Source organism: Methylobacterium sp. HJ2 (assembly GCF_056431005.1).
In genome coordinates this window covers 1-115343 of record NZ_JBWJYM010000007.1, presented here as the reverse complement: position 1 = coordinate 115343, position 115343 = coordinate 1, and the positions used below count along the sequence as shown (strand labels likewise).

Annotated in this window: 91 protein-coding genes (1 of these 91 running past the window's edge); 60 read left to right on the top strand and 31 right to left on the bottom strand. The window is 71.4% G+C overall.

What is annotated here, in order from left to right:
- Positions 1–1164 carry the 5' portion of an acyl CoA:acetate/3-ketoacid CoA transferase gene (locus tag ACS5RC_RS17645; protein ID WP_478345202.1) on the bottom strand. The gene continues 810 nt to the left of window position 1, outside the view, so 1164 of the gene's 1974 nt are visible here — the first part of the coding sequence; it begins with the start codon at positions 1162–1164; its stop codon lies beyond the left edge, outside the window.
- A gap of 411 nt (positions 1165–1575) precedes the next feature.
- Here ACS5RC_RS17645 and ACS5RC_RS17640 point away from each other — a divergent pair, with 411 nt between their 5' ends.
- Positions 1576–2787, top strand: coding sequence for an MFS transporter (locus tag ACS5RC_RS17640; RefSeq protein ID WP_478345400.1), 1212 nt, complete (start codon positions 1576–1578; stop codon positions 2785–2787).
- A gap of 109 nt (positions 2788–2896) precedes the next feature.
- Complete coding sequence (locus ACS5RC_RS17635) at positions 2897–3958, top strand: HD-GYP domain-containing protein (protein ID WP_478345201.1); 1062 nt, start codon at positions 2897–2899, stop codon at positions 3956–3958.
- Between the two features lie 204 nt (positions 3959–4162).
- On the opposite strand, the gene ACS5RC_RS17630 is transcribed toward ACS5RC_RS17635, so the two are convergent.
- A complete protein-coding gene (locus ACS5RC_RS17630) occupies positions 4163–4435 on the bottom strand; it encodes an usg protein (protein ID WP_478345200.1) in 273 nt (90 codons plus the stop codon).
- 261 nt (positions 4436–4696) lie between these two features.
- On the opposite strand from ACS5RC_RS17630, the gene ACS5RC_RS17625 reads away from it, so the two are divergent.
- Entirely contained in the window at positions 4697–5620 is a 924-nt protein-coding gene (locus ACS5RC_RS17625) for a hypothetical protein (protein WP_478345199.1), read from the top strand.
- Between the two features lie 19 nt (positions 5621–5639).
- Here ACS5RC_RS17625 and ACS5RC_RS17620 read toward each other — a convergent pair whose 3' ends face one another.
- Complete coding sequence (locus ACS5RC_RS17620; RefSeq protein WP_478345198.1) at positions 5640–6596, bottom strand: LysR family transcriptional regulator; 957 nt, start codon at positions 6594–6596, stop codon at positions 5640–5642.
- Between the two features lie 99 nt (positions 6597–6695).
- Here ACS5RC_RS17620 and ACS5RC_RS17615 point away from each other — a divergent pair, with 99 nt between their 5' ends.
- Together ACS5RC_RS17615 and ACS5RC_RS17610 are read left to right on the top strand one after the other, a co-directional pair.
- Positions 6696–7052 (top strand): hypothetical protein, encoded by a 357-nt coding sequence (locus ACS5RC_RS17615; RefSeq protein ID WP_478345197.1) that lies wholly within the window; start codon positions 6696–6698, stop codon positions 7050–7052.
- 273 nt (positions 7053–7325) lie between these two features.
- The gene (locus ACS5RC_RS17610) at positions 7326–11213 is read left to right on the top strand and encodes a response regulator (protein ID WP_478345196.1); all 3888 of its coding nucleotides are present in this window, start codon (positions 7326–7328) and stop codon (positions 11211–11213) included.
- Between the two features lie 4 nt (positions 11214–11217).
- Here ACS5RC_RS17610 and ACS5RC_RS17605 read toward each other — a convergent pair whose 3' ends face one another.
- The gene (locus ACS5RC_RS17605) at positions 11218–11526 is read right to left on the bottom strand and encodes a polyhydroxyalkanoic acid system family protein (protein WP_478345195.1); all 309 of its coding nucleotides are present in this window, start codon (positions 11524–11526) and stop codon (positions 11218–11220) included.
- Positions 11527–11829: 303 nt separating this feature from the next.
- Here ACS5RC_RS17605 and ACS5RC_RS17600 point away from each other — a divergent pair, with 303 nt between their 5' ends.
- Positions 11830–12390, top strand: coding sequence for a hypothetical protein (locus tag ACS5RC_RS17600; RefSeq protein WP_478345194.1), 561 nt, complete (start codon positions 11830–11832; stop codon positions 12388–12390).
- Complete coding sequence (locus ACS5RC_RS17595) at positions 12390–13091, top strand: hypothetical protein (protein WP_478345193.1); 702 nt, start codon at positions 12390–12392, stop codon at positions 13089–13091. Before ACS5RC_RS17600 ends, ACS5RC_RS17595 begins: the two co-directional genes overlap by 1 nt.
- A 95-nt stretch (positions 13092–13186) precedes the next feature.
- Here the strand turns inward: ACS5RC_RS17595 and ACS5RC_RS17590 are convergent, their stop codons facing one another.
- Positions 13187–16351 carry an autotransporter family protein gene (locus ACS5RC_RS17590; protein ID WP_478345192.1) on the bottom strand — a complete coding sequence of 1055 codons (3165 nt, stop codon included), beginning with the start codon at positions 16349–16351 and terminating at the stop codon, positions 13187–13189.
- 280 nt (positions 16352–16631) lie between these two features.
- Between ACS5RC_RS17590 and ACS5RC_RS17585 the strand changes: the two genes are divergently transcribed.
- Together ACS5RC_RS17585 and ACS5RC_RS17580 are read left to right on the top strand one after the other, a co-directional pair.
- Positions 16632–18224, top strand: a complete 1593-nt coding sequence (locus ACS5RC_RS17585) for an OpgD/OpgG family glucan biosynthesis protein (protein ID WP_478345191.1) — start codon at positions 16632–16634, stop codon at positions 18222–18224.
- Between the two features lie 185 nt (positions 18225–18409).
- Entirely contained in the window at positions 18410–18640 is a 231-nt protein-coding gene (locus ACS5RC_RS17580; RefSeq protein ID WP_478345190.1) for a hypothetical protein, read from the top strand.
- 53 nt (positions 18641–18693) lie between these two features.
- Here the strand turns inward: ACS5RC_RS17580 and ppk2 are convergent, their stop codons facing one another.
- The 4 genes from ppk2 to ACS5RC_RS17560 all read right to left on the bottom strand — a co-directional run bounded on the left by ppk2 (position 18694) and on the right by ACS5RC_RS17560 (position 21641).
- Positions 18694–19614 carry a polyphosphate kinase 2 gene (gene ppk2, locus ACS5RC_RS17575; RefSeq protein WP_478345189.1) on the bottom strand — a complete coding sequence of 307 codons (921 nt, stop codon included), beginning with the start codon at positions 19612–19614 and terminating at the stop codon, positions 18694–18696.
- Positions 19615–19732: 118 nt separating this feature from the next.
- Positions 19733–20479, bottom strand: a complete 747-nt coding sequence (locus ACS5RC_RS17570) for an N-acetylmuramoyl-L-alanine amidase (protein WP_478345188.1) — start codon at positions 20477–20479, stop codon at positions 19733–19735.
- Positions 20476–21156, bottom strand: coding sequence for a TerB family tellurite resistance protein (locus tag ACS5RC_RS17565; protein WP_478345399.1), 681 nt, complete (start codon positions 21154–21156; stop codon positions 20476–20478). Before ACS5RC_RS17565 ends, ACS5RC_RS17570 begins: the two co-directional genes overlap by 4 nt.
- A 215-nt stretch (positions 21157–21371) precedes the next feature.
- A complete protein-coding gene (locus ACS5RC_RS17560) occupies positions 21372–21641 on the bottom strand; it encodes a hypothetical protein (protein WP_478345187.1) in 270 nt (89 codons plus the stop codon).
- Positions 21642–21945: 304 nt separating this feature from the next.
- Between ACS5RC_RS17560 and ACS5RC_RS17555 the strand changes: the two genes are divergently transcribed.
- Entirely contained in the window at positions 21946–22641 is a 696-nt protein-coding gene (locus ACS5RC_RS17555) for an urease accessory protein UreE (protein ID WP_478345186.1), read from the top strand.
- 321 nt (positions 22642–22962) lie between these two features.
- On the opposite strand, the gene ACS5RC_RS17550 is transcribed toward ACS5RC_RS17555, so the two are convergent.
- Positions 22963–24909, bottom strand: a complete 1947-nt coding sequence (locus ACS5RC_RS17550; RefSeq protein WP_478345185.1) for a LysM peptidoglycan-binding domain-containing protein — start codon at positions 24907–24909, stop codon at positions 22963–22965.
- 237 nt (positions 24910–25146) lie between these two features.
- On the opposite strand from ACS5RC_RS17550, the gene ACS5RC_RS17545 reads away from it, so the two are divergent.
- Positions 25147–25749: an LOG family protein gene (locus ACS5RC_RS17545; protein WP_478345184.1), complete on the top strand. Its 603-nt coding sequence runs from the start codon at positions 25147–25149 to the stop codon at positions 25747–25749.
- 28 nt (positions 25750–25777) lie between these two features.
- Here the strand turns inward: ACS5RC_RS17545 and ACS5RC_RS17540 are convergent, their stop codons facing one another.
- The 5 genes from ACS5RC_RS17540 to ACS5RC_RS17520 form a co-directional block, all read right to left on the bottom strand.
- Complete coding sequence (locus tag ACS5RC_RS17540) at positions 25778–26125, bottom strand: DUF1330 domain-containing protein (protein ID WP_478345183.1); 348 nt, start codon at positions 26123–26125, stop codon at positions 25778–25780.
- Positions 26125–26823, bottom strand: coding sequence for an orotidine-5'-phosphate decarboxylase (gene pyrF / locus ACS5RC_RS17535; protein ID WP_478345182.1), 699 nt, complete (start codon positions 26821–26823; stop codon positions 26125–26127). The genes ACS5RC_RS17540 and pyrF overlap by 1 nt, the downstream gene beginning before the upstream one ends.
- Positions 26820–27527, bottom strand: coding sequence for a uracil-DNA glycosylase family protein (locus ACS5RC_RS17530; RefSeq protein WP_478345181.1), 708 nt, complete (start codon positions 27525–27527; stop codon positions 26820–26822). Before ACS5RC_RS17530 ends, pyrF begins: the two co-directional genes overlap by 4 nt.
- A gap of 152 nt (positions 27528–27679) precedes the next feature.
- Positions 27680–29908, bottom strand: a complete 2229-nt coding sequence (locus ACS5RC_RS17525; protein WP_478345180.1) for a xanthine dehydrogenase family protein molybdopterin-binding subunit — start codon at positions 29906–29908, stop codon at positions 27680–27682.
- Between the two features lie 24 nt (positions 29909–29932).
- Positions 29933–30388, bottom strand: a complete 456-nt coding sequence (locus tag ACS5RC_RS17520; RefSeq protein WP_478345179.1) for a (2Fe-2S)-binding protein — start codon at positions 30386–30388, stop codon at positions 29933–29935.
- Positions 30389–30616: 228 nt separating this feature from the next.
- Between ACS5RC_RS17520 and ACS5RC_RS17515 the strand changes: the two genes are divergently transcribed.
- From ACS5RC_RS17515 to ACS5RC_RS17480, 8 genes are all read left to right on the top strand, one after another.
- On the top strand, positions 30617–32122 hold the full coding sequence (locus ACS5RC_RS17515; RefSeq protein WP_478345178.1) for a sensor histidine kinase: 1506 nt from the start codon (positions 30617–30619) through the stop codon (positions 32120–32122).
- 349 nt (positions 32123–32471) lie between these two features.
- Positions 32472–34739, top strand: a complete 2268-nt coding sequence (gene glgX / locus ACS5RC_RS17510) for a glycogen debranching protein GlgX (RefSeq protein WP_478345177.1) — start codon at positions 32472–32474, stop codon at positions 34737–34739.
- Between the two features lie 114 nt (positions 34740–34853).
- Complete coding sequence (locus tag ACS5RC_RS17505) at positions 34854–35234, top strand: response regulator (RefSeq protein ID WP_478345176.1); 381 nt, start codon at positions 34854–34856, stop codon at positions 35232–35234.
- A gap of 92 nt (positions 35235–35326) precedes the next feature.
- Positions 35327–37318 carry an AI-2E family transporter gene (locus ACS5RC_RS17500; protein ID WP_478345175.1) on the top strand — a complete coding sequence of 664 codons (1992 nt, stop codon included), beginning with the start codon at positions 35327–35329 and terminating at the stop codon, positions 37316–37318.
- Positions 37319–37465: 147 nt separating this feature from the next.
- Positions 37466–39082: a hybrid sensor histidine kinase/response regulator gene (locus tag ACS5RC_RS17495; protein WP_478345174.1), complete on the top strand. Its 1617-nt coding sequence runs from the start codon at positions 37466–37468 to the stop codon at positions 39080–39082.
- Between the two features lie 23 nt (positions 39083–39105).
- On the top strand, positions 39106–39402 hold the full coding sequence (locus tag ACS5RC_RS17490; RefSeq protein WP_478345173.1) for a plasmid stabilization protein: 297 nt from the start codon (positions 39106–39108) through the stop codon (positions 39400–39402).
- 1622 nt (positions 39403–41024) lie between these two features.
- Positions 41025–43997, top strand: coding sequence for an Rne/Rng family ribonuclease (locus ACS5RC_RS17485; RefSeq protein ID WP_478345172.1), 2973 nt, complete (start codon positions 41025–41027; stop codon positions 43995–43997).
- Between the two features lie 232 nt (positions 43998–44229).
- Positions 44230–45486: a methyl-accepting chemotaxis protein gene (locus ACS5RC_RS17480; RefSeq protein WP_478345171.1), complete on the top strand. Its 1257-nt coding sequence runs from the start codon at positions 44230–44232 to the stop codon at positions 45484–45486.
- Positions 45487–45563: 77 nt separating this feature from the next.
- Here ACS5RC_RS17480 and ACS5RC_RS17475 read toward each other — a convergent pair whose 3' ends face one another.
- On the bottom strand, positions 45564–46721 hold the full coding sequence (locus tag ACS5RC_RS17475) for a pyridoxal phosphate-dependent aminotransferase (protein WP_478345170.1): 1158 nt from the start codon (positions 46719–46721) through the stop codon (positions 45564–45566).
- A gap of 240 nt (positions 46722–46961) precedes the next feature.
- Here ACS5RC_RS17475 and ACS5RC_RS17470 point away from each other — a divergent pair, with 240 nt between their 5' ends.
- From ACS5RC_RS17470 to aat, 5 genes are all read left to right on the top strand, one after another.
- On the top strand, positions 46962–47732 hold the full coding sequence (locus ACS5RC_RS17470; protein ID WP_478345169.1) for a DsbA family protein: 771 nt from the start codon (positions 46962–46964) through the stop codon (positions 47730–47732).
- Between the two features lie 112 nt (positions 47733–47844).
- Positions 47845–48315, top strand: a complete 471-nt coding sequence (gene aroQ, locus ACS5RC_RS17465; protein ID WP_478345168.1) for a type II 3-dehydroquinate dehydratase — start codon at positions 47845–47847, stop codon at positions 48313–48315.
- Between the two features lie 15 nt (positions 48316–48330).
- Positions 48331–48804, top strand: coding sequence for an acetyl-CoA carboxylase biotin carboxyl carrier protein (accB, locus tag ACS5RC_RS17460; protein WP_478345167.1), 474 nt, complete (start codon positions 48331–48333; stop codon positions 48802–48804).
- 16 nt (positions 48805–48820) lie between these two features.
- Positions 48821–50173 carry an acetyl-CoA carboxylase biotin carboxylase subunit gene (gene accC, locus ACS5RC_RS17455; protein WP_478345166.1) on the top strand — a complete coding sequence of 451 codons (1353 nt, stop codon included), beginning with the start codon at positions 48821–48823 and terminating at the stop codon, positions 50171–50173.
- A gap of 141 nt (positions 50174–50314) precedes the next feature.
- The gene (gene aat / locus ACS5RC_RS17450) at positions 50315–51001 is read left to right on the top strand and encodes a leucyl/phenylalanyl-tRNA--protein transferase (RefSeq protein WP_478345165.1); all 687 of its coding nucleotides are present in this window, start codon (positions 50315–50317) and stop codon (positions 50999–51001) included.
- 1 nt (position 51002) lies between these two features.
- On the opposite strand, the gene ACS5RC_RS17445 is transcribed toward aat, so the two are convergent.
- Together ACS5RC_RS17445 and ACS5RC_RS17440 are read right to left on the bottom strand one after the other, a co-directional pair.
- The gene (locus ACS5RC_RS17445; RefSeq protein WP_478345164.1) at positions 51003–51689 is read right to left on the bottom strand and encodes a DUF2155 domain-containing protein; all 687 of its coding nucleotides are present in this window, start codon (positions 51687–51689) and stop codon (positions 51003–51005) included.
- 47 nt (positions 51690–51736) lie between these two features.
- Complete coding sequence (locus ACS5RC_RS17440) at positions 51737–52153, bottom strand: NADH:ubiquinone oxidoreductase subunit NDUFA12 (protein ID WP_478345163.1); 417 nt, start codon at positions 52151–52153, stop codon at positions 51737–51739.
- 539 nt (positions 52154–52692) lie between these two features.
- On the opposite strand from ACS5RC_RS17440, the gene ACS5RC_RS17435 reads away from it, so the two are divergent.
- Positions 52693–56424 carry a vitamin B12-dependent ribonucleotide reductase gene (locus ACS5RC_RS17435; RefSeq protein WP_478345162.1) on the top strand — a complete coding sequence of 1244 codons (3732 nt, stop codon included), beginning with the start codon at positions 52693–52695 and terminating at the stop codon, positions 56422–56424.
- A gap of 375 nt (positions 56425–56799) precedes the next feature.
- Here the strand turns inward: ACS5RC_RS17435 and htpG are convergent, their stop codons facing one another.
- The 3 genes from htpG to ACS5RC_RS17420 form a co-directional block, all read right to left on the bottom strand.
- Positions 56800–58635, bottom strand: a complete 1836-nt coding sequence (gene htpG / locus ACS5RC_RS17430) for a molecular chaperone HtpG (RefSeq protein ID WP_478345398.1) — start codon at positions 58633–58635, stop codon at positions 56800–56802.
- Positions 58636–58748: 113 nt separating this feature from the next.
- Positions 58749–59186: a DUF3429 domain-containing protein gene (locus ACS5RC_RS17425; protein WP_478345161.1), complete on the bottom strand. Its 438-nt coding sequence runs from the start codon at positions 59184–59186 to the stop codon at positions 58749–58751.
- Positions 59187–59396: 210 nt separating this feature from the next.
- Positions 59397–62897, bottom strand: a complete 3501-nt coding sequence (locus tag ACS5RC_RS17420; RefSeq protein ID WP_478345160.1) for a hypothetical protein — start codon at positions 62895–62897, stop codon at positions 59397–59399.
- A gap of 333 nt (positions 62898–63230) precedes the next feature.
- Between ACS5RC_RS17420 and ACS5RC_RS17415 the strand changes: the two genes are divergently transcribed.
- The 4 genes from ACS5RC_RS17415 to ACS5RC_RS17400 all read left to right on the top strand — a co-directional run bounded on the left by ACS5RC_RS17415 (position 63231) and on the right by ACS5RC_RS17400 (position 69241).
- Positions 63231–65009, top strand: a complete 1779-nt coding sequence (locus ACS5RC_RS17415; RefSeq protein ID WP_478345159.1) for an acyl-CoA dehydrogenase C-terminal domain-containing protein — start codon at positions 63231–63233, stop codon at positions 65007–65009.
- A gap of 99 nt (positions 65010–65108) precedes the next feature.
- Positions 65109–66317 carry an acetyl-CoA C-acetyltransferase gene (locus tag ACS5RC_RS17410; RefSeq protein WP_478345158.1) on the top strand — a complete coding sequence of 403 codons (1209 nt, stop codon included), beginning with the start codon at positions 65109–65111 and terminating at the stop codon, positions 66315–66317.
- Positions 66318–66429: 112 nt separating this feature from the next.
- On the top strand, positions 66430–66945 hold the full coding sequence (locus ACS5RC_RS17405; RefSeq protein WP_478345157.1) for a DUF2059 domain-containing protein: 516 nt from the start codon (positions 66430–66432) through the stop codon (positions 66943–66945).
- Between the two features lie 94 nt (positions 66946–67039).
- Complete coding sequence (locus tag ACS5RC_RS17400; protein WP_478345156.1) at positions 67040–69241, top strand: 3-hydroxyacyl-CoA dehydrogenase NAD-binding domain-containing protein; 2202 nt, start codon at positions 67040–67042, stop codon at positions 69239–69241.
- A 6-nt stretch (positions 69242–69247) separates the two neighbouring features.
- Here the strand turns inward: ACS5RC_RS17400 and ACS5RC_RS17395 are convergent, their stop codons facing one another.
- Entirely contained in the window at positions 69248–70123 is an 876-nt protein-coding gene (locus ACS5RC_RS17395; RefSeq protein WP_478345155.1) for a 3'-5' exonuclease, read from the bottom strand.
- A gap of 228 nt (positions 70124–70351) precedes the next feature.
- Here ACS5RC_RS17395 and ACS5RC_RS17390 point away from each other — a divergent pair, with 228 nt between their 5' ends.
- The 10 genes from ACS5RC_RS17390 (at position 70352) to ACS5RC_RS17345 (ending at position 82370) form a co-directional block, all read left to right on the top strand.
- The gene (locus ACS5RC_RS17390) at positions 70352–71281 is read left to right on the top strand and encodes an AEC family transporter (RefSeq protein ID WP_478345154.1); all 930 of its coding nucleotides are present in this window, start codon (positions 70352–70354) and stop codon (positions 71279–71281) included.
- Positions 71282–71540: 259 nt separating this feature from the next.
- On the top strand, positions 71541–72698 hold the full coding sequence (gene rseP / locus ACS5RC_RS17385; RefSeq protein WP_478345153.1) for an RIP metalloprotease RseP: 1158 nt from the start codon (positions 71541–71543) through the stop codon (positions 72696–72698).
- A gap of 455 nt (positions 72699–73153) precedes the next feature.
- Entirely contained in the window at positions 73154–75718 is a 2565-nt protein-coding gene (gene bamA / locus ACS5RC_RS17380; protein WP_478345152.1) for an outer membrane protein assembly factor BamA, read from the top strand.
- Positions 75719–75769: 51 nt separating this feature from the next.
- On the top strand, positions 75770–76831 hold the full coding sequence (lpxD, locus tag ACS5RC_RS17375) for a UDP-3-O-(3-hydroxymyristoyl)glucosamine N-acyltransferase (RefSeq protein ID WP_478345151.1): 1062 nt from the start codon (positions 75770–75772) through the stop codon (positions 76829–76831).
- 139 nt (positions 76832–76970) lie between these two features.
- On the top strand, positions 76971–77435 hold the full coding sequence (gene fabZ, locus ACS5RC_RS17370; protein ID WP_478345150.1) for a 3-hydroxyacyl-ACP dehydratase FabZ: 465 nt from the start codon (positions 76971–76973) through the stop codon (positions 77433–77435).
- Positions 77432–78250, top strand: coding sequence for an acyl-ACP--UDP-N-acetylglucosamine O-acyltransferase (gene lpxA / locus ACS5RC_RS17365; RefSeq protein WP_478345149.1), 819 nt, complete (start codon positions 77432–77434; stop codon positions 78248–78250). Before fabZ ends, lpxA begins: the two co-directional genes overlap by 4 nt.
- A 34-nt stretch (positions 78251–78284) precedes the next feature.
- A complete protein-coding gene (locus tag ACS5RC_RS17360) occupies positions 78285–79136 on the top strand; it encodes an LpxI family protein (protein WP_478345148.1) in 852 nt (283 codons plus the stop codon).
- The gene (gene lpxB, locus ACS5RC_RS17355) at positions 79133–80314 is read left to right on the top strand and encodes a lipid-A-disaccharide synthase (RefSeq protein WP_478345147.1); all 1182 of its coding nucleotides are present in this window, start codon (positions 79133–79135) and stop codon (positions 80312–80314) included. Before ACS5RC_RS17360 ends, lpxB begins: the two co-directional genes overlap by 4 nt.
- Before the next feature lie 54 nt (positions 80315–80368).
- Positions 80369–81583, top strand: a complete 1215-nt coding sequence (locus ACS5RC_RS17350; RefSeq protein WP_478345146.1) for an MFS transporter — start codon at positions 80369–80371, stop codon at positions 81581–81583.
- Between the two features lie 16 nt (positions 81584–81599).
- Positions 81600–82370 carry a class I SAM-dependent methyltransferase gene (locus ACS5RC_RS17345; RefSeq protein ID WP_478345145.1) on the top strand — a complete coding sequence of 257 codons (771 nt, stop codon included), beginning with the start codon at positions 81600–81602 and terminating at the stop codon, positions 82368–82370.
- A gap of 48 nt (positions 82371–82418) precedes the next feature.
- On the opposite strand, the gene ACS5RC_RS17340 is transcribed toward ACS5RC_RS17345, so the two are convergent.
- Positions 82419–83276, bottom strand: coding sequence for an SDR family oxidoreductase (locus tag ACS5RC_RS17340; protein ID WP_478345144.1), 858 nt, complete (start codon positions 83274–83276; stop codon positions 82419–82421).
- A gap of 146 nt (positions 83277–83422) precedes the next feature.
- The gene (locus ACS5RC_RS17335) at positions 83423–83821 is read right to left on the bottom strand and encodes a response regulator (protein ID WP_478345143.1); all 399 of its coding nucleotides are present in this window, start codon (positions 83819–83821) and stop codon (positions 83423–83425) included.
- Between the two features lie 528 nt (positions 83822–84349).
- On the opposite strand from ACS5RC_RS17335, the gene ACS5RC_RS17330 reads away from it, so the two are divergent.
- The 5 genes from ACS5RC_RS17330 to ACS5RC_RS17310 all read left to right on the top strand — a co-directional run bounded on the left by ACS5RC_RS17330 (position 84350) and on the right by ACS5RC_RS17310 (position 88646).
- Entirely contained in the window at positions 84350–85207 is an 858-nt protein-coding gene (locus tag ACS5RC_RS17330; RefSeq protein ID WP_478345142.1) for a manganese catalase family protein, read from the top strand.
- Positions 85208–85530: 323 nt separating this feature from the next.
- Positions 85531–86145 carry a cysteine hydrolase family protein gene (locus ACS5RC_RS17325; RefSeq protein ID WP_478345141.1) on the top strand — a complete coding sequence of 205 codons (615 nt, stop codon included), beginning with the start codon at positions 85531–85533 and terminating at the stop codon, positions 86143–86145.
- A gap of 49 nt (positions 86146–86194) precedes the next feature.
- Entirely contained in the window at positions 86195–87205 is a 1011-nt protein-coding gene (locus ACS5RC_RS17320; RefSeq protein WP_478345140.1) for an SDR family oxidoreductase, read from the top strand.
- A 414-nt stretch (positions 87206–87619) separates the two neighbouring features.
- A complete protein-coding gene (locus tag ACS5RC_RS17315) occupies positions 87620–87754 on the top strand; it encodes a hypothetical protein (protein WP_478345139.1) in 135 nt (44 codons plus the stop codon).
- Between the two features lies 1 nt (position 87755).
- Positions 87756–88646 carry an alpha/beta hydrolase gene (locus ACS5RC_RS17310; RefSeq protein WP_478345138.1) on the top strand — a complete coding sequence of 297 codons (891 nt, stop codon included), beginning with the start codon at positions 87756–87758 and terminating at the stop codon, positions 88644–88646.
- Between the two features lie 199 nt (positions 88647–88845).
- Here the strand turns inward: ACS5RC_RS17310 and atzD are convergent, their stop codons facing one another.
- Positions 88846–89955, bottom strand: coding sequence for a cyanuric acid amidohydrolase (gene atzD, locus ACS5RC_RS17305; protein WP_478345137.1), 1110 nt, complete (start codon positions 89953–89955; stop codon positions 88846–88848).
- A gap of 189 nt (positions 89956–90144) precedes the next feature.
- On the opposite strand from atzD, the gene ACS5RC_RS17300 reads away from it, so the two are divergent.
- From ACS5RC_RS17300 to ACS5RC_RS17245, 12 genes are all read left to right on the top strand, one after another.
- Positions 90145–90855, top strand: a complete 711-nt coding sequence (locus ACS5RC_RS17300; RefSeq protein ID WP_478345136.1) for a thiol-disulfide oxidoreductase DCC family protein — start codon at positions 90145–90147, stop codon at positions 90853–90855.
- A gap of 96 nt (positions 90856–90951) precedes the next feature.
- Positions 90952–91803 (top strand): SDR family NAD(P)-dependent oxidoreductase, encoded by an 852-nt coding sequence (locus ACS5RC_RS17295; protein ID WP_478345135.1) that lies wholly within the window; start codon positions 90952–90954, stop codon positions 91801–91803.
- 2 nt (positions 91804–91805) lie between these two features.
- A complete protein-coding gene (locus ACS5RC_RS17290; protein ID WP_478345134.1) occupies positions 91806–92699 on the top strand; it encodes an alpha/beta hydrolase in 894 nt (297 codons plus the stop codon).
- A 38-nt stretch (positions 92700–92737) separates the two neighbouring features.
- Complete coding sequence (locus ACS5RC_RS17285) at positions 92738–94207, top strand: flavin-containing monooxygenase (RefSeq protein WP_478345397.1); 1470 nt, start codon at positions 92738–92740, stop codon at positions 94205–94207.
- Positions 94208–94960: 753 nt separating this feature from the next.
- Entirely contained in the window at positions 94961–95266 is a 306-nt protein-coding gene (locus tag ACS5RC_RS17280) for a septal ring lytic transglycosylase RlpA family protein (protein ID WP_478345396.1), read from the top strand.
- Between the two features lie 139 nt (positions 95267–95405).
- Positions 95406–95720 carry a polyhydroxyalkanoic acid system family protein gene (locus ACS5RC_RS17275; protein ID WP_478345133.1) on the top strand — a complete coding sequence of 105 codons (315 nt, stop codon included), beginning with the start codon at positions 95406–95408 and terminating at the stop codon, positions 95718–95720.
- Between the two features lie 91 nt (positions 95721–95811).
- On the top strand, positions 95812–96030 hold the full coding sequence (locus tag ACS5RC_RS17270) for a hypothetical protein (RefSeq protein WP_478345132.1): 219 nt from the start codon (positions 95812–95814) through the stop codon (positions 96028–96030).
- Between the two features lie 113 nt (positions 96031–96143).
- Positions 96144–97988 (top strand): ATP-binding cassette domain-containing protein, encoded by a 1845-nt coding sequence (locus tag ACS5RC_RS17265; RefSeq protein ID WP_478345131.1) that lies wholly within the window; start codon positions 96144–96146, stop codon positions 97986–97988.
- Between the two features lie 87 nt (positions 97989–98075).
- Positions 98076–100049 carry an OmpA family protein gene (locus tag ACS5RC_RS17260; protein ID WP_478345130.1) on the top strand — a complete coding sequence of 658 codons (1974 nt, stop codon included), beginning with the start codon at positions 98076–98078 and terminating at the stop codon, positions 100047–100049.
- 16 nt (positions 100050–100065) lie between these two features.
- On the top strand, positions 100066–100344 hold the full coding sequence (locus tag ACS5RC_RS17255) for a hypothetical protein (protein WP_478345129.1): 279 nt from the start codon (positions 100066–100068) through the stop codon (positions 100342–100344).
- A 156-nt stretch (positions 100345–100500) separates the two neighbouring features.
- Entirely contained in the window at positions 100501–100686 is a 186-nt protein-coding gene (locus tag ACS5RC_RS17250) for a hypothetical protein (RefSeq protein WP_478345128.1), read from the top strand.
- Positions 100687–100837: 151 nt separating this feature from the next.
- Complete coding sequence (locus ACS5RC_RS17245) at positions 100838–102250, top strand: class II 3-deoxy-7-phosphoheptulonate synthase (RefSeq protein WP_478345127.1); 1413 nt, start codon at positions 100838–100840, stop codon at positions 102248–102250.
- 225 nt (positions 102251–102475) lie between these two features.
- On the opposite strand, the gene ACS5RC_RS17240 is transcribed toward ACS5RC_RS17245, so the two are convergent.
- Positions 102476–103798: a PQQ-dependent sugar dehydrogenase gene (locus ACS5RC_RS17240; RefSeq protein ID WP_478345126.1), complete on the bottom strand. Its 1323-nt coding sequence runs from the start codon at positions 103796–103798 to the stop codon at positions 102476–102478.
- 273 nt (positions 103799–104071) lie between these two features.
- Here ACS5RC_RS17240 and trxA point away from each other — a divergent pair, with 273 nt between their 5' ends.
- On the top strand, positions 104072–104467 hold the full coding sequence (trxA, locus tag ACS5RC_RS17235; RefSeq protein ID WP_478345395.1) for a thioredoxin: 396 nt from the start codon (positions 104072–104074) through the stop codon (positions 104465–104467).
- Between the two features lie 162 nt (positions 104468–104629).
- Here trxA and ACS5RC_RS17230 read toward each other — a convergent pair whose 3' ends face one another.
- From ACS5RC_RS17230 to trpA, 4 genes are all read right to left on the bottom strand, one after another.
- On the bottom strand, positions 104630–105529 hold the full coding sequence (locus tag ACS5RC_RS17230; RefSeq protein WP_478345125.1) for an outer membrane protein: 900 nt from the start codon (positions 105527–105529) through the stop codon (positions 104630–104632).
- 295 nt (positions 105530–105824) lie between these two features.
- Positions 105825–107150 carry a bifunctional folylpolyglutamate synthase/dihydrofolate synthase gene (locus tag ACS5RC_RS17225; protein ID WP_478345124.1) on the bottom strand — a complete coding sequence of 442 codons (1326 nt, stop codon included), beginning with the start codon at positions 107148–107150 and terminating at the stop codon, positions 105825–105827.
- A 17-nt stretch (positions 107151–107167) separates the two neighbouring features.
- Positions 107168–108076 (bottom strand): acetyl-CoA carboxylase, carboxyltransferase subunit beta, encoded by a 909-nt coding sequence (gene accD / locus ACS5RC_RS17220; protein WP_478345123.1) that lies wholly within the window; start codon positions 108074–108076, stop codon positions 107168–107170.
- Positions 108077–108173: 97 nt separating this feature from the next.
- Positions 108174–109007, bottom strand: a complete 834-nt coding sequence (gene trpA / locus ACS5RC_RS17215) for a tryptophan synthase subunit alpha (protein ID WP_478345122.1) — start codon at positions 109005–109007, stop codon at positions 108174–108176.
- Positions 109008–109194: 187 nt separating this feature from the next.
- On the opposite strand from trpA, the gene ACS5RC_RS17210 reads away from it, so the two are divergent.
- From ACS5RC_RS17210 to gluQRS, 3 genes are all read left to right on the top strand, one after another.
- On the top strand, positions 109195–111219 hold the full coding sequence (locus ACS5RC_RS17210) for an ATP-binding protein (protein WP_478345121.1): 2025 nt from the start codon (positions 109195–109197) through the stop codon (positions 111217–111219).
- 70 nt (positions 111220–111289) lie between these two features.
- Positions 111290–111583, top strand: a complete 294-nt coding sequence (locus ACS5RC_RS17205) for a hypothetical protein (RefSeq protein WP_478345120.1) — start codon at positions 111290–111292, stop codon at positions 111581–111583.
- Between the two features lie 6 nt (positions 111584–111589).
- On the top strand, positions 111590–112501 hold the full coding sequence (gene gluQRS / locus ACS5RC_RS17200) for a tRNA glutamyl-Q(34) synthetase GluQRS (protein ID WP_478345119.1): 912 nt from the start codon (positions 111590–111592) through the stop codon (positions 112499–112501).
- 351 nt (positions 112502–112852) lie between these two features.
- On the opposite strand, the gene ACS5RC_RS17195 is transcribed toward gluQRS, so the two are convergent.
- Positions 112853–114889 (bottom strand): M23 family metallopeptidase, encoded by a 2037-nt coding sequence (locus ACS5RC_RS17195; protein WP_478345118.1) that lies wholly within the window; start codon positions 114887–114889, stop codon positions 112853–112855.
- Between the last annotated feature and the right edge of the window lie 454 nt (positions 114890–115343).

Genomic DNA, 115343 nt, shown 5'->3' with positions numbered 1-115343 from the left:
GTTGAGGCGCCCGCCGAAGCGGCTGGTGTTGACGTTGCCGGCCCCGTCGCACTCGGCCAGACCCAGGCAGGTCATGTCGAGGCCGCCGCCGTCGTAGAAGTCGAACATCTGGTTCTGGTCGATGATGCAGTCGGCATTGGTGGCCGCGCCGAAGCTCGACCCGGATGCCAGCACCCCGCCCACCGCCCCGGCCTCGGTGGTGAGCGTGATGTAGGGGGTGACCTGCTCCTCGGCGGCGACCGAGGAGATGCCCTCGGGCGCGCCGACGCCGAGATTGACCACGCCGTTCGGCGGCAGCTCGAAGGCGGCTCGGCGCGCGATGATCTTCTTGGCGTCGAGCGGCATCTTCTTGTAGGCATTGACCGGAACCCGGATCTCGCCGGCGAGCGCAGCGTCGTGCATCACGCCGTAATTCATGCGGTGGTGCTCGGGCTCGGCCACCACGACGCAATCCACCAGCATGCCCGGCACGCGCACGTCCTTGGGCTTGATCGAGCCCTGCTCGACGATGCGCTCGACCTGCGCGATCACGAGGCCGCCGTTGTTGCGCGCCGCCATCGCCTGGGCGAGGTTGTCGAGGGTCAGGGCCTCCTTGGCCATGCAGATGTTGCCCGACGGGTCCGCCGAAGTGCCGCGGATGAAGGCCACGTCGATCTTGGTGGCCTTGTAGAACAGCCACTCCTCGCCATCGACCTCGACGAGCTTCACGATGTCGTCCGTCGTGACGGTGTTCACGCGCCCGCCGCCGTGGCGCGGGTCCACATAGGTCTTGAGGCCGACCTTCGTGAAGAGGCCCGGCTGCCCGCCCGCGCAGGCGCGGTAGAGCTGCGAGATCACGCCCTGGGGCAGGTTGTATCCCAGGATCCTGTTCTCCTGGGCCGCCTGGGCGACCTTCGGCATCCGCCCGAAATTCGCGGCGATCACCCGGCGCAGCAGGCCGTCGTGGTGGAAGCGCCCGGTGCCGAGGCCTTTGCTGTCGCCCGCGCCAGCCGTCATGATCAGGGTGAGGTCGCGTGGGCTCGCACTGGCGACGTAGCGCTTCTCCAGCGCCGCGTGCAGCGCCTCCGGGATGCAGCTCTGGACGAAGCCCGTGGTGGTCACGACGTCGCCGTCGCGGATCAGGGCGATGGCCTCGTCGGCGGAGATGACCTTGTTCTTCTTCATGGGCGTCGTGTCCGTCCCTTCGCCTCCTCGGGAGGTCTTCACGGGGCCGTCCGCGTCCCTGTCCGCGGCCGGAGGGCGCCGAGCGCGCCCGGGCGCCGCCCGGGCGCCGCCCGGGCGCCGCCCGCAGGACAGCGACCTGGGACGACGTACCGATCGGGCCAGTCGAGACGAGAGTACGGGCGCGATGCCGCGGGGTGCAACAGAAGTTTATTTGGCCGGGCTTTGAATTTCCCTGACCCGAGACAGTCGCGCCCGGTGTATTCAGTATTTGGAATTCCAGCATCGGCAGGACCGGGCCGCGGCGCGCCGCGGGCGGCCCTGGCCAGGGGGCGGTCCGGCGCGTAACCCTGCCGAGACCGGCCGCGTGCCGCGCCGGACCGAAATTCCTGCCCGCACCCGAGGATCGACGCCCTGACCCTGCAGCCCGATCCTCCGCCGCGCGGGGCGACCCGCCTGATCGTGATCCTGGCGGTGGCGGGCTTCGCCAGCACCGTGGCGGGGCGCTCGGTCGAGCCGCTCGTCGGGGTGCTGGCGCGCGATCTCGGCAGCGACCCGCACCGGGCGGCGCTGCTCTCGACCGCCTTCGCGCTGCCCTACGCGCTGATCCAGCCGGTGCTCGGGCCGATCGGCGACGCGCTCGGCAAGGAGCGGGTGATGACGGCCTGTCTCGCCGTGCTGGCCCTGGCGCTGCTCGGCTGCGCGCTCGCGGGCGGGATGGGCCTGCTCTTCGGCCTGCGCATGCTGGCGGGCGCGGCGGCGGGCGGGGTGGTGCCGCTGGCGCTGGCGCTGATGGGCGACCGCGTCGCGCTGGAGCGGCGGCAGGTGGCGATCGGCCGCTTCCTCGTCGCGGTGATCCTCGGCCAGCTCACGGGCTCGACCTTCGCGGGCCTGGTCGAGGCCTGGATCGGCTGGCAGGGCGTCTTCGCCGCCACGGCGGCGGTGGCCGCGCTCGCCTTCGCGGCGACGCGGCTCGGCTTCGAGCGCCGGGCCGACGCGGCGCGGCGGCCGGCCTTCGGGGCGGCCCTGCGCCGCTACCGCGCGATCCTCGCCAATCCGCGGGCGCGGGTGCTGTTCGGCGCCGTCTTCGTCGAGGCGATCGCCGTGTTCGGCATCTTCCCCCATCTCGCCCCGCTGATCGAGGCGCGAGGGGAGGGCGGCCCGCGCGAGGCCGGCCTCGTGCTGGCGGGCTTCGCCGCGGGCGGCCTCGCCTACTCGGCCCTGGTCGGCCTCCTGGTGCGGTCGCTCGGGATCGGCCGGATGCTGGTTGCGGGCGGGGCGGTCTGCGCGGGGGCGCTCTTCGTGGTCGGCCTCGCGGGCACCTGGCAGGCCGATTGCGCCGCGATGGTCGCCCTCGGGCTCGGCTTCTACATGCTCCACAACACCTATCAGGTGCAGGTGACCGAGGTGGCGCCGCAGGCCCGCGCCTCGGCCGTGGCGCTCCACGCCTTCTCGTTCTTCTGTGGTCAGGCGCTCGGGGTCGCGATCCTCGGCGGGGCGCTCCGGGCGGTCGGGACCCTCGGCGCGCTGTCCGCCTGCGCGCTGGTGATGCTGGCCCTCGGCCTCGTCACCGCGCGCCGCCTCACGGGGCGCAGGGCGGTCGCCTCCCGGCCGGGGCCGGCCTGAGGCCGCGGTCCGCCTTTACCAAATCTCAGGCCCGATCCGGCACACCGGGCGTGGCGCCCGCACCCGTCTTCGTCGGACGGCGCGCCGGCCGGAGGGAAGGCGAGCCGCCGTGCTGCCCGAAACCATCGTGCTCGTCACGGATCACCCCGAGCGCAGCGCCCATATCCATGAGGCGCTGCAGGGCGTCTCCGTCTGCCGGATCGTCGATCCCGGCATCGACTGGGCGACGCTCGGGCGCGTCGACGCGGCGGTCTGCGATCTCGACCTCACGCGCGTCACCGCGATCCGCTGCCTGGAGCGGCGGCAGCGGCAGAGCTGGGCCGCGCGCTCGCCGCTGCTCTGCGTGAGCCACCGCGTCGCCGACAAGGCCCTGCGGCAGGCGCAGTATCTCGGCGCCGGGGCCTGCGTGCCGTTCTACGCCCCGCCCCACCAGATCGTGACGGCGCTGCTCAACCTCGTCGATCCCGGCGGCGGCAGCCTGAACGCCACGATCCGCCAATGCGCCGAGCGCACCAGCACCGCCCTCTCGGCCCTGTTCGGCTCGGCCACGACGCGCAACGCCGTCGATCTCGTGCCCATCGACGCCTGCATCACCCGCATCGTCGGGGTGCTGCACGACGGCGGCGTCGCGCGCTGGCTGAACACCGTCCGGGCCCATGACGACCCCACCGCCCAGCACGGCCTCGCGGTGGCGGGGCTCGCCGCCCAGTTCGCGGCCCAGATCGGCTTCCCCGACCTGCAGCGGCGCCGCCTCGTGCGGGCGGCCCTCGTCCACGACATCGGCATGGCCCGGGTGCCGCGCCAGATCGTGCTCAAGCGCGGCCCCCTCGACGCGGTCGAGACCGCGGCCGTGCGGCGCCACCCGCTGATCGGCTACGAGATCCTGCGCGCCAGCGGCTACGACGACCCGGCGGGCCTCGACGCCGTGCGCCACCACCACGAATTGCTGGACGGCTCGGGCTACCCGGACGGGCTCGGCGAGGGCGAACTCGGAGACGTCGTCCGCTTCCTGACGATCTGCGACATCTTCGCGGCGCTGACCGCGCGACGCCCGTTCCGCCCGGCCATGAGCCGGCCCGAGGCCATGGGGGTGCTGCGCGGCATGGCGGGCCAGGTCGAGCCCCGCTTCGTCGACGCCTTCGAGCGCTCGGTGATCGCGGGCTCGGCCTGAGCCGCCGCCCTCAGAGCGGTCGGGTGGCGCGCAGGCGCATGACGTCCAGGATCCCCAGCGCGAACCAGGGCAGGGTGAAGAGCAGGAAGGCGAGCAAGCCCATGCGACCTCCTCGGGCGGCGCGCCCGGTCTGACCGCCATCAATTCGCGAGGGCGCCCGAGGGATCCCGCGCGTGCGGGCGAGCCCGCGCCGGGCCGCCGGCCTCAGTGCAGCCGGAACTCGGCCCCGACCGCGCGCAGCTCGGCCGGGCGGATCAGCCGGCTGTGGGCGACCTTGACCGAGTGGAGCGGCCCCTCGATCGAGCGCTGCCAGAACGCGAGGAACCGGCGCAATTCCGGGAAGTCCGGGAACAGGTCGTGGTTCTGCCAGACGAAGGTCTGGAGCAGGTTGGGATGGTCGGGCAAGCGGTAGAGGATCTCGGCGGTGGTGAGGCTGTAGCCCTCGATCTGACGGCGGAAGGCGGGCGACACGCTCATTCTCGATCCTCGCGCGAAGCTGTTGTGCAGGCGAGAGCTTGACGCGAAGCGCGATCCGGATCAAGGGAGCGCGCGAAATAATTGATGATTAGCAATGGTTTAGCACTCATTTGCCGACTTTGCTGCCAAGCTTCCCACCCTCCGGCCTCCGTGCGCGCCTGTGCACAACCGGGCCGGGCGGCCGAGAGCGCGCGGCCTCGCCTTTTCCCTGCGCGCGAAAGGCGGCACACTGGACATTAAGCTTAACCCGTAGGTTCGTGCGTGGCGTACCGGTCCTTCCGCCGCTCCCTGATGCCGGCCCTGCTCGCCGCCGCTCTCGGGCCGGCCGAGGCCCGGGCCGAGATGCAGGTCCTGGCCGCCAAGATCACCGGCGGCGAGCTCTGGGTGCTCGGCTCGACGAGCGCGACCGATGCCCAGATCACCCTCGACGGCCGCTTCCCGCAGAAGACCGACAGCCGGGGCAATTTCGAGTTCCACCTGATCTACCACCCGGCAAGCTGCATCGTGACCCTGCGGGCGGGCGGCGAGACGCAGCAGGCGGTCGTCGGCGAGTGCGGCCAGCAGGGCCCGGCCGGTCCGCCGGGCGAGACGGCCCAGCCGAGCGCCACCGTCGTCGCCGGTCCTCCGGGCCCTCCCGGGCCGTCAGGTCCAGCCGGACCGGCGGGCCCGGCGGGGCCACCCGGCCCACGCGGCGAGACGGGTGCTTCGGGCCTGCCCGGCGCGGATGGCAAGCCCGGGGCCCGGGGCGAGCCGGGGGCCGCCGGCCCTCCGGGCCCGCGCGGTCAGAAGGGCGATACGGGCGACAGGGGCGAGATCGGCCCGCCGGGACCGGCCGGAATGGCCGGCCCCCCGGGGGCGCAGGGTCCGCGCGGGGAGCCGGGCCCTGCGGGGCCGCCCGGCATGCCCGGGCCGCAAGGCGAGAGCGGGCCGCCGGGCGCCGTCGGCCCCGCGGGGCCGGAAGGACGGCGTGGGGAGCCGGGTCCGCCCGGCGAGGCCGGCCCGCCGGGGCCTCCGGGCAAACCCGGGGCGCGTGGACCGGCCGGTCCCCCGGGTCCGCGCGGCCCGGCGGGTGCCGCCGCCCCCCGCCCGGCGGCGCCCCGCGCCGCCCCGGCGCGCGCGCCCCGCGAGCCGGACCCGATCCCGCTCCAGCCGCCGCCGGGTTCCGCCACTGGCGAGCCCTATTGACGCCTGGGCGGCGCGCGGCTCAGGCGGGCCCGGCGATGTCGAGGTGCTCGGACGGCCCGGTCTCGCCCGCGAGCCGGACCAGCACCTGCCGCAGCCAGCGATGGGCCGGATCCGCGTCGTAGGAGGCGTGCCACAGCATCGAGACCGTCACGGGCTCCAGGCTGACCGGCACCGGGCTGACGGTGAGGCCGAGCGCCCCGGCGAAGGATTGGGCGAGGCGGGCATGCATCGTGGTGATCACGGGGGCCGCCCGCACCAGGAACGGCACCACGAGGAAGCGCGGCGTCGTCACCGCCAGGGTGCGCTTCAGGCCGAGCTCGGCCAGCGCATCGTCCACCACCCCGTGGGCCGTTTCGCGCAGGCTCGTCAGCACGTGCGGGAAGCGCAGGTAGTCGTCGAGCGAGATCGGCGGCCGCAGCCCGACCTGCCCGGCATCGAACAGGCAGACGTAGCTGTCGCGGTAGAGCACCCGCCGCTTGTGGTGCATCTGGCCCTCGGTGAAGAACCCGATGGCGAGATCGACCCGGTCGGTGTCGAGCTCGTCGAGGATGCGGGCGCGATCGATGGAGCGCAGCAGCAGGTGGATCCCCGGCGCCTCCGCCTGCAGGTAGGCGAGGAGGCGAGGACCGAGCAGCACCTCGGTGCTGTCCGGCAGGCTGATCGTGAAGGTGCGCTCCACCACGCGCGGGTCGAACGCCTCGTCGCGCCGCACCAGCGACTGGATCTGGCGCAGGGCCGTGCGCACCGGCTCGGCGAGCGCGAGCGCCCGGGGCGTCGGCCGCATGCCCTCGGGCGCCCGCGTCAGCAACTCGTCGTCGAAGAGCCGGCGCAGGCGGGCGAGGCTCGAACTCATCGCCGATTGTCCGATGCCGATCCGCGCCGCCGCGCGCGTCACGCTGCGCTCGGCGAGCAGCGCGTCGAGGGCGACGAGCAGGTTCAGATCGATCCGGGAGAGATCGACATGATCAATAGTCATTAGCGATGCAATCGATTTGATCCATGCTGCGATGCAAAGCATATCGGCTGCACAGGCCGGGGCAACGGACCCCGCGCCGCTTCGAGGATCGAGACCGTCATGTTCGCGCGTACCACGTTCACCGCCCTCGCCCTGCTCGCCGCCGCCGTCCCGGCCGTCTCCGCCGAGATCGCTCCAGCCCGGGCCGGCAGCGTCAGCCTGGGCACCCTGGCGGGCGTCGCCTACTACACCGCCGAGCCGAAGGGCTATCGTGTCGTCGTCACCCTGGCGCCCCGCGCCGCCGCGCCGGCCGTCCGGTTCGAGACGGTGCTCGGCCCCGATCAGAGCGTGACGCTCTCCACGCCCCGGGCGCTCGGCGACGCACCCGAGGCCGTCGAGATCCGTCGCGTGGGCGACCGCGTGCTCGTCTCGGAGCCCCACAGCGGCATCGTCCGCGAGGCCGCCGCCCGCGAGTGAGGCACTCCGCCATGCCCGGGCCCCGCGCCCCGTCCGGCTCCGTGGGCCGGACGGCCACCGAACGCTCCGCGTCCGCCGACCGAGTGCGGCGGCGCGAGGCGATCGGGCCGGGCGCCGCGCCGGCGTCGAAACGGTCAGATACAACCGAAAAGCGATTTGTCGCCGGTTGCATCCTGCACGCGCACTAGGCATCCGGGCCGGGATGGCTCACATACCGGGCATCGCCGGCGTTCCGAGAGCCGGCCGCGCTCCCGGAGGCCGTGCGCCGCATCGATGGACGAGACCGAGGACGCCCGGACCACGCCGCATAGTCCGGCCCCCGAGGGGGCCGCCCACGCTCCCGTCGATACCGGCTTCATGCAGGGCGGCGGCGAGATGGGCGCCCGCATGCGCGCCCAGGACTGGTCCGCCGGCAGCCTCGGCGAGCCCGCCGGCTGGCCCCAGAGCCTGAAGACGGCGATTCGAATCGTCCTGTCCTCCCGTTTCGCGATGTGGATGCTGTGGGGCCCCGACCTCACCTTCTTCTGCAATGACGCCTACCTGCCGACGCTCGGCGTCAAGGAGGCCTGGGCGCTCGGCGCCCGCTCCGATCGGGTCTGGGAGGAGATCTGGCCCGAGATCGGCCCGCGGATCCGGCAGGTGCTGGAGACGGGCGAGGCCACCTGGGACGAGGGCCTGTTCCTGCTGCTCGAGCGGCGCGGCTTCCCCGAGGAGACCTACCACACCTTCTCCTACTCGCCGCTGACCGACAATGCGGGCGCGATCGCCGGCATGCTCTGCGTGGTGACGGAGGAGACCGAGCGGGTCGTCGGCGAGCGCCGCCTGCGGCTCCTCGGCGGCCTCGCCGCGCGGCTCGCCACCAGCCACACCCGGGCCGGCGTCCTGGATGCCTTCGCGGCGAGCCTCGCCGAGACGCCGCAGGACGTGCCGGCAGCTCTGGTCTACCTGTTCGAACCGGACGGGCGCAGCGCGCGCCTTGCCCGCACCGTCGGCATCCCGGCCGAGGCCGCACCCGCGATCCTGTCCCGCGACGCGGGCGAGGCCGGGCTGCTCTGGCGGACCGCCGCCGGCGGCGTGGCGCCGGCCGTGGATCTCGCCGCGCGCTTCGGCACGCTTCCCGCCGGGCCTTCCGGGCGCATCCCGGACCGGGCGCTGCTGCTGCCGGTCGCCGGTCAGGGCGAGTCCGCGCCGGTCGGCGTCGCCGTGCTCGCGCTCAACCCGATCCGCCCCCTCGATGCGGGCTATCGCGGCTTCCTCGACCTGCTGATCGGCCAGGTCGCCGCCGGCCTCGCGAGCGCCGACGCCTACGAGGCCGAGCGCCGCCGCGCCGAGGCCCTGGCCGAGCTCGACCGGGCCCGGACGGTGTTCTTCTCCAACGTCAGTCACGAGTTCCGCACGCCCCTGACCCTGATGCTGAGCCCTCTCGAGGAGGTGCTGGCGCGCGGTCGCGTCCCGGGCGAGGATGCCGACCTCCTGAGCCTCGCCCACCGCAACGGCCTGCGGCTGCTGCGCCTTGTCAACGGGCTCCTGGATTTCGCCCGGGTCGAGGCCGGCCGCGCCACCGTGCGGTTCGAGCCGACCGACCTCGCGGCGCTGACCGAGGCGCTCGCCGGCAATTTCCGCTCCCTCTGCGAGCAGGCCGGCCTGACCCTGACGGTCGCCTGCCCGCCGCTCGGCGAGCCCGTCCACGTCGATCGCGACATGTGGGAGAAGGTGGTGCTGAACCTCCTCTCCAACGCCTTCAAGTTCACCTTCACGGGGGAGATCCGCGTCGGCCTGCGCCGGGAGGACGGGCAGGCCGTGCTGGAGGTCGCCGATACGGGGATCGGCATCGCCGCCGCCGAGCTGCCGCGCCTGTTCGAGCGCTTCCACCGGGTCGAGGGCGCGCGCGGGCGCACCTTCGAGGGCAGCGGCATCGGTCTCGCCCTGGTGCAGGAACTCGTCCAGCTCCAGAGCGGCACGATCGCGGCGGAGAGCGAGCCGGGCCGCGGAAGCGTGTTCCGCGTCTGCCTGCCGCTCGGGCGGGCGCATGTCCCGGACGCGCCCGCGGCGCCCGCGGAGCCCGCGACCTCAACGGCCGTGCGGGCGGCGGCCTTCGTCGAGGAGGCCCGGCGCTGGCTCGACCCGGCTCCCGAGACCGAGGGCCTGAGCGCTGCCGACCTGCGCGACCTGCTGCCGACCGGCGGCGCCGGGGCGCCCCGGAGCGCCCGCATCCTGCTCGCCGACGACAACGCGGACATGCGCGAGCACGTCCGGCGCCTGCTCGCCCGCGAGGGCTACACGGTCGAGGCGGTCGCGGACGGTCAGGCCGCCCTCGACGCCGCGCGGATGCGCACGCCCGACCTCGTGCTCACCGACGTGATGATGCCGCGCCTCGACGGCTTCGGCCTGCTCGCGGCGATCCGGGCGGAGCCGGCCCTGCGCGAGCTGCCGGTGATCATCCTGTCGGCCCGGGCCGGGGACGAGGCCAAGGTCGAGGGCCTCGACGCCGGGGCGGACGACTACCTCGTCAAGCCGTTCTCGTCCCGCGAGCTTCTGGCCCGGGTCGGCACCAACCTTCAGCTCGCTGCCCTGCGGCGCGAGGCGGCAGACGCGCTGCGCAGCCTCAACGCCAGCCTCGCGAGCGAGGTCGTCGCGCGCACGGCCGAGCGCGACCGGGTCTGGCGCAATTCCCGCGATCTCCTCGCGGTGGTCGGCGCGGACGGCATCTTCCGGGCCGTCAACCCGGCCTGGACCCGGATCCTCGGCTACGAGCCGGCCGCGATCGAGGGCCGCAGCTACCGGGATTTCATCTGGCCGGACGACGCGACCATCACCGCCTCCGCCCTGAGCCAGGCCGTGACCGAGCGCGACCTCACCAGCTTCGAGAACCGCTACCGCCACCGGGACGGCACGGCGCGCTGGATCTCCTGGCACACCTCGCGCGAGGGCGACCTCGTCTACGCCTACGGCCGCGAGATCACCGCCGAGAAGCTTCAGGCCGAGGCCCTGCGGCAGGCCGAGGAGGCGCTGCGGCAATCGCAGAAGCTCGAGGCGATCGGCCAGCTCACCGGCGGCGTCGCGCACGACTTCAACAACCTGCTCACCATCATCCGCTCCTCCGTCGACTTCCTGCGCCGCCCGAACCTCGCCGAGGAGCGCCGGACCCGCTATCTCGAGGCGGTCTCCGACACCGTGGACCGCGCCGCCAAGCTGACGAGCCAGTTGCTGGCCTTCGCCCGGCGGCAGGCGCTCAAGCCCGAGACCTTCGAGGTCGGGGTGATCCTGCGGGCGATCGCCGACATGGTGGATGCGGTGACGGGTGCCCGCGTCGCGGTGGTGACGCGGCTTCCCGAGGCGCGCTGCTACGTCCACGCCGACCTGAGCCAGTTCGAGACGGCGCTCGTCAACATGGCGGTCAATGCCCGCGACGCCATGGACGGGGCGGGCACCCTGACGCTGGCCCTGGAGGCCGGGATGGCGATGCCGATGATCCGCGGCCATGCGGGCGGGCCGGGGCCCTTCGTCGCCGTCTCGCTCACCGATACCGGGATCGGCATCCCCGACGCGGTGATCGAGCGGATCTTCGAGCCGTTCTTCACCACCAAGGAGGTGGGCAAGGGCACGGGCCTCGGGCTCAGCCAGGTCTTCGGCTTCGCCAAGCAGTCGGGCGGCAACGTCGCGGTGCGGACGGGCGCGGCCGGCGGCACCACCTTCACCCTCTACCTGCCGGAGGTGCCAGACGGCCCGGAGCCCGAGAGCGAGACCGAGGCCGAGCGGCCCGCCCCCGCGGGCAACGGCCGGCGGGTCCTGGTCGTGGAGGACAACGTCGAGGTCGGGCGCTTCGCCACGCAGACCCTGCAGGATCTCGGCTACGTCACCACCTGGACGGCCAATGCCGACGAGGCGCTCGCCCGCCTCGAAGCGGAGCCGGGCGGGTTCGACGTGGTGTTCTCCGATGTGGTGATGCCGGGGATGAACGGGGTCGAACTCGGGCGGGAGATCCGGCGGCGCAGGCCGGGCCTGCCGGTGGTGCTCGCCTCGGGCTACAGCCACGTCCTCGCCGAGGAAGGGCACAACGGCTTCGAATTGCTGCACAAGCCCTATTCGGTCGACGAGCTGTCCCGCATCCTGCGGCAGGTGACGCGCCGCAGGCGGAGCCCCGTCCGGCCGGGCGGCTGACCCGTCAGGCGAGGAGGCGCGCGGCGTAGTGCCGGGCCGCTGCCTCGATCGCGGGGGAGAAGATTCCGAGCGTCCAGGGCAGCTCCGCCTCGAAGCGGAGGGCGTCGTCGGCGATGGCGAGCACGCCCCGCACGCTCTGGCCCAGGGCGGAGGCCGAGAACGGCCGCTCGTTGCCGACCCAGTCGCCGATGCTGACGGCGATCTTGTCCTTTTCGAGCGTCTGCCGCGCCCAATCCGTATGCGTGTCGAGCCGGCGGCGCACTTCGTCCGTTCCGAGGCTGTGGGGCACCGCGACGACGATATGCTTGGGCATGTGGTCCCACCTTCCGCACCGACGATGAGGCCGCCGGTCTCGCATCCGCATGGTTACCGGATCGTGAAGGCGGCGCCGCGCTCAGGCATCGGGGACGCGGCGGGCTTGCCATCGTGCCGCCTCGTCGCACGAGGATGTGTCGGCCAAGGCGATGTCGAGCGTCCGCATATCGACGAAACGCCATCAGCAGGTGCAAGTAACACACGTTATGAGAACTGTCCGGTGAGCTGTCGGAGGCGAAAAGGACGACCGCGTTAACGTCTCTTTAACCAAGCTTAACCAAATCTGAGCCGGCAACGCAGCGTGCCGAAGCTGGAGCACGCGGTGCCGACGGAGGATCTCGCGATGGAACCGGCCAAGACGCTCGGGTGGGAGGGGTACGGTGAGCCCGAAACGCGCGCCTCCTCGGCCCGGCCGGCGACGCCAACCGCGAGCGACCCGCTCAACAGCATCCTGCGCATCGTCCGCACACCCGCCGAACGGGCCGCCGCGGACCGGCCGGCTCCGGCCGGAACCATCCAGCCGGCCTCGCCGCAGGAATGGGCCGCCCTCATCGATCGCGTGCGCTCGGCCGCCAGCCATGCCCGCGAGGTCGAGGCCCAGGCGCAGGAGCAGGAACTGCGCGTCCAGGAGCTCCTGGAGCGGGTTCGTGCGGACGTGAAGGCCGCCGAGGACCGGGTCCGGGCAGCCGAGGCGCGCGCGGCCAACATCCAGGCCCACGCGGAGGCCCGGGTGCGGGCCGCCGAGGAGCGCGCCGAGGATGCCGAGCAGCGCGCGCGCGGCGCCGAGGAGTGGCTGGTGCGCATCCATGAGGCGATCAGCAGCGAGTTCGCCGCCTTCCCGCCGACCCGGCAGCCCGGCTGATGGGCGCCGCGATCCGATCCGTCCCGAGCGCTGCGGCGGCCCGTCCGGTGCAGGCCGGCACTCCGCCCCGCTCCGCCGTCCCCGGGCTGACCCCGCTCCAGCGGCTGCTCGCCCCCGAGGATCACGAGCGCCTCGCGCAGCTCGTGGCCGACCTCGACGTCGACCTGAGCGCCGAGCTCGGCGGCTTCGTGGACCGGCTCGCGGACGGAACGGCGGATGGATTCGCGGATGGACTTGCGGATTCACGCGCGGACCTGTCCGACGCGGGCCCGGAGGCCGATCCGCAGGGAGGCGGGGACCTCGCCCCCGCACCGGAGGCCGAGGATCCTGTCGGGTCCGAGGCGATCGACTGGGCGGCGGCGATCCAGCTCATCCGCGACATGGGCAGCCGCGTCCGGCGCGCTCGCGGCGAGGCGCAGGAGGAGGCGCGGCGCGCCCGCCTCGCGATGCAGCGCAGCCTCGCCCATGCCGAGGCGGCCGAGGCCCGGATGCGGGCCGCCGAGGCGGCGACGGAGGCCGCCAACCGGCGCGCCCTCGATGCCGAGGCCGCGGCCCAGGCCTCCGAGGCCCGGGCGATTCGCGCCGAGGCGGCTTTGCAGGGCGCCGAGGCGGACAAGGCCGAGGCCACGGTCTGGGTGCGCCGGCTCTACGCCAGCATCCGCACGGAATTCGACGGTCTCGCGGACGAACTGACCGCCTGATCCGGTCACCCGCGCCGCGCCATCCGGGACGGCGCGACTCTGCTCGGGCATGATGGCTCGCGCCGCGGGATACGTTCTCGAAGGCGGGCGGCGTCTCAGAACCGGTAGGTGAAGGTGCCCTTGACGGCGTGGTCCTGGATCCGGTCGCCGACCTGGCCCGTATAGGCGACGCCCAGGGTAGCGTTGGGCGACACCCGCAGGTCGAGGCCCGCCTCGGCCACCAGCGCGTCCCGGGCGATCGGGATGCCGGCGGTCAGGAAGCTCGGGCCGGCGCCGAAGGCCAGCAGCGCCGTCGGCACCACGTCGCCGAAGGCGCGCCGGTAGCCCACCAGCCCGTGCGCGGAGATCGGCGCCGCGAAGCCGAGATCCAGCGCCGTCTGCCCGCGCAGCCCCGCCGTGACCGCGCCCACCTCGTAGTCGCGCGCGAAGCTCGTGAGCGCAGCGAGCCCGCCCGCCTCCACGAAGCGGTCGCGCCCGATCGAGACGTAGGAGCCGCCCACGAACGGCTCGAGATAGGCCGGCGCCCCCTGGCGCGGCGCCGGGCCGTCCTTCGACACCAGCGGCGCCCGGCCGGCCTGACCGAGGACGATCTTGTAGCCGATCTCGCCGAAGCCCTGGATCGTCGCGCCGCCGGTGCGCGCGGTGGCGGTGTCGGAGAAGCCCGCGAAGGCCACGGCGCGCCGGGTGCGGGTGCTGTTGTCGGCGTAGGTGGCCCCGAGCCGCAGGGCGAAGGGGCCGGCCTCGTAGCCGCCGTAGACGCCGCCGTAGCCGCTCTCGATGGTGGCCGATTGCAGCCGGCCGGCGGTGTCGAGGCTGGCGGAGGTGTAGCCGCCCACCACGCCGAGCCTGATCCCGCTCTCGAGCCGCACGTCGGCGCCGAGGGCGAAGCCGGAGATCTGGCGGGTCAGGCCGGCGGCGTTGCCGTCCGAGCGCGCCGCGCCGAAGGCTCCGAAGCCCTGGCCCCAGAGGCCGAAAATGCGCGGGTCGAGGATACGGGCGGGCATTGCGGCCACGGGGGGACGGCGCCCGGGCAGGTCGGCGGTGTAGGTGGCCGGCAGACTGCCGTAGTCGAGGCCGTCGGCGCTGCCGGGGGTGGGGCCCCAGCGCAGGCGGTCGAGGATGGCCTCGCGCACGAAGAACGCGGTGGCGTAGTTGGTCGAGACGGTGCTGGCGTGGATGTCGCCCGCCAGCGCCTGGAAGGCGGTGCGGGCCTCGTCGGCGCTGAGCCCGACCGTGCGCTGGAAGGCGCCGGTGCCGGGGCCCCCAGCCTGGATCGCATCGGCCACCGCGCCCTGGTTGCGGTTGGCCGCAATGGCCGAGAAGGCGATGTCGTTGCGGGTGAGGGTGAGATCGACCTCGGTGGGGGCGTAGCTGAGGCTGGGGTAGAGGAAGGCGAGGTTTGCGGTGACGTTGCCGAACTGGCCGGCGACGCCGCCGGCGGCGGAGAGGATGGCGAAGCGGGTGCGCGGATTGTAGATGCCCGGGGCGGCGGTGACCTGAACGGTGCCGCCCGCGAGGGTGGCGCTGCCCGCGACAGCGAGGCGGTCGGCCTGCCCGGCGGCATTGGCGTCCACCAGCAGGGCCGAGCCGGCCGCGAAGCCGGCATTGCCCGCGACCGTCAGGGTGCCGATGCCGCCCGCCCCCGGCGCCACGGCGCCGCCCGATAGAACTGAGAGGCCCGCCACCGTGCCGCTGCCGCCGAGCACGCCCGTGGCGCCCACCGTCACCGCGGTGTTGATCCGGTCGAGCGGGTCGAGGGTGAGGCTGCCGGTGACGTTCTGGAAGTAGCCGGCGGCGGTGTAGAGGTCGATGCGGCTCCAGTAGCTCAGGGCCGAGCCGTAGAAGGCCGCCAGCGCGTTGGTCTCGGTGTTGACGATGATCTGATTGATCGTGTCGGTCTGGAGGCTCGCGGTGAGGCCGCCGTTCGGCGCGAGGGTGCGGGCCGCCTGCGTGCTGCCGCCGTAGAGCGGTGCCAGCAGGATCGAGGCATCAGGTCCACCCGTCGGCGCCGCCTCGCGCGGGGCCTGGGCGAAGGTCAGCACCGGCAGCCCGTAGGTCAGGCGCTGCTGGTAGAGCGCTTGGTTCGCGGCGCTCGACAGATAGGGGTTGCCGGCGGTGTTGGCCGCGCCCGCCGAGCAGGCCGCGACCGTGTTGCCGCATTGCTGCGCGAGGTAGCCCTGGAACTCCGCCTGCGCCTTCGTGAACAGGCCCGGCAGGTTGAGGGCGATGCCCGTCGTCGCCGCGTTGTTGATGTAGGCCGGGTTGGTGAAGGCCTGGGCGAGGTCGTAGGCCGAGAAGGCGCGCGAGGCGATGATGTCGAGCGGGTAGTGCACGCCGAGCACGATGCGGCTGTCGCCGTACTCGGAGGCGCGCAGCATCAGGCTCTGGAACTGCGTCGGCACCAGCATGCCGAGGAGCACGCCGTCGGTGAAGGCGTAGTTGGTGTGCCCGCTCGGGAAGGACGGGTTGGTGGCGATGCCGCTGAGCGCCGTCGGGTCGAACAGGGTGTACTGGCTCGGCGCGACCTGGATCGGGCGGGACGAGCCGTAGACGTCCTGGCCGGGCTGCGTGTTCTTCACCCCGTAGGCGAGATCGTAGACGCTGTCGGTGGTGTTCGGCAGGCCGTTGGCGCGGGGCAGCGTGAAGCCCGCCGGTGCCACGGCCGGCACCGGGACGTACCCGGCCGGCGTGGTGCTCGGGTTGGTGGCGGCTCCGTTGGCGAAGTAGTTCTTCGCCACGCCGAGATCGCTGCTGGTGACGGTGTAGGCCGAGTTCAGCAGGTTGAACGTCGCGGCGAGCGGGCCGGTGGAGGCCGTGCTGGCCCGGATCCCGGTCTGGAAGATCGCGCCGAGCTGGGGCCCGAGGCCGCCGACCGGCTGGAGCGGGTTCAACTTGCCGGTGCCCTGGATCGCCTGCAGCGGCAGCCCGCCCCCGATGTTGTCGCCGGGGCCGAGATTGACCACGCTGCCGTTGACCAGGGTGATCGAGCCGAGGAAGGGCGTGTTGCCCGGCAGCGCCTTGTCGCTGATCGCCAATTGCTGCTGGGCGAGCGTCGCATTCTGGTTGTCGGCGATCGCCTGGGACAGGTTGAGCTGCAGCGTGGCCTGTCCGACCGGCGTGGCGTTGAGGCCGAGGTAGGGCGCCAGCAGGTTCAGGACGTTGACGTTGGCCGGCGTGGTGTTGACGCTCTGGGCCTCTGCCTGACCGGACGACAATCCCGCGGCGACGAGCGCCGCGATCGAGATACCGTGCTTGACCATCTTCACCGGCTCCCCTGCAGGGTCGATGGACGAGCCAGTAGAGGGATTTGACCGGTCACGCTGCGTCATAATCCAGTCATAAAATTCTGAACTTCGGACCGTGTCTTTCAGATCACTCCAGCTTTGCTTAGGCGGCGAAGCGAATACTGTTCGGCGAGGCGCGCAGTGCTTCGCGCACGCTGGGGCATGGCCCGCGCCACGCCGCAGGATCGGTTTCCGCCGCGGCGCCGGTCGGGATAGAGCGGAGGGGACAGGAAGCCCCGGTGCTGCGGAGTCCCGCGTGATCACAAGACGTGCCCTGACGGCGATCGGCGTGCTCGCCCTCTCGAACCTCGCGCGGCCGGCCGTGGCCGAGCCGCGATCGCCGCGGCTCGCGCCGCCGGAGCCGATGGATCTCGACCGCCTCGAGGCGATGGCGCGGTCGGCGCGCGACGCGCCCTACCGGCCGCCGGCCGAACCGCCCGGCGCGGCGGCCGCGCTCGACGCCCTGACCTACGGCCCGCTGCAGGAGATCCGCTACCCGCCCGCTAACGCGCTGTTCCGCGACAGCCCCGCCCCGGTGACGTTCTTCCACCTCGGCAACTTCTTCCGCGCGCCGGTTCGCGTCTACGCCCTGGAGGAGGGTCAAGCCCGCGAGGTACTCTACGCGCGCGACCTCTTCGTCCATCCGCCCGGCAGCCCGGCTGCCGGCCTGCCCGACGGCGCGGGCTTCGCGGGCGTCCGGTTCCAGAACGCCCCGGCTGGGCAGCCCGGCGGCGACGGCGATTGGCTCGCCTTCCTCGGAGCCTCGTATTTCCGGGCCGCCGGGGACGGCCGGCAGTACGGCGCCTCGGCGCGGGGCATCGCCATCGACACCGCGCCGGTTCCGCCCGGGCGGGAGGAATTCCCGCGCTTCACCCGCTTCTACGTCTCACCCTCCGTCGGCGGCGCCGTGACGGTGCTGGCGCTTCTGGAGGGCGAGAGCGTGACCGGCGCCTACCGGTTCGTGGCCCGGAAGGAGCCGCACACGCTGATCGAGGTCGCCTGCACGCTGTTCTTCCGCAAGGCCGTCGATCGGCTGGGACTCGCGCCGCTGACCTCGATGCACTGGTTCTCCGAGGGCCCGAGCCGGTTCCTCGCCAGCGACTGGCGCCCGGAGGTGCACGATTCCGACGGGCTGCTGATCCGTACCGGGACCGGCGAGGCGCTGTGGCGGCCCCTGAACAACCCGCCGCGCGTGAGCGTCAGCGCCTTCGCGGATGTGTCGCCGAAGGGATTCGGGCTGCTTCAGCGCGACCGCACCTTCGCGAATTACCTCGACGACGGGTACGAGGAGAACCGGCCGAACCTCTGGGTCGAGCCGGTCGGCGCGTGGGGCGCGGGCAGCGTGCAACTCGTCGAGATCCCGACCCATCAGGAGACCGACGACAACATCGTGGCGATGTGGGTGCCGGCGGACAGGCCCGAAGCGGGTGCCGAGCGCCGATTCGCCTACCGCCTGCTCTGGCCGGTCGCCGAGCCCGTGGCGACCGATCTCGCCCGCTGCGTCGCCACCCGGGCCGGCAAGGCCGCGTGGCTGCCCGAGGCGGACCGGCGCCCGGGTCGCGCCATCCTCGTGCGCCAGTTCGTGCTCGAGTTCGAGGGCGCGGTGCTCGCGGGCCGAGACCCGGAGAAGGCCGCCGTCTCCCTGACCCTCTCCCGCGGGAGCGCCGAGGAAGTCGGGGCGACCTGGGCGCCCTACGGCAAGGCCAGCCCCTGGCGGGTTTTCCTGAAGGTCTATGCCGAGGGCGCCGATCCGATCGAGATGCGCCTGTTCCTCAGGGACGGCGACCGGACCCTCTCGGAGACCTGGGCCGGCCAGTACTTTCCGGAGGCCCCGGGCACCGTGCAGTAGCGGGCGGCGCAGGCTCTCGCCCGGCAGCGAACCCGCCGCTTGCCCGGCGCCTCCGCACCGCACCGACGATCGGGGCCGCCTCGTCCCGTTCGCAGCCCGGAGCATACTCCGTTTTGGGGATGCGCCGCGCTGCGCTGCGTGCCTGATGGGCGCATCGAATTACGGATCGAGTCTGAGGCGGGCCGATGCGCTGCGATGACATCAAGATTCCGGACTGGCTGGCGCGCCGCGGGTTCCGCCCGCGCATCCGCCGGATCATCGCGGAGCGCATCGCCGCCCGGCCCGTGCTCCTGCCCGTATCGCTGCCCATGCCCGCGCCGCCGCCCGTCGCCGACAACGTGATCCTGCTCGGCCTGACCTGGGCGAAGGACGGGCGCTTCACCCTCGTGCCCCAGCGGATGGACGGGCGGCTCTGAATCCGCGAGCCCGTGCAGCGTTCAAAGGCCCGCGAGGCGCACCCCGTTCGGCGTCAGTACTCGGCCGGGACGTACATCTCCGGCGGGATCGGCGCGCGGGCGTAATCGGCGTGCCGCACGCGCTCCGGCAGGTGCACGGGCGGGTGCGCGACGGTCTCGTAGGGGATCTGCCGCAGCAGGTGGGCGATGCAGTTGAGCCGGGCCCGCTTCTTGTCCACCGCCTCCACCACCCACCAGGGCGCCTCGGGGATGTGGCTGCGCGCCAGCATGTCCTCCTTGGACTTGGTGTAGGCCTCCCAGCGCCGGCGCGATTCCACGTCCATCGGCGAGAGCTTCCACTGCTTGAGCGGATCGTGGATCCGCATATGGAAGCGGAATTCCTGCTCCTCGTCGGTGATCGAGAACCAGTATTTCAGCAGCAGGATGCCGGACCGCACCAGCATCCGCTCGAACTCGGGCACGGAGCGGAAGAACTCCTCGACGTCGTCCTCGGTGCAGAAGCCCATCACCCGCTCGACGCCGGCGCGGTTGTACCAAGAGCGGTCGAACAGGACCATCTCGCCCGCCGCCGGAAGATGGGCGACGTAGCGCTGGAAGTACCATTGCGTGCGCTCGCGCTCGTTCGGTGCCGGCAGCGCGGCGACGCGGCAGACCCGCGGATTGAGGCGCTGGGTGATCCGCTTGATCACGCCGCCCTTGCCGGCCGAGTCGCGGCCTTCGAACAGCACCACGACGCGCAGGCCCCGGTGCTGGACCCAGTCCTGCAGCCGGACGAGTTCGTGCTGGAGCCGCAGCAGCTTGGAGAAGTAGCGCCGCCGGTCCATGCCGGGCGCCGCGCCCTCCGCCTGCGGGAACAGCTGCGCGAGGCGCTCCTCCTCCAGCTCGAGCTCCAGCTCCTCGTCGTAGCTGTCGGCGAGTTCCCGGCGGATCGCTGCCACGGCGGCGGCGTGGGCGGCGCTGGTATCCTCGGTCATGGTCGTCACGGTCCCGTCATGCTCGGCACGGCGCTTAGACCACGCGCCCATGACAGCCTTGAGAAAGCGAGCCGGCGGCGGCGGTCGTCCGGGCGCTGTCTCGCGGAAGCGCCCGCCCTCAGCCCGGCAGGGCGGCGATCAGGTCGCGCAGCGTGGTGATGGTCGAGGCATCGGCGACGCCGTCGACGCGGGCCGGCCGGAAGTGGCGCTGGAAGGCCGTGACCACTGCCCGCATCGGCGCGTCGAACAGGCCCGTCACCGGCTGGTCGTAGCCGTAGAGGGCCAGCATCGCCTGCAGCGCCTCGACCGGCTGCCCGGCATCGCCCTGCGCGAAGAAGCGCCCGTCGCGGATCGGCGTGGGCGCGACCCAGTGCCCGACGCCCTCGGCCGCGAGCCGGGCCCAGGGGAAGACCTCGCCCGGGTCCTCCTTGCGCGCGGGCGCGATGTCGGAATGCCCGAGCACCCGCGCGGCCGGGATGCCCCAGCGCGCGACGATGTCGCGCGACAGGGCGGTGACGGCCGCGATCTGCGCCTCCGGATAGGGCGGCAGCCCGCCCGCATGGCCCGGATGCACGATCTCGATGCCGAGCGAGCGGGAATTCACGTCGCGCTCGCCCTTCCAGAACCCGGCGCCCGCGTGCCAGGCGCGGCGGCCCTCGGGCACCATCTGGGTGATGCGCCCGTCCTCGAAGACGAGGTAATGGGCCGAGACCTCCGCGATCGGGTCGCTCAGCCGGCCGATCGCCGCGGCGGCGCTCTCCATGCCGGTGTAGTGCAGGATCAGCAGGTCCGGCCGCTTGCCGCGGCGCTCGCCGTGATTCGGCGAGGGCAGGATGCGCTGGGCGAGCGGGCTGTCGGGCGTCATCGCGCGGCCTCTCCCGCCAGGATCCGGTCGTAGGCCGCGTTGATCGCCGCAAGCCTGCGGGTGGCGATGGCCACGGCGTCCGGCGGCAGGCCGCGCGCGATCGCCCGGTCGGGATGGTTCTCGGCGACGAGCGCCCGGTAGCGCGCCTTCACGGTGTCGGCGTCGGCGCCGTACTCGAGGCCGAGGACAAGGTAGGGGTCGTCGGCGAGGCGGACGTGCCGGGCGGCGATGCGGCGGAAGGCCGGGTCGTCGAGGCCGAAGATCCCGGCCACGGCCCGCAGGTAGCGCTCCTCCGCCTCGTGGATCGCCCCGTCCGCGGTGGCGATGTGGAACAGGCCGTCGAGGACGTCCTCCAGCAGGGCGGGCTCGTCCCCGAAGGTGTGGGCGAGCTGGCGGGCATAGGCCTCGTAGCCGCTGGTCGTGGTCTTGGCGAGGTCGAACAGCCGCACCACCCCCGGGCGCTCGTGATCGCCGACCCGCACGACCTTGCCGAAGGCCTCGACCTCTGCGTCCGTGACCACGCCGTCCGATTTCGCCATCTTGGCGGCGAGCGCCACGAGGCCGGTGGTGAACACCACGTCGCGGGGCGTGTGCCCGAACGGCGCGCCCTCCCGGTCGATCAGGTAATGGCCGGCGACGCCGCCGAGCAGCGCGCCGAGCGGCCCGCCCATTGCCATGCCGAGGCCGACGCCGCCGAGCTTGCCCCAGACGCCGGAGGTGGCGCGGCGGTCGTCCGGCGGAATACGGGAATCGGGCACGGAGAGCGGCTTCGGCAGGACGGGAGGCGGGAGGGATACAGGCTCGCGCCCGAACGCGGAAGGGCCGACGGAACGCGAACGGGCCGGAGCGCTGGGCTCCGGCCCGTCCGACGCGGGTTCGAGGCCGGTTCGGCTCAGCGGCAGTACACGTCGCCGTAGGCGTCGCGGTAGGTGCCGTAGGGGCAGCGCGGGGCGGTCGAGGCGCCCACGATGGCGCCGCTGGCGCCGCCGATGGCCGCACCGGCCAGCGCGCCGCCGGCCCGGCCGGTCGCCGCGCCGCCGATGGCCGCACCCGCGAGGGCGCCGAGGCCGGCGCCGCCGAGCGCGCGGTCCTGCGGGGTGTTGCAGGCGCCGACGGAGAGGGCGAGGCCCCCGGCGAGAAGGGCGGCAGCGAGCTTCTTCATGGTGAGGGACTCCCTTGTGCGTCCGGCTTTGTGCCGTGGCGATGGTGCGGGCCGAGCTTAACCGTTATTGGCGTGGAATGCGCGCCACACGGCCAAGGTTCCGTTCGGACCTGCGCGGCGACGCGACGGTCTTTCGGAATCGTCACCGGGCCACGACATGGATGGGCGCGGGAGGCCGGGCCGAAGAGACTTTTGCCGGGGGCCGGTCTATCGATCGCCGCGAGGCCAGGACGCGGCAGGCCAAGACGCGGTAGGCCCTGCCGCGGCAGATCCGCCGGGGCGGGCCGACATCAGCGAGGACACCATGCAGAGAGCCACAACCCTCGTTCGCAAGGCCGCGGTCCGCCCGGACGCGGTCGTCGACACCGTCGTGCTCGACCACGCGGCGCGGCGCGCGGCCGGCGGCCACCTGCACGCGGAGGGCGGCCTCGCCCTCGACATCGCGCTAGCGCGCGCGGCCGTGCTGGAGGACGGCGACGCCCTGCGGCTGGAGGACGGCCGCCTCGTCGCGGTGCGGGCCGCGCCCGAGGCGCTGCTCGAGGTGCGGGCCGAGAATCCGGCGCGCCTGATGCGCCTCGCCTGGCAGCTCGGCGGCAGCCACGTGCCCGCCGAGATCGCCGCGGACGTGCTCTACGTGCCGGACACGCCCGCCACCGCCGAACTGGTCCGAGGCCAGGGCTGCACGGCCGCCGCGATCCGCCGCGCCTTCCGCCCGGAGCGCGAGGCCCACGACCACAGCACCTGCGGGCACGATCATGCCCACGACCACCACGCGCATCACGAGCCGAACGCGCACGACCACCAGCATCACGACCATGCGCACGCGCACGACCACCAGCATCACGACCATGCGCACGCGCATGACCACGCGCACGACCATGCGCATGGCCACGATCACGCGCATGACCACGCGCACGGACACAGCCAGGCCGACGATCACGACCACGGCCACCGGCCGGCCCCCCACGTGCACGGCCCCGGCTGCACCCACGACCATTGACCCTTGGTCCCATGAGTTCGGGCCCAGGCGGTCCGGCGGATGCACCGGACCCCGCGCTCGCTCGGCCGGGCCGCGCTGCGCCGGTCTCATCGTGATCCGCCGGGACAGGTCGCGCGGTGCATCTCGCGGACCTGAGCGCGGAGGCTCCGACGCTCCCCGCGCCCGTCCCGGTCATGCATCCGCTCGTCCGAAAGCCGGCGGCTGCCTGTCGGGCCGCTGCTCTCGGGACGCCGACTTGGTTGCATCAAGTCGGCGTCTCGAGGTCCTTGCGGTAAGGCGCAGTCTTTCGACGAACCGGCCATTCCGTCGTCGGGACGGGCTCTAGCCGCGCTTGCGCGGACCCTTCGCGCCGCTGTCCTCTGGCAGAACGAAGATCTGCCCCGGATAGATCAGGTCCGGATCGCGGATCTGCTCTTGGTTGGCGTCGTAGATCACGGTGTAGCGGTCGCCCTTGCCGTAGGCCCGGCGGCTGATCTGCCAGAGGCTGTCGCCGCGGGTGATCTTGGCCGTGTTGATCTCGGCGACGAAGACGCTCTCGGGCGTCGGGGCCGCCGGGCTGGCACCCGGGAGCGCGGAACCCGATGCGGGGGCTTGCGCCGCGCGTCCCGGCGCGGCCGGCGGCTGGGGCGGAGGCGATCCGGCCGTCGCGTCCGGGCGGGCGGCGAGCGCAACCCCCGGCCCAGAAGAAGCCCGAGGGCTCGGCTCGGTCGGCGCGGTGGAGGCCGGTTGATCGTTCGGACCCTTGCCGGTCGCCGGCGGCGCCCCCCCGGTCCGCGCAGCGGCCGACCGCCCGTCCGCGGGCTTGGCCTCGGACGGCGTTGCGTCCGGCGCCTTGGCCTCAGCGGACCTGGCCTCAGCAGACCTGGCTACAGTAGACCTGGCGTCCGCGGGCTTGGCCTCGCCGGGCTTGCCCTCCGACGGCATGAGGTTGGACGGCTTGGGGTTGGACGGCCTAGCCTCGCCGGCCCTGGTCTCGGCCCCCCGCCCGTCGACAGGCGTCCGGTCGCCGGCCTTCGCCTCGACACCCCTGGTCTCTGGACCTTTGGTCTCCGCCGCCGGAAGCCCGGGAGAGGGCATTGCCGCTTCCCGCACGCCGCGACCGGCCGGGCTCGCGCCGCCGGGCGGCATGCCCGGTGTCACCGCACGGGCCACGCGCGTCGTCGCCTCCGGCACGTTGAAGGGCACCTCGGCCCGGGCCACGACCTTGCCGGTGTCGGGATCGACCTGGTCGATCCGCACCCGGTAGCCGCCGGGCCTGACGCCGCGGCCGATGGTGAAGCTCACGCGCCCGTCGGCGCCGGCCCGCCCGGGCGCGATCAGCGTATCGTTCAGGTAGAGCCGCACGGCCGCGCCGGGCGTGGCCTCGCCGCCGATGAACAGGCGGCCGCCCTCGGCATCGACGCTCACGACGCGGGCCGTTCCGTGCGCCTTGTCGGGCGTTCTGGCCTGCCCGGCGGCCGGCGTGCCGCTCGCGGCCTTGTCGGTCTTGTCGTCCTGCATCGGGCCGGGGGCCTGCGCGACGATGCCCGTCTGCGGCCGCGCGGGGCTGCCGGCCGGCCCCGCGTCCGGCCGCGAGAGCACCACCGTCGGCGCATCCGGCGCGGAGAGCGCCACCAGCGGCTTGCGGCCCGGCGCGATCGCCACCGCGACGCTCTGGCGCGAGCGGGTCTCGCGCCCGTCCGCCGCCGTCTGGCGCAGCCCGATCTCGCTGTTGCCGGCCGGTAGGGCCGGGGGCACCAGCGCGAACTGCCCGTTCGCGTCGGCCTGCGCCCGCGCCACCGGCCTGCCGTCGAGGAGCATCTCCACGGTGGCGTTCGGCGCAGCGCGCCCGGCGATGACGGATTCTCCGTTCGGCTCGACGCGGACGACGTCGAAGCTCGGCCCGGCGCCGGCCCTGTCGCCGCTACGGCCCCCGGACGCCCCGTCGGGCTTGGCCATCGGGGTGGTCGTCGAAGGGGGTGCGGGATCGGCGTTGGAGCCTGACGCGGGCTTGGCCGCATCGCCCGCCCCCGGGGCGGGGAGCCCGGCCCGCCCGCTCTCCGGCGCACCCGCGAGCGGCAGGGCCGCGACGGGCCCCGGTGCGGCGGCCGACCGGTCCGCCTCGGAGCCGCCCGGTCGCGACGGGGCGCCCGGCGCCTGCGCGGCCGGCACGCCGCTCCCGCTCCAGCGCGTGCGCAGATCCCCGCCGAAGATGGCGAAGACCAGTGCGAGGCCCGCGGCGAGCCCGCCGAAGGCGAGCGCGAGGCTGCGTCCCAACCCGGTCGGCATGACGACCCTGACCCTCCCGGTGCGTCCGTTCGCGTCCCGCTCCCGATCCGATGCGTCCGGATGCCCCGGGCGCGAAAACCGTCGACGGCGGGGCCCATATTACCTTACATGGGCGAGACACCAAGCCGCCCCGCCGCCGACATGCGGGAATCGCGCGCGAATTCAGCAGTTTGGCCCCGCATCCAGGCCTTCCGGCGATCCTGCGGCTGCCTCGGAACCCATGATGGAGGAAGCCGGATGGCTCCGGTGAAGACGGTCTGTGTCTATTGCGGCTCGGGCTTCGGCGGCGATCCGGCCTTCCGGACCGCGGCGGAGACGCTCGGGACGGCGCTCGCCCGCGCGGGGATCGGCCTCGTCTACGGTGGCGGCGATGTCGGGCTGATGGGCACGGTCGCCCGCGCGGTGCTGGCGGGCGGCGGCCACGTCACCGGCATCATCCCGGATTTCCTGAAGTCGCGCGAGCACATGATCGAGGACATCCAGGAGACGATCGTGGTGGGCGACATGCACACCCGAAAGCGCCTGATGTTCGAGCGCTCGGACGCCTTCGTGGCGCTGCCGGGCGGCATCGGCACGCTCGAGGAACTGGTGGAGCAGCTCACCTGGGCCCAGCTTGGCCGGCACCGCAAGCCGATCCTGCTCGTCTCCGTGGCCGAGTTCTGGACGCCCCTGCTGACGCTGTTCGCCCACATGCGCGACCACGGCTTCATCCGGGACGGGCTCGATCTGAACTACCTCGTCACCGCCGACGCCGAGGCGGCGGTGCCGATGCTGCAGGAGGCCGCCGGGCGCGAGGGCCGGGATCCGGAGGCCGAGCGCTTCGTCGAGGAGCGCCTCTGAGCGGCGCCGGACCCGGAGGCGACCGCCCCTATTCCGAGGCGGGATGGTTCGCGGGCGGCGAGGGCTCGGAGACGGTGGGCTGCGCGTCCTCGTAGCCCTCGATCACGATGATCTCGGATTCGACGGCGCCCTTCTGCTTGGCCCGCGCCTCCTGGTAGAGGTCGGAGTTCCAGCAGGCGAGGGCGACCTCGTAGCTCGGGAATTCGAGCACGACGTTGCGGGCCCGCGCCGTGCCGGCCACCGCCTCGAAGGCGCCGCCGCGCACGAGGAAGCGGGCGCCGTACTTGGCGAGCGCCGGGCCGTTGGCGGCGGCGTAGGCCTTATAGGCCTCGGGATCGAGCACATCGACCCGGACGATCCAGTAACCCTTCGCCATCACACCGATCCCAGTTCCGTGACGATATCCAGCGCCGCCGCCCGCGGATCGGCGGCGCCCGTGATCGGACGCCCGACCACGACGTGATCGATCCCGGCGCGGCGCGCCGCCGCAGGCGTCATCACCCGCTTCTGATCGGTGACGTCCGAACCCGCCGGCCGGATCCCCGGCGTGACGATCAAGCCCTCCGGGCCGATCACCGTCCGCACCCGCTCCGCCTCGACCGCGCTGCAGACGATGCCGTCGATGCCGATGTCGCGCGCCTGCTCGGCGCGGCGGGCCACAAGCTCGGGCACCGGCAGGGCGTAGCCCGCCTCCCGCGCGTCCGCCTCGTCGTAGGAGGTCAGGACCGTGACCGCGAGGATCTTCAGGCCCGGGCCGCGGCCCTGCACGGCGGCCCGCATGGTCTGCGGATAGGCGTGGACGGTGAGGAAGGTCGCGCCGAGGCCCGAGACCGCGCGTACGCCCGCCTCGACGGTGTTGCCGATGTCGTGCAGCTTCAGATCGAGGAACACCTTGAGGCCCCGCTCCGCCAGCTCGCGCGCGAATGCGAGGCCGCCCGCGTAGCCGAGCTGGTAGCCGATCTTGTAGAAGGTCGCCGCGTCGCCGATCCGCTCCACCAGGGCACGGGCCGCCGCCACCTCGGGCAGGTCGAGGGCGACGATCAGGCGGTCGCGCGGGTCGGGGATCTGGCTCATGCGGGCTCCGGTCGGGCCCGAGGGATCATGCCTGGGACGGCCCCTGTCAATGCGGGCGGCGCGTTCCCCGGTCGCGGCTCCATCATCCGCGCGACCTCCGCCCGCAGGACGGGCAGCAGCTCCGCCTCGAACCAGGGCTCGCGCCGGAGCCAGCCGTTGTTGCGCCAGGAGGGGTGGGGCAGCGGCAGCACGCGGGGCCGGCGCGGCGCGGCCAGGATCGCCCGCCAGTCCCGCACGGTGGCGGTCAGGCCGCCGGGGAGGGTCCCGAGGTGCCAGGCCTGCGCGTATTGGCCGATGACGAGGATCAGCTCCAGATCGGGCAGGCCGGCGAGCAGTTCGGCTCGCCACAGCGGCGCGCATTCCCGGCGCGGAGGCCGGTCGCCGCCCTTGGCGTCGAGGCCCGGGAAGCAGGCGCCCATCGGCAGGATGGCGACCCGCGCCGCGTCGTAGAAGGCCGCCTCGTCGAGGCCGAGCCACGCCCGCAGCCGCACGCCGGACGGGTCGGTGAACGGCATGCCGGTGCGGTTGGCCCGGGTGCCGGGCGCCTGGCTGGCGATGCAGAGACGGGCGGTCCCGGAGCCCTGCACGATCGGCCGCGGCTCCTGCGGCAGGGGCGGTCCGCGGAGCGGCGCGTCGCGGCAGACCCGGCAGGCGCGCAGCCGCGCGGCGGTGGTCTCGAAGGCGTCCGGGGCGGCCTGTTGCATCGCGCGGAGAGATGGGCCCGGACCGGCGCGACGGCCAGGTCACGAAAAAACGGCGCGGTGTTGAGCCGCGCCGTCGAAGTTTTGGGGTCTCGAAGCCTTGGGAGGCTCGGACCAGGGTTAGCCCCCGCGGCGACGGCCCGATGTGCGCAGCGTCACACGCCCTTCAGGCCGGCCAGGTCGAGGGGCAGCGAGCGCAGGCGCTGGCCGGAGGCCGCGAAGACCGCGTTGGCGATCGACGGCCCGATCACCGGCACGCCGGGCTCGCCGATGCCGGTCGGCGCGGCCTCGCTCGGCATGATGTGGACCTCGACCACCGGCATCTCGCTCATCCGGGTCGGCTCGTAGGTGTCGAAGTTCTTCTCCTGCACCACGCCGTCCTTGAGGGTGATCCGGTTGCGCAGGACCGAGGACAGCGCGAAGCCCACCGCGCCCTCGACCTGGGCCCGGATGACATCCGGGTTGACGGCGACGCCGACATCGACCGCCGCGACGATCCGGTTCACCTTCACGCGGCCCGGCTCGGCCGCGCGGCCCGGCTCCACCGTCACGTCGGCCACCATCGCCACGTAGGAGCCGAACGATTCGTGCGCGGCGACGCCGAGGCCGCGGCCCTTCGCGGTCGCCTCGCCCCACTTGGCCTTCTCGGCCGCGAGCTTGAGCACCCCGGAGAGGCGCGGCGCCCCGGCGAGCAGCGAGAGCCGGTAGGCCACTGGATCGACCTTGGCCGCGTGGGCCAGCTCGTCGATGAACACCTCCATCACCTGCGCCGTGTGGGTATGGCCGACCGAGCGCCACCACAGCACCGGCACGCCCTCGCGGCCGTTATGGACCTCGAAGCGGTAGGCCGGCAGCGCGTAGGGCGTGTCGGAGGCGCCCTCGACGGTGGTGCCGTCGATGCCGTTCTTGACGATCATCGCCTCGAAGGGCGAGCCGATCATGATCGACTTGCCGACCATCACGTGCTGCCAGCCGGTGACCGAACCCTTGGCGTCGAGGCCGGCCCGGACTTTGTGGTAGACGGTGGGGCGATAGAACCCGCCCGCCATGTCGTCCTCGCGGGTCCAGACGAGGTGGACCGGGGCCTTGGCGCCTGTGGCCTTCACGATGGTGGCCGCCTCGGCGAGGTAATCGGCCGAGGGGGTGGCGCGGCGCCCGAACGAGCCGCCGGCCCATTGCGTGTGCAGGCGGACCCGGTCGTTCGTGACGCCGAGCACCGCGGCGATGACCGCCTGCTCGACGGTCTGGAGCTGGCAGCCGGCATAGACGTCGTAGCTGCCGTCCGGCGCCCGCTCGATCGTGGCGTTGAGGGGCTCCATCGCCGCGTGCGCGAGGTAGGGGAAGGTGAATTCGGCCTCGAGCACCTGCGCGGCGCCCGCGATGCCGCCCGCCGGATCCCCGCGCTCCGAGGCGACGAGGCCCGGCCGCTTGGCCTGCTCGCGATACGCGGCGAGGATCGCGTCGGAGGATCGCGACTCGGCCGTGCTGTCGTCCCAGGTCACCGCCAGGGCCTCGCGGCCCTTCATCGCCGCCCAGGTGTCGCGGGCGATCACGGCGACGCCGGTGGGAATCGTCACCACGTCGAGCACGCCCGCGACCTTTCGGGCCGCCGCGTCGTCGACCCGCTTCACCGTGGCGCCGAAGCGGGGCGGGTGGGCGACCACGGCCGTGACCTGGCCGGGGCGGCGGATGTCGAGGGAATAGACGGCGCTGCCGTCGGTCTTGGCGATGGAATCGAGGCGCGGCACGCGCTGGCCGATGAGCCGCCACTGGCTCGGGTCCTTCAGACGCGGCTCCTGCGGCACCGGCATCGCCGCGGCGGAGGCCGCGAGGTCGCCGTAGCGGGCCTCGCGCCCCGAGCCGGCGTGGCGGACCACGCCGGCCTCGGTCGTGATCTCGGAGGCCGGCAGCTTCCAGTCGTAGGCGGCGGCGGCCACCAGCATCTCGCGGGCGGCGGCGCCCGCCTTGCGCAGCTGGAACCAGGAATTGGCGATGGCGGTGGAGCCGCCGGTGCCCTGCACCGGTCCCATCAGCAGGTTGTTGTAGAGGGCGGCATCGGCCGGCGCGAAGGCGGTGCGCACCCGCGACCAGTCGGCGTCGAGCTCGTCGGCCAGGATGGTGGCGAGGCCGGTGGTGTTGCCCTGGCCCATGTCGAGGTGCTTGACGATCACCGTCACGGTGTCGTCGGCGCCGATCCGCACGAAGGCGTTCGGCTGCGCGGTGACGTCGGCGAGGCCGGGACCCGCGGCGCGCGCGGGCGAGAGGTCGAGGCGGAAGCCCACCACGAGGGCGCCGGCGGCCGCGGTCGTGCCGGCGAGGAAGCCGCGGCGGGTGGCCTGCGGCGGGGTCTTGGATGCGGTCGTCGGCTGACGGATCTTCAGCATGGCGGTGCTCCGGTCAGGACGGGATCAGGCGAGGGTGCGGGCGGCTTCGTGGATCGCCGCGCGGATCCGCTGGTAGGTCCCGCAGCGGCAGACATTGCCGTCCATGGCACCGTCGATGTCGGCGTCGCTGGGCTTGGCGTTGCTGGAGAGCAGGCCGATCGCCGACATGATCTGGCCGGACTGGCAATAGCCGCACTGGACCACGTCGAGCTTGCGCCACGCGCCCTGCACCGCCTCGGCCACGCGCCCCGAGACGCCCTCGATCGTGGTGATCTTGGCCTCGCCGACATCGCCGATCCGGGTCTGGCAGGCGCGCGCGGGCTGGCCGTCGAGATGGACGGTGCAGGCGCCGCATTGCGCGATCCCGCAGCCGTACTTGGTTCCGGTCTTGTCGAGGCGGTCGCGCAGGACCCAGAGCAGCGGCATCTCCGGGTCGGCATCGACCTCGTGGGTCTGTCCGTTGACGGTGAGCTTGAACATGCCGGTCGCTCCATCTGCCCGAACCGTCCGGCCCTAGCGCGGGCGCGGGCTCCGAACTGTGCGGCAGCACACGGATCCCGCGCGGCCCGCCCGAGGCGCCGGCCGGGGAGATGCGCGCAATTCGAGCCTCGGCGGCAGCCCGTTCTTAACACATCCGCTCCATTCTGGCGCAGTCGGCCCGGCCGCCGTCCGTCGGCCGGGCTCTCCAGCGTGGCGTTTGCGAGTTCGATGTCCGACCTGACCGTCGAGATGGTGCAGCGCGGGCGCGGCCCCTCGACCGAGGAGGTCGCGCGGCGGCGCGGCGTCGCGCGCGAGATGCGCTCGGCGCGCGAGCGGCTCACCTCGAACACCGGCCTGGAGCGCGCCTTCGACTACGAGCTGCTGCGACTCTACGCGCAGTACCGGGCCGGCGCCGGCATCCCGCTCGGCCTCTTCGCCGTGACCCTGGCCGCCGCCGCGAGCTTCTGGGCGGTCCCCGTCGTGCCGAGCCTGTGGGCGCTCGGGGTGTTCGTGATGATCACCCTGAACTCGCAGATGAGCCGGCGATTCCTCCGGTCCGACCCGGATTCGATCGTTCTGGCGCGCTGGCGCCGCCGCTTCGTCGTCGGCGAGGCGGCGCAGAGCGCGATCTGGGCGGGCATGATCTGGATCGGCACCGCCGGGGCCTGGACCTTCGCGCTGTTCGGTCTCGTCATCGCCTCGGCGGTGGCCACCATGATCGCCGCCACCGTGCCGGCCGCCGCCGTGGCCGCGCTGGCGCCCCTGATGGCGGCCGCGCTGGCGCTTCTGGCCTTCTCGCGGGACACCGATGCCCTCGTGCTGGTGGCGATGGCCTGCGGCTCGCAGATCTTCTTCCTCGGCCTCGCGCGCCGGCTCTATACCTCGACGGTGGGCGCCCTCGAATCCCGGGCCGAGAAGGACGCGGTCTTCGGCGAGCTCGAGCAGGCCAAGGCCAATTCCGACGAGGCGCGCCGCCGGGCCGAGGAGGCCAACCTCGCCAAGTCCCGCTTCCTCGCCACCATGAGCCACGAGCTGCGCACGCCCCTCAACGCCATCCTGGGCTTCTCCGAGGTGATGAAGAACGAGGTCTTCGGCGCGCACGCGGCCCCGAGCTACCGCGAGTACTCGAACGACATCCACGACAGCGGGATGCACCTTCTCAACCTCATCAACGAGATCCTCGACCTCTCCCGCATCGAGGCGGGCCGCTACGAGCTGAACGAGGAGGCGGTGCAGCTCGCCCACATCGTCGAGGAGTGCCGCCACATGATGGGCTTGCGGGCGCGGGGGAAGAACCAGATCTTCCGCGACTACGTCGACGATTCCCTGCCGCGGATCTGGGCCGACGAGCGGGCCCTGCGCCAGATCGTCCTGAACCTGCTGTCGAACGCCGTGAAGTTCACGCCGCCGAACGGCGAGATCACCATCAAGGTCGGCTGGACGAGCTCCGGCGGCCAGTACGTGGCCGTGAAGGACAGCGGGCCCGGCATTCCCGAGGACGAGATCGACACGGTGATGTCGTCGTTCGGGCGCGGCTCGATGGCGATCAAGACCGCCGAGCAGGGCTCGGGCCTGGGCCTGCCCATCGTGAAGGGCCTCGTCGATCTGCACGGCGGAAACTTCACCCTGAAGTCGCGCCCCCGGGAGGGCACGGAGGTGATCGTGACGCTGCCGGCGACCCGGGTGATGGACACGCTCCCCGCCGTCTCGATGCCCCCGGCGCGCGCGGCCTGACAGGTCCGACCGGCCCGCACGTCCGCCGGACGACCGACGCGCGCCCGTCCCCGGTCCCGGCCCGCACCTCCGCGAGCCCTTCTGCCGGGCACGTCAGTGGCGCGGGACGACCTGCGGCCGATCGCTGCGCGGATCCTCTCCCGGGGCCGGAGGCCGCCTCGGACGGCGCGCCGCCGGGACCGGCCCGCCGCGCCGCCGAGGTGTCCACAGGATTTTACCGCACTGCAAAAAATGTTTTCCGCCCGGGAGCTTCGCCGCAATCGGCACGTTCAGATTCAGGATCGGGCGCCCAGCGGGCGGCCGCAGGCTGCCCGGTCGTGAGAGCCGTGCCCGATCTCCCGGAGTGAGCATGGCCGACAAGTCCCGATCCGCCGTCCAGCCCCGCGTGGCCCGGCCCCGCATCCAGGAAGGCCTGCCGTATCCGCGCGGCGCCACCTGGGACGGGCTCGGCGTGAACTTCGCCCTGTTCTCGGCCCATGCCACCAAGGTCGAGCTCTGCCTGTTCGACGATGCGGGCGAGAAGGAGATCGAGCGGATCGACCTGCCCGAGTACACGGACGAGGTCTGGCACGGGTACCTACCCGACGCCCGGCCCGGCACCATCTACGGCTACCGCGTGCACGGCCCCTACGAGCCGACCGCCGGCCACCGCTTCAATCCGAACAAGCTCCTGATCGACCCCTACGCCAAGGGCCTCGTCGGCTCCATCGACTGGAACCCGGCTCTGTTCGGCTACAAGATGGAGACGGGCGACGATCTCACCTTCGACGACCGCGACAGCGCGCCCTATACCCGGCGCTCGCGGGTGATCGACCCGGCCTTCACCTGGGGACGGCACCAGAAGCCGAACGTGCCCTGGGAGAAGACCATCTTCTACGAGGCCCACGTGAAGGGCCTGACCAAGCTCCATCCCAAGGTGCCGGAGAAGCTGCGCGGCACCTATGCGGGCCTCGGCACGCCGGACGTGCTCGACTACATCAAGAGCCTCGGCGTCACCTCGGTCGAGCTGCTGCCGGTCCACTCCTTCGTGCAGGACGACTACCTGCAGGAGAAGGGCCTGGTGAATTACTGGGGCTACAACACGATTTCCTTCTTCACGCCCGCGCGCCGCTACGCCGCGGTGCCGGACTTCGCCTTCTCCGAGTTCAAGGAGATGGTCTCGCGCTTCCACGGCGCCGGCCTCGAGGTCATCCTCGACGTGGTCTACAACCACACCGCCGAGGGCAACGAGAAGGGCCCGACGCTCTCCTTCAAGGGCATCGACAACGCCTCCTACTACCGCCTGCTGCCGGGCGAGGCGCGCTACTACATCAACGACACCGGCACCGGGAACACCTTCAACCTCTCGCACCCGCGCGTGCTGCAGCTCGTCACGGATTCGCTGCGCTACTGGGCGACCGAGATGCGGGTGGACGGCTTCCGCTTCGACCTCGCCACGATCCTCGGCCGCGAGCCCTACGGCTTCGACGAGGGCGGCGGCTTCCTCGATACCTGCCGCCAGGACCCGGTGCTGAATTCCGTCAAGCTCATCGCCGAGCCGTGGGATTGCGGGCCGGGCGGCTATCAGGTCGGCGGCTTCCCCCCGGGCTGGGCCGAGTGGAACGACCGCTTCCGCGACGACGTGCGCGGCTACTGGAAGGGCGACGACGGCATGCTGCCGGACCTCGCCTCGCGCATCACCGGCTCGGCCGACAAGTTCAACAAGCGCGGGCGCAAGCCCTGGGCCTCCGTGAACTTCCTCACGGCGCATGACGGCTTCACCCTGCACGACACGGTGGCCTACAACGACAAGCACAACGAGGCGAACGGCGAGAACAACCGCGACGGACACTCGCACAACCTCTCGTACAATTACGGCGTCGAGGGGCCGACCGAGGACCCCAACATCCGCGCCGTGCGCCTGCGCCAGATGCGCAACATGCTGGCGACGCTCTTCCTCTCCCGCGGCACGCCGATGCTGCTGGCCGGCGACGAGTTCGCCCGGACGCAGAACGGCAACAACAACGCCTATTGCCAGGACAACGAGATCTCCTGGCTCGACTGGAACGCCATCGGCGAGGAGGAGCGGGACCTCGCCGAGTTCACGCAGCGCCTGATCATCCTGCGCAACGCCCTGCCGATCCTCAATCGCGGCCGCTTCCTGACCGGGCGCTTCGACGAGGAGCTCGGCGTCAAGGACGTCACCTGGCTGCGCCCGGACGGCGGCGAGATGAGCTCGGACAATTGGGGCGAGGGCGGCGCCAAGGCGATCGCCGTTCTCCTCGACGGGCGCGCCCAGGCCACCGGCGTGCATCGCCGCGGCGGCGACGCCACCATCCTCATCCTCTACAACGCCTATCACGACCTCGTGGGCTTCACCCTGCCGGAGACGGTGGGAGGCGATGCCTGGACGCGGCTCCTCGACACCAACCTGCCCGACAGCCAGGCGATCGAGCATTTCCGGGCCGGCGACGGCTACGACGTGACCGGGCGCTCCATGCTGATGTTCGTCCTGAAGCCCGAGGACACGCCGGGCGATGCGCCGACCGAGATGGAGCGCTCCTACCAGCACGTGATGCAGGCGTTCGAGCGCGCCAACATCGAGAGCGTGCATTTCCATCTGGAGGACGAGGGCTGACCGGCCCGCGCCGCCCGCCGGGCCGTTTATGCGGCCCGGCTTTTGGTCCATTGCAGAGCGCCGCGCGTTGATCGTCCGACGCGCGGCGGAACGCGCCAGGGATGTCTCACGTCGATGCCGAAGATTCTGCTGGTCGAGGACCACGAGGAGATCTGGGACTTCCTCTCCCGCCGGCTCAAGCGCCGCGGCTACGAGGTGATCCTCGCCCATGACGGGGAGGCCGGCGTGCAGCAGGCCCGCTCGGGGCGTCCCGACGTGATCCTGCTCGACATGAACCTGCCCGTGCTCGACGGCTGGTCGGCGGCCCGCGCCCTCAAATCCGGCGCCGACACCCGGGCGATCCCGATCATCGCGCTCACCGCGCACGCCATGTCGGGCGACCGCGACAAGGCGATCCAGGCGGGCTGCGACGATTACCACCCGAAGCCCGTCGATTTCTCGAAGCTGCTCAGCCAGATCAGCGCCGCCCTCGGGGAGACGGCCTCGGCCGGCTGAGGCCGGGACGAAGTTCGCCCGGCCGGAGACGCCGGGCCGCGTTGCGTAACCGGCCTGGGGGCCTGGGACGGCCCGCCGGGCCGCGGAGGACCATGAGCGACGATCCCGTCACCGCGCGCCGCCTCAAGCAGGGCCTGCCCGTCTTCGTGGCCCTGGCCTCGGTGCTCCTCGTGCTGGCGGCCATGGCCGCGCTCTTCCTCGGGCGCGACATCCTGATGCCGGTGACGCTGGCGATCCTGCTGAGCTTCGTCCTGGTGCCCGCGGTGCGGGCGCTGCGCCGGATCGGCGTGCCCCGGGTGCCCGCGGTGCTCCTCGTGGTGATCGTCACTTTCGGGGCCCTGCTCGGGATCGGCACGCTGATCGCCAAGGAGGGCGCCCAGCTCGCCGCCGACCTGCCGCGCTACTCGCTCACCATGCGCGACAAGATCGAGGCCCTGCGCGGGGCCACCGCGGGCAGCGGCACCCTCTCGCGCATCGCCGACCTGGTGCAGGATCTCGGCGCTGCCCTCAGCCCTCCGCCCGAGGTCGAGGTGAAGGGCGATCCCGGCTCCCCGACGCACCCGCTCATCGTCGAGATCAAGGCCGCCAAGGCGGGATTCCTCGAGACGCTGCAGACCTTCGCGGGGCCGATCCTGCACCCGCTCGCCACCACCGGCCTGATCCTGATCTTCACGATCTTCATCCTGCTCCAGCGCGAGGACCTCCGGAACCGGGCGATCCGGCTCGCGGGCTCGGGCGACCTGCGCCGCACCACGGCGGCGATCGACGACGCGGTGGTGCGGCTGAGCCGGTTCTTCCTGGCGCAGCTCGCCCTCAACGTCGCCTTCGGCCTCGTGATCGGCATCGGCCTCTGGCTGATCGGGGTGCCGAGCCCGACCCTGTTCGGCGTGCTGGCCGCGATCCTGCGCTTCGTGCCCTATATCGGCGCGGTGGTCTCGGCGGTGCTGCCCCTGGTGCTCGCCGCCGCGGTCGATCCGGGCTGGACCATGGTGATCTCGACCGCGCTGCTCTTCGTCGTGGTCGAGCCGATCTGCGGCCACGTGATCGAGCCGCTGCTCTACGGGCATTCCACCGGCCTCTCGCCGATCGCCGTGATCCTCGCGGCGACGATCTGGACCTTCCTGTGGGGCCCCATCGGCCTCGTGCTGGCGACGCCCCTGACCGTCTGCCTCGTGGTGCTCGGCCGCCACGTCGAGCGGCTCTGGTATCTCGACGTGCTGCTGGGCGACCAGCCCGCCCTTGCGCCCTCCGAGATCTTCTACCAGCGCATGCTGGCGGGCGACCCGGCGGAGGCCATCGACCAGGGCCGGCAGTTCCTGAAGGAGCGCGCCCTCGTCACCTACTACGACGAGGTGGTGCTGGCCGGCCTTCTGCTCGCGCAGGAGGATCTGTCCCGCGGCACCCTCGACCGCGGGCGCCAGGACGCGGTCGGGGCGGCGATCCGCACCGTGGTCGACCGGCTCGGTACCGCGCCCGTCCGGCACAGGACCCGGCGCGGCCTCGCGCGGCTGGCGAGCCGGGAGGCCGCCGCGGCGGTGGCGGCGGCGGGGCCGGACCGGCAGGTGGCCGGCGTGGTGCTCGGCCGCGACGACCTCGCCCCGCGCTGGCGCGGCCGGACGCCGGTGCTCTGCGTCTCGAGCCGCGGTCCCTTCGACGAGGCCGCGACCCTGATGCTGAGCCAGACGCTCGGGCGCCACGGCCTGCCCACGCAGGTCATGGCGATGAGCGCGATCCGCGCGGGCGAGCGCCCGGAGCGCCAGGAGGAGATCGCCCTGATCTGCTTCTCGTATCTCGAGCCGGTCAGCCTGTCGCAGATCCGCTTCACCGTGCGCCAAGCCCGCGCCGCGGTGCCGGGCGTGCGCATCCTCGTGGGATTCTGGCGCGAGCGCGACCCGGCGAGCTTGGAGCGGCTGCGGCGCGCCACCTCGGCCGATTACCTGGTCACCTCGCTGAACGAGGCCCTCGCCGCCGTGCTGGGCGCCTCGCGGGCGCCCGATCCGCAGGCGGATCCGGGAATCGATCCGGCCGCGGGGCGCGCCCGGCCGGCCCCCGCCCGCGCGCTCACCGGCCCGGTCCCGGCCTGAGGCGGGGGCGCGGCCGCCGCATTGTTTTCGCGCTGCAACGACACACCTTAACGGCTCGGCCGGAATCTTCGGCCGCGATCCGTGATATCCGACCTCGATCTGGGGCCCGGTATCCGGTCGCCAGACTCAGAACCGAGTATTCAGACGATGGTCGATACGCCAGAGACACCTGCCGTCGCCGGGACGACCCGCGTCGGCACGGGCGCGGCGAGCGACGTCCAGGATCCCAGCAGCGACATCTTCTTCGCCGCCGTCGAGACGACCCGGATGCCGATGCTGGTGACCGATCCGCGTCAGCCCGACAATCCGATCATCTTCGCCAACCGCGCCTTCCTGGGCATGACCGGCTACACGCCGGCCGAGCTCGTCGGGCGCAATTGCCGCTTCCTGCAAGGCCCCGAGACCGATCCCGAGACGGTGTCGCAGATCCGCGAGGCCATTGCCGGGCGGCGCGAGTTCGCCACCGAGATCCTCAACTACCGCAAGAACGGCTCGACCTTCTGGAATGCGCTGTTCGTCTCGCCGGTCTACAACCAGGCCGGCGAGCTGGTCTATTACTTCGGCTCGCAGCTCGACGTGTCCCGCCGCCGCGACGCCGAGGAGGCGCTGGGCCAGGCCCAGAAGATGGAGGCGCTCGGCCAGCTCACCGGCGGCATCGCACACGATTTTAACAACCTGCTCCAGGTCATCGTCGGCTACGTCGACATCCTGGGAATGGGGCTCGCCGACCCCAACGCCGACCGGGCGCGGCTGGGCCGGGCGACCGAGAACATCCGGCAGGCGGCCGAGCGCGCCACCACGCTGACGCAGCAGCTCCTGGCCTTCGCCCGGAAACAGCGCCTCGACGGCCGGGCGGTGAACCTCAACGACATGATCCGCGGCATGAACGAGATGGCGACCCGCGCCCTCGGAGAGGGCCTGCAGATCGAACTCGCGCTCGCCCCCGATCTCTGGAACTGCCGGGTCGACCCGACGCAGGCCGAGGTCGCGCTCCTCAACGTCCTGATCAACGCCCGCGACGCGATGGCGAGCGGCGGGATCGTGCGGATCGCCACCGAGAACCGCACCGTCAGCCCCGATGACGGGCTCGGCAGCCTGAGGCCAGGGCGCTACGTCACGGTCTCGGTCACCGACCACGGCACCGGCATCCCCGCCAACGTGCTGGCGCGGGTGATGGACCCGTTCTTCACCACCAAGGAGGAGGGCAAGGGCACCGGCCTCGGCCTCTCGATGGTGTACGGCTTCGCCAAGCAATCCGGCGGCGCGGCGCAGATCGAATCGGTGGTGGGGCGCGGCACCACGGTGCGCCTCTCCTTCCCGGCGACCGAGAGCGATGTCCGCACGCTGCCCAAGGCCGCGCCCCGGAGCGTCGACCGGCAGGGCACGGAGACCGTGCTGATCGTCGACGACCGCGAGGACGTGGCCGAGCTCGCCCGCACGATCCTGCGCGATTCCGGCTACGTCACGCTGATGGCCGCCAACGGCCGCGAGGCCCTCGAGATCCTGGAGGGCGGCGAGTCCGTCGATCTCCTGTTCACCGACCTGATCATGCCGGGCGGCATGAACGGCGTCACCCTCGCCCGGGAGGCCCGTCGCCGGCAGCCGAACCTGAAGGTGCTGCTCACCACGGGCTACGCCGAGGCGAGCCTGGAGCGAACCGATGTGGGCGGTTCGGAGTTCGATCTCCTGAACAAGCCCTACCGGCGCACCGACCTGATCCGGCGCGTGCGCGCGGTCCTCGACGGACCCACCGGCGTCAGTTGAGGGCGGGGCCTTCGGAGGCGATCATGGCCCAGGGCGACAAGTCGAAATACACCGACAAGCAGATCCGCAAGGCGGAGCACATCGCCGAGTCCTACGCGGAGCGCGGCCTGTCCGAGACGGAGGCCGAGCGCCGCGCCTGGGCCACCGTCAACAAGGACGATGGCGGCGGCAAGAAGCCCGGCGGCTCCGGCCGCGGCCGCAAGACCGGGCACCCGGCCGCCCACAAGGGCGGCGCCGCCTCGGCCGGCCGCAGCGCGGCGGAGCGTTCGGCCTCCGCCAAGAAGGCCGCCGCCACGCGCAAGGCACGCCAGGCGGGCTGAGGAATCCGGAGGGGCGTCGGCGACAATCCTCCTGTCGTAGCGGCGGATGGCCCAGACCGTCCGCGCCGGCCCGGGGCTGCCCGGAGGCGGCGCGGATTCGCACCGTCCCGCCCACGCTCTGAGGGGCGGAGATTGCGACGGAAGCCGGCGCCTGCCCCTCCCGCACAGAGGGGGAAGGACAAGTCCGTGGTCAGCAGAGCAGGCCTGGATTGCCGCGGACGATGTGCGGATCCGCCGGGCCGAATGGCAAGGGGCGAGGCACGGCCTTCGTCTCGAGTGAGGGGCACCAGGTCGTCGCTCCCGCGGTGCCGGGTCGCCCAGTCCGGCTCCATCGACCAGCCTATTCCGCACTCAGTCTCGCCGTAAGACATTATTCTTGACATATAGGAACAAACTGGGTACATGGCTGTCCACGCGCTGTCCCGTCGGCGCGGCGGGTCTCCCATCCGCCGCGCCGGCGCGCCGGGAGCCTGGACCGGATGACCGCCGGGGCGGGTGCGAGGACAGCGCGGCGGTTCCCGCGTCGCCGGCCGGTCAGCCGGCGCCCCGGGCGCCTCTGCGCGACGCCGAGCCGCGCTCGGCCTGGAAGCCCCGGATCAACACGGGCGCGGGGCCGATAGTGCGGAGCCCAGGTCGTAGGAACCGATGCCGGGTCCAATACGGGGCCCGGTGCACGACGCGTCAAGTCTGCCGAGGATGAGGCTACGATCGCCGGACAACGGCGATACCAGGCCGTCCGAGATCGGGGTCGATGCAGGCGGGTAGAGAAGAAGCCGCGACGCCAAGACGGACCGGACCGGGCAGGCTGCCCCTCCGGCCCGCGGGGCGCCGGGGGATCGGTTCACGCGCGACACACGGATTTCGGGTTCCCCGGCGTCCCGCGTCTCCCTCCAGCCACGCCTCCGGCGCAGCCCCGCGCGCGGAGACGATGATGCGTGGGGCGACGCCTGAAGAGGATTCAGGCGGCGAATGCAGGGTTTCGGACGCGCGTGTCGGCCATGACGGGTCGGCACCCTTGCCAAATCCCTGCGACGATCTGTAATGATAGGGACCCCTTCCCGGTCCCGTCGGTCGCACATGCGCCCCGCGGGCGCGCCGGACTCTTGAAACAGTCGGATGCGCCTTCGCCGTCGGTTCTCCGCGGCGGCCGTCGGATCCCATGATCAGGCCGGGCAGGTGTCGGCTCAGGCGGCGGACGTGATCGTCAGCCGCAGGTTTTGCATTCGCGGCCGGACCGAACCGGCCGAGAAGTTTTCGCGAGGTCGGGTAAGGGATGGGCGGACGCACAGCAACGGTTGCCGCTGCTCGTGCCGCAAGCGCGCGTGTTTCGCGTCGCGCCGGTTCGCACTTCCTCCCGGCCATGTTCAACCCCGGGCACGCCGTTGCGGCGTGCCGCTCGGCGGTTGACGGCAATCCCGACAGTTCAGCCCCCGCGGCCTCGACGACGAGGTCGGCACCGGTCTCGGAGACGAGGTCGGCACCGATCTCGGAGACGAGGCCGGCACCGGTCTCGGAGACGAGGCCGGCGCGAGCCACACCCCCATCGGCCCTGAGGCCGGGCGTGGCTCCACCGGGACACGGGCCCAGGAGAGCGACGTCGACCGCCATGTCGAAAGTTCGTCATGGCCAACAACAACAAGATGCTCATCGACGCGATGCATCCGGAGGAAACCCGGGTCGTCACGGTCCAGGGATCCAGGGTCGAGGAATTCGACTTCGAGGCGGCCAACAGGCGCCAGCTTCGCGGTAACATCTACCTCGCGAAGGTGACGCGCGTGGAGCCCTCGCTCCAGGCGGCCTTCGTCGAGTACGGCGGCAACCGTCACGGCTTCCTCGCCTTCAACGAGATCCACCCCGACTATTACCAGATCCCGCTCGCCGATCGTCAGGCGCTGCTGGAGGACGAGGCCCGCGACGCGGAGGAGCATCGCGAGCGCGAGGAACGCCGCCGGTCCCCCCGCCGCTCGCGCGGTCGCCGCGCCGAGGCCGCCGCCCGCAAGACGGACGAGACGGTCAGCGCCGAGGAGGCCGTCGCCCGGCCGGACGAGAGCCGGACCGACGAGCACGCGGACGCCGAACACCTGAACGCCGAACACTTGGACGCCGACGCGCTCGAGGCCGCCCCGGTCGTCGGCGGCGACGCCTCCGCCGACCTGCCCGACGCGGTGCTCGCGAGCGCCGAGACCCCGGCCGCGGAATCCGGCTCCGAGGCGTCCGGCACGGACGCCCCCGACCACGCCGTCTCGGGCGAGCCCGCCCCGGGCCCGGCGCCGGAGGCGGTGGTCGCCGTGGCCGAGGCCCTGACGATCGCCGAGGCGCCCGAGGCGGACGGACCCGGCGAGCACGACGTCGACGCGGAATCGGACGACGAGTCCGAGGACGACGAGGCGGACGAGGACGACGCCGACGAGGATTCGGACGAGGATTCCGACGACGAGGATTCGGACGAGGGCGACGAGGAGGATCCCGACGCCGAGCCGAAGATCGCCCAGGTCGGCGGCAACGGCGACGCGCTGGCCGAGATCCCGGAGCGCCCGCGCCACTATCGCCGGCACTACAAGATCCAGGAGGTGATCAAGCGCCGCCAGATCATCCTCGTGCAGGTGGTCAAGGAGGAGCGCGGCACCAAGGGCGCGGCGCTCACCACCTACTTGTCGCTGGCCGGCCGCTACTCGGTGCTGATGCCCAACACCGGTCGGGGCGGCGGCATCTCGCGCAAGATCACCAGCGCGGCCGACCGCAAGCGCCTGAAGGACGTGGTGTCCCATCTCGACGTACCGGAGGGCATGGGCGTCATCCTGCGCACGGCCGGCGCCTCCCGCACCCAGCCCGAGATCAAGCGCGACTTCGAGTACCTGATGCGCCTGTGGGAATCGGTGCGCGAGCTGACGCTCACCTCGATGGCCCCGGCGCTCGTCTACGAGGAGGGCTCGCTGATCAAGCGCGCCATCCGCGACCTGTACAACAAGGACCTGGAGGAGGTGCTCGTCGCGGGCGAGGAGGCCTATCACGAGGCCCGGGACTTCATGCGCATGCTGATGCCCGGCCAGTCGAAGGTGGTGAAGCCCTACCGCGACACGACGCCGATCTTCGCCCGCTACGGCGTCGAGCAGCAGCTCGACGCGATGTTCTCGACGCACGTCTCCCTGAAGTCGGGCGGCTATCTCGTGATCAACCCGACCGAGGCCCTGGTCTCGATCGACGTCAACTCGGGCCGCGCCACCCGCGAGCACGACATTGAGGACACGGCCCTCAAGACGAACCTGGAGGCCGCCGAGGAGGTCTCGCGCCAGCTCCGCCTGCGCGACCTCGCCGGCCTCATCGTGATCGACTTCATCGACATGGAGGAGAAGCGCAACAACCGCGCCGTCGAGAAGAAGCTCAACGAGTGCCTGAAATACGATCGCGCCCGCATCCAGGTCGGCCGGATCTCCCCCTTCGGCCTGCTGGAGATGAGCCGCCAGCGCATCCGCACGGGCGTGCTCGAATCGTCCTCGATCCCCTGCGCGCATTGCGGCGGCTCGGGCTTCGTCCGCGCCACCGCCTCGGTGGCGCTCCACATCCTGCGCTCGATCGAGGAGGCGCTGGTCAAGTCGGCGAGCCACAACCTCGTGCTGCGCACCCGCACCGAGGTGGCCCTCTACATCCTCAACCAGAAGCGCGCCCACCTGCGCGAGCTCGAGATCCGCTTCGGCGTCACCGTGACGATCGCGGCCGACGAGCGTCTGGCCGCCACCGCGGCCTTCCAGCTCGACCGGGGCGAGCCGGCGCAACGCCCCGAGGGACCGGTCACCGGCGTGCGCGCCGTCGCGGTCTCCCCGGTGATGGAGATCGACGACGAGATCGAGGAGGAGGATCTCGTCGAGGAAGCGGAGGAGCGTCCGGCTTCCGAGCGTCAGGCCGAGGATGGCGAAACCGAGGAGCAGGACGAGACGGCCGAGGGTCGGGGCGAGTCCCGCGACGAGGGCGACGGCCGCCGCCGCCGCCGCCGTCGTCGCCGGCGCGGCGGTCGCACCGAGGGCGGTGACGAGCGCCGCGCCGACGAGGCCCAGGACCAAGCCGACGAATCCGAAGACGAGACGGACGGTGAGTCCGCCGAAACGGAGACGGACGAGGAGCTGGCGGCGGAAGCCACCGGATCCGAGCCGGCCGAGGGTCGGACGGAGGCCGGCGGCGAGGGGTCGGGGGATGGCGCAGCCCGCCGCCGCCGTCGCGGTCGCCGCGGCGGGCGCGGCCGTGCCGATGGCCGCCCGCGCGACGCCGACGGCTTCGAGGGCGAGTCCGATGCCGTCGACGCCGCGAGCGGCCTCTCGGCGGAGGAGCCGGTGAGCGCGGAGGCCCTGGCCGCCTTCGTGCCGACGCAGACGGTCTCCGAGGCTCCTGCCGAAGACGCCGTGGATCTGCCGGTCGCCGCCGACCCTGCCGAGACCCTGCCGGCCGCCGAGGCCGAGCCGACCGCGGCCGCAGCCGAACCGGCCCGCGATGTCCCGCCGCCCGAGCCCGTGGCCGTTGTGCTCAGCGAGCCCTCCGACCCGGACCGGCCCAAGCGCGCCGGCTGGTGGTCGCGCACCAAGGCCGCACTGACCGGCGAATGATGACGCGCGGCCCTCGTCCAACCCGTCATGCGCGGGCGGGCGAGGGCCGCAGCGGCCGGAACGATGCCAGGATTCCCGCCACGTTCGGGGGAGATCTGGCCCGGCCGGTAATGCAAACAGCGATTGCAGCGGTCTTCCAGCAAAGCGCCAGCGCGAATCCTGCCCGATTTTTAACGGCTGGTTGAACGTTTTGGCGCCAGTATCCGCCCGTAGGTTGAATTGGGGGTCGGATATGTTCTCTCTGTTCCGCGGAAGCCGGTCTGCGGACCCGATATCTGCTCCGGCCACGGAGAATGTCGCGACCGCGACGGTCGAGGCCGTCGCGGCCCAGGCGGTCGAGGCTCCGAAGCTGTTCGATGCGGAGGTGCTGCGCATGCAGGCCAGCCTGTCCGCCGCCGCCTCCGAGGCCGGCACCTCGATCGGCTGGATCACCCACGATTCCGCGCAGATCGCCGATCAGGCCCGTCTGATCGCCGCGGCCAGCGAGGAGCTCGCCGCGACCACCAACGAGGTCGCAGCCCGCTCCCAGGCCTCCGCCGAGACGGCCGAGCGCGCCCGCGCCGGGATCCGCGAATGCGCCACCGACATGCGGCTCGCCGGCGAGCGCATGCAGACCATCCAGGAGCGCTCCTCGGAGATCGACGGCTGCCTCCACGGCTTCGCCGCCGCCGCGCGGCGCATCGAGGAGATGGCCAGCGCCATCGCGGCCATCTCGGCCCAGACCAACCTGCTCGCCCTGAACGCCACCATCGAGGCGGCGCGGGCCGGCGAGGCGGGGCGCGGCTTCGCGGTCGTGGCCGGTGAGGTCAAGGCCCTGTCCGCGCAGACCGCGAAGGCGACCGACGAGATCCGCGCCCGGCTCGGGGCCCTGCAGGGCGAGCTGGCGGCGATGCACGAGGCGGTCGAGCACAGCCGCAACGCGGTGACGGCCGGATCCGAGGTGATGACGCGGGCGAACGCACGGGTCGAGGCCGAGAGCGCCGCGGTCGCCGACGCCGCCTCCGAGATGCGGGCCATGGCGGCGATCATGGATCAGCAGATCGCCGCCACCGGCGAGATCGCCCAGAATGTCGGCAGCATCGCCGCGGGCACCGACAAGTCGCGCCGTGAGATCGGCGACGCGATCGTCCGGCTCGACGCCCTCGAAGACCTGAGCCGCAAGCTCCTCGACCGGCAGGCCGGTGACCCGATCCTGATCCGGCTCGGCCGCCTGCCGGCCGATTGTGCCGCGTGGCGCCGCCGCCTCGCCTCGGGCTTGGTCGGGCTCGTTCCCACCGAGCAGATGGCCGTGGCGGCGGTGCCGGCGACGCCGAGCCTGCCGGCTCCGGTGCGGACAGCTCTGGCGAATGCCAACGCCCGCGCCGACGCGATGGTCGGCCATGTCCGTGCCGCCGCCTGGGGCGATGCGGCAGGGGCGTTCACGGAATTCGAGGCGCATATCGCCGAGGCCGTCGCGGCGGCGGCGAGCGGTCTCGCCGCCGCGGCTTGAGCGGGCCGCGCAGGCTCCGCGTCTCCTGACGACGTGGAGCCGACGGCTTCGTCCTGTCGGCCCGCTCCGACCGGAGCCTAAGTCCGGAGCCAGGTCGACAGGCGCGCGACGGCCTTCCGGCAATCCGCCTCCGACCCCGCGAAGGACAGGCGGATGTGGTGGCTGCCGAGATCGGAATCGAAATCGAGGCCCGGCGTCGTCGCGACGCCGGCCTCGGCGAGCATCCTGCGGCAGAAGTCCGGGGCGTCGTTCGTCAGATTTGAGACGTCGGCGTAGAGGTAGAAGGCCCCGTCCGCGGGATGGGTGCGCCCGAGGCCGAGGCCGGGGAGGGCGTCGAGCAGAATGGCCCGGTTCTGAGCGTAGCCGTCGCGGATCGTATCGAGTTCCTCGCCCGCATCGAAGGCCGCGAGCGCGCCGATCTGCGACAGGTAGGGGGCCGAGATGTAAAGGTTCTGGGCGAGGCGCTCGATAGGCCGGACCAAAGCCTCCGGAACCACCATCCAGCCGATGCGCCAACCCGTCATGCAATGGTACTTCGAGAAGGAGTTGATCACGACGGCGTCGGGCTCGAACTGAAGGGCCGTCGCGGTCGGGACGCCGTAGCTCAGGCCGTGGTAGATCTCGTCCGAGATCAGGGGCAGGCCGAGCCCCCGCGCCTCCGCGCAGAGCGCGCTCAGGGCGTCCGGGGTGATCACCGTACCGGACGGGTTTGCGGGGCTCATCACCAGAACGCCGGCGAGCGGGTTCGCGGTGTGGGTGGCGCGCAGCAGCGCGGCGGTCGGCGCGAAGCGGTCCTCGGCCCGGAGCACCATCGGGGCTGGTACGAGATCGAGCGCCGCCAGGATGCTGCGATAGGCCGGGTAGCCCGGCTGGGGAACGCCGACGCGCGCCCCGGCATCGAACAGGGTCATGAAGGCGAGGATGAAGCCCGCCGACGAGCCGGTGGTGATCACCACGCGCTCGGGGGCGACCTCGACGCCGTAGCGCGTCCGGTAATCCTGCGCGATCCGGGACCGGAGCGCGGGCAGGCCGAGCGCTTCGGTGTAGGGCACCCGGCCGAGGTCGAGGGCGCGACGTGCCGCCTCGATCACCGCGCGCGGCGCGGGTGCGGAGGGTTGGCCGACCTCCATGTGCACCACGTCGACGCCCGAACGCTCGCGCGCCGCTGCGGCGGTCATCACGTCCATGGCGAGGAAGGGAGCGACGGCAGCGACGCGGCGGGAGGGGAGGTACATGCGGATCCGTCCGTATCGTCCGACTGGTTGGGGGGGCGGTACGCTTCTGGAGGAGAGGCGGACGATGCGGCAAGGGACGGTTCGACGGGCCCATCCCGTACGGGTCCGACGCGCCCCGCCACGGCGATTTCATCGGCGCACAATTTGACCGCGCGCCGCGAAAAGGCCAAACCCGGCGCCTACGTGAGTTCTGATCCGCCGTCCGGCCCGGCCGGCTCTTACCGCGCCCAGCGAGGACGTATGCCTCTGTCCCGTTTCCTCTCGATCCTGGCCGTCACGTCCAGCCTCTGCGTCGTGCCCGCGCTGGCTCAGGAGGCTGCGCCGTTCAGCGACGCGCAGCGGCGTGCCATCGAGTCGATCGTCAAGGAATACCTGATCAAGAACCCGGACGTCCTGCAGGAGGCCATCGCCGAGGGCGAGAAGCGTCAAATGGAGACGCAACGCCTCGCCCAGGCGGCAGCCCTCAAGGAATCGAAGGACGCCCTCCTGAGCAGCCCGCACGATGTCGTCGCCGGCAACCCGAACGGCGATGTCACGATGGTCGAGTTCTTCGATTACAATTGCGGCTATTGCCGCAAGGCGCTCGGTGACGTGCAGGCGCTGATCAAGGCCGATCCGAAGCTGCGTGTCGTGATCAAGGACTTTCCGGTCCTGGGTCCGGAATCCCTCGAAGCCAGCCAGATCGCCCTCGCCGTGAAGCAGCAGCTCAAGGGGGACAAGCTGTTCGAGTTCCATCAGAAACTCCTGGAGTCGAAGGGCCGGGTGAACGGTGCCAAGGCGCTCCAGGTCGCCAAGGACATGGGCCTTGACGTCGCCAAGGTGCAGAAGGATGCCGCGGGCCCCGAGGTCAAGGCGGCGCTCACCGAGAACCGTGGCCTCGGCGACAAGCTCGGCCTGTCCGGGACGCCGGCCTTCATCATCGGCGACGAGATCATTCCGGGCGCCGTCGGCGTCGACCCGATCCGCAAGACCATCGCGGACGTGCGCCAGTGCGGCCACGCCGCCTGCTGATCATTCGCGCGCGCCCGAAGGCGGGCGTGCCCTTGTCGCGGCCGGTGGCGTTCGTCTAAGAGCGGCCCCGCCGGTCGGCCCGATCCAGCGGGCGGCCTGAACGCACGGTCCCATGATCCCGATCCACGTTCTCAACGGGCCGAACCTCAATCTCCTCGGTCGCCGGGAGCCCGGGATCTACGGCACCGCGACGCTGTCCGACATCGAGCGCGACCTTCGTACGGAGGCCAAGACGCTCGGCGCGGCGCTGACCTTCCGGCAGACGAATTCCGAGGGCGAGCTGGTGGGCTTCGTCCAGGAAGCGGCCCTCGCCGGCGCCGGCATCTTGATCAACGCGGCGGCCTACACCCATACGTCGGTGGCTTTGCGCGACGCGATCAGCGGCAGCGGGGCGGTCGCGGTCGAGATCCACCTCTCCAACGTGCACGCGCGCGAAGCCTTTCGCCACCACTCCCTGATCGCTCCCGTCTGCGCGGGCGTGATCTGCGGCTTCGGTCCGGCGAGCTACAGCCTCGGCCTGGCCGCCCTGGCACGCCTGATGGCGACCCGGAGCGGCGCCCCGCTCCACCCCGAATCATCCTGAGAAGATCCCGCCCCGATGCCCAAGCACGAATCCATCGACCCTGACCTCGTGCGCGAACTCGCCAACCTCGTGACCGAGACCGGTCTCTCCGAGATCGAGGTCGAGAAGGGCGACCTGCGCATCCGCGTGGTGCGCCGGCTCGAGCCGGTCAGCGTTCAGGTGGCGGCCCCTGCCGCTTTGGCTGCCGCGGCGCCTGCGCCCGTCGCCGTCCCGATGCAGGGCCCGGGAACCCAGCCCGAGCGCGGCCGGATCCATGCCGGTTCCGTGCCGTCGCCGATGGTGGGAACCGCGTATCGACGGCCCTCGCCGGACGCCAAGACCTTCGTCGAGGTCGGCACCGCCGTCGAGGCCGGCGACAAGCTGCTCCTGATCGAGGCGATGAAGACCTTCAACGAGATCGTCGCGCCACGCGCCGGGACGGTGACGGCGATCTTCGTGGAGGACGGGCAGCCGGTCGAGTTCGGCGAAGCGCTGCTGACGATCGAGTAGGTTCAGGGATCATCGCATGTTCGACAAGATCCTGATCGCCAATCGCGGCGAGATCGCGCTGCGGATCCTGCGCGCCGCCAAGGAACTCGGGATCGCCACCGTGGCGGTCCATTCCACCGCCGACGCCGACGCGATGCATGTGCGGCTCGCCGACGAGAGCGTCTGCATCGGTCCGCCCTCCGCGCGCGAGAGCTACCTCAACATTCCGTCCATCATCGCGGCCTGCGAGATCACCGGCGCGGACGCCGTGCATCCCGGCTACGGCTTCCTGTCGGAGAACGCCCGTTTCGCCGAGGTTCTGTCGCATCACAACATCGGCTTCATCGGCCCGAAGGCCGAGCACATCCGCACCATGGGGGACAAGATCGAGGCCAAGCGCACCGCGCTGCGCCTCGGAATTCCCTGCGTGCCGGGCTCGGAGGGCGGGATCGAGGATCCCGAGCAGGCCAAGCGCGTCGCCGCCGAGATCGGATACCCGGTCCTCGTCAAGGCTGCGGCCGGCGGCGGCGGGCGGGGCATGAAGGTCGCCCGAACCGAGGCCGAACTCGAACAAGCGGTGATGATGGCGCGCACCGAGGCGAAGGCCGCCTTCGGCGACGACGCGGTCTACCTCGAGAAGTACCTGGAGAAGCCGCGCCATATCGAGGTGCAGATCCTCGGCGACGGCCGGGGCGGCGCGGTCCATCTGGCCGAGCGCGACTGCTCGCTGCAGCGCCGGCACCAGAAGGTCTGGGAGGAGGGCGGCTCACCCGCCCTCAACGACGCGATGCGCGCCGAGATCGGTACGGTCTGCGCCAACGCGATGAAGGAGATGGCCTATCTCGGCGCGGGCACGATCGAGTTCCTGTACGAGGACGGCAACTTCTACTTCATCGAGATGAACACCCGCATCCAGGTCGAGCACCCGGTCACCGAGATGATCACCGGCATCGACCTCGTGAACGAGCAGATCCGGGTCGCCGCCGGCAGCCCCCTCTCCGTCGCTCAGGACGAGATTCGCGTCGAGGGGCACGCCATCGAGTGCCGCATCAACGCCGAGCATCCGTCGACCTTCCGGCCGTCGCCGGGCCAGATCACCTATTACCACCCGCCGGGCGGGCTCGGCGTGCGGGTCGATTCGGCGGCCTTCCAGGGCTACCGCATCCCGCCGAACTACGACTCGCTGATCGGCAAGCTGATCGTCCACGGGCGGACCCGCAACGAGTGCCTGATGCGCCTGCGCCGGGCCCTCGACGAGTTCGTCATCGACGGCATCGACACCACATTGCCGCTGTTCCGCACCCTGGTGCGCAATGCTGACGTGCAGAACGGCCTCTACGACATCCACTGGCTTGAGGGCTTCCTGGAGACGGTCGGCCTCGACGCCTGAAATCGGGCGCGGCCGGCAAAGGAGCACGTCCCGGTTGATCGCCGGTCGCCGCGGCTACCGGATCCGGTCGCGGCACCACGTCCCGCGTTCCCGTGCACGAGCCTCTGGCAATCCGGCCGCGTCCGCGGCACAGTCCCGAACATGCACGACGGCGCCCGCGTGGAGATCACTCCGGAGATCCTGCTGAAGGCCTACGCCGCCGGTATCTTCCCGATGGCGGAGGACGCGACCGATCCGACCCTTTACTGGGTCGAGCCGCGCGCACGCGGCGTGCTTCCCCTCGACGGCTTCCGGGTCTCGCGACGATTGGCGCGCACGGTCCGGGCCGACCTGTTCGAGGTTCGCAGCGACACCGATTTCGACGCCGTGATCGCCGGATGCGCAGCCCCGCGCCGGGACAGCGAGCGCACCTGGATCAACGCGCGGATCCGCGAACTCTACGGCGCCCTGTTCGACCGCGGCTACGCCCACACGGTCGAGGTCTACGCGCAGGGCCGGCTTGTCGGCGGCCTCTACGGGGTCTCCCTCGGGGCGGCGTTCTTCGGGGAAAGCATGTTCCACGAGGTGCGCGACGCCTCGAAGGTCGCGCTCGTCCACCTGATGGCGCGCCTCAGGACCTGCGGCTACCGATTGGCCGACACCCAGTTCGTGACGGATCATCTCTCGCAGTTCGGAGCGGAGGAATTGCCGCGCCACGTCTACAAGCGCCGTCTGGGGGAGGCGCTCGCCCAAGCGGCCGACTGGGATGCGTGGCCGAAGGACGGCAGCCTGACCGGGGCGCAGGTGCTCTCGGCGCTCGCAGGCGGAACCGCCGGGATCGGGGACTGACTTACCGGAACAGCTGATCGAAGATCGATTGGGGCTGGGGCGGCGGAGGCGCCGCCGCCGGCCCCTCATTCGACGGGAAGAATTTCCGCGACGGCTTCTGGCGCGGCTGAACCGGCACGCCGCGCGGCGCCTCGACATCGACCTGCCCGGCCGAGTTCACCTGCTGGGCCGTCTTTGTGGAGTCGCGGCGCCGGCCCTTCTCGGGCTTCGCGGCGAGCGCCGGAACATCCTCCTGCTCGCGCGCCTCGGCGATCACGTCGGTGCCGCCCTTACAATCGACCAGCCACACATCGTAGATCGGATGCTCGATCGCGTGGAGCCCGGGGCTCGCAGCGAACATCCAGCCGGTGAAGATGCGCCGGTACTTGTTGTCGAGCGTCACCTCGTCGACCTCGAGAAAGGCCGTGGTCTTCGCGCTCTCCGTCGGAGGCCGGGTATAGCAGACCCGCGGCGTCAGCTGCAGGGCCCCGAACTGCACCGTCTCGTCGACCGCTACCTCGAAGGAGACGATGCGGCCGGTGATCTTGTCGAGACCGGAGAACACCGCGGTCGGATTCTTGATCTTGTCCGCGGAGGCCGGTCCGGCCGATAGCGTGGCTGCGCAGAGGGCCAGCGCGCTGGCGGCGCGCGCGAGGCGGGGCAGGCGTGCGGTGATGCGGCGCAAGGCTCGAGCCCTCCGGGGAGTCATACCCCGCCTTCAATACCCGAACGGTGGTGGAACTTGGGCGCTCGCCCCTACTCGCCGGGCGTCCACGGCACGTAGTCGCCCGTCGCCGCCGGGCGCACGCCCCAGGAGAGTTGCGAGCCCTTCGGGCGGTAGGCATCGGGTGAGCCGGTCTGGTTCTCCACGTGGGGCTTCTGCCACTCGCGGGGCTTGTAGTCCTCCTCGCTCGGCGCGCGGTCGACGTTGTGGCAGAGCCAGCCGCGCCAGCCCGGGGGCACCTTCGAGGCGTCGGCGTAGCCGTTATAGACCACCCAGCGCCGCTCCGATCCGACCGAGCGGTCGATCAGGGGCCCTTGTGCCTTGTAGTAGCGGTTGCCGAGATCGTCGCTGCCGACATAGGTGCCGCTGCGCGCGGTATACAGGGCGAGCGAGACCGTCTGCCCGTTCCACCACGTGAAGATGCGCAGCAGCGTGTCCTTGAGAGCCATCGCGTTCCTCGAACCCGTCCGGCCCGTGCGCGGCACGGGCGGCCAGGGCGGTTATGCTGAGGGCGTGCGCCCGAGTCCAGCCGAAACCGGTGCGGCTGCCGGCCCGGGTGTCGCCGAAATGTCGCTCCGTCCGTCGGCCGATCGCATTTGACGGTGTCTGCGAAACACCGCGCGCGGCGCCACAACCGTTCCTTGTGGATCGAAAATTTTCCCCGTCGGAATCCCGAAGGCCGAAAGAGCACTTAGCCCTACCCCTACGGATATCCACAGGGATTTGGCGCTGACTACCACATCTAGCGTGGAACCGAGCCGCCGCACACCACTTGTTGACGTGAAGGCTGGCTCGGCATTAATCTCCGGGTCATGGTTCGAGGCGGCTCGAACGGGTGTTCCGCGCCGCCGCGCCACGTCTTCACGTCATATCGCCCGAGCCCCCTGCATCAACGCGATGCATCGGCTCGGGCACCCCCTTGTCGGGACCATACCCGTGCGTCGGCGCGGGGCGGGGCGCGCGCGTCCCGTCGGGAGAGGTGTGTTTCATGCGGTTCGAGCGTCGTTACACCACGGCCGGTCAGTCGCCCTACGCGGCCATCCCGTTCCGGAAGGCCCTGAGCGAGATCCGCAATCCGGACGGCTCGGTGGTGTTCCGGCTCGACGGCATCCACGTGCCGGAGAGCTGGAGCCAGGTCGCCAGCGACGTGCTGGCCCAGAAGTATTTTCGCAAGGCCGGCGTGCCGGCACGCCTGAGGAAGGTCGAAGAGAACGACGTTCCGTCCTTCCTGTGGCGGTCGGTGCCGGACGAGGCCGCCCTCGCGGCGCTGCCCGAGGACGAGCGCACCGGTTCCGAGATCTCGGCGACCCAGGTGTTCGACCGCCTCGCCGGCTGCTGGACCTACTGGGGCTGGAAGGGCGGGTACTTCACGAGCGAGGAGGATGCGGCCGCGTTCATGGACGAGCTGCGCTTCATGCTCGCCCGCCAGATGGTCGCGCCGAACTCGCCACAATGGTTCAACACCGGCCTGCACTGGGCCTACGGCATCGACGGTCCGAGCCAGGGCCATTATTACTGCGATTACCGGACCGGTGAGCTGACGCGCTCGGCGACCGCCTACGAGCACCCGCAGCCCCACGCCTGCTTCATTCAATCCGTGCAGGACGACCTCGTCAACGAGGGCGGCATCATGGACTTGTGGGTGCGCGAGGCGCGCCTGTTCAAGTACGGCTCCGGCACCGGCTCGAACTTCTCGGCTCTGCGGGGCGAGAACGAGAAGCTCGGCGGCGGCGGCAAGTCGTCCGGTCTGATGTCGTTCCTGAAGATCGGCGACCGTGCGGCGGGGGCGATCAAGTCGGGCGGGACCACCCGGCGCGCTGCCAAGATGGTCATCGTCGACATCGACCACCCAGACATCGAGACCTTCATCGACTGGAAGGTGAAGGAGGAGCAGAAGGTCGCCGCCCTGGTGACCGGCTCCAAGGTTGTCTCCAAGCATCTCCAGGCGGTGATGAAGGCCTGCACGCAGTGCGAGGCCGAGGGCGACGCCTGCTTCGATCCGGAGCGCAACCCCGCCCTCAAGCGCGAGATCAAGGCCGCCCGCAAGGTCTCCGTCCCGGACGCCTACATCAAGCGCGTCGTGCAGTTCGCCAAGCAGGGCTTCACGAAGATCGAGTTCCCGATCTACGACACCGACTGGGATTCCGAGGCCTACCTCACCGTCTCGGGCCAGAACTCCAACAACTCCGTCTCGCTCACCGACGACTTCCTGCGTGCCGTCGAGGCGGGCAAGGATTGGGAGCTGAAGGCCCGCGTCACCGGCAAGGTCGCGAAGGCGGTGCCGGCGCGTGACCTGTGGGAGAAGATCGGCGAGGCCGCCTGGGCCTCGGCCGACCCGGGCCTGCACTTCAACACCACGATGAACGATTGGCACACCTGCCCGTCGGGCGGCCGGATCCGGGCCTCGAACCCGTGCTCCGAGTACATGTTCCTGGACGACACGGCCTGCAACCTCGCCTCCACCAACCTGCTGACCCTGTACGATCGCGAGACCAAGCGCTTCGACGTCGAGGCCTACGAGCATCTCAACCGCCTCTGGACGGTCGTGCTCGAGATCTCGGTGATGATGGCGCAGTTCCCGTCCAAGGAGATCGCGGAGCTGTCCTACCGGTACCGGACGCTCGGCCTCGGCTACGCCAATATCGGCGGCCTGCTGATGACCATGGGCCTGCCCTACGACTCGGATGCCGGTCGGGCGCTGGCCGGCGCGCTCACCGCCATCATGACGGGCGTGGCCTACGCCACCTCTGCCGAGATGGCCGCCGAGCTCGGCACCTTCCCGGGCTACGACGACAACGCCGACGCGATGCTGCGGGTGATCCGCAACCACCGCCGGGCGGCCCATGGCGAGGCCGAGGGCTATGAGTTCCTCAACATCGCCCCGGTCGCCCTCGACCACGCCAACATCCCGCAGGCCGATCTCGGCACGCACGCGAAAGCGGCCTGGGATCGGGCGCTCGCGCTCGGCGAGGAGCACGGCTACCGCAATGCGCAATCGACGGTTATCGCGCCGACCGGCACCATCGGCCTCGTGATGGATTGCGATACCACCGGCATCGAGCCCGACTTCGCCCTGGTAAAGTTCAAGAAGCTCGCGGGCGGCGGCTACTTCAAGATCATCAACCAGGCCGCGCCCGACGCGCTGCGGGCGCTCGGCTACCGCGAATCCGAGATCGCCGAGATCGAGGCCTACGCGGTCGGCCACGGCTCGATGGGACAGGCACCCGCGATCAACCCCGGGTCGCTCCGCGCCAAAGGCTTCAGCGACGAGAAGATCGCGGCGGTGGAGGCCGGCCTGAAGTCGGCCTTCGACATCAAGTTCGTTTTCAACCGCTGGACGCTCGGCGACGCATTCCTCACCGAGACGCTCAAGGTCCCGGCCGAGAGGCTCGCCGACCCGACCTTCGAGCTGCTGCCTTTCCTGGGCTTCAGCAAGAAGGACATCGAGGCTGCCAACACCCATATCTGCGGAGCGATGACGCTGGAGGGGGCCCCCTTCCTCAAGCCCGAGCATTACGCGGTGTTCGACTGCGCCAATCCCTGCGGGCGGATCGGCAAGCGCTACCTCTCGGTGGACAGCCACATCCGGATGATGGCCGCGGCGCAGCCGTTCATCTCGGGGGCGATCTCGAAGACCATCAACATGCCCAACGACGCCACGGTCGAGGATTGCAAGGCGGCCTACCTGCTGTCCTGGCGCCTCGCCCTCAAGGCGAACGCCCTCTACCGCGACGGCTCGAAGCTCTCGCAGCCGCTGAACTCCGCCCTCATCGCGGACGATTCGGACGAGGCCGACGACGCCGTCGAGGCGATCATCCAGGCGCCTGCCGCGGCGAAGGCCTCGCAGCTCGCAGAGAAGATCGTCGAGCGGGTAATCGAGCGGGTCGAGCGCATCCGCTCGCGGGAGAAGCTGCCGGCCCGCCGCAAGGGCTACACCCAGAAGGCCGTTGTCGGCGGCCACAAGGTCTATCTGCGCACCGGTGAGTACGACGACGGCCGCCTCGGCGAGATCTTCATCGACATGCACAAGGAGGGTGCGACCTTCCGGAGCCTGATGAACAACTTCGCCATCGCGATCTCGCTGGGCCTCCAGTACGGCGTGCCGCTTGAGGAGTACGTCGAGGCCTTCACCTTCACCCGCTTCGAGCCGGCGGGTTTCGTGCAGGGCAACGACGCAATCAAGAACGCGACCTCGCTCCTCGACTACGTGTTCCGCGAGCTGGCCGTTTCCTATCTTGGCCGTGCCGACCTCGCCCACGTCAATCCGAACGAGATCGGCGGAACCGTGATGGGTGGCGGCGAGAGTGCCGACACCACCCGGGACGCGGGCAAGACCGCCACCGCCTCGGCAGTCGTGTCTCGCGGGTTGCTTCGCGGATCGGCCGACCGGCTCACCCTGATCCAGGGCGGACCGGCGGGCGGCACGATCGGTGTGGGATCGGCCAGCACCGGCCAGACGACGCCCGCTGGCGGTGCCGTGCACGCGCTGCGGGGAGCGACCGCGCTCAAGGTGGAAACCCGGGAAGAGGAAGCCGTCGCGGCGCACGGGGTTTCCGTCGGCATCCCGGCCGAGCAACCGACGATCTCGTCGCGTCGCGCGGAAGCGAAGCTGAAGGGCTACGTCGGCGAGGCCTGTCCGGAATGCGCCAACTTCACGTTGGTGCGCAACGGGACCTGTTTGAAGTGTGACACCTGCGGCGGCACCACCGGGTGTTCGTAGACCTGAAGGCGGCCCACGGTCTCCGACCGGTGGGCCGCCTTCAGACGCGATGAAGCCGTCGAGCGGGACCCAACTCCCGATCGGCGGCTGATTTACTGACAGACCGCAGCAGGTCCCGCCGTGTCGGGGTCGACGCATGCGGTGTGAGACGAATGTTTCGATCCGCCGCGACGGTCATTCTGCGCCGTTGCATGGGTCCGCCCTCCGGTACGGTTTTCGAGTCGGGAGGGCAGCCAAGACTGCGGAACACCACGCACCTGCGGAGATCGTCGCCGCGCTATCGCACGCAGGCGGACGTCTCGATTACACACCACCGGTGGATGGCCGCTGGCGAAGACGCAGAGCCTTCGGCAGCGGTCGAACATCCCTCGTGTGTCAGGCGGCCGGGGCCGAGGAGGCGAGGGCCGCGGCGACGGTACGGGCGAAGGCCACCGGATCGCGGGGGATATCGCCGTCCTGGATCCGGGCGAGATCGAACAGCGTGTTGGCCGCAGCCGGAACCGCCTCCGCCGGGCCCGCGGCGAGGGCGCGGATCAGCGGATGGCGCGGATTGATCTCCAGCACCGGTTGACCGGCGCCGGCGGCCCGCCCGGCGCGCCGGAGCAGGCGCTGCATCTGCAGATCCGGTCCGGTGCCGGCCGAAAGCACCACCGCGCTGTCGACCAGCCGATCCGTGGCACGCACGTCCGAGACGTCCGAGCCGAGCGCCGCCTTGATCGCGGCGACGAGGGCGTCGATGCCCTCTGGGGGCAGCGTCTCGCCGCCCTCCGCTGCGAACTTGGAAAGGTCGAGGCCACCCTGCGTGATCGAACGCAGCGGCTTGTCCTCGAAACGGGACAGCGCTTCCGGCCAGAACGCGTCGACGTGGTCGGATAGGAGGAGCACCTCAAGCCCACGCGCCCGGAAGCCTTCGAGCTGGGGCGAGCGGGTCAGAGCCTCGGCGTCGTCGGCGACGAGGTAGTAGATCGCCTCCTGGCCATCCTTCATGCGGGCGACGTAGTCGGGCAGGCTGGTCCAGCCTTCGACCGCGGATGAACGGAAGCGCAGCAGCGGCGCAATCTCGGCCCGGCGTTCGTGGTCCTCGTAGATGCCTTCCTTCAGGATCGGGCCGAAATTCTCCCAGAAGCCCTGGTAGCTCTCGCCATCCTTGGCGCGGGTCGTGAGCTCCGAGAGGACGCGGCCCGTCACCGCGCGGCGAATGCGGGCGAGCGCGGGCGTGGATTGCAGCATCTCGCGCGAGACGTTGAGGGGCAGGTCCTCGGTGTCGACCACACCCTGGACGAAGCGGAGCCAGGGCGGCAGCAGCTCCGCCTCGTCGGTGATGAACATGCGTCGGACATGCAGGCGCACCTTGCTCTGCCGATCGTTCTCCAGCGCCTGGAACGGCTTCATCCCGGGCACGAACAGAAGCGCCGAGAATTCGAGCTGACCCTCCGCGCGCCAGTGCAGCGTCGCCCAGGGCTTGTCGAAATTCATGCCGACGGTGCGGTAGAATTCCTCGTACTGCTCGGGCGTGATCTCGCCTTTCGGCTTGCGCCAGAGCGCGGTGCCCTGGTTGGCCGATTCCTCCTTGCCGTCCTGCACCAGGGCGATCGGAACCGTGATGAAGTCGGCCCATTTGCGCACGAGGTGGTCGAGCCGGTAGGGCTCGAGATATTCGTCCGCATCGGCCTTGAGATGGAGGACAATCTCGGTTCCGGGCTCCGCCGTCTCGGCGCGCTCCAGGGTGTAGCTGCCCTGACCTTCCGAGGCCCAGGTCCAGGCCTCGTCGGAGCCGGCCCGGCGCGAGGTCACGCTCACCCGGTCGGCCACCATGAAGGCCGAGTAGAAGCCGACGCCGAACTGGCCGATCAGGCTCGGCCGGTCCTCCGCCTTCGCCGCATCCAGGCTCTGGGAGAAGGCTCGGGTGCCCGAGCGCGCGATGGTGCCGAGATTCTGCGCCAGCTCCTCCTTGGTCATGCCGATGCCGGCATCCGAGATCGTGAGGGTGCGGGCCTCCTTGTCAGGCCGGATCCGGACCTTGGCATCCGGCGGCAGAGCGCTGCCCGGCACGGTCAGCGCTTCGAAGCGGCGCCGGTCCATCGCGTCGGCGGCGTTGGCCACCAGTTCGCGCAGGAAGATCTCGCGGTCGGAATAGAGGGCGTGGACCACGAGATCGAGAAGTCGCCCGACCTCGGCCCCGAATTCGTGTCGCTCCACCGTCTCGCTCACCGCCATGCCTCCGCTCCGGGTTGTGCGGGGGCGATATGCCGTCGCGCGGACGGGAATTCAACGGCGGGCGATCGGTGACGAGGAGTGGAGATGAACCGCCGGCGGGATCCCGGTCAGGCCGCAACCAGCAGGGCGGCGCCGGCCACGCCGGAGAGGAGCAGCCGCAGGCGTCCGAGCCAGCGGGGCACCAGTCCGCGCCGGGCGAGGTCTTGGTCGACGAGGCCCCAGGCCAGCACCAGCACGCCCAGGACGCGCAGGTCCCAGGGTGCCGGCGCGGCGAGCGCCGCCCAGGCGATCAGGGACGGGATGATGGCGAGCAGGTAGTCCCCGTTGCCGGCATTGCGGGCGGCCGCTGCCCCCCAACGAATGCCGCCGAGGAAGGACGCGATCACGGCGCCGTAGGCGGACAGGATCGTGCGGGGCGAGAGGCCGATCGTGCCCAGGCCGCCGTCGTTGCCCGCGATCGCAAGCGCCGCGAACCCGAGGAACGGGATCAGCCCGGCCACGCCGAGGATGACGGCACCCATCGGCACCGGGGTCACGCGCGCCATTCAGCCTCCGACAGCCGACCGCGCGCCGCTGCGCCCGGTCCATCCCGTCGCGCAGGACGGGACCGCATCATCCGGACACAGTATACGAGCGTCGCCGGGGCGGGTTCCCGCACTGCGGCAACCTGCATCCGAGCCGGGGGCCGAACTCCGGCCGCGGCAAGCTCCGGTTCAGCCGGTAGGCCGGCCCGGATCCGGCTCGGGCATTCCCGCTCAGACACCCTTGCTCGGGCGCGGCGCGGTGAAGGCGGTCGGGCTCGGGCTCGGGGCGCCCAGCAGGGTCATCGGCGTCGCTTCCGGCAGGGGGGGCGCCTCGTTGACGACCGGGTCGATCCGGCGCGGCTTGAAGCCGGCAGCGAGAGCCTTGGCGCTGGCGAGGTCGGCAGGTGCGAGCTTGGTCGCGACGTCGTCGCGCTTGCGCCCGGCATCGTCGTCGCCCTGCGCGGCGGCCGCCGAGAACCAGAGGTAGGATTGCACGAGATCCTGCGTCAGGCCCATGCCGCGGGCGTAGAGGACGCCGAGATTGTACTGGCTGTCGCGCACACCGTACTCGGCGGCCTGCTTGAACCACGAGGCCGCCGAAGCGTAGTCCGGCTTGCCCGACGGAGTCGGGTTCTCGGCGTAGATCACCGCGAGGTTGTGCATCGAGCGCGTATGGCCCTGCTCGGCCGCGCGGCCGTACCAGAGCTTGGCCTGGACGAGGTCGCGGGTGACGCCGGTGCCCTTCTCGTAGAGGCTGCCGAGCTTGTACTGCGCCGGAGCATACCCGGCCGCCGCGACCTTCTCGTAGAACTTGGCCGCCAGGGCGAAGTCGCGGTTGACGCCGCGGCCCTCCGCCGAACGTGCCGCGAGCTCCCAGACCGCGGCGCCCTCGCCGTCGAGGGCGGATTGCCGGACCTTGGTCAGGCTCGCCGGCAGGCTTGCGATGTCGCCCGACAGCGAGGCCATCGACGCCACCCGCGGGATCCCGCCGCGCGGGCGGGCCGGCGCCGCATCGTTGCCGATGGACTGCGTCGTCAGCGGATCGGCGACGGCGGGTTTGTTGGGCGCATCGGCTGCGACCCTGTTCGGTGCCTCGCTGGCGGGCTTCACACCGGCGTCGACCCCGGGGGCCGGTACCGTGGGGATGTCCGGGCGGACGTTTCCGGAAGCGGCGATCTGCGGGACCGCGGCGGCGTCCTCGGCCGGACGCATGGACAGCGCCTGGAGGGCGCCCAGAGCGAGCACGATCGCCGCGAGGCCCAGGAGCAGAGGGCGGCGGCGGCGCTCGATCTGTGCGCGCAGGCGGGCCAGGGGGCCGTCCGCGGCCGGCATGGCACCGACGGGCGACGCGTCGGAGCGATCGGTTTTGGCGGACCGGCCACTCATCCGGGACGCGCGCTGCTCCCCGGCGGTCTCGGTGGCGAGTTCCGCCTGGGCTGCCTGCGCCGCGCGCCGGGCAGCGGCGATGAAGCTCGTCTTGATGTCGCCGGCGGCCTCGCCATCCGGCGTCTCGGCGCCCGGATGCCGTCCCGGGGCGGGGCGATCGCGCAGCATCGCGTCGAGATCGGCCAAGTCGCGGTGCGCCTCGCGGTGCGGGTCGCGCAGGGGCCGCCCGGTCCCGGGCTCGAGCAGCTCATCTCCCGCGCGGCCGGGCGCGACCGAAGGCTCGGCCTCGGCACGCGGCATCTCGGGCCGCTTCGGCGCACGGACGCGCGGGGCCTCCGCGGCGGTCGAGGCTTTCAGCTGCTCGGCGAGCGACGGCTGGCGCAGCCCGGATAGGGGGGACGGTCCGTCCGCCGGATCGAGGCGGCTCGACAGGCGGTCGAGGGCGCCTTGAACGCCGTCGAGCATCGACGCGAGCCTCTGGTCGGAGGCGACCTGACGGGCCTGGAGATCGGCGAGGCTGGCGCGGAGCAGGCCGATCTCGCTGCGCTCGTCGGGCGTCCGGACCTCGACGAGACCGGCCGCCACGGCGCTGCGGGCCGCCTGTTCGAGGGCCGTCGTGTCGGGAGATTGATCGCGCAGGGCGCCGACCTGCTTGAGCAGGTCGCCCATCGACCGCTCCAGACCGGCGAGCGTCGGATCGGTCCCGCGGCTGTCCAGACGGTTGGCGAGGGTCACGACCTGGCGCTCGAGCGCGTCGAGCCCGTCGCCGCCCGCGCGCTCGCCGACGCGGTCGACCTTTTCGGCGAGGTTGCGCAGCATGGCGTGGATCGAGGCCATGCCGTCGCCGGCCAGAGCCCCGTCCGGGCGACCCGCGTCGAGATGCCCCTCGAGACGGCCGATGAGGTGGCCGACCGGCTCGCGTGCCTGATCGACCTTGTCGGCCAGCGCATCGATCCGGCCGAGGATCGCCCGGGCCTGAGCTTGGTCGGCGCTGCCGGCTCGAGCCTGAAGGGCGTCGAGCTTGTCCGACATCGCGCGCAACTCGCCGATGAAGGCGGGGGCGGGCGTCGCGAGCCCGCTGCGGATCTCCTCCAGGAGCGGACGCAGCTCGGCCCCCGCCGTGGCGGTCTCGGCGGCGGCGCGCAGCTCCGCGATCTGCCCGCTGATCGCCTGCATGCCCTGAGCGAGGCTCTGGATCCGTTCCGGACCCGCGAGGGAGGCGATGAGCCGGCGAATCTCCTCGATTTCCTGGAACAGACCCGCCACCGCGGCGCCCGCACGCTTGTCGTCGCCGTCCCGCGATTCGGCAGCGACGCGGTCGAGGCGGTCGGCGAGGGTCTGCAGATCCTGCTTCACCCGGGTGTGGACATCTTCCGCGACCTGCTCGGCGAGCTGCTCGACGCGGCCTCGGATGATCTCGATCGGCGCGGTGATGGCGGTGAGATCGGTCGTGGGCTGCGCCTGCTCGACATTGGTCGCGAGCGAGATCATCGCCTGTTCGAGGGCGCCGACGTCGCGGGTGGTGGCGAGGCCGACGAGCGATTCGCGCAGGCGGCTCGTCTCCTGGCGAAGCTCGAAGACCGCGGCGGCGGTGTCGGCCACCAAGTCCTCGTGCATGCCGACGTCGAGTCGGCGCGCAAGATCCTGGCGCATGCCCGCGACGACGCTGGACCCTGCGGAGAGGGCACGCTCGGAGGTGTCTCCGAGTTCGCGCTGGCGCAGGCGGATCTCCTGCACCGCGTCCCGAATCTCCTCCGTCGCCGGCCGGCCCCGTCGGCCGTAGGGCCGCGCGGCAGCGACCTTGTCGCCGAGTTCCGACATGCGTCGCTCGATGTCGCCCAGCCGGGCCGTCACCTTCTCCACCGGCGCGGCCCCGGCGTCGAGTGCGCGGGCGATCCGGCTCTCGATCGCTTCCAGGCGCTGGTTCGCCGCTGCGCTCGCCGCCTGCCGCTCCTCAGCCAGAACCCGGTCGAAATCCGAGAGGCGCGCCATCAGCGCGTCGATGCCGCGCTCCGAGTCGCGATCCGACATGGCCGCTTGGAAATCCCGGTCGGCCTCGTGGCGGCCGGCTGCGGAGGCCGGGGGGCCGCGATGGCGACGCGGCTCGGCGAGCTGCTGATGGGGCGGCCGGCCCTGCTGCTGGCGGCGCGGGTCGTCGGACGGCCGGCCCCCGTCTCGGCGGGGCTGGGCCTCCGCGGCGTGGCGGTGCCGACGCCGTCCGGCCTGCGGAACGTTGGCGGCGATCCAGTCCTCGAGGGGGATGCCGGCTCGGCGGGCGACATCGCGCGCCGCTTCGAGCACGTCGGGATCGAAGCTGTCGAGATTCGGCTTCGCGTTTCGGCTCATCGTGGGCCTGCCCTCAACGGCGTGCGGCAGCTTATCCGGAGCCGCGCTGGACGCGTCGGGATCCGGGGCCTGGGGGATCGTGAGGGGACCTTTAACTTTCTTGGTAAACACAGCGTTAAGGGCTGCCCGGTCCCGCGACTGGGCCTTGAGACAGCGTGCACGATGCCGTGCCTTCGCGGCCGAGTCGTGCCGTCCGCAGCGCGAATGGTCGAGGCCGGCCCTTGCGCACAGGCGCCGAGATAGTTTACATATGAACTATCGAGCGAAGCGCGGATGTGGCCCGTCGAGGGGCCTGATCCGCAAGCCGCGCCGCCGCCCTTCGGAGGAGATGAGATGCCGAGCTATCGCGCCCCGGTCGAGGATACCCTGTTCCTCCTCAATGACGTGCTCGGCTTTCACCGGTACGACAATCTCGCGGGCTTCGCCGATGCCTCGCCCGACGTCGTCGAGGCGGTGCTGACCGAGGGCGCGAAGCTGGCCGAGACCATGCTGGCGCCGCTCAATCGCGTCGGCGACGCCGAGGGCTGCACGCGGCATCCCGACGGCTCGGTGACGACGCCGAAGGGCTTCAAGGGCGCCTACGACGCCTACGCGCAGGGCGGTTGGATGGGCCTCTCGGTGCCCGAAGAGTACGGCGGCCAGGGCCTGCCCCATACCCTCAACACCGCCATGCAGGAATTCGCCTCCGGAGCGAACCTGGCGCTCGGGATGTATCCGGGCCTGACCCAGGGCGCGATCGCCGCGCTCCTCGTCCACGGCACGGAGGAGCAGAAGCGGACCTATGTTCCCCGCATGGTCGAGGGCGCCTGGACCGGCACCATGAACCTGACCGAGCCGCATTGCGGCACCGATCTCGGGCTGCTCAAGACCAAGGCCGTGCCGAACGGCGACGGCTCCTACAGCCTGACCGGCACCAAGATTTTCATCTCGGCAGGCGAGCACGACCTCTCCGAGAACATCGTCCACCTCGTCATCGCCCGGATCGAGGGCGCGCCGGCCGGCACCAAGGGCATCTCGCTCTTCGTCGTGCCGAAGTTCCTGGTGAACGCGGACGGCAGTGTCGGCGAGCGCAACGGCGTGTCCTGCGGCTCGCTCGAGCACAAGATGGGCATCCACGGCAACAGCACCTGCGTGATGAACTACGACGGCGCACGCGGCTGGCTCGTCGGCCAGGAAAATCGTGGCCTCAACGCGATGTTCGTGATGATGAACGAGGCGCGCCTCGCCGTCGGCGTGCAGGGGCTCGGCCAATCCGAGGTCGCCTACCAGAACGCCGTGGCCTACGCGAAGGACCGCCTGCAGGGCCGCTCCCTCACCGGAGCCAAGGAGCCGAACAAGGCCGCCGACCCGATCATCGTGCATCCGGACGTGCGCCGCACCCTGATGGGGATCCGGGCCTTCAACGAGGGCGCGCGCGCCCTGATGCTGTGGACCGCGCTCCAGGCGGACATCATCCATCGCTCGGAGGATGCCAAGCAGCGGCAGGCGGCCGACGACTACATGGGCCTGATGACCCCCGTGGTGAAAGGCGTGCTGACCGACCGGGGCTTCGCCAACGCGGTCGAGGCGCAGCAGATGTTCGGCGGCCACGGCTATGTCGAGGAATGGGGCATGTCGCAGTTCGTGCGCGATGCCCGCATCGCCATGATCTACGAGGGCGCCAACGGCATCCAGGCGATGGACCTGATCGGGCGTAAGCTGCCGCGCGACGGCGGCCGCGCCATGATGACCTTCCTGGGCGAGGTCCAGACCTTCATCAAGGACCACGACGAGACCGAGGCGATGAAGCCGTTCACGGGGCCGCTCCAGGCCGGGCTGAACGATCTGCAGGGCGCCACGATGTGGTTCATGCAGAACGCCTTCTCCAAGCCCGACAACGCGGGCGCGGGCGCGACGGACTACATGCATCTCCTGGGCCTCGTGGCGATCGGCTACATGTGGGCGCGGATCGCCAAGGTCGCCATCGAGCGGCCGGGCGATACCCGGATGGAGGCCAAGATCGCCACCGGGCGGTTCTACATGGAGCGGCTGATGCCGGAGACGGCCCTGCGTTTCACCCGCATCAAGGCCGGGGCGGAGTCCACGATGGCGTTGGCGGCCGACGCGTTCTGAGCGCGCGACGCCCCCGGCGCGCCGCAGGGGTGATTGACCCGCTACTCCATCGCGGGAGAGAGCGGGCGCCGAGATACGGGAACACGAGGAAGCGCTGAGATGCCCGAGGCCTATATCTTCGATCACGTCCGTACGCCCCGCGGGCGCGGCAAGCCGGACGGCTCCCTGCACGAGGTCACCGCCCTGCGGCTCGCCGAGACCGCGCTGCGAGCCCTGAAGGACCGCAACGGCCTCGACACCCGCAGGGTGGACGACGTGGTGCTTGGCTGCGTCGACCCCGTCGGCGAGGCGGGCGGCGACATCGCCCGCGCGGCCGCGCTGGTGGCCGATTACGGCCCGCACGTGCCGGGCGTGCAGATCAACCGCTTCTGCGCCTCGGGCCTCGACGCCGTGAACTTCGCGGCCGCCCAGGTGATGGCCGGCCAGCACGACATGACGGTCGGCGGCGGCGTCGAATCGATGAGCCGCGTCGGCCTGGGCGCCTCGGGCGGCGCCTGGCCGGTCGACCCGGCGATCGCGGTGAAGTCCTACTTCATGCCGCAGGGCGTCTCGGCCGATCTCATCGCCACCAAGTACGGCTTCAGCCGCGACGATTGCGATGCCTACGCGGTGCAGTCGCAGAAGCGTTCGGCGCAATCCTGGGCCGAGGGGCTGTTCAAGGGCTCCGTCGTGCCGGTGCGCGACATCAACGGCATCACCCTTCTCGACCGCGACGAGCACATGCGGCCCTCCACCGACATGCAGTCGCTGGCGAGCCTCAAGGCCTCGTTCGTCCAGATGGGCCAGATGGGCGGGTTCGACGCGGTGGCGGTCGATGCTCATCCCGACGTCGAGGTGGTCGACCACGTCCACCACGCGGGCAACTCGTCGGGCATCGTCGACGGCGCCGCCGCCGTGCTGATCGGCTCGAAGGAAGCCGGCGACGGTGCCGGCCTGAAGCCCCGCGCCCGCATCCGGGCCTTCGCCAATATCGGCTCCGACCCGGCCCTGATGCTCACCGGTCCGGTCGATGTGACCCGCAAGGTGCTGGCACGCGCCGGCATGAGCCTCCACGACATCGACCTGTTCGAGATCAACGAGGCCTTCGCCTCGGTGGTGCTGCGGTTCCAGCAGGCGTTCGACCTCGATCCGGCGAAGGTGAACGTCAACGGGGGCGCCATCGCCATGGGCCATCCGCTCGGCGCGACGGGCGCGATGATCCTCGGCACGGTGCTCGACGAGTTGGAGCGCACCGGGAAGGAGCGGGCCCTCGTCACCCTCTGCATCGGCGCCGGCATGGGCACCGCAACGATCATCGAGCGGGTGTAGCGCCGATGGGAGCGGCAACCGTGCCGCTCCCGGAATCCCGGAAACGCTGCTAGAGGCCGGCCCGACCGCCGCACAAGGCGGCGGAACCGGAACCTACGGGAAACGCCCAACGATGACGCGCCTGATCGCCACGCTCTGCCTGACCACGGCCCTCGCTCTGCCGCTCGCCGCGCGCGCGGACGAAGCCGCCGACAAGGTCGCTGAGGCCAAGACCCTCGTCAGCAAGACCCTGATCAAGAACCTCCAGACCGGCTTCGGCACCGCCCTGGAGAAGACCGTGGCGCCGATGCCGGACAAGAAGGCCGAGTCCGTGCGCAAGGAGCTGACGGCCGAATTCGACCGTCAGCGCGAGATCATGGTCGAGGGCCTGTCGAAGGAATACGCGGAGAAGTTCAGTCTCGCCGAGCTGAAGCACCTCAACGAGATCTACGACGACAAGACCTACCAGAAGTTCCAGGCCATGAACGCCGACCCGTCCTCGACGGTGACGGTGATCTCCCAGGGCTCGGTAACGAAGCTTCTGAACATGCTGGCCGTGGCCTCGGCCGGCGATAACGGCCCGCAGCCCGGCATGCCGCCGGCCCCTGCGCCCGCCCCTTCGCCCGCACCGGCCGCCCCCGCCCGCTGAGGGCCGATGCGTCGGCCGGCGCGGGCGCCGGGCAGGCTTCCCGAATCCCCAACGCGCCGGCCCCCGGCGTCCCTCCAAGCCGCGAGGACCTGAGATGGACCTGACACATTTCCGCTTCGAGACCGATGCCGACGGCGTCGCGCTGGCGACCTGGGACATGCCGGGCCGCTCCATGAACGTCATCACCGAAGAGGTGATGGACGAGCTGGAGCGGATCATCGAGACGGTGGCGGGGGACGCCGCGATCAAGGGGTGCGTCATCGCCTCGGGCAAGGACAACTTCTCGGGCGGCGCCGACCTGACGATGCTTCAGGGTCTCGGGCGGGAATTCGAGACCCTGAAGGCCAGCGCGGGCGAGGAGGCGGCCATGCGCCACTTCTTCGAGGGCTCGCGCCGGCTCAGCCTCCTGTTCCGGCGGCTTGAGACCTGCGGCAAGCCCTTCGCGGCCGCCATTTCCGGGATCTGCCTCGGCGGTGCCTTCGAGCTCGCGCTCGCCTGCCATCACCGGGTGGCCTCCGACGACGATAAGACGCGCGTCGGCCTGCCCGAGATCAAGGTCGGCCTGTTCCCGGGCGGCGGCGGCACCCAGCGGGTGGCGCGCCTGATGCAGACGGGCGACGCCCTGCAGATGCTGTTCAAGGGCGAGCAGATCCGCCCGTTGATGGCCCGGAACATGGGCCTTGTCCACGCGGTGGCGCCCAAGGCCGAGATCGTCGCGATCGCCAAGGCCTGGATCCTGGGCGGCGGCTCGGCCGTGGCGCCCTGGGACGTGCCAAAGTTCAAGGCCCCCTCGGGTAAGGTCTACTCGCCGGCCGGCATGATGATCTGGCCTCCCGCGAACGCGATCTACCGGCGCGAGACGCACGACAACTATCCGGCCGCGAAGGCGATCCTGGCTTCCGTCTACGAGGGCCTGCAGCTGCCCATGGACCTCGCCCTGAAGGTCGAGAGCCGGTACTTCGCGATGATCCTGCGCACCAAGGAAGCGCAGGCGATGATCCGCACGCTGTTCATCTCGATGGGCGAGCTGAACAAGGGTGCCCGCCGCCCGAAGGACGTGCCGGCCTCCGAGCTGAAGCGAGTCGGCGTGATCGGCGCGGGCTTCATGGGCGCGGGCGTCGCCTACGTCACGGCCAATGCCGGGCTCGAGGTGGTGCTGATCGACCAGTCGGTCGAGGCGGCCGAGAAGGGCAAGGCCTATGCCCACAAGCTCGTCACCGGCCAGATCAACAAGGGCCGCGCCAAGACGGCCGACCGCGACGCGCTCCTCGCCCGCATCCGGACCTCGGCGGACTATGCCGACCTCGCCGAGTGCGATCTGGTGATCGAGGCGGTGTTCGAGGATCCGAAGGTGAAGGCCGAGGTGATCGCCAAGGTCGAGGCCGCGATCCGTCCCGACGCGATCTTCGCCTCCAACACCTCCACCCTGCCCATCACCGGTCTCGCCGAGACGTCGCGGCGGCCCGAGCAGTTCGTGGGCATCCATTTCTTCTCGCCCGTCGAGAAGATGATGCTCGTGGAGATCATCAAGGGTGCGGCCACCGGGGACCGGGCGCTCGCCGTCGCCCTCGACTACGTCCGCGCCGTCAAGAAGACCCCGATCGTCGTCAACGACGCGCGCGGCTTCTTCGCCAATCGCTGCGTCGGCGCCTACATCCTCGAAGGGCACAAGATGCTGCTGGAGGGCGTGCCGCCCGCGATGATCGAGAATGCCGGCCGGCAAGCCGGCATGCCGGTGGGCCCGCTCTCCCTCAACGATGAGGTGGCACTCGATCTCGGTCTCAAGATCGCCCGGGCCACCGAGGCGCAACTCGGCCCGGACGCTGTCGATCCCGGCCAGAAGAAGCTGCTCGTCGATCTCGTCGAGGGCGAGGGTCGGCTCGGTCGTAAGAATAAGAAGGGCTTCTACGATTATCCCGAGGGCGCTCCGAAGCGCCTCTGGCCGGGCCTGAAGGCGATGCAGCCGAGCCATCTCGATCCCGAGAGCGTCGATCTCGCCGAGCTGAAGCACCGCCTGCTCGTCGTGCAGGCCCTCGAGGCCGCCCGGACGGTCGGGGAGGGGGTGATCACCGATCCCCGCGAGGCCGACGTCGGCTCGATCCTCGGCTTCGGCTTCGCGCCGTTCACCGGGGGAGCGCTGTCCTACATCGACTTCATGGGCGCGGCGGCCTTCGTGGAGCTCGCCCGCTCGCTCGAGGCCAAGCACGGCCCGCGCTTCGCGGTGCCCGACAACCTCGCGGCGATGGCACGAGAGGGCGGCACCTTCTACGGCGCGGCCCGCAAGCAGGCGGCCTGAGGGAGCTCAGGGCGCGGCGGAGCCCGACTCCGCCGCGGCCAGGGCGCGACAGACCAGCGCCACGTCGGCGATGTTCTCCGACAGCAGATCGGTGATGTCGCCGACGGCGAGCGCCTTGACGTGGCGGCAGCGCATCCCGTGGCGGCCGGCCATGCAGGTGCAGCGCAGATGCGCGACGCCGCCCCGGTCCTCGAGCGTGACGTCGTAACGGTTGCCCGTGCTGCCGCGCATGGTGAAGCGCAGCGGCGCCGGTCCTGACGGGCGCAGCGCCCGGATTGCCCGCCCGCTCACCGGTCCCGGGGCCGGGCGCGGCGGGGAGGGTGGGCCGCCCGCCACCCGGGTCACCGGCAGGTCGATCCGTCGACACAGATCCGCGAGATCGGCGGACCCGGTCTCGCGCATCGCCGCGAGCGCGATCTCGGCGCAGGCATAGGCGTCCTCGCCCGCGTCGTGATGCGCGAAGCGGATGCCGAGCCGGCCCGCCACCTTCGACAAGCCGCAGCCTGCCGGGTCCGGAAAGACGCGGCGCGCCACCTGGACGGTGCAGAGATAGGTGAGCGGGGGCACGGCCTCGCCGCAGGCCTGGAGCGAGGCGCGCAGCACGCCGATATCGAAGCTGGCATTGTGGGCGAGGATCAACCCGCCCGCGAGATCCGGCATGAAGTCCGCCATCACCGCCGCGAAGCTCGGCTTGTCGGCCACGTCCGCCGGCAGGATGCCGTGGACCCGGATGTTGCCGGGCGAGAAGCGCAGTTCCGGCGGCCGGATCAGGCGCGATTCCCGCCGCACCACCCGGCCTCCGGCGATCCAGGCGAGGCCCACCGCGCAGGCGCTGTCGCGCCGCTCGTTGGCCGTCTCGAAGTCGATCGCGACGATGCTCATGGAAGACGTATGCACGGGACCGATGCGACGCGGCAGGGCCGCGTCGCCGCAGAGAGGCTGCGGCCGGGATCTCGCACGCGATCGGGGCCGGAATCGGGCTGGCCCGATATCGCACCGGGTCGGACGGCCCATGCGCGCGGCACACGGTGTGCCGCGTCGCGGACGTGATATGCGGCCGGTCACGACCTGCCGTCGCCGACGGTAGCCCCCCGTTCTGCCGGAAGCGCCTTGAACGCCGTCACGATCATCCTGCCGATCTTCGGGATCATCCTGATCGGCTGGGCCGCAGCGGTGATGGGTCTCCTGTCCGAGCGCGTGAGCGACGGGCTCTCCGAATACGTCTTCGCCATCGCCGTGCCGGCGCTGATTATCGGCACCCTGACCCGGCCGGGCCTGGAGGGCGAGATCGCGTGGTCCTACTGGATCTCGTATTTCGGCGGGGCCGGCCTGTCCTGGCTGGCCGGCTCGCTGATCGCCCTGCGGCGCGCCGGCATCGGGCGGCAGGGCGCCATCCTGCACGGCTTCGCGGCGAGCCAATCCAACACGATCTTCGTCGGCGTGCCGATGATCCTGCAGGCCTATGGCGAGGAGGGCGCCTTCCCACTCTTCCTGCTGCTCGCCGTCCATCTGCCGGTGATGATGGGCTTCGCCACCTTCCTGATCGAGGCCGAAGCGGGTCGCTCGCTCCTGGCGCGCCTGCGCGGCCTCATCTTGGTTCTCCTGAAGAACCCGATCTTCGTGGCCCTGCTGATCGGCATGGGGCTGAAGCTCCTGCGGATCGCACCGGGCGGCCCGCTCAAGGCGATCCTCGACGCCTTCGCGGCGACCGCCTCGACCTGTGCCCTCGTGGCTCTCGGCGCCGGGCTGCGGCGGTACCGCGTGCTGTTCGATCTGCCCGGCGCGCTCGCCGTCGCCCTGCTGAAGACGGTGCTGCACCCGCTGGCCGTCTGGCTGCTGGCCTTTCACGTGTTCGCGATGCCGCCGGCCTACGCGGGCGTCGCGACCCTGTTCGCCGCGATGCCGGTGGGCATCAACGCCTATCTCCTGGCCGTGCGCTACAGGACGGAGACCGGGCTGGTCGCGGCGTCCGTCTTGGTCTCCACCCTGATCGCGCCGGCCACGACGCTCGCATGGCTCGCGATCCTGGGGCGCGCCTGAGGCCGGACCGATCGAGCACTTGCGGGCGTCCGGCTTACGGATCGTAAGCCATCGTCCGAACCGCGCGCGGCTCGGCATGGGGAGAGCGGGCAGAGCGGGCGCGGTCGACTCGCCTTCGCCCCGGGTGCGTGCGACGCTGACGTTCCCTCGCCGCGGTTTGCGTTGGCTCCGGCCCATGCCGATCTGCTAGAGGGGCGCCCGAACGGCCGGGCCGCAATCCCGTCGCGCTGGCCCTGGGCGCTGTGTTGAGGATCGACGCATGGATTTCCTGAACGCGATGGGAGGGACCGCCTCCGGCTTCTTCGGCGCGGTAATTCCGTTCCTGTTCGTGCTCACCATCGTGGTCTTCGTCCACGAGATGGGCCACTTTCTGGTCGGACGCTGGTGTGGGGTCGGCGTCCACGCCTTCTCGATCGGTTTCGGGCCGGAGCTCTTCGGCTTCAACGACCGCAAGGGCACCCGGTGGAAGCTCTGCGCCATCCCGCTCGGCGGCTACGTGAAGTTCCACGGCGACGCCAACGGCGCCAGCGTGCCCGACGCCGAGACGGTGGCCCGAATGAGCCCGCAGGAGCGGGCGACGAGCTTCCCGACCCAGCCCGTGGCCAAGCGCGCGGCGATCGTCGCGGCCGGCCCGATCGCGAACTTCATTCTCGCCATCCTGCTGTTCGGCGGGGCGATCTGGCTCGGCGGCCGCTACGAACTGCCCGCCCGCGTCTCGTCGGTGGAGCCGAACAGCGCCGCCGCGCAGGCCGGATTCGAGCCGGGTGACCTGATCAAGGCCATCGACGGCGAGCCGGTGCGGGACTTCAACGCGATGTACCGCATCGTCACCGGCAGCGCCGGTACCCCGCTGGTCTTCACCATCGAGCGGGCCGGAGAGGAGCGCCAGCTCACCGCGACCCCGCAGATCCACGAGGACAAGACGCCGTTCGGCCGCCACCGCGTCGGACGCCTCGGCATCCGCTCGCCGAACGGTTCCGAGGCCAAGCTCGTGGAGTACGGCCCGCTCGCGTCGCTCAAGCTCGGCGTGCACGAGACCTACTTTGTGGTCGAGCGCACCTTCTCCTACCTCGGCAAGCTCGCCACGGGCCGTGAATCCGCCGACCAGCTCTCCGGACCGATCGGTATCGCGCGCGTGTCGGGCGAGGTCGCCAAGACCGGCGGCGTCGGCGGGCTCGTCGGGCTGATCGCGCTGCTCTCGGTCTCGATCGGCCTGCTCAACCTGTTCCCGGTTCCGCTGCTCGACGGCGGGCACCTGCTCTTCTACGCCTGCGAGGTGGTGCGCGGGCGCCCGCTGAGCGAACGGGCGCAGGAGATCGGCTTCCGGATCGGCCTTGCCCTCGTGCTGATGCTGATGCTGTTCGCCGCCTGGAACGATATCCTCAACCTCGGCGCCTCCTGGGGCCGCAACACCTGAGGAGCGCCACCGCGCAGGCCGGCAGGGGCCAGTTCGGCACGCGCGCCGAGTCCGGCGGGCCGGCGCGCGCGGCGCTGCCTCCGGCTCGCCCCGGGCTTGCCGCAATCCCGCCCCTTTCCGATCCGGACGACGCCGGCAGCGCGGGCGTCGGGGCAGCCGCCCGGAATGCTGAAGAAACCGTTTCGGCAATTGCGCAGGCCGCCGGAAAACGCTTTTCGGGTCGGTATTTACCTGTGGTTTACCCTGTTGCGAGAACGTCGCCGCGGCAGCCCGCGCGTTAAGTGGCGCTAAGGCCACGACCCCGCAAATTCCCCCCTGGGCGCCCTCCGGCGACGTTTGCTTGGCAGGGGATTCCCGCTAAGAGCTACGCTTGGACCAGGTGACGGGATGGCCGGCCAACGGCTGCCTGTGGCGGGTGCGAACCCGCTCCGAAAGCAACACAGACGGGCGATTACATGATGTCGATGACGGGGAAGCGCCGGCGTGAGTCGGTGAAGCGGACCATCGTCCTAGTCGCCGCAGCGACGGGGGCCATGATGGTCACCGCAGCCCAGGCCCAGCAGATCGTCGTTCAGGGCAACAGCCGCGTCGACTCCGACACCATCCGCTCCTACGTCACCGGCACCGCGTCGGGCTCCGCCGAGGAGGCAAGGCGCAACCTGCTCGCAAGCGGCATGTTCTCGGACGTGAAGGTCGCCCAGAGCGGCGGCCGCACGGTGGTGACGGTGCGCGAGAACAACCTGATCAACCGCGTGGTGTTCGAAGGAAACAAGAAGGTCGAGTCCGCGACGCTCGAAGCCCAGGTCGAGGCGAAGGCCCGCGGCGGCTTCAGCGAGGCGATCGTCAAGGCCGACCTCGCGCGCATCAAGGAGATCTACCGGCGGGCCGGGCGCGGCACGGCCAAGGTCACCTACCGGACCGTTGATCTTCCGAACGGCCGCATCGACGTGATCTATCAGATCGATGAAGGCGACAAGACCGGCATCGTCTCGATCAATTTCGTGGGCAACAGCGCCTATTCGGAGCGGACCCTCCGGGGCCTGATGTCGTCCTCGGAAATGAATTTTCTGAGCTTCATCAAGACGTCCGACGTCTATGATCCCGACCGGATCTCGAACGATCTCGATCTCGTCCGGCGCTACTACCTCCGCAACGGCTATGCCGATTTCCGCGTCGTGAACGCCGATGCCCGCTACGTCGAGAGCGCCGACGACAAATCGGGCTGGGTCATCACGATCACGGTCGAGGAAGGCGAGCAGTACCGCGTCGGCGCGGTCGCAATCGATTCGCGCCTGCCGGGCGTCGACAAGCAGGCCCTCGACAACGAGGTCCGCGCCACGGTGGGCGACGTCTACAACGCCGAGGACGTGGAGAAGACGCTGACCGGCGTGACCACCCAGGTGAACCGCCAGGGCTTCCCCTTCGCTCAGGTGCGCCCCACCGGCCAGCGCGACCGTGCGACCCATCAGGTCTCGCTCGGCTTCGTGGTCGAGGACGGCCCCCGCGTCTACGTCGAGCGCATCAACGTCCGCGGCAACACCCGCACCCGCGACTACGTCATCCGGCGCGAGCTCGATATCGCCGAGGGCGATGCCTACAACCGCGTCCTGACCGACCGCGCCGAGCGCCGCCTGAACGGGCTGGGCTTCTTCAAGAAGGTCCGCTTCTCGAACGAGCCGGGTTCGGCTCCTGACCGCGTCGTCATCAACATCGATGTCGAGGATCAGCCCACGGGTTCGTTCTCGGTGGCAGGCGGCTACTCCACCCAGGACGGCATCATCGGCGAGGTCTCGGTCTCCGAGTCGAACTTCCTCGGTCGTGGCCAGTACGTCCGCCTCGCCGGCACCGGCGGCCAGTACTCGCGCGGTGTCGACTTCTCGTTCACCGAGCCGTACTTCCTCGGCTACCGCCTCGCGGCCGGCTTCGACGCCTTCTACAAGTACAGCGACCTGACCCGGTACTCGCGCTACGAGACCACGGTGTATGGCGGCCAGCTGCGCCTCGGCCTACCGATCACCGAGGAGTTCGGCGTGACGCTGCGCTACTCGCTCTACAACACCGAGCTCAAGGTCCCGAACACCCTCAAGCGGCCCTACAACGACTGCTCGGCGCCGATCCCGGGCTTCACGCCGCAATACCCGGCGGGTACCGTGCTGAACGGTCGGAACGTCGGCGGCCTCGCGATCTACCCGGATTGCGCCTACAACGGCGAGGCATCCATCGCCCTCAAGGGATCGCAAGGCAACACGCTTACGTCGCTCGCGGGCCTGACGCTCGCCTACTCGACCCTCGACGTGATCGGCTCGCCGAGGAACGGCTTCTACGCTGAGCTGAAGCCCGATGTGGCCGGCCTCGGCGGCGACTCAAAGTTCTTCCGCATCACCGGCGAGGCGCGTTACTACAAGGAACTGTTCGAGGACGTCGTCGGCTTCGTCCGGTTCCAGGGTGGACACGTCCAGGCCCTCGACGGCAATCCGCTGCGCGTCACCGACCAGTTCTTCCTCGGACCGTCGCTCGTCCGCGGTTTCGCCCCGAACGGCATCGGGCCGCGCGACGTCGGAACCAGCGACTCCCGTTCGAACGCCATCGGCGGCTCGACCTACGTGGGCGGTACGGCCGAGGTGCAGTTCCCGATCTGGGGCATCCCGCGCGATCTCGGCCTGAAGGGCGCGGTCTTCGCCGACGCCGGAACCCTGTTCGGCTATCACGGCCGCCGCAACTTCGACGTCAACGGCGACGGCTTCATCAACGGCGTCTCGCCCCAGGGCGCCTGTAACTTCAACACCTTCAGCCTCGGCGTGGAGCCGGAGTGCGTGAACGTCCGCGACAAGGCGACGATCCGCTCCTCGATCGGCGCCTCGATCCTCTGGAACTCGCCGCTCGGCCCGATCCGGTTCGACTACGCCTACGCCCTGACCAAGGACGAGGGTGAGAAGGTCTACGTCAACGGCCTCTATGCCGGCCGCGTGGGCAAGGATCAGATCCAGGCCTTCCGCTTCTCCGGCGGCTCGCGGTTCTGAGTCGAAACGTCGCGCGCCGCCCGGATCACCTCGGGCGGCGCGTTGCCTGACATGTCAGAGCCCCGCTTCTTCATCGCGCAGACCCCGCTCAGCCTCGGCGCCATCGCCGAGGCTGCCGGCGTCTCGCTGCCGGCCGATGCCGACCCGGCCCGCGCGGTCATGGGCGCCGCGCCACTCGACCGCGCCGGCCCCGACGATCTCGCCTACATGGACAACGCCCGCTACGGCGACGCTCTGGCGGAGACCCGCGCGGGCGTCTGCTTGGTCTCGCCGCGCTTCGCCGCGCGGGTGCCGGCCGGCACGGTGGCCCTCGTCCTGCGCGATCCCTACCGCGCCTACGCCACGCTCCTCGGCCGCCTGCATCCGGACGCGCTCCGCCCCGGCTCGCAGTTCGGCGGCCAGGGGATCGCGCCCGGCGCCCATGTCCACCCGGACGCGCGGCTGGAGGACGGCGTCACCGTCGATCCGGGCGCCGTGGTCGGTCCCGGCGTCGAGATCGGCTCCGGCACCGTGATCGGCCCGAACGCCGTGATCGGGCCCGGCTGCCGGATCGGGCGGGATTGCGCCATCGGGGCCTCGGCGAGCCTGAGCCATACCTTGATAGGAAACCGGGTCATCGTGCATCCGGGTGCCCGCATCGGTCAGGACGGATTCGGCTTCGCCATGGGGGTGACGCACCTCAAGGTCCCGCAAATCGGGCGCGTCATCGTGCAGGACGACGTCGAGATCGGTGCCAACACCACGATCGACCGGGGCGCCAGCCGCGACACCGTGGTGGGCGAGGGCACCAAGATCGATAACCTCGTGCAGATCGCCCACAACGTCGTGATCGGCCGCCACTGCGTGATCGTGTCGGGCGTCGGCATCTCGGGCTCGACCACGCTGCAGGATTACGTGGTGCTCGGCGGACAGGTCGGCGTCGTCGGCCACCTGACCATCGGGCGCGGCGCGCAGATCGCCGGCTCCTCGAACGTCAACCGTGACGTCCCACCCGGCAGCCGCTGGGGCGGCACGCCGGCCAAGCCCGTGCGCCAGTGGTTCCGGGAACTGACCACCCTGGCCCGCTTGGCCGAGCGCTCGGGCCGCGACGAACCCGGCGATTCCGCGACCTGAGAGACACGCGGGGCTGCGCGCTCTCACCGCATGGCGCCTCGGCGCTTGCCTTGACCGGCCGTTTCGTCCGAAACACCGCCCGATCAGGGTGGATGACGCCGGCCGCAGCGACGGGCGCGGAAGCAGGGTGACGAGGTCGATGACGGAGACGGTGCAGGAACTCGGCGCGGCCGACATCCAGACGGTGCTGGAGTTGCTCCCGCACCGCTATCCCTTCCTGATGATCGACAAGATCATCGAGATCGATCGTGACGAGAGCTGCATCGGCATCAAGAACGTCACCGCGAACGAGCCGCAATTCACCGGCCACTTCCCCGACATGCCGGTGTTCCCGGGCGTGCTGCTGATCGAGGGCATGGCCCAGACGGCCGGGGCGATCTGCTGCCGCCATATCCGGACCGAGTCCGTGAAGACCAAGCAGGTCTTCTTCATGACGATCGACAAGTGCAAGTTCCGCAAGCCCGTGGTGCCGGGCGACCAGGTGCGCTTCCACATGAAGAAGCTCAACCAGCGCAAGACGATGTGGTGGTTCCGCGGTGAGGCCCGCGTCGACGGCGTATTGGTGGCCGAGGCGGAGATCGGTGCCATGCTGGTGACCTCGTGAGCGCGCCCCTCGTCCACCCGAGCGCCATCGTCGAGGCGGGCGCCGAGATCGGGGACGGCGCGCGGATCGGGCCGTTCTGCCATGTCGGTCCCCACGCGGTGATCGGCGTCGATTGCGAGCTGGTGAGCCACGCGGTGGTGGCCGGGCGCACCACGATCGGCGCGCGCACCAAGATCTATCCCTTTGCCTCGATCGGGCACCCGCCGCAGGACCTGAAATACAAGGGTGAGGAGACCACCCTGACGATCGGCAGCGATTGCCTGATCCGCGAGGGCGTGACCATGAATCCCGGCACCGCGGGCGGCGGCGCCGAGACGGTGGTGGGTGACGGCTGCACCTTCCTGGCCAACTCCCATGTCGGCCATGACTGCCGGGTCGGCTCGAACGTGATCTTCTCCAACAACGTGATGCTCGCCGGCCATTGCAGCGTCGGCGACTACGCGATTCTCGGGGGCGGCGCGGCGGTGATCCAGTTCGCACGCGTCGGCGCGCACGCCTTCGTGGGCGGGCTCTCGGGGCTCGAGAACGACTGCATCCCGTACGGCATGGTGCTCGGCAACCGGGCCTATCTGTCGGGCCTCAACATCATCGGCCTGCAGCGCCGCGGCTTCGCCCGCGAGGACATTCACGCGCTGCGCCGCGCCTACCGGCTGCTCTTCGCGCCGGAAGGCACGCTGATGGAGCGGGTCGAGGACGTGGCGGAGGAGTTCGCCGCGCATCCGGCCGTGCGCGAGATCCTCGATTTCATCCGCCTCGGCGGGAAGCGCTCGATCTGCACGCCCCGCGAGTCGCCCGCCGCGGTGAGCGCCGCCTGACGTGGGCGACGGCCCATCCCTCGGGGATGCGGGGGTGCGCCTCGTCCTCGTCGCAGGGGCGGGGCGCCTGCCCGAACTCGTGGCCGACTCGCTCGCGCGGGGCGGTCGCGCCTTCAAGATCCTGGCCCTGCGCGGCTTCACCGACCGGCCTCTGCGCGGGCGCGCCGACGCCACCGTCGATCTCCTCGATATCGGTGCGACGCTCGCCCTGCTGAAGGCCTGGGGGCCGGCCCTGGTGGTGCCGGCGGGCGGCGTCTCGCGGCCGAGCCCAGCGGCCCTTCTCAACGCCGGCGCCGCGCTGCGCAACCGCGCGGCGCTGCGTGCCCTGGCGAACGGGGGAGACGACAGGCTGCTGCGGGGCGCCCTCGCGCTTCTCGAGGAGAACGGGCATCGGGTGCTCGGGGTGCACGAAGCCGCACCTGACCTTCTCAGTCCCGTGGGCCGTCTCGGGCGGCACGGGCCGGACGCCGAGTCGGTGTCCGCGATCCGCACCGGCCGGGCGCTGCTCGCCGCACTCTCGCCTTTCGATGTCGGGCAGGCGGCGGTCGCCGCGGGCGACCGCATCCTCGCGGTGGAGGGGCCGGAAGGCACCGACCGCATGCTCGCCCGGGCGCGCGCGATCAATCGCCGGCCGGTGGGCCGCGGCCGGCCCGCGCCCGGGACGGTCTTGGTGAAGCTCGCCAAGCAGGGGCAGGATCTGCGCATCGACCTGCCGGCGATCGGTCCGCGCACCGTGCGCAACGCCGCGCTCGCCGGCTGCGCCGGCCTCGCGATCGAGGCCGGCGGCACCCTGGTCATCGACCGTGCCGAGACGGTGGCGGAGGCCGACCGGCGCGGTCTGTTCCTGATCGGACTCGACCCGAACGCTGCGGAGGCAGGCCCGTGAAGATCTGGCTGGTGGCGGGCGAGGATTCGGGCGACCAGCTCGGCGCGAAGCTGATCCGGGCCCTGCGGCAGGCCGCGCCCGAGCCGCCGGTCTTCGGCGGCGTGGGCGGCGAGGCGATGAGTGCGGAAGGCTTCCGCTCGCTCTTTCCCCTCGATGACGTCGCGGTGATGGGCTACCTCCCCGTGCTCGCCCGCGCCCGCACCCTGCTCCGCCGGATTCGTGAGACCGTCGACGACGTGGTCGCGGCGCGGCCCGAGGTGCTGGTGATCATCGACAGTCCGGGCTTCACCCACGCGGTGGCCGGCCGGGTGCGCAAGCGCCTGCCGAGCCTGCCCATCGTCGATTACGTCTCGCCGAGCGTCTGGGCCTGGCGCCCCTGGCGGGCGAAGGGCATGCGCGCCTTCATCGACCATGTTCTGGCGCTGCTGCCCTTCGAGCCGGAGGCGCATCGCCGTCTCGGAGGACCGGCCTGTACCTATGTCGGCCATCCCTTGATCGAGCGCCTGGACGAGCTCCGGCCCAGTCCAGTGGACGCGCTGGCGCGCGAGGCCGCGCCGTTCACCCTCGCGGTGCTGCCGGGCTCACGCCGCTCCGAGATCGAGCGTCTGATGCCGGTCTTCGGCGAGACGCTGGCGCGGATGGGGGATGCGGTCCCGTTCGAGGCGGTGCTGCCGGCGGTCACCCGGCACCGTGCGCTGATCGAGCGCCACGTGTCCGGATGGCGGGTTCCGGTACGGATCGTCTCCGGAGAAGCCGAGAAATACGCCGCCTTCCGGCGGGCCCGCGCGGCTCTGGCGGCGTCCGGCACCGTTACTCTCGAGCTGGCGCTCGCGGGCGTGCCGATGGTGGTGGCCTACCGCGTCTCGCGGATCGAGGAGGTGGTCGCGCGGCGCCTGATCCAGGTTCCGACCATCGTGCTGCCGAACCTGATCCTGGCCGAGAACGCCATGCCGGAGTTCATCCAGGCCGACTGCACCGCCGCCAATCTCGCGGGTGCGCTCGACCCCCTGCTCGTCGGCGGCGGCGCTCGCGACGCGCAGGTCGCCGCGCTGGCGCGCATCGACGGGCTGATGCGGCTCCCCGGCGGCGAGATGCCGAGCCAGAGCGCGGCCCGGATCGTCCTGCGGGCCGCTGACGAAAGGGCCGCGCTCCCCGCAGCGGGCGCCCGCAATCGTTGACGCCGGCCTCGCCCCCGGCGCAACACCGCAACCGTGGCGGGAACGGGCGAGATCATGGACGAGGGCGACGATCGGCTGATCCGGACCGGGACGCCGGCCTTCCGCAGGACAACCGTCGCGCTGGCGGCGGCCGGCTTCTCGACCTTCGCGGTGCTCTACGGGGTGCAGCCGCTGCTGCCGATCTACGCCGAGGATTTCGGGGTCTCGCCGGCCGAGAGCAGCCTCGCCCTGTCGCTGCCCTGCGCCCTGCTCGCGGTCTCGCTCCTGGTGGTGAGCCCGCTCTCCGAGGTCTGGGGCCGCAAGCCCGTCATGCTGATCTCGCTCTTCGCCTCGGCGATCCTGACGATCGTCGCCGTGCTGGTGCCGAGCTGGCACGGCTTCCTCGCATTGCGCGCGCTGACCGGCATCGCCGCGAGCGGATTGCCCGCGGTGGCGATGGCCTATCTCAGCGAGGAAATGGACGGGCGGGCGATCGGGCTCTCGATGGGTCTCCTCGTCGGCGGCAACGCCCTGGGGGGCATGGTCGGCCGCCTGATCGCGGGCGTGATCGCCGACCACGCCTCGTGGCGCCTCGGGCTCGGGGTCATCGGCGTGCTGGCGCTGCTGGCGGCGATCGCGTTCTGGCGGGCTCTGCCGCCGGCCCGAAGCTTCACGGCGCGCCGGCTGGCGTGGCGCGAGGTGCCGGGCACGTTCGGGCAGCACTTCCGCGATGCGGGGCTGCCCTGGCTCTTCGCCGAAGCCTTCCTGCTGATGGGCGGCTTCGTCTGCGTGTACAACTATATCGGCTTCCGTCTGCTGGAGCCGCCCTTCTCCCTCAGCCAGACGGCGATCGGGGCGATCTTCGTGGTCTATCTTGCGGGCACGGCGAGCTCGACCGTGACGGGCGAGATCGCGAGCCGGCTGGGGCGGCGCAAGGTGCTGTGGCTCGCGATCCTGGTCGGGCTCGCCGGCATCCTGATGACGCTGTCGGACAACCTCCTCGTGGTGATCGGCGGCATCGTCACGGTGACGGTGGGGTTCTTCGGGGCGCATTCGGTCGCGAGCAGCTGGATCGGGCGGCGGGCGCTGCGCGACCGGGCCCAGGCCTCTTCCGTCTACCTCTGCCTGTACTATCTCGGATCCTCTGTGCTCGGCACCACAGGCGGCTGGGCCTTCGCCCATGCGGGCTGGCCCGGCGTCGTCGCTTTCGTGGGCGGGCTCTACGTCGTGGCGCTCGGCGTGGCGATCCGCCTGTCGCGGCTTCCGCCGCTCCCCCGCGCCGCGCCCTGACGAGAAGGGATCCCCCATGACCGGAACGACCGCGCGCAGCCACGTCACCCACGTGGCCGATCAGTTCGGGCCCCAGGCCGCCGCCTATGTGGCGAGCGCCGTTCACGCCACGGGCGAAGACCTCCAGCGGATCGCCGCGGTGATCGGCGGGCTTCCCGCGCCCCGGGTGCTCGATCTCGGGTGCGGCGGCGGACACGTCGCCTTCGCGGCGGCGCCGCACGCGGCGATCGTCACCGCCTGCGATCTCTCCTCCGACATGCTCGGGGCCGTCGCGGCCGAAGCCGCGCGCCGGGGCTTCGCCAACATCGAGACGCGCGAGGGCGCGGCCGAAGCGCTGCCGTTCCCCGATGCCACCTTCGACGCGGTGGCCACGCGCTTCAGCGCCCACCATTGGCGCGACGTGCGGGCGGGACTGGCCGAGGCCCGGCGGGTCTGCCGGCCGGGCGCGCCCTTCCTCGTCGCCGACATCGTGGGCCCGGAGGATCCGCTCCTCGACACCCATCTGCAGGCGGTAGAATTGCTGCGCGATCCCTCTCACGTGCGCGACTACACGCCCTCGCAGTGGCGCGCGCTGCTCGCCGAGGCCGAGTTCGCGATCGAGGCCGAGACGCCGACACGCCTGCGCATGGACTTCGGGACGTGGATCGCCCGGATGCGCACGCCGCCAAAGCTGGAGGCGGCGATCCGCGCGCTTCAGGCCATCGCACCGGACGAGGTGCGGCGGCATTTCGCGATCGAGCCGGACGGCAGCTTCTGGCTCGACGCTGTGCTGATCGAGGCGCGCTGAGGCGAGGCGCCTGCCGGTCGCGACGCCGGATCGCGGGCGCGGGCCACGTCAGAGGATCGGTTTGCCGCCAGTCACCGCCACGGTGGCGCCCGAGACGTAGCTCGATTCCTCGGAGGCCAGCATGACGTAGACCGGAGCGAGCTCCTTGGGCTGGCCGGGCCGCTTCATCGGGACCTGACTGCCGAACTGCGTCACCTTCTCGGACGGCATGGTCGAAGGGATCAGCGGCGTCCAGATCGGTCCCGGCGCGACGCAATTCACCCGGATCCCCCGCTCGGCGAGCATCTGGGCGAGGCCGCCGGTGAAGTTCTGGATCGCCCCCTTCGTAGTGGCGTAGGCAAGGAGTTGCGGGCTCGGCGTGTCGGCGTTGATCGAGGTCGTGTTGATGATGGCCGAGCCCTCCCGCAGGTGCGGCAGGGCCGCTTTGGTCAGGTAGAACATCGCGTGGATGTTGATGCGGAAGGTGGTCTCCCATTCCGCGTCGCTGATCTCCTCCGGGCTGTCGAAGGTGGCCTGATGGGCGGCGTTGTTGACGAGGATGTCGAGCCCACCGAGTTCGCTCACCGCCCGCTCGACGATGCCGCGGCAATGGGCGGCGTCCTGGATGTCGCCGGGCACCAGCACGGCCTTGCGCCCCGCGCCTTCGACCAGGCGGCGCGTCTCGGCGGCGTCCTCGTCCTCGCTGAGATAGGAGATCACGACGTCGGCGCCCTCCCGGGCGAAGGCCAGGGCCACGGCCCGGCCGATGCCGCTGTCACCGCCCGTGATGATCGCCCTCTTGCCGGCCAAGCGACCGGAGCCCTTGTAGGTCGTCTCGCCGTAATCCGGCTGCGGGGTCATCGCGGCGCTCGAGCCGGGCATGCCCTGCGGCTGATCGGGGAAGGGCGGCTTGGGGAATTGCTCCACCGGGGCGTCTCCGTCTCTCGGGATCCTGCCGGTGCAACCGCGCGTCGCGCGGAAAGTCACGAGCCAAAACCGCGCCGGACGACGATCCTGCAGGAGATGGGGGCGACCGCGCGCGGCGCCCCGACGTCGTCTGAGCCGGGCTCGGCTCAGGCCGGTTCGGCGCGATCGAGACGGTCGGCGAGCGCGACGACCAGACGCGCGACGGCTTCGGGTTCGACGGGCTTCTCGCAATGGACCGCATCCTCGTAGCGTGTCGGGATGCTGGTCGGCCCGTAGCCGGTGACGAAGATGAACGGGATGCCACGGGCGCGCAGGGCGTCGGCGACCGGGAAGGCCATCTCGCCATGCAGGTTGAGGTCGAGCACGGCGGCGTCGATCCGCTGCGTCGCCGCGGTGAATTCGAGCGCCTCGGCCACGCTGCCGACCGGTCCCAGCACTGTGGCGCCGCTCTGCTCGAAGCTCTGCCGCAGCGCGTCCATGATGAAGTAATCATCCTCGATCACCAGGATGTGCTGATCGGCAAGAGGCCGTTCCGCAACCGACATCGCCACCTCCCAGTGAACCGCCCGCCCCGAAGCCATTGGCGCGCCGGAACCGCCGCCGCCGCCAGCCTTCGATGACCGTCAGCCTGCTCGCCAATAGGCATAACGCCCCGAGCAAGGCATTGCGACCGACCACGGCCGACAGACTAGAATAATCCTCATCTTTGGAAGATCAAGCTTAGCGGATCTCGCGTAACGATACAACATAGATCAGGGAGAACGAGATTTTTCCAATCGGAATTCTCGGAACATAGCGAATCGACCTTGGTTCAACCGGCATATCCTCGCGGCGCAGTGCTCGGATCGCTGCACGGTTTGGGCCGAGCCCGGCCGTTCGGTTCAGCCTGCGCGCCCGAGGATGTGTCGGGCCCTCCTGCCGTCTTGACCTGACCGGAATGCGATCCGGCCCTTGTGCCGGACTTCGCACCGGATCCGAAAGACTGAACGCGCACGCAAGACGACGCCCGAGAGATTGGGCAAGACTTATAATTTTCCGACCCTAACAGATAATAAGTCAAAGGATTCGAATCGATGTACTACCACGACAAGCGCCTGCAGTATCCGGTCCGGGTCGAGAGCCCGGATCCCATCTTCGCACGCATGCTCCAGCAGGCGATCGGCGGTATCGAGGGCGAGATTCGCGTCTGCATGCAATACTTCTTCCAGGCCTGGGGCTCGCGCGGGCCGACGACGAAGTACCGCGACATGCTCCTGCACACGGCGACCGAGGAGCTCGGCCATATCGAGATGCTGGCCACGGCCGTGGCGATGAACCTGGAGACCGCACCCACGAAGGTTCAGGAGGCTGGCGCCGCCGACAAGGTGGTCGGTGCGGTGATGGGAGGCGAGAACCCGCGCCATATGGTCGAGGGCATGCTGCACCGGCACATCCTCTCCACCGGCATGGCGGCGTTCCCGGCCAATTGCGAAGGCGTTCCCTTCGACATGAGCCACATCTACGCCAGCGGCAACCTTGCGGCCGACATGTACTGCAACGTCGCGGCCGAGGCGACGGGGCGGACCTTGGCGGTCCGTCTGTTCAACGCGACCAACGACCCGGGCATGCGCGACATGCTGCACTTCATGATCGCGCGCGACACCATGCACCAAGAGCAGTGGCTTGCCGTGGTGGAGGAACTCGGAGGCCATAAGGGCGCGCTGCCGATCCCCAACTCCTTCCCGCAGAGCGAGGAGCACCAGAAGTTCAACTACAACTTCTTCGCCACGGCGCGGGACGGCTCGCCGCCGCCCGCTGGGCGTTGGACCAGCGGACCTTCGATGGACGGCAAGGGCGAGTTCAGCGTGGTCCAGAACGAGCCGATGGGCGAAGAGCCGGTGCTGGGCCCGGCCCGCCCCGACAGCGGCGCGCAGAACGAGCAGATCGGCTGATCGGGTCGCGGCCGGGACCGTACGGGCCCCGGCCGGTCTCAGGCCGATCGCGCGAACCAGCGCATGTCCCATCACGGGCTCGCGGGCTACGGGTCGGCGGCAGCCTGCGCCAAGGCCCTGAGCAAATCGGACGAGGCGGCCACGCTCAGCCGAACCGTCTCCGAGATCGACGAGGGCGACCCGTTCGGCAGCCATCTCGCCGCAAGTCTGGGGCGATGGCGGCCTGAGGATCGGGGTCGGCCCCGCTCATGCCGGGGGCCGACCCGGGAAGCCGGCCCGCAGGGTCGGCCGGATCGAGAAACCGCAATGGGGACGAGAACGCCATGAGAGGTGGCATTGGCCTGCGTTTCGGTGCGCTGGGCGAGGCGACGACGCATGTCTGCGTGGATGCGCAGCGGCTCTTTGCCGAGGACACGGCGTGGCATACCCCCTGGCTCCTGCGCGTGATGCCCCAAGTCGAGCGCCTCGCCGCCGCTCACGCCGCCCGCACCGCGTTCACCCGCTTCATCCCGGCCGCCCGGGCCGCGGATTGTACGGGCACGTGGCGCCGCTACTACGAGCGCTGGCCGTCGATGACCCTGGACGGCCTCGATCCCGGGATGATCGATCTCCTGCCCGGCCTCGCCCGCCTCGTCCCGCCGGCCCGCGTGTTCGACAAGGGCACCTACTCGCCCTGGCTCGACCCCGGCCTCGACGCCTATCTGCGCGCCCTCGACACCCGGTCGCTCGTCGTCACCGGCGGCGAGACGGATGTCTGCGTGCTCGCCACGGTGATGGGGGCGGTCGACCGCGGCTACCGCGTCGTGATCGCGGCCGATGCCGTCTGCAGCTCCGCCGACGAGACCCACGACGCGATGGTCACGCTCTATTGCAGCCGGTTCGGCGAGCAGATCGAGATGGCGACGACCGCCGAGATCCTCGATGCGTGGCCGGGCTGAGACCTGCGCCCGATCCAGACTTATCTCGCTTTGTGAAGGACACGCCGCGATGTGGAAGAGCCGTCAGCCGCTCGATCAGCAGGTCATGGTCGTCACCGGCGCCTCCAGCGGCATCGGTCTCGCGACGGCGCACGGGGCTGCGGCCCGCGGTGCGAAGGTGGTGCTCGCTGCACGCAACGGCGACGCCCTCGCGGGCATCGTGGCGGAGATCAAGGCCCGGGGCGGGCAAGCCGATTACGTCGTGTCCGATGTCGGGGACCGGGCTCAGGTCCAGGCGATCGCCGAGCGGGCGATGGCGCGGTTCGGCCGGATCGATACCTGGATCAACGATGCCGGGCTCTCGATCTTCGGCCGGTTGGAGGAGGTCAGCGAGGCGGATCACCACCGCCTGTTCCAGACCAATTTCTGGGGCGTGGTCAACGGCTCGCTCGCGGCCGCACCGCACCTCAAGGCGAGCGGAGGCGTGCTGATCAACCTCGGGAGCGTCGCCTCGGACATCGCCTTCCCGCTGCAGGGCATGTACTGCGCCAGCAAGCACGCGATCAAAGGCTTCACCGACGCCCTCCGCATCGAGCTGGAGGAGGAAGGCGCGAACGTGGCGGTGACACTGATCAAGCCCGCCGCGATCGACACGCTCTTCGCGAAGAACGCCAAGAACTATCTCGACCGCGAGCCGAAGCTGCCGCCGCCGATCTACCGGACCGAAGAAGTGGCGCACGCGATCCTCCATGCCGCCGTCCATCCGAGGCGCGACATCTATGTCGGCGGCGGCGGCCGGCTGATGAGTGCGGCCAAGACCCTGGCGCCGCGCGCCTTCGACATCGTCGGCCGCAGCATGACCAGCCAGCAGCAGCGCGACGAGCCCGCCCGGCACCGCACCGGCGCGCTCTATCAGCCCGGCGAGGCGGGCCGGGTGGCCGGCGATCACCCGGGCTACGTCATGCGGCACAGTCTCTACACCCGCGGCAGCCTCCATCCCGTCGCCACGGCAGCGGCCTTGGCCGGCATCGGCATCGTGGCGGCGAGCCTGCTTGGCGGATCACGCCAGCGTCCGCATTGACGCTACGGCGGCCCGCTTCCGACCAAGCGGGCCGGCTCAGTCGAACCCGGCGCGACCCCCGTCGACATGCGTGGCCGGTGACCGCCCATCTGGGAGGAGGGATCACCGAATCGCGGTCGGCCGCCGTGAGGGCAGTGACCGCCGGGGCGTGGGCCTCCCGGATAGTGAGATCGAAGACGACGTGCAGGCGCGCTGTCGGCCGTCGGCTAGCACAACGAGGAACGACGGTCGTCGGGCCAGGCGGCTCGTCGCAGTGCGCGTGCCGATCCTCCTGCCATCGCCCCTGACCCCAACTTGCTTCCAGCTTGGCGCGCTCCGTGCGATGCTGAGATACGAGGCACGCTTCCCGTCCGGCGAGGCTGCGTCGCCGAGAACGAGGCCGGCGCGCACCGGCCAGGATCACGAGGTCGCGTGATGGACAATCGCCGCTCCGCCCTGCTCCCGCGCGGCTGGCACCTCATCCGCCCCGCCTCCGGCATCGACGGCATATGGGACGGGCACCGCGCCGCGGTGGGAGACGCGATGCTGCACACTGCGATCGCGGCCTGAGGTGGCACCATTGTCAGACTTCCGCCTCGCCGATCCGACCCCGCCCGACCCGCGCCACGGGTGGGCCGATCTCGACCACGCGGCGCGGGGCGCCTGCTACGACAACACCGCCGGCGTGCCCGACAGCGCCGCGCAGATCGCGGCCCGCAACGCTGCCTCGGCGGCCTACCGGGACGCGCATGCCCGGCACCTCGACATCCCGTACGCGTCGGGTCTCGGCGACGATACCCGCACCGCCTTCGACCTCTATCCGGCCGCCGAGGCCGGCGCGCCCTGCCTCGTGTTCGTCCATGGCGGCTACTGGCAGCGCAACGCCCGGGCCGATTTCGCCTGCTTCGCGGAGGGCCCGAACGCCGCCGGCTGGTCCGTGGCGATGCCGGGCTACACCCTGGCGCCCGCGGCGAGCCTGTCCGCCATCGTGGCCGAGATCGCGGCAGCTCTCGACTGGCTCGCCGCGAGCGGGCCCGCGCACGGGATCGCCGGCCCGGTGGTGCTCGCCGGCTGGTCGGCCGGCGCCCAGCTCGCCGCGCACCATCTCGACCATCCGACGGTGACGGCGGGCCTCGCGATCTCCGGCGTCTACGATCTCGCTCCGATCCGCGAGACCTACCTCGACGAGAAGCTCGGCCTGACGGATCCCGAGATCGAGGCGCTCTCGCCCCTGCGGCGTCCCGTGGTGGCCAAGCCCATGACCATCGCCTACGGCAGCCACGAGCTGCCGGCCCTCGTCCACGATGCGCGCAACCTTCACGCCCTGCGCAGCGCCGCCCACGCGCCCGGAGCCCTGCTGCCGGTGCCTGGCGCCGACCACTTCTCGATCCTGAACGCGTTCCGGCGGCCCGACGGGGCCTTGGTGCGCGCCGCGCAAGACCTGCTCGGCGACGGCCGATGAGCGGGGCGATGCCGGGCTGCAGCTCGGTGCAGTCGGCGTCTCTGCTTTGCCGCCCTAGGGGAAGAACCGCCTGATGCGCGGGAGCGGGCAGTCCGTCGGCGCCTGCTTCGACCTCCGGGACGGGTCGTCGCTCTCGGCCGGTGCTTCCGGGCCCTGCGGCTCGGCCCGGGCGCGGTAAGCGCCGACGCGCCCTGCCGCGTCAGGAAGCAACCCGCGCGATGATCGCCACTGGGCCGCCCCCGTCCGGGCCCTGGTGCTCGGCCCCGCCCGAGACGTAGAGATCGGTGCGGCCGATCACGGCGGCGGCCACGCCGCCCACGAGGGCCCGGGCGTGGCGGGTCGCGTTGATGTCGCTGTCGTCGTTCATGATGTGGCGCCGGCCGCGGATCAGGCCGTTCCGGGACGGTTCCGCCTTCGCGAGCAGGGCGAGGACGCGGGCGCCCTCCGCGGAGCCGAGCTGGCCCGGCGCATCGAGGCCCAGGCGCCCGAGCGCGCCGCGGATCGCGTCGAGGTCGATGGCGTCGCGCATGACGCCGTGCGCGATCCGGTTCGGCCCGCTCCAGCCCGCGGCGTTGCCGAGTACTACGACCTCGTTGTGCATGAGCTCGATCCCGGCCGACGCGCTGGCGCGGCCCGACCAGAGATCGTGCCGGATGCCGATCGCCCCATCGTCGAGGGCGTCCTCTGCGATCTCCCCGAGGGCGAGCCCGATTCCGAGGGCCGAGGCGCCGCGCGAGAAGCCCATCGAGGCGTAGGTGTCGTGCGTGACGACGTCCCGGCCGCGCGCCCGGGCCGCCTCGATGCGGACGCTCGTCAGGAGCGGGCACTTCACCTGCACGAAATGCACGTCCTCGGGATCCGTGATCCCGGCGGCGGCCATGGCGGCAGACACCGCCGCGCGGGTTGCGCGCACCTGCGCCATCCGTCCGATCTCCTCGGGCGCGAAATCCGCCGTGAAGGCCGTGCCGACGGCAAGGGCCGGCGCCGTGTCAGGCGCGGGCATACCCTCGCGCCGGGCGATCGCCAGCAGGTGTGGCGACAGGCCGCCCTCGGTCCCGCCCGACATGACGAGCGCGACCCGCGCGCCGATCTCGGCCGCCGCGCAATCGAGATGGCGGGCGAGCAGGGCTTCGAGCGCGCTCACCGCCAGCGGCCGCGAGAAGTCGTTGACGCACCCGTTTCCCTCGGTCTTGCCGAAGATCGCGACGATCTCCCCGGCCGCGACCGTCCCCTCCGCGATCAGGGCCTCGAGACCCGAGACATCGGCGGGATGCCGCGTGGGGATGCGGAAGACGAGGCATTCGGGCATGCGCGGTCCTGGCTCGCACGCTGTCGCGGGCGATGAAGCAAGGGGAGGGGGCTCACGCGCCCGGCGCAATCGAGATTCGTGCCAGCCGGGATTAGTGGCAGGCCAAGCTGATGCGACCCAAACGCCGGTCTGTCTGGCGCGCCCGCGGGATCTATCTTGCTGTGATGCAGGTCGGCATCGGAGGTCGGCATGTGGACCCTGTTCGTCGCCATCCTCATCCTCTCGGGCGGGATCGCCATCCTCGACGCGCCGGCGCGGGCGCGGCGCCACGCGGCGGAGCGGGACGCCGTGCTCCGGGTGCTCGGCCGATTCGGGCCCTACGCCACCGAATTGAGCGTCGTCGGCGCCCTCGCGCGCGATCCCGACGCACAGGCCCCGCAGGCGCGGATCTCGGCGCGGGTCGCCCGCGCGCAGCTCGCCGCGCTGGAGGAAGACGGCGCCGTCGCCGTGCAGGGAAGCAACCTGACGGGCGTGGCGCGCCGGTACCGACTCCTCGTTGCCGCGCCCGCGGATCCGCCGCCGCGCGAGCACGCCGCGCTGACCGTCTATCACGACGGCGCCTGCCCGCTCTGCGCCGCGGAGATCGCGCTCTACAAGGACGCGGTCGGGGCGGAGGCCCTGACCTTCGTGGACGCCGCGGCCGCGAAGTCCGGCGCGCCGCTCGCCCCCGATCTGCCGGTCGGCGTCGCGCTGTCCCGGTTCCACGTGCGGGACGCATCCGGAACCCTCGTCTCGGGTGCCGCGGCCTTCGCGCTGCTGTGGCAGACGCTCCCGCGCTGGCGCTGGCTCGGGCGGATCGTCGGGTCGGGTCCGGTGCTGCCGCTCGCCGAGCAGGCCTATCGGGCGTTCCTGCCGCTGCGGCCCCATCTGGCGCGGCTGGTCGCGAGGCTCCGACGCTAGCGCACCGGCAGGCGCGCGGCGGGGCGCACCGTTGCGGGGGAGGCGCTGGACAGCGACCGGGCGCGCCGATATCGCGGGGGCCGCAAGGGGAGCGGTGTGGCGCAGGAATTCCGGTTCGATGGAGCGGTGGGGCTCGTCACCGGCGCGGCGAGCGGCATCGGTGCGGCCCTGGCGGTGGCCCTGGCCGATCGCGGCTGCGCGCTCGCCCTCGTCGACCGCGACGCGGACGGCCTCGCGGCGATCGGCGCGCGCGCGGCGCGGAGCGGCGTGGCGGTCAGCCTGCACGCGGCCGACCTCACGGATGCGGCGGCGATCCGGGCCCTGCCCGAGGCGGTCGCGGCGCGGTTCGGCCGCCTCAGCCTGCTCGTGAACAATGCGGGCGTCTCCCTCGGCGGTCGCTTCGAGGAAACCCACCCGGACGACCTCGACTGGCTGCTCGACATCAATCTGCGGGCGGTGATGCGGATGACGCACGCCTTCCTGCCCCTGCTACGGCGGGAGCCCGTGGCGCAGATCGTCAACCTGTCGAGCATGTTCGGGCTGATCGCGCCGCCCGGCCAAGTGGCCTACGCCGCGAGCAAGTTCGCGGTGCGCGGCTTCTCCGAGGCGCTGCGCCACGAGTTCGCCGGGCAGGAACTCGGCGTCACCGTGGTCTATCCGGCCGGCGTCGACACGCCGATCGCCCGGAGCGCCCGCGCCCCGCGTCCGCGCGGCGATGCCGAGGCGGATGCCGCCGTGCGGCGCGCCTTCGAGGCGGCGCGCGCCGATTTCCAGCCCTTCCTCCGCCTCACGCCCGAATTCGTAGCCCGCAAGATCGTGGAGGGCGTCGCCCGGCGCGAGCCTCGCATCCTCGTCGGCCAGCACGCGCGCTACGCCGCCCTGATCCAACGCTTGCTGCCCTCCGGCTACTGGCCGGTGATCGAGCGCCTCTCGAAACGGAAGGTCTGAGCATGGCGAGCCTGCGCGCGTATCTCGGCGCCTGGATGACCCGCCGCGCGGTGCGGAACAAGCTCGGCGGCATGCGCGACGTGGGCCGGATCCGAGCCGTGTTCAACGGGGTGACCTTCCCGGATCCCGCGGGAATCGCCTTCGAGGCCGATACCGTCGGCGGCGTGCCGGCCGAGCGCGTTCACGCGGCTGGGCGTGGCCGAGCCGGGGTGCGGCTGCTCTACCTGCACGGCGGCGGGTTCGTCGCCTGCTCGCCCAAGACCCACCGGCCGGTCACCGGCGGGCTCGCGGCGCGGGGCTTCAGCCTGTGCGTTCCGGATTATCGCCTCGCGCCGGAGCATCCCTTCCCGGCGGCGTTCGAGGATGCCGTGGCGGCCTGGCAGGCCTTCGCGGCCGAGGGCCCGGCCTGCATCGCCGGCGATTCGGCCGGCGGCAACCTGGCTCTCCTGGTGATGCTGGCCGCGCGCGACCGCGGCCTGCCGATGCCGCGGGCCGCCGTGCTGTTCTCGCCCGTGACGGACCTCGCGGCCACCGGCGGATCGCGGGTCTCGAACGCCAGCCGCGACGCGATGTTCGACCCGCAGGCGCTCGCGAAGCTCGGGCCGCTCTACCTCGGAGGCGCGGATCCGGCCGACCCCGCGGTCTCGCCGCTGCACGCCGCCCTTGCCGGGTTGCCGCCGATGCTGTTCCACGTGGGCGAGCGGGAGATCCTGCGCGACGATTCCGTCCTGATGGCGCGCAAGGCCCAGGCGGCGGGCGTCGCGGCGACCGCCAAGGTCTTCCCGGTCGTGACCCATGTCTGGCAATTCGCCCACAGCGTTATCCCGGAAGGGCGTCAATCCCTCGACGAGGCCGCCGCCTTCCTGAAGGCCCATGCCGGGGGCGCCGATCGGTGACCGGACAACCCGCTCCCGGCGCGGCGCGGTCCGACCCGCTGCCCGCCGAACCGCTCGAGGTCCTGATCGTCGGGGCCGGGTTCTCCGGGCTGGCCATGGCCCTGCGCTGCCGTGAGGCCGGGATCGGCCCGGTCCTGATCATCGAGAAGGGCGACGGGATCGGTGGCACCTGGCACGAGAACACCTATCCGGGCGCGGCCTGCGACATTCCCTCCCATCTCTACTCGCTCTCTTTCGCGCCCAAGCACGACTGGACCCGCCACTACGCCGGGCAGGCCGAGATCGCCGCCTATCTGCGCGAGACGGCGCAACGCGGGGGGCTGATGCCCCTGATCCGCCTGCGCACGGCCTATCGGGGGGCGGTCTGGGACGAGGCGGTCGGATATTGGCGGGTCGAGACCGATCGCGGCCCGATGCGGACCCGGGTCCTCGTCTCGGCGATGGGGGCACTCCATCACCCGGCCATGCCGGAGATTCCGGGACGCGACAGCTTCGCGGGCCCGAGCTTCCACTCCGCGACCTGGGACCATGCCTGCGCCCTCGCGGGCAAGTGCGTCGGCGTGATCGGCTCGGGCGCGAGCGCGGTGCAGTTCGTGCCGCGGATCGCCCCGGAGGCCGCCCACCTCACCCTGTTCCAGCGCTCGCCGCCCTGGATCCTGCCCAAGGGCGATCGCCCGATGCCGGGCTGGCGCCGGGCGCTCTACCGGCTGGTCCCGCCGGCGCGGGTCGCCGAGCGCCTGCGCCTGTTCTGGCTGCACGAGCTGCGCGCCTTCGTCGGCTTCACCCGGGTGTCGGCCTTCACGGCCCAGGCCGAGCGGCTCGCCCGCCACCATCTCGCCAAGGCGGTGCCGGACCGGGCGCTGCGGGCCAAGCTCCGGCCGAACTACCGCTTCGGCTGCAAGCGGGTGCTGATCTCGGACGATTTCTACCCGGCGCTCCAGCGCCCGAACGTCTCCGTCGAGACCGCGCGAATCCGCGCCCTCACCCCGACCGGCGTGGTGACGGAGGACGGGACGGAGCATGCCTGCGACGTGCTGATCTACGCCACCGGCTTCGACGTGACCGGAAGCTACGCGCGAACCCCTCTCGTCGGCCGCGGCGGCCTCAGCCTCGCCGAGGCCTGGGCCGACGGCATGGGCGCCCACCAGGGCATCACCGTCGCGGGCTTCCCCAACGCCTTCTTCCTGCTCGGTCCGAACACCGCGCTCGGGCACAACTCGGTCGTGCTGATGATCGAGATCCAAGTCCGGCACGTCCTCGACTGCCTGGACGCCCTGCGCCGGGCGGCGCCCTCCGGCGCCCGCACGATCGAGGTGCGGCCGGAGGCGCAGGCCCGCTTCCTCGCCCGTGTCCGGGACCGGATGCGGGCGAGCATCTGGCAGGCCGGCGGCTGTACGAGCTGGTACCTCGACGCGCAGGGCCGCAACACCACCCTGTGGCCGGATTCGGTCCTCGCCTACCGGCGCAGCGCCCGCCGGGCACGGCGGTCGGATTATCGCCTGCTCTGATCCCGCCTCCGCGCGATCGGATCGCGGATCCATACAGATTCCCTCCGGCTCAGGCTTGCCCGGCAGAGGCGCGGGTCCTGTCCTCCCTCCTCTACGGGGAAAGGTGCCGCGTGCAGCGGGACGGGGAGGGGAGGGCCGATGCAGGACGGCGCTCCACATCGACGCTGCGCCCTCGCCCAAAACCCGGACCCCCTCTTGCGGGACTAGGTCCAGGCCCGATGCTCTCCCCCGGCCAAGGGAGGGGAGGGCGCAGGCTTCATCCGCGATGCAGGATCATCCCTCGATCGAAGCGCAGACGAATCGGCCGCGACGGCGCGGCGCCCGGGCGAAGCCCGACCCTGCCATCCCGAAGGCATCGTCCGGATCTGGCATGAGGCTGCCCCGCCCGCAGACCCCTCCGCGCCGGGGTGGCGGCGTCCCGTTGAGCGGGATGCAGGGTTACGCCCGCTGCAGATCTCGCGGCGGCTTAGGCAAATTTTCTGCCTATCGGTTCTGCTTGCCGGCACAGATTTGTGCCAATGGCCGGACTTCGCGGGCCAATCATGCGCAAGTAATCAATACTTTCCAGATCGGATGTTAAGGAAATCTTCATGGCTGTGGCCAGGCCGCCCAAAATGTGATGCGAAAACGGCCGGATCGACCAGTCTTATTTTGGCCGGCATCGGCCTCGATTGGCGCCGCCGTCGCAAACAACACAAGGGAATGCGAATGGCCATCAAGCCTGTCTGCCGGACCACCGCCGTCGTCCTCGGGATGCTCGCGACCGCCGTCGCCGTTCCGGCCTCCGCCCAGAGCGGAGCGGCCTCGTGGTACGGCAGCGGACATCGGACCGCGAACGGCGAGCATTTCAACCCGAACGGGTTGACCGCCGCTCACCGCAGCCTGCCCTTCGGCACGCGCGTGCGGGTCGCGGACCATCGGACCGGACGCTCTATCGTGGTGCGTATCAACGATCGCGGCCCGTTCGTGCGCGGGCGCATCATCGACCTGTCCCGCGGCTCGGCCCGGGCCCTCGGCATGGCTGGGACGACCTACGTCTCCCTGCAGGTTGTGCGCTGACCGGATCCGGGCGGGCCGCCCGGCGGCCCCGGTGATCCGCGATCATCGAAGCTGATCTTTGGGTGCGCGGAGCGGCGAGCGTTGTCGACGCCGCTCCGCGCACCCATCTGGTCGGGATCAGGAGAGACCCGGTCCCGCAATGCCAAAGCCCCTCATCGTCGATATCCCGCACGACCTCGGCCAGGCGGAGGCCCGTCGCCGGATCGAGACCGGCGTGGAGCAGGGCAAGGGGATGCTCGCCAAGAGCGGCGTCGCCATCGACACCATGGCGTGGACGGGGGACCGCTTGGATTTCGGGCTCTCGGCCCTGGCCCAGAAGGTCGAGGGCGCCATCGACGTCGGCGCGGAGAGCGTGCGCGTCGAGGTGAAGCTGCCGTTCCTCCTCGCCCTGGTGGCCGAGCGCATTCAGAAATCGCTCGCCAAGGAAGGCACGCTGCTCCTGACCAAGAAGTAGGGGCCGGTGCCGCTCGTCGGAACACCCGCGGCGGCGCCCCGTTAGCGCCGGCGCGCCGCGCCCGACGGCGCCCTGCGGAGGAGCGATCGCGATGGCCAATCCCGGTGGAATTCCCGAGGTTCCGGACCAGCCCGGCCCGGTTCCCGATACCCCCTACGAGCCGCCGACGGTGCCCGCGCCCGGACCGAGCCCCGAGGTGCCCGGCAACACGCCCTCCGAGGCGCCGGCCGAGCAGCCTGTGGAGATCCCGGTGAGCGACCCGATGCCGTCGGGGCCCGCGCCGACCGGCCCGGCCAACCCGATCGCCTGAGCGCGTGGTCCCGGATGGGACCTAAGGCCGGGCTTCACGCGGGCGGTCGCCGGAGGCGGCATTCGCGAAGGCAGCGTTTGTGAAGGCCTGCGCGCGCTGTCATAAGCCCGCGCATGGCCGCCCCACCGCTCCTCACCCTCCAGGACATCGCTCTGACCTTCGGGGGCACGCCGCTGATCGAGCGCGCCGAGCTCACGATCGCGCCCGGCGAGCGCACCTGCCTCGTCGGCCGCAACGGCTCCGGCAAATCGACCCTGATGCGGATCGCCGCCGGCCTCGTCGAGCCGGATCGCGGCGTGCGCTTCGTCCAGCCCGGCACCACGATCCGCTACCTCGCGCAGGAGCCGGATTTCTCGGGATTCGAGACGACGCTCGCCTTCGTCGAGGCCGGGCTGGCCGAGGGAGACGCGAGCCACCGGGCCCGCTACCTGCTGGAGAGCCTCGGCCTCACGGGTGCGGAGGACCCGGCCAAGCTCTCGGGCGGCGAGGGGCGCCGCGCGGCGCTCGCCCAGGCCCTCGCGCCGGAGCCCGACGTCCTGCTCCTCGACGAGCCCACCAACCATCTCGACCTGCCGGCGATCGAGTGGCTGGAGGAGGAGTTGCGCGGCATCCGCGCCGCCCTCGTCCTGATCAGCCACGATCGGCGCTTCCTCTCCGCGCTGTCGCGCGCCACGGTCTGGCTCGACCGCGGCGTGACCCGGCGGATCGACCAGGGCTTCGCGAATTTCGAGGCTTGGCGCGACGCCTTCTTCGAGGAGGAGGAGCGCGACCGGCACAAGCTCGATCGCAAGATCGCGGCGGAAGAGGATTGGCTGCGCTACGGCGTCACCGCCCGGCGCAAGCGCAACGTGCGGCGCCTCGGCAATCTGCACGCGCTGCGCCAATCCCGGCGCGAGGCCCGGCGTCCGGTCGGCACCGTGTCCATGCAGGCCGGCGAGGCGGAGGGCTCGGGCGCCCTGGTGGTCGAGGCCAAGGAGGTCTCGAAGGCCTACGGCGCGCGCACCATCGTCGACCGCCTGTCGCTGCGGGTGATGCGGGGCGACCGGCTCGGCATCGTCGGGGCGAACGGGGCGGGCAAGACCACCCTGCTCAACCTGCTCATGGGCCAGCTCGCCCCGGATTCCGGCTCGATCAGCCTCGGCACCAACCTCAAGCCCGTGATCCTCGACCAGGCCCGCGCCGTGCTCGAGCCCAGCCAGACCGTCACCGACGTGCTCACCGGCGGGCGCGGCGACACCCTGACGGTCAACGGCCAGAACCGGCACGTGATCGGCTATCTCAAGGACTTCCTGTTCGCGCCCGAGCAGGCCCGCACGCCGGTGCGCGTGCTCTCGGGCGGCGAGCGCAACCGGCTGCTCATCGCCCGGGCGCTGGCGCAGCCCTCGAACCTCCTCGTCCTCGACGAGCCGACGAACGACCTCGATCTCGAGACCCTCGACCTGCTGCAGGAGATGCTCGACGACTACGCGGGCACGCTCCTGCTCGTCAGCCACGACCGCGACTTTCTCGACCGCGTCGTCGGCAGCGTGCTGGTCTCGGAAGGGGAGGGGGCCTGGGTCGAGTACGCGGGCGGCTATACCGACATGCTCACCCAGCGCGGGGTGGGCGTGCAGGCCCGGACCGTTCCCGGCCGAGCCGGCGCGGACAAGGGCGCCGCGGGCAGGGGCCCCGCGGACAAGTCCCGGGAGACGCGCCCGGAGCGGTCCGCCGCGCCCGCCCGGAGCAAGCTCGGATTCAAGGACCAGCACGAGTTGAAGACGCTGCCCGAACGCATGGCCAAGCTGCAGGCCGCGATCGGGCAGCTCCGCGAGATCCTGGCCGATCCGGGCCTCTACGCCCGCGACTTCCCTCGGTTCGAGAAGGCGAGCGCCACGCTGGCCCAGGCCGAATCCGAGCTCGCCAAAGCGGAGGATCGCTGGCTCGAGCTGGAGATGCTGCGCGAGGCGGCCGAGGCCTGAACCCCGGATCGACGCCGCGGCCTTCATGATGCCGCGAAGTCGGGCTGATCTCATCATCGTCACGCGGACCCGCCCGTCGAGGCTTTCTTGTCATCCGATCCGCCCGCCCATCCGCTGCGCCGTCTCGGCTGGATCGCCGGCCTGCCGCTCCTCGCCCTCGTCTGGGGCGGGACGACGTTCGTCGCCGCGCCGGGCATCGCCGCCCGGATCGCGTCCGAGGGCGAGGAGGTCGCGCGCACGACCCGCGACGCGGGGGGCGAGCCCTGGCTGCGTCTGGAGACGCACGGACGCGACCTCCTCGCCCGCGGCGAGGCGCCCGGCGAGGCCGAGCGCGGCGCCGTCCTGGCGAGGCTCGCCGCGCTGCCGGGACCGCGCCGGATCGTCCCCGAGATCGGCCTTGTGGAGACCGCCGCGCCCTTCGCGTGGTCGCTCAGCCGCATCGACGCCCGCACGGTCGCGGGTGGGGGCAGCCGACCGGCCGAGCTCGGCCGCCACGCCCTCGACACGCAGATCGCCGCCTCGCTGCCGCCCAGCCTCTCCCTCGACGACAACACGCGGGCCGCGCGCGGCGCGCCCCCCGATTTCGCCGCCGCGGCGGCCTACGCGGCGTCCCGCCTCGGGCAGCTCGGCGTCGGCGGCCGGGTCAGCGTCACCGACACGGTGATCGCGGCGGCCGGCGAGGCCCTGGACGTGCCGGCCTACGACGCCCTGCGCAACGCCTTCGCCGACCCTCCGCGCGGCTACAGCATCGGCCGGATCGACATCTTGCCGCCCACGGTCGCCGATTTCAGCTTCGCGGTGGAGCGCGTGGCGGGCGGCGGCCTCGTGCTCACCGGCTATACCGTCTCGGAAGCCGGCCGCGCCGAGATTGCCAAGCGCGCGGCCGAGAGCGCCGCCGGCACATTCGTGGACGATCGCACGCGGACGGCCCGGGGCCTGCCGCCGGGGATCGATCCGGCGGCGCTGGCGCGGGCGATGCTCGACATCGCCGACCTGATGCAGCGTGGCCGCGTCGCCTTCGCGAGCGGGCGGATCTCGGTCGCGGGCGAGGCGATCGACGGTCAGGCGGTCGGCGAAGTGGCGGCCCTGATGCGCGACCGGCTGCCCGCGGGCGTCGGGGCGGGGCCGGTCGATCTCGCGGTCCGGCCGCTCTCGCCCTACCGCGTCACCATCCGGCGCGAGCCCGACAGCGTCAGCCTCGGCGGCCATCTTCCCGATGCCGCCGCACGCGAGCGGCTCCTCGCCGCGATCCGCCCGCGCTTCTTCCGCGAACGGATCCGCGACCGCACCCGCCTCGCCGAGGGTGCCCCGCCGGGTCTGATCCCGGCGCTCGAGGCCGCGGTGCCGGTCCTGGCAACGCTGGCGCTGGGGGAGATCGCGGTGGCCGATCAGGGCCTGAGCCTGAACGGCGAGAGCCTGTATCGCGAGAGCGCCGCCCGCCTCGCCGAGTCGGTGCCGCGCCTGCTGCCGTCGGGCTGGACCGCCCGCGTCGCCGTCCAGGCGCGGGGCGCGCGCGAGAGCCCGGCGCCCGAGGCCTGCCGGACGGAGTTCGCCGCGGTCCCCCTCGACGGGCGCATCCGCTTCGCGCCGGGATCCGTCGCGCTGACGCCGGAGATGTATCCGGTCCTCGACGCGGCCGCAGCGCTCGCCCGCGCCTGCCCGTCGCTCCGCTTCGCCGTGACGGGGCATTCCGATCCGCCCGGGCAGAAGCCGGCCAAGCCCGCCGACGCGGCCGCGGAGCCGGTCAAGGAAACCGCCAAGGAATCCCCCAAAGAACCCTCCAAGCAGCCGGTCACGGCGGTGGAGACGCGCAAGGGCAAGGACGCGCCGAAGGGGGCCAGTCCGCCGACGGGCGGCAAGGCCAAAGGGCAGAAGGATGCGAAGGGCGGCGGGCCGGCCGCGTCGCCCGAGGCGGAACCGTCGGGCGAGGATCTCGCGCGCCTTCGCGCTCAGGCCATTGTCGAGTACCTGCTCCAGGCCGGCGCCGGCCCCGATCAGGTCGTCGTCGCCGAAGAGCCGGCCGGCGAGCGGCGCGCGGTGGTTCTGGCGCTGCGGCCCTGACAGGAACCCGATCGACGTGCTGATTCTGTTGGCCGGCCTCTGGCCGGGTCTGGCCGGGGCCCTCGTCCTCGGCCTCCTCGTGGGCGGCTTCGCCGGCCGGCCTCGGGAGCGGGCCGTGCCGCTCGGCCTCGGCGCGATCCTGCTCGGGCTCGTCGGTCTCGCGCTCTCCGGCCTCGTGCCCGGAGCGCCCGGCCTCTGGATCGAGAGCGGTGCGCTGACGCTCGCCGCGTATTGTCTGGGCTGCGGCCTCGGCAGCCTCGTCGCGACGCGGCCCGATGCCGGGCCGCAGGGCTGATCGCAGCCACGCCGGCTGGCCCGCTCGGCCTCGTGAGCCGGACAGCCGCCGGATTCAGCCGATGGAACCCGACCACACGCATCCCGCGTTCTGTTCAGCATCGGGGGCCGGCGAACCGGCCGGCTCCACCCACGAAACCAGTCACGGGACAGCACCATGCGAGGTTCCGACCATCGACGATCCATCTCCCTGAAGCCCCGCGCGGGCGGCATGGCGACCATCCTGTTCCTCGGCGGATTGGCGATCTCTGCCGCAGCGACCCATCTCGGCGCTCCGTTCCTGGAGCCGGCCCAGGCCCATTCCGCCGCGAACCAGGGCACGCCCGTCCGCGCCGGCGGCTGAGCACACTGGCCCCCGCGGGCCCTGTGGCCGGCGGGGGCCGGACCTGCGCGCCTCGACACTCGCGCCCGCTCGGAAACCTCTCTATAAGCGCCGCTTCCCGCGCGTGAATCGCGCACGAAGACGGTGCCGAGCGGCGCCGGGAGTTAGGACAATGGCCGAGCGTTGGGCAGCGAAGACTTCGGCTCCGGGCAACTGGGCGCCGGGGACTTGGCGCAACCTTCCGATCCAGCAGGTTCCCGATTATCCGGATCCTGCCGCGCTGAAGACCGTCGAGGCGCAGATCGCGAGCTTTCCCCCGCTCGTTTTTGCCGGAGAGGCCCGCAAGCTGAAGGCGTCGCTCGCGCGCGTCGCGGCCGGCGAGGCGTTCCTGCTCCAGGGCGGCGACTGCGCCGAGAGCTTCGACGAGCATTCCGCCGACAACATCCGCGATTTCTTCCGGGTGTTCCTGCAGATGGCCCTGGTCCTCACCTTCGCGGGCGGCTCGCCCGTGGTGAAGGTCGGGCGCATCGCCGGGCAATTCGCCAAGCCGCGCTCCTCGCCGACCGAGACGCTCGACGGCGTCGCCCTGCCGAGCTACCGCGGCGACATCGTCAATGGGATCGCCTTCAACGAGGAGGCGCGCATCCCCGATCCGCGCCGCCAGCTCGAGGCCTATCGGCAATCGGCGGCGACGCTCAACCTGCTGCGCGCCTTCGCCACCGGCGGCTACGCCAATCTCGAGAACGCCCATCGCTGGATGCTGGGCTTCGTCAAGGACAGCCCGCAATCCTCGCGCTACACGGACGTGGCGGGCCGGATGTCGGACGCGCTCGACTTCATGCGTGCGATCGGGATCAATCCCGAGACCCATCAGGAAGTGCGCACCACCGACTTCTTCACCAGCCACGAGGCTCTGCTGCTGGGCTACGAGGAGGCGCTGACCCGCGTCGATTCGACGAGCGGCGACTGGTACGCAACGTCCGGGCACATGCTCTGGATCGGCGACCGCACCCGCCAGCCCGACCACGCCCATATCGAGTACGCGCGCGGCATCAAGAACCCGATCGGCCTCAAGTGCGGGCCGTCGATGACGGCCGAGGGCCTGATCCGGCTCGTGGACATGCTGAACCCGGAGAACGAGGCCGGGCGCCTCAGCCTGATCTGCCGCTTCGGCGCGGACAAGGTCGGCGACCACCTGCCCAAGCTCGTCCGGGCGGTCGAGCGCGAGGGACGCAAGGTGGTCTGGGTCTGCGATCCGATGCACGGCAACACCGTCGCGGCGGGTCGCTACAAGACCCGGCCGTTCGAGCGGGTGATGCAGGAGATCGAGGGCTTCTTCGGCGTGCACCGGGCCGAGGGCACGATCGCCGGAGGCATCCACCTCGAGATGACCGGCAAGGACGTCACCGAGTGCACGGGCGGTGCGCGGGCGCTCACGGCGGACGACCTGCAGGATCGCTACCACACCTATTGCGACCCGCGCCTCAACGCGGAGCAGGCTCTGGAGGTGGCGTTCCTCACCGCGGAGCTGGTGAAGCGCGAGCGCTCAGAGATCGAGCGCCCCCGCCTCGACGCGGCGGAATGAGAACGCGACATGGTCTCGGATCGGCCTCTCCGCCGGTCCGAGACCGTGCCCGTTGTGCGGCTGCTCAGTGCAGCCAGTTCGTGAAGAAGTAGATCAGCAGAATCACCGGCAGCGGAATGCCGATGAGCCACAACAAGCCGCCTCTGAGCATTGCGGAACTCCTACAACCGTAAGGTGTAAGAAACGGCATAGGTCTCCGTTGAGTTCCGGCGCTCGGGGCACCGATCAGCCTTCCTTGCCGTTCGGCTGCTTGTCCGCGTCCGGGCTCCCATCCTTGCCGCCCTTGGGCGTCAGCTTCAGGATCCGGCCGTTCGTGTCGTCGATGACGGCGTAGACCGCCCCGTCCGGCCCGACGCGCACGTCGCGCACCCGCCCGTCGAGAGGGATGCGTTCCTCCGTGACAACGGTGTCGCCGTCGAGCTTGAGCGCCACGAGCCCGGCGCTCACCAAGCCGCCGATCAGGAAATCGCCCTTCCAGGCCGGGAACAGGTCGCCGGTATAGAGCGCCATGCCGCCCGGTCCGATGACGGGATCCCAGTAATAGGCCGGCTGGGCCGTGCCGGCGGCCTGGGTCACGCCCTCGCCGATCTTCTCGCCCGAATACTCGATGCCGTATGTCGCGATCGGCCAGCCGTAATTCACGCCCGGACGCGGCCGGTTGAGCTCGTCGCCGCCGAGGGGACCGTGCTCGACGGTCCAGAGCCGGCCCTGCCCGTCGAGGGCCGCGGCCTGGACGTTGCGGTGGCCGTAGGACCAGATCTCCGGCCGCGCCTTCTCGCTGCCTGCAAACGGGTTGTCCTTCGGCGCGTTGCCGTCCGTGTCGATCCGGAAGACCTTGCCGAGGCCGCTGGTCAGGTCCTGGGCCTGTCCGCGCGTGGCCTTGTCGGAGCGCTCGCCCACCGTGACGAAGAGCTTGCCGTCCGGCGCGAAGACCAGACGCGAGCCGAAGTGCTTGTCGCCGTCATAGGTCGGCATCTGCCGGAAAATGACCTTCAGCTCCTCCAGCTTGGCGCCGCCCTTGCCGTCCTCGATCAGCTTGGCCCGGGCCACGCTGGTGCCGTTGCCCTTCTCACGCGGCTCGCTGTAGCTGAAGAAGACCAGCCGATCGGACGAGAAGCCCGGACTGAGGACGATGTCGAGCAGGCCGCCCTGTCCGCGGGCATCGACCTTGGGGACGCCCGCCACCGCCGGCCCGACGCTGCCGTCCTTGGCGACGAGACGGATCTTGCCGGCCTTCTCGGTGACGATCATGCGGCCGTCCGGCAGGAACTCCATCGCCCAGGGGTTGGCCAAGCCCTTGACCACCGTGGCGACCGCGACCTCGCTCGCCTGCGCCGGCTTCGGGGCCCGGGTCTGGTTCGGCAGGAGCGGTTTGTAGGGGGTGTTCGGAGCCTCGGTCTCGGCGGTGGTCGTACCGGCGGTCGGGGCTGCGGGAGCGCTGAAGGCTCCGCCCTCGATGCGGGAAGCCGGCGTCTCCTGGCCGGACGCGGCGCCCGCGAGGGCGAGCGTCGCGAAGGCCGTGAGGGTGATGGATGGAATGCGCGTCACCTGGAGATCCTCCGTGACCGGTGTTCGGTCGGGACTGTGGTCGGTTTTCCGCGCCGGCCCTCGGGCCAGGCGGAGCGGACGATGCCTGAGAGGTGATCCGGCCGGACCCCGGCCCGGCGCGGCCCGAGGGCGGCGAGCCCCGCCTGGGCCAGAGATGGGGCGGGGCCCGGGAAGTTCGAGGCTTGCGGCGCGCGGGGTCCCATCCCCCAACCGCACCTCGCCGGTGCGCCAGCGCTCGTCGCGCCACCTTGACCGGCACCCGGGACGTCGCCAATTCTCCCCGCACGAGGCGGCGGGCCTTCGTGGCCCGCAGCCCGCGCTGAGGAAAGGGTACGTGTTATGGCGACGGTGAAAGTGACCGACGCGAGCTTCGAGCAGGACGTTCTCAAGTCTGCCGAGCCGGTCGTGGTGGATTTCTGGGCCGAGTGGTGCGGCCCCTGTCGGCAGATCGGCCCGGCCCTCGAGGAGATTTCCGCCGACCTTCAGGGGCGGGTGAAGATCGCCAAGGTCAACGTCGACGAGAACCCGGGCATCGCCTCGCAGTACGGCATCCGCTCGATCCCGACCCTGCTCCTGTTCAAGAACGGCGAGCGGGTGGACCAGAAGGTCGGCGCCGCCCCCAAGGGCGATCTCTCCCGCTGGATCAGCGCCCAGACCGCCACGGCCTGAGACCGGCGATCCGCGCATCCCGGCTTCCCGGGAGGGTGCTAACAAAAAAGCCCGGCCGTGAGGCCGGGCTTTCAGGTTTCAGGACCCAATGGTGTCGGAAGCCTGCGCTTCTCGCGATCCGGAGCCCGGGAGCCTCTCGGCTCCGGGCTCCGTCCGGTTTTCTTAGTAGGAGCCGAACTTGTAGTTCAGGCCGGCGCGGACGACCGCGAAGGCGTTGTCGTCGCGGCGGACGTTGACGGTGTTGAACACCGGCAGCACGGCGCCGCCCGGGGTCGTGAAGGCGCCGACCAGCGTGCCGTTGTTGTTGCCGGTGTTGCGGTCGAGGTTGACGTACAGGCCTTCGACCTTGAGCGTCACGGCCGACGAGCGGAAGAAGTTCAGGAACGAGTCCGTGGGGAGAGCGTACTCGACGCCGCCGCCGACGGTCCAGCCGGTGACGAAGTCGTCGCGGCGGTTCGTGAAGCTCGTGAAGGCGACGCGGGCGCCCTGGTCACCCGTGGCGTAGGCGAAACCGCCGGTGCCGTAGAACAGAACGCGGTCGAAGGCGTAGCCGATGCGGCCGCGGACGGTGCCGAAGAAGTCGAGGGTGCTCAGGAGGCCGTCGACCGGGGTGAAGCCCGGGTTGACGATGCCCGTGGTGAAGCGGCCACGGCTGCGGCCGTTACCGAAGTCGAGGTACTGGGCGTCGGCTTCGACACCGACGACCACGCCCGAACCCGGGGTGAACTGGTAGTTGTAGCCGATCTGGCCACCACCGGTGAAGCCTTCGTTGTTGTTGTTGGCGAACACCAGCGACTGGCCGATCGGCAGGATGCCGGCCGGAACAGCGGCGCCGGCCTGCGTGATCACGACGGGGTTCGTCGCGGTCTGCGTGAAGCCGTTGGCGGTGCGGTTGCTGGCGTCGAAGCCGTAACCGGCGTTGAAACCGGCGTAGAAGCCCGTCCAGGTGAACACCGGAACCGGCGTGAAGACCGGCGGCGGAGCGCGGCGCGGAAGGTCGGCGGCGTTCGCGGCAGCGGTGAGCGCCGTGAAGGTGGCCAATGACGTAAGAAGCTTTTTCACTTTTTCGATCCCCAGCATAGTGCCCGATCGCCGTGGACGATAAGTGATTTTCCACAGCCAAGATGTAGCGCGGCTGCCACAGCCTCCCGGACTCGCCGCCGACGGTTTGGAGACCGGCGTCAACACTTGCTTAAGTCGAGGACGACGCAAGTCCGGCGCGCGTCGGTCGGACGGCCCGACAATCGCCGCACGGTACGGTCGCGGACGAGCCCCGCTCCAGGGCTGTATCCGTTCCCTCCCGGACAGTCCTCGCGGCCTCTGTCTGCGCTTCGCTCCGACGACCGGGGCGGCCGGTTCAGGTCGGCGGCGTGTCGTTGGCGGTAAGGACGGCGCCCGCGAGGTAGAGCGAGCCGCAGATCAGGATGCGCGGCGGACGCTCGAACGCGATGTCGGACACGCTGGCCAGCGCCGCCTCGATGCTCGGGGCGACGCGGGCCGAGAGGCCGACGCTCTCGGCGATGCGGGCGACCTCCTCGGCCGGGCGCGCCGCCATCTGGCTGGCGATCGGCACGGCGATCAGCGCGCGCGACAGCCCCACGAAGTGGCGCAGGAACCCCTCCGCGTCCTTGGTGCCGAGCAGGCCCACGATCAGCACCAGCGGCACGTCGCTGCGGTCGCCGAGATCGGCGGTGGCGGCGGCGAGGATGCGCCCGCCGTCGATGTTGTGGCCGCCGTCGAGCCAGAGCTCCGCCCCCTCGGGCACCAGCGCTGAGAGGCGTCCGCGGCTGAGGCGCTGCAGGCGGCCCGGCCAGTCGACGTTGCGCAGGCCGGCCTCGATCGCCGCCGTGCCGATGTCGCCGAAGCCCGCCGCCCGCAGGGCCGCGATGGCGGTGCCCGCGTTGGTGAGCTGATGGCGCCCGACCAGGCGGGGCCGGGGCAGGTCGAACAGGTCGATCTCGTCCTGGAAGACGAGGCGCCCGCGCTCCTCGTGCACGGAGAAATCCTGGTTGCCGACCCGGATCGGCACGGCGCCGACGGCCTCGGCGTGGCGGCACAGAACCGCGTCGGCCTCGACGTAGTCCTGGGCGGCGATCACCGCCGGGCAGCCGCGCTTGAAGATGCCGGCCTTCTCGGTCGCCACGGCCTCGACGGTGTCGCCCAGATACTCGGCGTGGTCGCGCCCGATCGGCGTCACCACCGCGGCCGCCACCGTGTCGATCACGTTGGTCGCGTCGACCCGGCCGCCGAGGCCGACCTCGAGCAGGAGCACGTCCGCGGGCGCCTCGGAGAACAGCAGCAGGGCCGCCGCCGTCGTGATCTCGAACACCGTGATCGGGGCGCCCGCATTGGCCGCCTCGCAGCGGGCGAAGGCGTCGGCCAGCCGGTCCTCGGGCACGAAGGCGCCGCCGCCGATGGCGCCGAGCCGGATCCGCTCATGGAAGCGCACGAGGTGGGGCGAGGTGTAGACGTGGGCCGCGAGGCCTCCGGCCTCCAGGATCGCCCGCATGAAGGCGATGGTGGAGCCCTTGCCGTTGGTGCCGGCGACGTGGATCACCGGCGGCAGCCGGCGCTCCGGATGGTTGAGGGCCGCCAGCAGGCGCTGGATGCGCCCGAGCGACAGGTCGATCGTCCGCGGGTGCAGGGCGAGGAAGCGCGCCATCAGCGCATCGGAGGAATCCATGGCCGGAGCGTCCGGGATCAGGCCGGTTCGGGCAGCGCGACCCGGGTCTCGGTGCCCCCGGCCTGCGGCCGCACGTCGAGGAGCAGACCGCAGATCCGGGCGATCGTCTCCTTGAGGGCGTGGCGATGCACCACTTGGTCGACCATGCCGTGGTCGCGCAGGTACTCGGAGCGTTGGAAGCCGTCGGGCAGCTTCTCCCGGATGGTCTGCTCGATCACCCGCGGACCCGCGAAGCAGATCAGCGCGCCGGGCTCGGCGAGATGGACGTCGCCCAGCATGGCGTAGGAGGCCGTGACGCCGCCCGTCGTCGGATTCGTCAGCACCACGATGTAGGGAAGCTTGGCCGCGTTCAGCCGTCGGACCGCCACGGTGGTCCGCGGCATCTGCATCAGGGAGAGGATGCCCTCCTGCATCCGCGCCCCGCCCGAGGCCGCGAACAGCACGTAGGGGGTGCGCTTGTCGAGCGCCGTCTCGGCGCCCCGCACGAAGGCCTCCCCTGCCGCCATGCCGAGCGAGCCGGCCATGAATCCGAATTCCTGGGCGGCCAGCGTCATCGGCAATCCGCCGACCCGGCCGAACCCGACCTTGAAGGCGTCCTGCATGCCGGTCTTGGCGCGGGCGTCCTTGAGCCGGTCGACGTAGCGCTTCTCGTCGCGGAATTTCAGCGGATCGACGGCGACCTCCGGCAGCGGCACGTCGATCCAGGTGCCCTCGTCAAACATCATCTTCAGGCGCGCCTGGGCACTCATCTTGAGGTGGTGCTCCGAGCCCGGGATCACCCAATGATTGCTCTCCACCTCCTTGTGGAAGACCATCTGGCCGGTGTCCGGGCATTTGACCCAGAGGTTCTCAGGCGTCTCGCGCTTGAACAGGGTCTTGATCTTGGGGCGCACGACCTCCGAGATCCAGTTCATCGGCTCTACCATCGTGCAGTGCCCGTGTTGTCCCGCAGATGTCGATATCGGGGTTCGCGGCGGGAACCGCCAGGGTTGTGCCCCGGGCGGCTCCCCGCGAGGCCCGTGCTCAGGCGGCGCGCCGGACGGAGCGCACGCCCGCGGCAAGTTCCCGCACGAGGCCCGCCACTGCCTCGACGGTGCCCGCCTGCGCCTTGCCCTCGGCGTCGAGGGAGCGATGCAGCGTGTCGACGATGGCCGAGCCCACCACCACGCCGTCGGCGCCCTCGGCGATCGCGGCGGCGTGGGCGCCCGTCTTCACGCCGAACCCGACCACGACCGGCAGGTCGGTGTGACGGGTGATCCGCCGCACGGCCTGGGTGACCTGCCCGAAATCCGGGGTGGCGGTGCCGGTGATGCCGTTGATCGAGACGTAATAGACGAAGCCTGCGGTGTTCGCGAGAACGGCGGGCAGGCGCGCGTCGTCGGTGGTCGGGGTCGCCAGCCGGATGAAGGCGAGCCCCTTGGCCAGCGCCGGCAGGCAGAGCTCCTCGTCCTCCTCCGGCGGCAGGTCGACCACGATCAGGCCGTCGATCCCGGCCGCCACGGCGTCGGCGAGGAAGCGCTCGACCCCGTAGGTGTAGATCGGGTTGTAGTAGCCCATCAGGATGACGGGCGTGTCGGCGTCGCCCGCGCGGAAGCGGCGGACGAGGTCGAGGGTCTTGGCCACGCTCTGGCCGGCCTTCAGCGCGCGCAGCCCCGCCGCCTGGATCGCCGGCCCGTCCGCCATCGGGTCGGTGAAGGGCAGGCCGAATTCCACGATGTCGGCGCCCGCCTGCGGCAGGGCCTCGAGCACCCGCAGGGAGGTCTCGGGATCGGGGTCGCCCGCCATCACGTAGGTGACGAGGGCGGCGCGCCCGGCCGCGCGGCAGCGGGCGAAGGTGGCGTCGATGCGGCTCGGCATGGCGTCTGAAGGCTCGTGACCGGGAAACGGGATCAAGCCGCCGCGCCTACACCATCGCGGCGGGCCCGTGAAGCGCGGCGTGGTTCGGCGGTTCCGTCAAGGTCCGGTTAAGGGCCTTTGCCAAGGGCGCGTTCAGCACCGTCTGCGACAACGATCCCGGCGGGCTCTCCCGCCGGGGGAGACCCGCATGGACGTCGCCATCCTCGTCGCGGTTCTGAGCGTGGGTCTCGGTCTTGTCGGCCTGGCGCTCCGGCGCCGGCCTGGCTCCTCGCACGAGGAGGCCGAAGCCGAATTGCTGCACGACCGGATCTGGCGCATCGCCGAGAGCGAGGAGCGCTACCGGGCCCTGGTGGCCGCCACCATGGACGTGATCGTGCAGCGGGACGCGCACGGACGCATCACCTTCGCCAGCGACGGCTTCGCCCATCTCGTCGGGCGCGAGCCGATCGATCTGATCGGCGAGACCCTCGACCTCGCGATCATCGAGTCGGGTCCGGTTTCGGTCGGGCCCGACGGCGTGCGGCGGGCCGAGCGCCGGGTGCGGGGCGCGGACGGAGCGGCGCGCTGGTTCGCCTTCGTCGAGATGCCGGTCGGGCGGGAGGAGGTCTCGCTGCAATGGCTCTGCGCGGGCTACGACATCACCGGGCGGGTCGAGGCCGTGCGCTCCCTCGACGAGGCGCTCGCGCGGGCGGAGGCCGCAAACGTCGCCAAGTCGCGCTTCCTCGCCACCGTCAGCCACGAGTTCCGCACGCCGCTGAACGGCATCCTGGGCATGACCGACCTCGTCCTCGCCACGGGGCTCGACCCGGAGCAGCGCACCTATGTCGAGGCGGTCGGCACCAGCGGGAAGGCGCTGCTCGGGCTGATCGACGGGATCCTGGATTTCTCGCGGATCGAGGCCGGTCGCCTCGACCTCGCCTCGGAGCCCTTCGACCTCGGGGCGCTGGCGGGAGGCGTGGTCGAGCTGCTGGCGCCGCGCGCCCAGGACAAGGGCATCGAGATCGCCCTCGACGTGGCCGACGACCTGCCGGCCTGCGTGATCGGCGATTCCGACCGCGTTCGCCAGATCCTGATCAATCTGGCGGGCAACGCCATCAAGTTCACCGGCTCGGGCGGCGTCGGCGTCAGCCTCGACCGGTGGCCGGAGGGCATCGCCCTCACGGTGCGTGACACCGGACCCGGCATTCCCGAGGACAGGCTGCCGATGCTGTTCGAGGAATTCGAGCAGGGCGACGGCAGCGCGAGCCGGCGCCACGAGGGCACCGGCCTCGGGCTCGCGATCACGCGGCGGCTCGTCGACCGGATGGGCGGGCGGATCGAAGCGGAATCGCGGCTGGGGCACGGGTCGGTGTTCCGGGTAATGCTGCCGCTGCCAGCCGCCCCTCCGCAGGCGGTCCCGACGCCCGCTCCGCTGCCCGCCCTCGACCTCGGCGGACGGCGCGTGCTCATCGTGGCGGATTCGCCGTTCCAGGCGCCGTATCTCGCCCGGGCGCTCGCCCGCTCGGGCGCGGCCTCCGTGATGGTGACGGATGTCGAGGCCGGCCTCGACGCGCTCTCGGGCGCGGCGTTCGATGCGCTGATCGCGGACCGGGCTTTGGGCGATGCCGGGGTGCGCCGGCTCGCGGAGGCGGCCCGCGCCGGGGGCGTGCGCGCCTCGCTGATCCTGCTCTCGCCCTTCGACCGCCGCGAATTCGGGGCGCCGGCCGCCGCGGGATTCGACGGCTACCTGATCAAGCCGGTGCGCGCCCGCTCCCTGATCGAGCGGCTGCTCGCCCCCGGGCCGGCCGGCCCGGCCATTGCCCCGGTACTGCTGTCGGTGGCCCCGGTCCCGCTCCGGCGCCGGGTGCTGCTCGCCGAGGACAACCCGATCAACGCCCTGCTGGCGACGCGCGCCCTGGAGAGGCTCGGGGCGGAGGTGGTCCACGCCGCCGACGGCCTCGAGGCGCTCGCCCGCCTCGCCGATGCGGGTCCGTTCGATCTCGCACTGATCGATGTGCGCATGCCCAACCTCGACGGGCACGAGACCGCCCGCAGGATCCGGGCGGCCGAGGCGCGGGGCGCCCCGCGCCGCCACCTCGTCGCCCTGACGGCCCCTGCGGGCCGGGAGGACGAGCGCGCCGCCCGGGCGGCCGGATTCGACGGATTCCTCGCCAAGCCCCTTAACCTCCAGGCCCTCCCGGCCCTGCTGGAGCGGGATGCGGCGGCCGCCTGACGCGGCGCCGTCGGATCCGGTCGGCGCTTCGCGTTGACAGGACGCCGCCCGGCGCGCGAACACGTCGAACATGGCGACACCTCCCGCGACACCGTCCGAGCCGAACTTCGAGCCGCGCGGCGGCGCGCCCGCTGCCTGGGGCATCGTCGCGCTCACCGTCGCGACGGTGCTGATCGGCGCGCTCGCCCCCGCGCCCGCGCCCCATAAGGCCGCCGGCACCGAGGCCGCCTGCCTCGAGTGGAGCGACGGCTGCCGCATCTGCCGTCAACTGGCCGACGGCCCGGCCTGCTCGCTGCCCGGCATCGCCTGCACGCCGGGCGAGCCGCGCTGCCTGATCCGCGCCGAGGGCCGGGCGCGGGACTGAGGCCGCTTGAGCGCCGTCCGCCTCCGGTTCGCACCGAGCCCGAACGGGCGCCTGCATCTCGGCCACGCCTATTCGGCGCTCCTGAATGCCGAATTCGCCCGGATCCTCGGCGGGGACCTGTTCCTGCGGATCGAGGACATCGATCCCGTGCGCTCCAGGCCCGAGCTGATCGCGGCGATCCGGGAGGATCTCGCGTGGCTCGGCATCCCGGTGCGCGGGCCGGTGCGGCGCCAATCCGAACATCTCTCTGAGTACGCGGCCGAGCGCGACCGCCTCGCCGCTGCGGGCCTCGCCTACCGGTGCTTCTGCTCGCGCGGGGCGATCCGCGTCGCCTCCGATCCGGCCGGTCCGCGCGATCCCGATGGCACGCCGCTCTATCCCGGCACTTGCCGGAATCTCGGCGAGGCCGCGATCCGCGAGCGCCTCGCGGCCGGCGCGCCCCACACCTGGCGGCTCGACATGGCCCGGGCGCTCGCCGCCGCGCCGGGGCCCTACGTCTACACGGCCTTCGCGCCGGGCGAGACCGACCGTGCCGTCCCGGCCGATCCGGCCCGGTGGGGCGACGCGGTGATCGCCCGGCGGGACGTGCCGACGAGCTACCATCTCGCCGTGGTTCGGGACGATGCCGTCCAGGGCATCTCCCACGTGGTGCGCGGCCGCGATCTCGAGGCGGCCACCGACCTCCACGTGCTGCTGCAGAGGCTCCTCACGTCCCCGAGCCCGCGCTACCATCACCACCGCGTGATCCTCGACGCGGCCGGCGACAAGCTCGCCAAGTCGCGGGGCTCACGGTCCCTGGTCGATCTGCGCACGGCCGGTGCGACGCCGGCCGACATCGCGGCGGCGCTCGGGCTGCCGTTGGGCGGCCTGTCCGGCGGGCCGGAGCGACCGATCGGGGGAGCGTGCGCGAAACCGTGAGCGCTCGCGGCGGCGATGCCTGCCGCCTCGACACGAGCGGACGGCCGCTCGGCATCGCGCGCAACGGCTGGGTCGGCATCCGCAAGATCGCGGAACCGACCGATTTCGCGCCCGTCGGCGCGTTCGGCAGGCCGTGGCCGTCACCCAGGGCCGCCTGTCGTGGTGGTGAACGATCGGGCCGGACTGCCCGCAGGGACGGCCGGCTCCCGGGCGAGGCGGGACGATGGATGTCCCGGTATCGGCGAACCGCGCCCGGTCGCCGGTCGGGCGGCTCGGTATGGATTCAGGTGCGGGCTTCTGGATCGGTGCGGCTTCGCCGCCGCGTTGCGGCCACGCGGGCCTCGACCGCCCTCAACGGATGGCGGTCTCGCGCTGCGCCGTTGCCGTCGGGGTCTTCGATTGCTGCATCTCGCCCTCGATCACGTCGCGCTGGCGCTTGAACTCGGCGAGGAGGCGACCGTCGAGTTCGCGGCCGCGCGGGACGCGGATCTTCATCGGGTCGACGAAATGCCCGTTGATGATGACCTCGTAATGGAGGTGGGCGCCGGTCGAGAGGCCGGTCGAGCCGACGTAGCCGATCACCTGTCCCTGGCGGACGCGGGTGCCGGCGCTGATGCCGCGGCCGAACCGGGACATGTGATTGTAGGTGGTGACGTAGCCGTTCAGGTGCTGGATCTCGACGCGGCGCCCGTAGCCGGAATCCCACTCGGCCTTGATCACCGTGCCGTTGCCCGCCGCGACGATCGGCGTGCCGATCGGGTTCGCCCAGTCGACGCCGGTGTGGAGCTTGGCGTAGCCCAGGACGGGGTGGCGCCGGTAGCCGAAGCCGGAGCGCATGATGCCGTCGGCGATCGGCTTGCGGATCAGGAACTTCTTCAGGGAGCGGCCCTGCTCGTCGAGATAGTCGATCGCGCCGTCGTCGGGGGATTGGAAGCGGTAGATCTTGCGGACCTCGCCGCCGAGGTTGAGCGCGGCGTAGAGCAGATCGGGCCGGTCGGCGCTCTGACCGGAATCCTCGTCGTAGGTGTAGAAGACGTCGAGGCTGTCGCCGCCCGAGATGCGGCGCTGGAAATCGAGGTCGTAGCTGAACACCCGGACGATGTCCTCGACGGCGGCGCGCGGCAGGTCGTGGCGCGCGGCCGTCTCGTAGAGGCTCTGGTACAGGCGCGGCCCGGAGCCGCTGTCCTCCTCCCCGTCCTCGCTCGCATCGACCGGCGCTGCCGGCTTGCGCGCGGGCGATTCCGCCGCGGGCGGGGCAACCGACACGAAGCCTCCGCGATCGTTCATCGCAGCGATCGCCTCTATCCCGTTCTCACCATAGAGAACCACCCGCGTGACCTGCCGTGCGTCCCCCGGCCGAACCCCAGGCCCGACCTGCACCCGCAGGCGCTGTCCCTCAAGAAGCGCAGCGACCCGGGAGCGGCCGCCGAGCGCCGTGACGACGCCACGAATCTGCTCGTCGGCCGCGAAGCCTGTCGCCCGGAGCGCGTTCTCCAGGGACTCGTTGCGTCGCAGAGCCAGATCGCGCTCCTCGACGAGGGGAGGGTCACCCGGACGCAGATCCGCCTTGGCGAGCTTGGTCACGTTCTCCGGAACGACCAGCACATCGATCGATTTGAATGGGCTTCCCTCCCGGGCGTTGCCCAGATCAACCGGGCCCGCCGTCGGCTGCAGCGTGCGCGAGAGCAGAAGTTGCGGGGCGACCGGCAGCGTCGTGCGCCGCCCGGCCTCCGCCGCGATCCGACGCTCCTCCTCAACTTGGGCGGTGACGGCATCGTCACCGAGCGACGGAGAGACCGGATCGATCACCGCCTCGGACAAGGCGCGTTTCACCACCGTAACTTCGGCTCCGGGTGCGTCGGCTGTGCCGGGGTCGGCCGCACGCTCGAGCGGCTCGTCGCTGACGAACTTCATCGGATCGAAGGGCGGGATGTCGCCCGCATAGAGGCCGACGGTCTGCGACAGGGCGGCGCTGACGCGGACGAAGGGCCGAACCTTGATGATCTCGCGGTCCCCGAGTTTCACGGTGACAGGCGCGCGGAAGCTCTGCTTCGTCGAAGCGATCATCGGGTTGCGGACGAGTCGGTCGCTCTTGCGCGCCAAATTGCTGCCGCCCTCCGTCGTCGGTTGCGGACGGGGGTTCAGTGTCGCGACCTGCGGGATCGCGGCAAATGAGGAATCGCCCTGCAGCGAGACGTGCAACGCTGCGCCGATCAATCCTGCACCAGCAATGCCCGTGAGCGCGCTGGCGCAGAGCCAGCGCAGGTTGACCGCGCGCCGGTCCATCTGAGCGCTGCCTGTGCCGAGCGCGGCGATCGGTGGCTCGATCCCACGAGTGCCCGCAGCAGCGTAGCCGGCAACACCGATTCTGATGCGGTCACGGCTCACGCTGACGATCCTGGTGGGTTTCGTGGGAGAGGACGCCATCGCGCGCCCCGGAGCAAGACCATGTCCGGGCGTAGGATGTCGAGATTAGGGCCACGGACGCTCCATCCGCCGACACGTTGTGCGATAGCCCGCCGATACCGAGAAACTCGCCGCGCCTCGTCACGGTCCGGTCGTCCGATTTTCGTCCCGCTGTCGTTTTGGGTGTTGACGGGCCGCGAGGCGATCCGTATACCCCTGGTCATCGGCGCCGGCCGCGAGAGTGGACCGGGCGCCGACGCTTCTTCTGACAACGACGGACGGGATGCTCCGGTGAGAGCCGGGCGGTCCGCTATTGTTGTCTCCAGAAGGGTGTGAACCCCGGATCTTCCCCGCCTCGGCGGTTCGGACCCCGGGTTGACACGGAGGGCGGCGGGCTCTAGACGGCCCACCACCGCAGCGACGGACCAGCCCTCGG

Excerpts from the sequence above, each read along its gene's own strand:
- ACS5RC_RS17630 (WP_478345200.1), bottom strand. The coding sequence starts at position 4,435 with ATGAGCGTGTCGCCCGCCTTCCGCCGTCAGATCGAGGGCTACAGCCTC.
- ACS5RC_RS17620 (WP_478345198.1), bottom strand. The coding sequence starts at position 6,596 with ATGACTATTGATCATGTCGATCTCTCCCGGATCGATCTGAACCTGCTC.
- ACS5RC_RS17615 (WP_478345197.1), top strand. The coding sequence starts at position 6,696 with ATGTTCGCGCGTACCACGTTCACCGCCCTCGCCCTGCTCGCCGCCGCC.
- ACS5RC_RS17610 (WP_478345196.1), top strand. The coding sequence starts at position 7,326 with ATGGACGAGACCGAGGACGCCCGGACCACGCCGCATAGTCCGGCCCCC.
- ACS5RC_RS17605 (WP_478345195.1), bottom strand. The coding sequence starts at position 11,526 with ATGCCCAAGCATATCGTCGTCGCGGTGCCCCACAGCCTCGGAACGGAC.
- ACS5RC_RS17595 (WP_478345193.1), top strand. The coding sequence starts at position 12,390 with ATGGGCGCCGCGATCCGATCCGTCCCGAGCGCTGCGGCGGCCCGTCCG.
- ACS5RC_RS17590 (WP_478345192.1), bottom strand. The coding sequence starts at position 16,351 with ATGGTCAAGCACGGTATCTCGATCGCGGCGCTCGTCGCCGCGGGATTG.
- ACS5RC_RS17580 (WP_478345190.1), top strand. The coding sequence starts at position 18,410 with ATGCGCTGCGATGACATCAAGATTCCGGACTGGCTGGCGCGCCGCGGG.
- ppk2 (WP_478345189.1), bottom strand. The coding sequence starts at position 19,614 with ATGACCGAGGATACCAGCGCCGCCCACGCCGCCGCCGTGGCAGCGATC.
- ACS5RC_RS17570 (WP_478345188.1), bottom strand. The coding sequence starts at position 20,479 with ATGACGCCCGACAGCCCGCTCGCCCAGCGCATCCTGCCCTCGCCGAAT.
- ACS5RC_RS17565 (WP_478345399.1), bottom strand. The coding sequence starts at position 21,156 with ATGGCAATGGGCGGGCCGCTCGGCGCGCTGCTCGGCGGCGTCGCCGGC.
- ACS5RC_RS17560 (WP_478345187.1), bottom strand. The coding sequence starts at position 21,641 with ATGAAGAAGCTCGCTGCCGCCCTTCTCGCCGGGGGCCTCGCCCTCTCC.
- ACS5RC_RS17555 (WP_478345186.1), top strand. The coding sequence starts at position 21,946 with ATGCAGAGAGCCACAACCCTCGTTCGCAAGGCCGCGGTCCGCCCGGAC.
- ACS5RC_RS17550 (WP_478345185.1), bottom strand. The coding sequence starts at position 24,909 with ATGCCGACCGGGTTGGGACGCAGCCTCGCGCTCGCCTTCGGCGGGCTC.
- ACS5RC_RS17545 (WP_478345184.1), top strand. The coding sequence starts at position 25,147 with ATGGCTCCGGTGAAGACGGTCTGTGTCTATTGCGGCTCGGGCTTCGGC.
- ACS5RC_RS17540 (WP_478345183.1), bottom strand. The coding sequence starts at position 26,125 with ATGGCGAAGGGTTACTGGATCGTCCGGGTCGATGTGCTCGATCCCGAG.
- pyrF (WP_478345182.1), bottom strand. The coding sequence starts at position 26,823 with ATGAGCCAGATCCCCGACCCGCGCGACCGCCTGATCGTCGCCCTCGAC.
- ACS5RC_RS17530 (WP_478345181.1), bottom strand. The coding sequence starts at position 27,527 with ATGCAACAGGCCGCCCCGGACGCCTTCGAGACCACCGCCGCGCGGCTG.
- ACS5RC_RS17525 (WP_478345180.1), bottom strand. The coding sequence starts at position 29,908 with ATGCTGAAGATCCGTCAGCCGACGACCGCATCCAAGACCCCGCCGCAG.
- ACS5RC_RS17520 (WP_478345179.1), bottom strand. The coding sequence starts at position 30,388 with ATGTTCAAGCTCACCGTCAACGGACAGACCCACGAGGTCGATGCCGAC.
- ACS5RC_RS17515 (WP_478345178.1), top strand. The coding sequence starts at position 30,617 with ATGTCCGACCTGACCGTCGAGATGGTGCAGCGCGGGCGCGGCCCCTCG.
- glgX (WP_478345177.1), top strand. The coding sequence starts at position 32,472 with ATGGCCGACAAGTCCCGATCCGCCGTCCAGCCCCGCGTGGCCCGGCCC.
- ACS5RC_RS17505 (WP_478345176.1), top strand. The coding sequence starts at position 34,854 with ATGCCGAAGATTCTGCTGGTCGAGGACCACGAGGAGATCTGGGACTTC.
- ACS5RC_RS17500 (WP_478345175.1), top strand. The coding sequence starts at position 35,327 with ATGAGCGACGATCCCGTCACCGCGCGCCGCCTCAAGCAGGGCCTGCCC.
- ACS5RC_RS17495 (WP_478345174.1), top strand. The coding sequence starts at position 37,466 with ATGGTCGATACGCCAGAGACACCTGCCGTCGCCGGGACGACCCGCGTC.
- ACS5RC_RS17490 (WP_478345173.1), top strand. The coding sequence starts at position 39,106 with ATGGCCCAGGGCGACAAGTCGAAATACACCGACAAGCAGATCCGCAAG.
- ACS5RC_RS17485 (WP_478345172.1), top strand. The coding sequence starts at position 41,025 with ATGGCCAACAACAACAAGATGCTCATCGACGCGATGCATCCGGAGGAA.
- ACS5RC_RS17480 (WP_478345171.1), top strand. The coding sequence starts at position 44,230 with ATGTTCTCTCTGTTCCGCGGAAGCCGGTCTGCGGACCCGATATCTGCT.
- ACS5RC_RS17475 (WP_478345170.1), bottom strand. The coding sequence starts at position 46,721 with ATGTACCTCCCCTCCCGCCGCGTCGCTGCCGTCGCTCCCTTCCTCGCC.
- ACS5RC_RS17470 (WP_478345169.1), top strand. The coding sequence starts at position 46,962 with ATGCCTCTGTCCCGTTTCCTCTCGATCCTGGCCGTCACGTCCAGCCTC.
- aroQ (WP_478345168.1), top strand. The coding sequence starts at position 47,845 with ATGATCCCGATCCACGTTCTCAACGGGCCGAACCTCAATCTCCTCGGT.
- accB (WP_478345167.1), top strand. The coding sequence starts at position 48,331 with ATGCCCAAGCACGAATCCATCGACCCTGACCTCGTGCGCGAACTCGCC.
- accC (WP_478345166.1), top strand. The coding sequence starts at position 48,821 with ATGTTCGACAAGATCCTGATCGCCAATCGCGGCGAGATCGCGCTGCGG.
- aat (WP_478345165.1), top strand. The coding sequence starts at position 50,315 with ATGCACGACGGCGCCCGCGTGGAGATCACTCCGGAGATCCTGCTGAAG.
- ACS5RC_RS17445 (WP_478345164.1), bottom strand. The coding sequence starts at position 51,689 with ATGACTCCCCGGAGGGCTCGAGCCTTGCGCCGCATCACCGCACGCCTG.
- ACS5RC_RS17440 (WP_478345163.1), bottom strand. The coding sequence starts at position 52,153 with ATGGCTCTCAAGGACACGCTGCTGCGCATCTTCACGTGGTGGAACGGG.
- ACS5RC_RS17435 (WP_478345162.1), top strand. The coding sequence starts at position 52,693 with ATGCGGTTCGAGCGTCGTTACACCACGGCCGGTCAGTCGCCCTACGCG.
- ACS5RC_RS17425 (WP_478345161.1), bottom strand. The coding sequence starts at position 59,186 with ATGGCGCGCGTGACCCCGGTGCCGATGGGTGCCGTCATCCTCGGCGTG.
- ACS5RC_RS17420 (WP_478345160.1), bottom strand. The coding sequence starts at position 62,897 with ATGAGCCGAAACGCGAAGCCGAATCTCGACAGCTTCGATCCCGACGTG.
- ACS5RC_RS17415 (WP_478345159.1), top strand. The coding sequence starts at position 63,231 with ATGCCGAGCTATCGCGCCCCGGTCGAGGATACCCTGTTCCTCCTCAAT.
- ACS5RC_RS17410 (WP_478345158.1), top strand. The coding sequence starts at position 65,109 with ATGCCCGAGGCCTATATCTTCGATCACGTCCGTACGCCCCGCGGGCGC.
- ACS5RC_RS17405 (WP_478345157.1), top strand. The coding sequence starts at position 66,430 with ATGACGCGCCTGATCGCCACGCTCTGCCTGACCACGGCCCTCGCTCTG.
- ACS5RC_RS17400 (WP_478345156.1), top strand. The coding sequence starts at position 67,040 with ATGGACCTGACACATTTCCGCTTCGAGACCGATGCCGACGGCGTCGCG.
- ACS5RC_RS17395 (WP_478345155.1), bottom strand. The coding sequence starts at position 70,123 with ATGAGCATCGTCGCGATCGACTTCGAGACGGCCAACGAGCGGCGCGAC.
- rseP (WP_478345153.1), top strand. The coding sequence starts at position 71,541 with ATGGATTTCCTGAACGCGATGGGAGGGACCGCCTCCGGCTTCTTCGGC.
- bamA (WP_478345152.1), top strand. The coding sequence starts at position 73,154 with ATGATGTCGATGACGGGGAAGCGCCGGCGTGAGTCGGTGAAGCGGACC.
- lpxD (WP_478345151.1), top strand. The coding sequence starts at position 75,770 with ATGTCAGAGCCCCGCTTCTTCATCGCGCAGACCCCGCTCAGCCTCGGC.
- fabZ (WP_478345150.1), top strand. The coding sequence starts at position 76,971 with ATGACGGAGACGGTGCAGGAACTCGGCGCGGCCGACATCCAGACGGTG.
- ACS5RC_RS17350 (WP_478345146.1), top strand. The coding sequence starts at position 80,369 with ATGGACGAGGGCGACGATCGGCTGATCCGGACCGGGACGCCGGCCTTC.
- ACS5RC_RS17345 (WP_478345145.1), top strand. The coding sequence starts at position 81,600 with ATGACCGGAACGACCGCGCGCAGCCACGTCACCCACGTGGCCGATCAG.
- ACS5RC_RS17335 (WP_478345143.1), bottom strand. The coding sequence starts at position 83,821 with ATGTCGGTTGCGGAACGGCCTCTTGCCGATCAGCACATCCTGGTGATC.
- ACS5RC_RS17330 (WP_478345142.1), top strand. The coding sequence starts at position 84,350 with ATGTACTACCACGACAAGCGCCTGCAGTATCCGGTCCGGGTCGAGAGC.
- ACS5RC_RS17325 (WP_478345141.1), top strand. The coding sequence starts at position 85,531 with ATGAGAGGTGGCATTGGCCTGCGTTTCGGTGCGCTGGGCGAGGCGACG.
- ACS5RC_RS17320 (WP_478345140.1), top strand. The coding sequence starts at position 86,195 with ATGTGGAAGAGCCGTCAGCCGCTCGATCAGCAGGTCATGGTCGTCACC.
- ACS5RC_RS17315 (WP_478345139.1), top strand. The coding sequence starts at position 87,620 with ATGGACAATCGCCGCTCCGCCCTGCTCCCGCGCGGCTGGCACCTCATC.
- atzD (WP_478345137.1), bottom strand. The coding sequence starts at position 89,955 with ATGCCCGAATGCCTCGTCTTCCGCATCCCCACGCGGCATCCCGCCGAT.
- ACS5RC_RS17300 (WP_478345136.1), top strand. The coding sequence starts at position 90,145 with ATGTGGACCCTGTTCGTCGCCATCCTCATCCTCTCGGGCGGGATCGCC.
- ACS5RC_RS17290 (WP_478345134.1), top strand. The coding sequence starts at position 91,806 with ATGGCGAGCCTGCGCGCGTATCTCGGCGCCTGGATGACCCGCCGCGCG.
- ACS5RC_RS17280 (WP_478345396.1), top strand. The coding sequence starts at position 94,961 with ATGCTCGCGACCGCCGTCGCCGTTCCGGCCTCCGCCCAGAGCGGAGCG.
- ACS5RC_RS17275 (WP_478345133.1), top strand. The coding sequence starts at position 95,406 with ATGCCAAAGCCCCTCATCGTCGATATCCCGCACGACCTCGGCCAGGCG.
- ACS5RC_RS17270 (WP_478345132.1), top strand. The coding sequence starts at position 95,812 with ATGGCCAATCCCGGTGGAATTCCCGAGGTTCCGGACCAGCCCGGCCCG.
- ACS5RC_RS17265 (WP_478345131.1), top strand. The coding sequence starts at position 96,144 with ATGGCCGCCCCACCGCTCCTCACCCTCCAGGACATCGCTCTGACCTTC.
- ACS5RC_RS17250 (WP_478345128.1), top strand. The coding sequence starts at position 100,501 with ATGCGAGGTTCCGACCATCGACGATCCATCTCCCTGAAGCCCCGCGCG.
- ACS5RC_RS17245 (WP_478345127.1), top strand. The coding sequence starts at position 100,838 with ATGGCCGAGCGTTGGGCAGCGAAGACTTCGGCTCCGGGCAACTGGGCG.
- ACS5RC_RS17225 (WP_478345124.1), bottom strand. The coding sequence starts at position 107,150 with ATGGATTCCTCCGATGCGCTGATGGCGCGCTTCCTCGCCCTGCACCCG.
- accD (WP_478345123.1), bottom strand. The coding sequence starts at position 108,076 with ATGGTAGAGCCGATGAACTGGATCTCGGAGGTCGTGCGCCCCAAGATC.
- trpA (WP_478345122.1), bottom strand. The coding sequence starts at position 109,007 with ATGCCGAGCCGCATCGACGCCACCTTCGCCCGCTGCCGCGCGGCCGGG.
- ACS5RC_RS17210 (WP_478345121.1), top strand. The coding sequence starts at position 109,195 with ATGGACGTCGCCATCCTCGTCGCGGTTCTGAGCGTGGGTCTCGGTCTT.
- ACS5RC_RS17205 (WP_478345120.1), top strand. The coding sequence starts at position 111,290 with ATGGCGACACCTCCCGCGACACCGTCCGAGCCGAACTTCGAGCCGCGC.